The following is a 112923-nucleotide window of genomic DNA, read 5'->3' as shown; positions in this document are numbered from 1 at the left end:
GCACCGCCCCCGACTCCGTGATGGAACACCTCGCGGCCGCCCCCACCCCGTACCCCGACGGCTGCGGCGCCTGGCAGCAGGCGGACGTGCGCACCGCGCGCGACCGGCTCGGCTGGCGGCCGCGCATCAACCTGGAGGAGTCCCTGGCGGACATCTGGATGGAGGCGGCGTGCCGCATCTGATCACCCCGCCCGCGCGGACCTCGGCGACCGGCGGCGCCCGGCTGCGCTTCGGGGTCCCCGGCTACGCCCACCCGCTGGTCGCGCCCGTCGAATGGGCCGAGTTGACCCGTCCGGGCACCCCGCTGGACTGGGCGGTCCTGGACGTCGCGAACGGCCCGGGTGCCCGCCCCGATCCGCACTGCCTGGAGGCGGCGGGGCGGCTCGGCAACGCCGGGGTCAAGGTGCTGGGCCGGATCGACCTGGTGCACGGCGCCCGCGACCTGGGCGAGGTCGTCGGCGACGCGCACCGCTACCTCGACTGGTACCGCGCCGACGGCTTCCTGCTGGACCGCGCCCCCGTCGACCGCGCCGACCTGGCCGCCGTCCGCACCGCGACCGGCACCCTGCGCACCCTGCGCGAGGGCACCCACCTGGTCCTCGGCCACGGCACCCATCCGCACCCCGGATACGCCGACCTGGCCGACCAGTTGGTCACCTTCTCCGGCCCCTGGACGGACTACCGCTGGTCGCAGGCGGCCCAGTGGACCGCCGAGCACCCGCCCGAGCGCTTCGCGCACCTCGTGCACGGCGTGCCCCGCACCCACCTGGAGGAGGCCCTGAGGATCGCGCGCTGGCAGGGCGCGGGGACGATCTTCTTCACCGACCACAGCGACCGGGGCGGACAAATGGACCCATTTGACACCCTGCCCGGCTACTGGGACGAAATCGTCTCGCGGATCGGAACAGGTGTCTCGGAATGAGAAGGGCCGTGGCAGTGTTACGCGGAGAACAACCGTACGTAGGTACCGACCATTGCTGAGGTCTCCGTGTCACTGCCACCCCTGGTCGAGCCAGCCGCTGAGCTCACCGTCGACGAGGTCCGCCGGTACTCCCGCCACCTGATCATCCCGGACGTCGGGATGGACGGGCAGAAGCGGCTGAAGAACGCCAAGGTCCTCGCCGTCGGCGCGGGCGGCCTCGGCTCGCCCGCGCTGATGTACCTGGCCGCGGCCGGTGTCGGCACGCTGGGAATCGTGGAGTTCGACGAGGTCGACGAGTCGAACCTGCAGCGCCAGATCATCCACAGCCAGGCCGACATCGGCCGGTCGAAGGCGGAGTCCGCCCGCGACACGGTCAAGGGCATCAACCCGTACGTGAACGTGATCCTGCACGAAGAGCGGCTCGAAGCCGAGAACGTGATGGAGATCTTCTCCCAGTACGACCTGATCGTGGACGGCACGGACAACTTCGCCACCCGCTACCTGGTCAACGACGCGTGCGTGCTGCTCAACAAGCCGTACGTGTGGGGCTCCATCTACCGCTTCGACGGCCAGGCCTCGGTCTTCTGGTCCGAGCACGGCCCCTGCTACCGCTGCCTCTACCCGGAGCCCCCGCCGCCGGGCATGGTCCCCTCCTGCGCCGAGGGCGGCGTGCTCGGCGTGCTCTGCGCGTCGATCGGCTCCATCCAGGTCAACGAGGCCATCAAGCTCCTCGCGGGCATCGGCGACCCGCTGGTCGGCCGCCTGATGATCTACGACGCCCTGGAGATGCAGTACCGCCAGGTGAAGGTGCGCAAGGACCCCAACTGCGCGGTGTGCGGCGAGAACCCGACCGTCACGGAACTCATCGACTACGAGGCCTTCTGCGGCGTCGTCTCCGAGGAGGCCCAGGAGGCGGCGGCCGGTTCGACGATCACTCCCGCGCAGCTCAAGGAGTGGATCGACGCCGACGAGAAGATCGAGATCATCGACGTCCGCGAGAAGAACGAGTACGAGATCGTCTCGATCCCGGGCGCCAAGCTGATCCCGAAGGGCGAGTTCCTGATGGGCACCGCCCTCCAGGACCTCCCGCAGGACAAGCGCATCGTCCTGCACTGCAAGACGGGCGTCCGCTCCGCCGAGGTCCTCGCGGTCCTCAAGTCGGCGGGCTTCGCCGACGCGGTGCACGTGGGCGGCGGCGTGATCGGCTGGGTCAACCAGATCGAGCCCGAGAAGCCGATCTACTAGTACGCGGGGGAAGGGCCCGGTCCGCCGTGCGGACCGGGCCCTTTCGCGCGTCCGCCGCGTCACGAGCCCTTCCGTACGTCCGCCGCGTCACGGGCTCCGCAGCAGCTCCAGCAGCCGCTCAAGCACCGCGGGCGACAGGTGCCGGCGCAGCTCGTCCGCGACGCTCTCCGGCGTGGTCCGGGCCGACAATTTGATTACGGCGTAATCGCGCCGGGCCTTCGGCACCGCGACCGGCGCCGCCGCGTCCGCCCCCGGCAGCGCCTGCTCCTCGTGCGGCAGCCGCGCGATGCGCCGCGCGTCCTCCACCGACACCAGCCCGTCCGCCAGCGCCAGCCGCAGGTCCTCGCGCAGCCTCATCAGCGACAGCCGCTGCGACACGAACCCCTGCGTCCTGCCGATGCGCGCCGCGACCTGCCGCTGCGAGTAGCCGTACGCGTCGATCAGCCCCTGGATGGCCTGCGCCTGCTCCAGCTCGGTGAGGTCGTCCCGCTGGAGGTTCTCGATCAGCGCGTCCTCGTCGGTGCGCGTCGCGTCCTCCCGTACGAGCACGGGCACTTCGCGCAGCCCCGCCAGGCGCGCAGCCGCCAGTCTGCGGTGGCCGTGCAGCACGACGTACGGCGCGTCCCCGACGGCCTGTGCGTGCTGCGGGCGCACCGCGAGGAACGCGCCCCGCGAGACCACCCCGAGCGCCTGGAGCACCCCGCGCTCGCGCACCGTCTCGGCCAGGCCCTCCAGGTCGCGCAGCTCGTGGCGCGGGTTGTCGGGGTTCTCGGCGAGATCGGTGAGCGGGACGGTCAGCGAGTACGTGCTCCGGGGGACCGGGACCCCGGGCCCCGCGGGCGCGCCGGGGGAGAGCAGCGAGGCGAGGTCGGTGCGGCGGCCCATCAGACGGACGCCTTCTTCCGCGCCCCGCGGCGCTTCGCCGGGGCCGGGACCACGGCCAGGCCCACCTCCAGGGCGAGCCGGAAGAAGTCCTCGCGGGCCTGGAGCGCCACCTTGTTCGCGCCGTACTGCGTGACGACGAGACCGTCGGCCGATGCGCGGGTGTGCAGCTTGTAGTGGCGCACCACGGTCCTGGCCAGCGGCCAGCCCTGCGCCTGGACGAACGCCCTGGTCTGCTCCAGGTCGGACCTGCCGTCGCGCGGGTCCCAGTTGTTGACGACCACCCGGAACGGCAGCCCGCGCGGCTTCACCACCCGCTCCACGGTCCGCTGCGTGGGCTGGAAGCCCAGCGGCTCGGGCTCGATGGGCACGATCACGTCGGTCGCGTTGCCGAGGACCGCGCGCAGCGCGTCCGCCGCAGGGCCGTCGCCCAGCGGGTCCTCGCGGTCGGAGGCGGCGAGGTCCAGCCAGCCGGGCGTGTCCACGAAGACGTGCCGGGCCGAGGGGATGCGGGAGAGCGCGGCGAGCCCCGCGAGGTCGTCGTGCGCCTGGACGAAGTCGAAGGGCAGCTGCTCGCCGACCCGCTCCGACCACCAGACCGCCGAACCCTGCGGATCGATGGAGACGGCCACCACGGGGGGCCGCTCTCCGGCCTGTCCCGCGCCCAGGACGTCGGCGGTGACGGCGGCGAGGTTGACGGCGAGTGTGGACTTTCCCACCCCGCCCTTCTGATTCAGGATCACATGCACATGGGCCATGTCCACTTACTGTGGCAGTGGTGCCCGGCAAAGCGGCACATACGCGCCGATAAGGGATATGAACATGACGCTGCGCCGCCGCTTCTCCCGGCTGCTGCTGGAGCGGGACGCCACCTTGGAGCTGCGCCGGAAGGTCCTCGCCCTGCTGCTCGTGGCCCTGGTGGCGATCAACGTCGCCGAGTACACGACGCCCCCGGACTTCCGGGTGGTGCTCGTCGCCGGACTGCTGCCGGTCGTCGGCTCGCTGGTGCTCGGCGTCGGCCAGACCGCCGTGCTCGCCTCGCTCTGCGGGGTGTGCGTGGCCGTCGCGTACACCTCCCGGGTCGCCGACCACCACAACTCCGGCGAGGCGTCCATCGCGCTCGTGTCGACCTGCGCGCTCGGCCTGGTCGCGCTGCTCATCGCCCGGCTCGGCGCCGAGCGCGACGCGGTGCTGCGCCGGACCAGGTCGACGGCCGAGGCGGTACAGCTCGCGCTGCTGCGCCCGCTGCCGCTGCGGACCAGGGACTTCGAGGCGTACGGCGTGTACCTCGCGGCCGACGAGTACGCGCGCGTGGGCGGCGACCTCTACGAGGTGATCGACACGCCGTTCGGGACGCGGGTGCTGGTCGCGGACGTGCGCGGCAAGGGGCTCGACGCGATCAACGCGGGCGCGGCCGTGCTCAGCGGTTTCCGCGTCACGGGCTACGAGGAGCCCGACCTCTCCCGGCTCGCCCAGCGCATGGAGGCGGCGCTCGGCCACTACAACGCGTACGCGCTCAGCGTCGGCCAGGAGGAGCGCCACGTGACCGCGCTGCTGGTGGAGTTCGACCCGGGCGGCGGCCGGATGTGGTTCGTGAACTGCGGACACCTGGAGCCGTACGTGGTCGGCGGGGGCGGCGCCACGGAGATCGGGCTCGGCGACGCGGGGCTGCCGCTGGGCCTGGGCGAACTGGTCGCCGACTCGCACCGGCCTGCCGTGGAGGTGCGGCTGCCGTCCGGAGCCGCGGTGCTGATGTTCACCGACGGGGTGACCGAGGCGCGGGGCGCCGCGGGGGAGTTCTACCCGCTGGCCGAGCGCCTGGAGGAGTGGACGGACCTGGAACCGGCCGCCGTCGCCAAGGAGATCGAACGCGACCTCCACGCGTACGTGGGCGGCCGCCTCCAGGACGACGCGGCGATCCTGATGGTCGCGCGGCGCGCGTAGGGCCCGCTGCCGGGAGGGCGTCGGCGGCCTCGTTGTCAGGAGAGCCCGGCGGCCTCGCGCTGGACCCGCTCTGCCAGGCCGCGCGGCAGGGTCCCGTACCCCTCGTCGGCCGCCGCCCGCTGCTCCTGGCCGCTCACCGCGTGGCCCAGGAACGCGCGCAGCGGCGGCAGCGCGGCGGGCTCGTTGCCCCGCGCGCACACCATCGCGTACGACACCTGCGTCAGCGGATAGGCGCCGGGCGCACCGGCCTCCTCCTCGTCGGCCCCGCCCGTGACGGGCACGGAACCGTGGGCGTTCTCCAGCGACTTGCTGACGGCGCCCGCGTCGGTGACGGACAGCGGCGCGCCCCCGCCCGGCGCGAGCAGCGCGTTGCCGAGGCCGGTGCTCCGCGCGTCGGTCGTGGGGGCGAAGGAGACCGCCCCCGACAGCCCGGCCGTCGTCGCCTCGGGGGCGTCGGACGCCCGCTGCCCCGGCGGCGTCGTGGGCATGGTGGTGGCAGGCGCGTACGGCCAGTCCTCGGCGGCGGCCTTCGCGAGGTACCGGGTGAAGCCGCGGGTGACGCCGGACTCGCGGTCCGGGACGACCGTCGTGATGTCCAGCTCGGGCAGCCGCAGGCCCTTGTTGAGCGCGGCGATCGCCGGGTCGTTCCACCGGGTGATCCGGCCCGCGAAGATCCGGGCGAGCACGGCCGGGTCCAGCGTCAGCCGGTCCACGCCCGCCACGTTGTACCGCACGGCGATCGGCAGCACGCTCAGCGGCAGCAGCACGGCCCCCGCGGTGCCGCACCGCTCCTTGGCCCGGTCCGCCTCGGCGGACGTGACGGGGCGGTCGACGACCGCGAAGTCCACCTGCCCTGAGAGGAACATCTGGAGGCCCGCGCCCGTGCCGAGGGGCTGGTAGGTCACGCCGGAGCCCGTGCACCGCCGCGCGTAGTCGGCGATCCAGCGGTTCACGGCGTTCTTCTGCGCTCCGGGCCCCGCCGCGCTCAGCGCTCCTGGGGCGCAGGGCGGGGCGGCGGGGCCGTGCGTGCCGGGGGAGGCGCCGGTGCTCGGCCGGGCGTTGTTCCGGTCGCCCCCGCCCTTGTTGCCCCCGGCGCCCTTGCCGTCGTCGCCGTCGAGGAGCTTCGGCACGGTCACGGCCGCGGCGGCGACCACGAGCGCGGCGATCCCCGCGAGGAGCGCCGTACGGCGCCGGTCGCGGGAGCGGTCGCGGGTCCCGGGCGGGGCGGGCTTGAGCGGCGAGGGCTTGAGCGGGGCGTCCCGGGGCGGTACGGACTTGGGCGGGGCGCCATGGGGTGGCGCGGACTGCTGGGTCGTGGATCGCGGCGGTACGGGCCGCTGCGTCGCGGGCTGCTGTGTCGCGGGCCGCGCGGGCGGCGGTACGGGAGGTGCGGGAGGCGCGGGTGGCGCCGACGGGAGCGTCGGGGGACGTGCCGCCGGGGAGTGCGCCGCCGGGCGCGGGTCGTCGTGCTCGTGGGCCGTGCCCGCCAGCGTCCGGAGCAGCCGCTCCACGGTGATCCGGTGCGCGGGCTCCTTGGCGAGGCACGCGTTCACCAACTCCCGTAGTTCATCCGGGAGTCCGGTCAGATCGGGCTCCTCGTACACCACCCGGAAGCCGACCGCGTGCGAGGTGTCCCCGTCGAAGGGGCCGTGCCCCGTCGCCGCGTACACCAGCACCGCGCCGAGCGCGAAGACGTCGGTCGCCGGGCTCACCGTGCCGCCGCGGAACTGCTCGGGCGCCATGAAGGGCGGCGTGCCGACGACCACTCCCGTGCTGGTGAGCGGGGCCGCGCCGGAGGTCCGCGCGATGCCGAAGTCGATGACGCGGGGCCCGTCTTCGGCCAGCAGGACGTTGCCGGGCTTCAGGTCGCGGTGGACCAGGCCGACCCGGTGGATGTCGCGCAGCGCCTCCACCAGCCCGGCAGCCAGGGTGCGCACCTCGGGCGCACCCAACGGGCCCTGCTCCAGCACGCGTTGGGACAGCGAAGGGCCCGGCACGAAGAGCGTGGCGAGCCACGGCGCCGCCGCGTCGGCGTCCGCGTCCACGACCGGCGCGGTGAACGCGCCGCTCACCCGCCGCGCCGCCGCGACCTCCTGCTGGAAGCGGGCCAGGAACGCGGCGTCCGCGGCCAGTTCGGGACGGATGACCTTGACGGCGACCTGCCGCCCCGAGACCGACCTGGCGCGGTAGACCACGCCCATCCCGCCCTCGCCGAGCCTGCCCTCCAGCCGGTACCCGCCGACCGCCCGCGGATCGCCCTCCCGCAACGTCACGTGCTTCCCCCCAGCCCTTCCGGTGCCCCAGGCGACCCTAGCCGCAGGTCTTCCCGCTCGCGGGCACCTTCCCCTCCAGGAAGTAGGCGTCCACCGTCCCGGTGACGCAGTCGCTGACCCCGTACGAGCCGTGCCCCTCGCCCTTGTTGGAGATCAGCACGCCCACGCCCGCGCCGAGTTCCTCCGCCATCCGCCGCGCGCCCTCGTACGGCGTCGCGGGGTCGCCCGTCGTGCCGATGACCAGCACGGGGCCCGCGCCCTTCGTGCTCGCCTCGGGGGTGGCGCGCTCGCCCGCGACCGGCCAGTCGGCGCACCAGCCTGCGGTGTCCCAGGCCAGGAACGGACCGAAGACCGGGGATATCCCGCGGAACTCCGGCAGCAGCGCCCTGGCCTCGGCGACCGTCGGGCGGAGCTTGCTGTCGGCGCAGGAGATGGAGCGCTGCGAGTGGTTCTGGGTGTCGTACGTGCCGTCGTCGCCGCGCCCGTTGTAGGAGTCGGCGAGCCGGAGCAGCCCGTCGCCGCGGCCGTTCTCCGCGGCCCGGAGGGCGCTGGTGAGGTAGGGCCAGTTGTCCTTGGAGTACAGCGGCAGCACGATGCCGGTGACCGCCAGGGACTCCGACAGCTCGCGGCCCGAGTCGGTCGGCAGCGGCTTCGCGTCGATCCGCTTCAGCAGCCGCTCGATCCGCGCGGTGCCGGCCTCGGGGTCCTCGCCCTTGTCCTTCAGGTAGTTGTCCAGCGCCCGCTGGAAGCCGGTCGCCTGGTTGCGGGCGTGCCCGATCGCGTCGGCCGTCGGGTCGACGACGGCGTCCAGCACCGTGCGCCCGACGTTCCGCGGGAAGAGGTGGGCGTAGGTGCCGCCCAGCTGCGTACCGTAGGAGATGCCGAAGTAGTTCAGCTTCTCGTCGCCCAGCACCGTGCGGATCAGGTCCATGTCGCGGGCGGCGTTGCTGGTGCCGACGTGCGGCAGGACCTTGCCCGAGCGCCGCGCGCAGCCCTTGCCGAAGTCGGCGCCGTCCTTCATGAACGCCGCCTCCTCCGCCGGGTCGTCGGGCGTGAAGTCGACCCCGGCGAAGGACTTCTCCTGCTCCGCGTCGTCGCGGCAGCGCACCCCCGCGCTGGCCGCGACGCCGCGCGGGTCGAAACTCACCAGGTCGTAGCGGGTGCCCAGCTTGCCGTAGCGGTTGATGCGGGGCAGCGCGCCGACGCCGGAGCCGCCAGGACCGCCGAAGTTGAAGAGCATCGACCCGATGCGCGCGCCCTTGTCCGTGGCCTCCTTGCGGATCAGCGCGATGCGGATCGTCTCGCCGGAGGGCTTGGCGTAGTCGAGCGGCACCTCGACCGTCGCGCAGCGCCACTCGGAGCCGGGCGCCTCACCGCCCTCGGGGGCCTCGCAACGCCGCCAGTCGGGCTTCTGTCCGGTGAGCGCGGCGGGCAGCGCCGCGGCACCCGGGGCCGCGGGCGAAGGGGCGGGCGCCTGCGCGGAGGGCCGCGCGGACTTCGACGCCGCAGTGGCACCGGCCTTGTCGTTCTTGTCGCCCTTGTCGTCGCCGTCGGTGCTGCATCCCGCGACGAATCCCACGACGAGCAGGGCGGCGGCCGCCAGCGCGCCGCCCCTCGGGTTCCCGTGCATCAGTGCGTTCCCTCCCCCTGGCCCTTCGGCGGTGGGGGACGCGTCCGGGACCTGCGTACCTGCGTACCTGCGCACCCGCACACCTGTGTTACGGATGTGCGGCCATGCTAGGTCGTGGCACCGACACCGCTACGAGCAGGTCTTGCCCGACGCGGGGACCTTCCCGTCCAACAGGTAGGCGTTGACGGTCTGCTGGACGCACTTGTCGCCGCTGTTGTACGCGCCGTGCCCCTCGCCCTTGTACGTGAGCTCCACGCCGACGCCCTCGCCCAGTTCGTCGGCCATCGCCCTGGCGCCCTCGTAGGGCGTCGCCGGGTCGCCGGTGTTGCCGATGACCAGGATCGGCGCGGCGCCGGGGGCCGTGACGTCGGGCGTGTCCCACGCGCCGGGCACGGGCCACTGGCTGCAGCCCATCATTCCCCAGCCGAGGAAGTCGCCGAAGACCCGCGAGGCAGCCCGGAACTCGGGAAGCTTGGCCTTGGTCTGCGCGAGCGTGTAACGCGCCTTGGAGTCCGCGCAGTTGATGGCGGCGTTGGCGGCCTGGATGTTGCTGTACGAGCCCTTCTCGCCGCGCCCGTTCATGGAGTCGGAGAGCGCCAGCAGCAGCGCGCCGCGCCCGCCGTCGGCCTCGTCGAGGCCCTGTTCGAGGAGCGGCCAGTACTCCTTCGAGTACAGCGTCTGGGCGATGCCGTTGGTGGCCTGGGTCTGGGTGAGGCGGCGGTCGCCGATGCCCGGCACCGGCTTCTCGTCCAGCTTCGCGAGGAGCGCGGCGATCCAGTCCTCGATCTCCTCGACGCTGCCGCCGGGCAGCGTGCACTCCTCGCCCCTGGCGACGCAGTCCTTCGCGAAGTTGTCCAGCGCGAGCTGGAAGCCCTTGGCCTGGCCGAGCGAGCTCTGCTCGGAGGTCTCGGTGGGGTCGACGACCGCGTCGAACACGGCGCGGCCCACCTTCTTCGGGAAGAGGTGGGCGTAGACGCCGCCCAGCTCGGTGCCGTACGAGATGCCGAAGTAGTTCAGCTTCTCGTCGCCCAGCACCGTGCGGATCAGGTCCATGTCGCGGGCGGCGTTGGTGGTGCCGACGTGCGGCAGCGCGGGTCCCGACTCCTTCTCGCAGGCGTCCGCGTAGGTCTTGAGGCCCGCGGTGTACGCCTTCTCCTCGGCGGGGTCGTCGGGCGTCCCGTCCTCGGCGTAGTACGCGTCCAGCTCCTTGTCGTCCAGGCACTCGACGGGTTCGCTGCGGCCGACGCCGCGCGGGTCGAAGCTGACCAGGTCGTAGCGCTCGCGCAGCTTGTCGTAGTCGGCGCCGAAGGAGGGCAGGGCGGTGATGCCGGAGCCGCCGGGGCCGCCGAAGTTGAAGACGAGGGAGCCGATGCGGCGGTCCTTGGCCTTGGCCTCGGCGCGGATCAGGGCGAGGTCGATGGTCTCGCCGTCCGGCTTCGCGTAGTCGAGCGGGGCCTTGAGGTCCGCGCACTTCCACTTCGTGCCGCCGGGCAGCGGCGAGGGCGCGGTGCCCTCGCCCTCCGCCTCGGAGGGGGCGGGGCAGTCGCCCCAGTCCAGGGTCTGCGAGGCGAGGTCCTTGGAGCGGTCGGTGTCGTCCTCGTCCTTGTCTCCGCCGCCGGAACAGCCGCCGACGGCGAGCGCGGCGGCGGTGACGGTGGCGATGAGGGCGACGGCGCGCGGCCGGAAGTGAGACATGCGTCCATCGTGAACGGTCCGAGTGCCCACCGCGCGGGGAGCGGTCCGCCCGGGTGGCGGGGCGCGGGCGGGGTCAGGGCGGCGAGCCCGCTCGCGCCGGGTGGTCACCTGCGGCCGGGTGGACGCCCGCTCGCGCAGTTCCCCGCGCCCCTGAAGGGGCGCACCTGCGCTGAACGTGCCGGGCAAGGCGGACCACCTCGGGGCGCGGGGAACTGCGCGAGAGTGGGGCACACGCCGCGCGTACCCACCCAGCGCGAGCGGGCTCGTCCCAAGACGCCCCACCCAGCCACCGGCAGGTTTTCGGGAAGGGGCGGGGAGGGGCCCCGCCCGCCGCAGGCGAAACGGCGCCCCCCGGGCGGGGCCGAGACAGGAGCGCCCACCACCCCCGTACCCCCTACAACGCTTCCTTCCGCGTCAAGTAGTTGAACGCCAGCCACCCCGGCAGCACCGGCAGCCACAGCGTGAGCAGCCGGTACAGCAGCACCGCCGGCGCCGCCACCTCCTTCGGCACGCCCACCGCGATCAACCCGAACGTCAGCGCGCCCTCCACCGCCCCCACGCCCCCCGGCGTAGGCGCGGCCGACCCGAGCGCGTTCCCCGCGAGGAACACCACCGCGATGCTCGCGTAACTGATGTGCGGCACGGACGGATCGTCGAACGCCCGGATCGACGCGTCGAGGCACATCACGAAGACGCCGGTCAGCAGCAGCATCCCGCCGATCCCGGTGAGCAGCTTCTGCGGCCGCTGGAGCACGTCCAGCATCCGCGGCACGACCCCCGCGAACAACGACCGCACCCGCGTCGAGACGAACTTCCGCAGGAACGGCACGGCAGTGACGACGAGCACCAGCACCGCGACCGTCAGCAGCCCCGCGATGACGGTCCTGGACGGCGACTGCCAGGGCGTCTTCTCGGTCCCCGTCAGATAGCCGAACGACAGCAGCAGCAGGATGTGCGCGCCGAGCCCGAAGAGCTGCGACGCGCCCACGCTCGCCACCGCGAGCCCCGGCCGCACCCCGGCCCGCTGGAGGAAGCGGGTGTTGAGCGCGACGCCGCCGACCGCCGCCGGGGCGACGATCTTCACGAACGACCCGGCGACCTGCGCCAGCACCGTCCGCATGAACGGCACCCGCTCCGGCACGAACCCCAGCAGGCTCATCGCCGCCGCGAAGTAGCTGAGCGCGGAGAAGACGACTGCCATCGCCACCCACCCCCACTCCGCCTCGCCGACGACCGTCCCGAAGTCGATCCCGGCGAGCTGCGAGATGAGGAAGTACGCGGCGATGGCACCGGCGATGAACGAGATCAGCGTGCGCGGCCTGATCCGCTCCAGACGCACCGGCTCGACCGGCGCCTGCGGCCTGATCAGCAGGACGTGGTGGCGGATCTGGGTGAGCAGGTCCTCCTCGCGGGCCCCGTCCAGGGCGTCGTCCAGGGCCCGCTTCTCCGCCTGCTTCTCGGCGCGCTGCGACTTGCGGGCCTCCTTGGAGCTGGGCTCCGCGACCGCGACCGCGTCGCCCTCGGCGTCCGCGCCCGCCGCCGATGCCGCGGCCTTCGCCTTCTTCGTCGCCTCGGACGCCGCGAGCACCGCGTCGCGCTCCCGCTGCGCCCGCTCGCGCGCGAGGCGCCGCAGGGTCTGCCGCGTGGAGCGGCTGAGCGCGATCGGCTGGAGCAGCGGCAGACAGTCGGCGACCGCGTCGGGGCCGAGCACGTCCACGGCCGCCGCGACCGCCCGCTCCGCGCCGACCCGCAGGCCCAGCGTGGTGAGCAGCTGTGCGATGTCCATGCGGAGCACGAGGTCGCCCGCCGCGATCTCGCCGCCGCGCAGATCGGTCAGGATCACCTTGCCGGAACGATCCACCAGGATCGCGTCCCCGGTCAGCCTGCGGTGCGCGATCCGGCGCGACTGGAGCGACTTCACCTGCCGCCAGGCGCCGCGCACCAGCTCGTCGGTGATCTGCTCGTCCTTCAGCGAGTCCAGCGACCGCCCGCCCAGGTGTTCGTACACCAGCATCACGGCGTCCGGGCCGAGCTCGGACGTGGCGATCAGCTTCGGGGCGTTGGCCCCGGCGGCGATGGCCGCGTACGCGAGCAGCGCCTCCTGCTCCAGCGCCTGGCGCAGCGACTGGATGGAGCGCCGCTGGGTGAAGCCGCGCAGCGTCAGCCGCCGCCACACCCGGTAGAAGAAGCCCTGCGCCTGCTGCTCGCGGTCCACGACCGTGACGTCCAGCGGCGGTCCGTCCTCCAGCGTGACCAGGTAGCGGCGGCCCCGGTCGCGCTGCTCGGCCGAGTCCGGGACGTCCTCGGCGCGCATCGCGGTCACCGGCCGGAAGCCGACGTGCCGCAGCCCGGCCATCAGGGTCTGGCCCGTGGGGCGGACGTTGGGGGAGCCGACCGCGTACAGCGTGCCGTACGCGACGGTCCAGCCGATCAGCACGGTGAGGATGATCGAGAAGGGCGTCGTGTAGTTGGTCACCAGCATCGCGAAGGCGTCCAGCAGCAGGACCACCCACAGCACGACCCGCCAGCGCGGCCGCCGCGTCATGCCGACGGCCGTCATGTAGGCGATGACGGGCGCGAGGTAGCCGTGCACGGGGTCGGTGAGCGCGCCGCCCGAGTCCTGGGTGAGGGCCGCCTGGATCGACTTCGGGGCGGCCTCGGCGACCCAGAGGTCGGTGGCGAGGGTGACGCCGTGCGCGAGGACGGCGGCGAGGACGCCGTCCGCGATGCGCAGCCCGTCGCGTTTGATCAGGCGTTCGATCGCGAAGGCGATCGGGACGAGCAGGATCGCGATGCTGGAGACCAGCCCCGCGATCTTGATCAGCAGTTCGGGGGCCTGGTCGGTGCCCTTGGTGATGTCCGCTTCGAGGCCGGTGGTGGTGCCGTGCGCGAACGCGGCGAGGGTGAGGAGCAGGGCGACGGCGAGGATGCCGACGAGCAGGCGCAGCAGGTCGGAGGGGCGGTGCACGCGGGCGGGGAGCAGGGGCTCGTCGCCGGAGACCCGGTCGATGTGGTGCTCGCCCTCGCCCTCGCCGTCGTGGCACGCCTCGGCGCCGTGCTCGGTGCCGGTGCCGTCGCTCTCCGCGGTGTTGCCGTCCGCGGTGCCGTCGCTCTCCGCGTTGGGGCGCGACGCGGTGTCACGAGCGCTCGCCGCCGGTTTCGGTGGCCGCACACCGTGCTCCTTCGTCGTTTCCGATCGGTCTTCGTCTTCTCGTATCACCAGTCACCGCCCGGAAGATGGTGGCACGACCGGAGGACGGAGAGGGGGATCAGGGTGCATGGCGTCCGCGCGTGCGGCGTGAGATACGCCCCTTTGCGCGCGCCGGGCCGCCTGCCTGACCGGGCCCCCGACCGCTCCGGGGGCGGCGGCGACGGCCGTCGCGGGGCGCGCTGTCGGTGCCGTACGGCAAGATGTCCCGGATGAGCGAGGAACCGCATGGTCTGCTGACGGAGTACGCGGAGCGGGTGCTGGAGACCGCCGAGCTGATCCCGCCGGGCCGCGTCATGACGTACGGGGACGTCGCTGAGTGGCTGGGGGAGGGCGGACCCCGGCAGGTTGGCCGGATCATGGCGCTCTACGGGGGCGCGGTGCCGTGGTGGCGCGTGGTGCGCGCGGACGGGAAGCTGCTGCCGGGCCACGAACTGCGGGCCCTGGAGCGGTACCGCGAGGAGGGCACCCCGCTGCGCGGGGCGTCGGCGAGCGCCGACGGCCACCTGCCGCGCCTTGACATGCGCGGGGCGCGCTGGGACGGCACGCCCGGCGCGGGATCCGGCGGGGCGCCCGGCGCGGCGGCAGGGTCCGAGGGAGCTCACAACTGACAGCTTCCGGCATGCGGCGCCACCACGGGCGGTCCGGGGACCGTACGGGGTACGTCCGGGACCGCCTGCGTCCCCGCCGCCCGTCGGAGTAGCGTCGTCAGCGCGCTCCACTCTCACCACCAGCACACCACCAGGACCGGCGATCCACGTGAGTTCCTCCTCTTCCACCAGACGTGCCCAGGGCGCGTACCGGCTGGTGCGTACGCCGCCGACCAGGGCCGTCCCCCCTGAGCTGGACGCAGCGCAGCGCGAGGTGGTTGACCACGGCGAAGGCCCCCTGCTGGTGCTGGCGGGGCCCGGCACGGGCAAGACGACGACGCTGGTGGAGGCCGTCGCGGCGCGGATCGCGCGCGGCACGCCCCCCGAGCGGATCCTGGTCCTCACCTTCAGCCGCAAGGCCGCCGTCGAACTGCGCGACCGGATGGCGCTGCGGCTCGGCGGGGCGAACGGCCCGCAGGCGACCACCTTCCACTCCTTCAGCTACGCCCTGGTCCGCGCCCACCAGGAGGCCGACCTCTTCGCCGAACCGCTGCGCCTCCTGTCGGGACCCGAGCAGGACGTGGCGGTGCGCGAGCTGCTGGCCGGCCAGCTGGACCTGGAGCGCGAGGGGCGCGCCCGGGTCCGCTGGCCCGACGAGCTGCGGGCCTGCCTCACCACGCGCGGCTTCGCCGACGAGGTGCGCGCCGTGCTCGCCAGGAGCAGGGAGCTGGGGCTCGGACCGCGGGCGCTGGCGGCGTTCGCCCGGCGGACCGGGCGGCCCGACTGGTCGGCGGCGGCGTCCTTCCTCGCGGAGTACCTGGACGTGCTCGACCTCCAGGGCGTCCTGGACTACGCGGAGCTGGTGCACCGCGCCGTGCTGCTCGCGGAGCGCGACCTGGCGGTGGAGCTGCCCGCGCGGTACGACGCCGTGTTCGTCGACGAGTACCAGGACACCGACCCGGCCCAGGTGCGGCTGCTGCGCGCGCTCGCCGGGAACGGGCGGACCCTGGTGGCCCTCGGCGACCCCGACCAGTCGATCTACGCCTTCCGGGGCGCCGACGTGAACGGCATCCTGGACTTCCCCGAGAGCTTCCGCACGCGCGAGGGCCGCCCCGCGCCGGTCAAGGTGCTGACGGCCGCCCGCCGCTCGGGCCGGGCCCTGCTGGACGCGACGCGGCTGCTCACGGCCCGGATGCCGCTGGGCCGCCTGCCCGCGGACAAGGTGCGGGCCCACCGCGAGCTGGCCGCCGTGCGCGAGGGCGGCCGGGTGGAGGCGTACACCTACCCGACCGCCTCCACGGAGCTGGACAACATCGCGGACATACTGCGCCGCGCCCATCTGGAGGACGGCGTCCCCTGGGGCGAGATGGCGGTGCTCGTACGCGCGGGAGGGCGCACGATCCCGTCCGTGCGCCGTGCGCTCACCTCGGCGGGCGTCCCCCTGGAGATAGACGGAAACGACGCGCCGCTGCGCCACGAACCGGCGGTCACCCCCCTGCTGACGGCCCTGCGGACGGTGGCGCGGGCGGCGGCGACCGAGTTTTCCGACAGTGCGGTGTCCGGGGCTTCCGGGGCGCCCGACAGTGCGGTGTCCGGGACTCCTGGGGCGCCCGACAGTGCGGTGCCCGATGTTCCGGAGGCCCCCGACAGCGAGGCGCCCGCTCCCGTACGGGAAGACCCCGCTCCCGTACCGGAGGGTCCCGCTCCCGTACCGGAGGGCCCCGCCCCCTGGCTCGACACCGAGACCGCCCTCACCCTCCTCGCCTCGCCGCTCGGCGGCATGGACGCCGCCGACCTGCGGCGCCTGGGGCGCGCGCTGCGCGACGAGGAGCGCGCGGCCGGCGTCAAGCTCCCGCCGCCGTCGGACCACCTCATCGCCCGCGCGCTCGCCGAGCCGGAACGGCTCACCGCACACGACCCCGGGTACGCGCGCGGGGCGCAGGTCCTGGGCGCCCTGCTGCGCAAGACGCGCGAGCTGCTGGCGGGCGGCGGCACCGCCGAAGAGGCGCTGTGGGCGCTGTGGAACGGCACGGGCTGGCCGAACCGGCTGTACCGCACCGCCCTGCGCGGCGGCGCGGCCGGGCGCAACGCCGACCGCGACCTCGACGCCGTCGTGACGCTCTTCGAGACCGCCGCCCGCGCCGAGGAGCGCACCGGAGGGAGCGGCGCGCTCAACTTCCTGGCGGAGATCGAGGCCCAGGACATCGCGGCCGACACCCTCGCCCGCCGCAGCTCCCGCCCCGACGCCGTACGGCTGATGACGGCGCACCGCTCCAAGGGCCTCGAATGGCGCCTGGTCGTCGTCGCGGGCGTCCAGGAGGGCCTGTGGCCCGACCTGCGCCGCCGGGGCTCCCTCCTGGAGGCGGACCGGATCGGCCGCGACGGCCTGGCCGAGCCCCTGACCCCCGGCGCGCTCCTCGCGGAGGAGCGCCGCCTCTTCTACGTCGCCGCGACGCGCGCCCGCGACCGCCTCGTCGTCACCGCAGTCAAGGCCCCCGCAGACGACGGCGACCAGCCCTCGCGCTTCCTCACCGAGCTGGGCGTCGAACCCGCCGACACGACGGGCCGGCCCCGCCGCCCCCTCGCCGTCCACGCCCTCGTCGCCGAACTGCGCGCCACGACGGTCGACCCGGCCGCGTCCCCCGCGCTGCGCGACGCCGCCGCGGAGCGCCTGGCCAGGCTCGCCGCGCTCGCCGACGACGAGGGCATGCCGCTGGTCCCCGCCGCGCACCCGGACCGCTGGTGGGGGCTGTTCGAACCGACGCACAGCACGGTGCCGCTGCGCGACCGCGACCAGCCCGTCACGCTCTCCGGCAGCGCGCTCGACCAGCTCGCCAACACCTGTGCGCTCCAGTGGTTCCTGGGCCGCGAGGTCAAGGCGGACGCCCCGGCGACCGCCGCACAGGGCTTCGGCAACGTCGTGCACGTCCTCGCGGACGAGGTCGCGTCCGGACAGACGCCCGCCGACCTCGCCGTACTGATGGCGCGGCTCGAATCGGTCTGGGACGGCCTCGTGTTCGACGCCCCCTGGAAGTCGGCGCAGGAGAAGGAGAACGCCCGCGTCGCCCTGGAACGGTTCCTGCGCTGGCACGTGATGGACCGCGCCTCCCGCACCCCCGTCGCGACCGAGCACGAGTTCGACGTGACGCTGGAGGCGGGCGACGAACGGTCGGGCGCCTACACGGTGCGGATCCGCGGCTCCATGGACCGGGTGGAGCGTGACGAGCACGGGCGGGCGTACGTCGTCGACTTCAAGACCGGCAAGAGCGCCCCCACCAAGGACGAGGTCGCCCACCATCCGCAGCTCGCGGTCTACCAGCTCGCCGTACGGGAGGGCGCGGTGGACGGGGTGTTCGACGGCCGCCGCCCCGAGCCGGGCGGCGCGGAACTCGTCCAGCTGCGGCAGCCGGCGCCCAAGAAGGAGGGCGGCGAGGAGTTCCCGAAGGTCCAGCCCCAGGGGCCGCTGCCGCAGCCGTCGGGGAAGCCGGGCGAGTCCGGTGAGTCCGGTGAGTCGGGCGAGGGTGCCGGGGACTGGGTCGGGGAACTGCTCGCCACGGCGGCGGGGCGGGTCCTGGACGAGCGGTTCGCCCCGGCGGCCGGGCAGCACTGCGGGCACTGCGCGTTCCGCGCGTCGTGCAGCGCGCAGCCGGAGGGGCAGCACGTCGTGGAGTGAGACGGGCGAGGCTCCTGAGATTCGCGGTACGGGGTACGGGACACGGGGCCGGGGGCCAGGGGCCGGGTCCGCCGGGCGGGCGTTGTCAGCGGGGCCCGTTAGCCTCTCTGGGGTGACCGCTCGCATCACCGATCCCGAGCAGCTCAAGGAGCTCCTCGGCATCCCCTTCACCCCGGAGCAGACGGCCTGCATCGTCGCGCCGCCCGCCCCGCAGGTGATCGTGGCCGGAGCCGGGTCGGGCAAGACGACGGTCATGGCCGCGCGCGTCGTCTGGCTGGTCGGCACCGGACAGGTCGCCCCCGAACAGGTCCTCGGCCTGACGTTCACCAACAAGGCGGCGGGCGAGCTGGCCGAGCGGGTGCGCACCGCACTGGTCCGCGCCGGAGTCACCGACCCCGACACGATCGACCCCGAAGCGCCCCCAGGCGAGCCCCGCATCTCCACCTACCACGCCTTCGCGGGCCAGCTCCTGACCGACCACGGCCTGCGCATCGGCCTGGAGCCCACCGCCAGGCTCCTCGCGGACGCCACGCGCTTCCAGCTCGCCGCCCGCGTGCTGCGCGAGGCCCCGGGCCCGTACCCCGCGCTGTCCAGGTCGTTCGACACGCTGGTCGGCGACCTGCTGGCGCTGGACGCCGAACTGTCGGAGCACCTGGTGGGGCCCGAAGAGCTGCGCGCGTATGACACCGAACTGATCACCGCACTCGCCGGGGCCCCGCTCAGCAACGCCGAACTGCGCAAGATCCCGGAGACCGCGACCGCCCGCCGGGAACTCCTCGACCTGACCGTCCGCTATCGCGCCGCCAAACAGGGCCGCGACCTGCTGGACTTCGGCGACCAGATCGCGCTCTCCGCCCGGCTCGCGACCGACAGGCCCGAGGTCGGCGCGATCCTCAGGGACGAGTTCCGCGTCGTCCTGCTCGACGAGTACCAGGACACGTCGGTCGCCCAGCGCCTCCTGCTGGCGGGCCTCTTCGGCGGCGGCAGCGGGCACGCGGTGACCGCCGTCGGCGACCCCTGCCAGGCGATCTACGGCTGGCGCGGCGCCTCCGTCGCCAACCTCGACGACTTCCCGCGCCACTTCCCGCACGCGGACGGCGCCCCGGCCACCCGCTTCTCGCTCAGCGAGAACCGCCGCAGCGGCGGCCGCCTGCTGGACCTCGCCAACGGCCTTGCCGAGCCGCTGCGCGCCATGCACGAAGGCGTCGAGGCGCTGCGGCCCGCGCCCGGCGAGGAGCGGGCGGGCCAGGTCAGGATCGCCCTGCTGCCGACACAGGAGGAGGAGACCGCCTGGCTCGCGGACTCCGTCGCCCACCTGGTCCGCACGGGCACGGCACCGGGGGAGATCGCCGTCCTGTGCCGCACGGCCACCGACTTCCCGGCGATCCAGGCGGCGCTCGTCGCCCGCGAGGTCCCCGTCGAGGTGGTCGGCCTCTCCGGGCTGCTGCACCTGCCGGAGGTGGCCGACCTGGTTGCGGTCTGCGAGGTGCTCCAGGACCCGGGGGCCAACGCCGCGCTGGTTCGGCTGCTGACCGGCCCCCGCTGGCGCATCGGCCCCCGCGACCTGGCGCTGCTCGGCCGCAGGGCCCGGCTCCTGGTGCACCGCGCGACGGGCGAGCAGGACGCCGACGAACGGCTCGCGGCGGCCGTCGAGGGCACCGACCCGGCCGAGGTGGTCTCGCTCGCCGACGCGCTCGACACGTTCCTGGAGCCCGGCGGCCCAGGAGCAGGCCCAGGCACGGGTACGGGCCCAGGCACGGGCCCCGGCCGCGGTCGCGATGAAGGGCTGCCCTTCTCCGCCGAGGCCAGGATCCGCTTCGCCCGCCTCGCCGCCGAGCTGCGCGACCTGCGCCGCTCGCTGGCCGACCCGCTGATGGACGTCCTGCACAGGGTGCTGTACGCCACGGGCCTCGAAGTCGAGCTGGCCGCGTCCCCGCACGCGCTGGCAGCCCGCCGCAAGGAGACCCTGGGCAACTTCCTGGACGTCGCGGCGGCCTTCGCGGCCAACGAGCCCGAGACGTCCCTGCTGGCGTTCCTGGCGTTCCTGCGCACGGCCGCGCGGTACGAGAAGGGCCTCGACAACGCCCTGCCGGGCGGCGAGGACACCGTCAAGGTGCTCACCGCGCACAAGTCGAAGGGCCTGGAGTGGGACGTCGTGGTCGTCCCCGGCCTCACCAAGGCGGCCTTCCCCAGCACCAGGGCGCGCGAGTCCTGGACCTCCCAGCCCCAGGTCCTGCCGCACGCCCTGCGCGGCGACGCGGCGACCCTGCCGACGCTCACCGAGTGGGACGCCAAGTCCCTCAAGGCGTTCCAGGGCGCGATGAAGGACCACCAGCACACCGAGGAGCTGCGCCTCGGGTACGTCACGTTCACCCGCCCCCGCAAGCTGCTGCTCGGCTCGGCGCACTGGTGGGGCCCGTCCCAGAAGCGCCCGCGCGGCCCGTCGTCCTTCCTCCAGGCGCTGTACGAACACTGCGAGGCGGGCCACGGCGAGATCGAGGCATGGGCGGAAGAGCCGGAGAAGGACGCCGAGAACCCGTCCCTGAGCGCCGCGGAAACGACGGACCTGGCCTGGCCCCTGCCCCTGGACGAAACGGCGCTGACGCGCAGAAGGGCGGCGAGGGACCGGGTGTACGCCCACCTGGACGCGCTGGCGGCCCAGGAGGCGAACGGGACGCACACGGACGGCGAGGCGCACGCGGACGCGGACGCGGACGACGGGACGCACGCGTACGCGGACGACGAGGTGCCGTGGCCGCAGGAGCCTCCCCCGGACGAGGAGTACCCGCAGGACGAGGAGTACCCGCAGGACGAGGAACACCTCCACGGCGCCCCGGCCGACCCCGGACCCTCCGGCCACCCGCACGCGCCCGGTCTCACCCTGGAGGAGGCGAGGCTCGCCGCCTCCTGGGACAGGGACCTGACCGCCCTCGCGGAGGAACTGCGCCGCACCAGGGCGACGGTCAGGGACGTCCACGTCCCCCCCTCCCTCTCCGCCACCCAGCTCCTGCACCTCGCCGCCGACCCCGACGGCTTCGCCCAGGAGCTGGCCCGCCCCATGCCGACCCCGCCCGCCCCCGCCGCCCGCAGGGGCACCCGCTTCCACGCCTGGGTGGAGTCCCGCTTCGACGAGCTCCCGCTCCCGTTCCTGGACCCCGACGAGCTCCCCGGCGGCGACGCCCGCACGGACGCCCCGGACATCGCGGACGAGCGGGACCTCGCCGCGCTCAAGGAGGCGTTCGACCGCACCCCGTACGCCCGCCGCACCCCGTACAGGGTCGAGGCGCCCTTCCAGATCGTCCTCGCGGGCCGCACGGTCAGGGGCCGCATCGACGCGGTCTACCGGGACGCGAAGACCGGCGCGTACGAGATCGTGGACTGGAAGACCAGCCGCGCGGGCACCGCCGACCCCCTCCAGCTGGCGATCTACCGCCTCGCGTGGGCGGAGAAGCACGGCCTCGCGCCCGACGAGGTCACGGCGACCTTCCTCTACGTACGCAGCGGTGAGACCGTCCGCCCCGCCCGCCTCCCCGTCCGCGCGGACATCGAGCGGATCCTGCTGGGCGAGACGGCCGACGGACCGGACGGCGAGGGCGGATAGGCTCAAGAGCATGAGCGACACCCCGGACAGCGCCGTCCACGCAGTACGCACGTACGTCCAGCAGCACCGCGCCGCCTTCGTCGACGACCTCGTCGAGTGGCTGCGCATCCCCTCCGTGTCCGCCCAGCCGGAGCACGCGCCCGACGTGCGGCGCAGCGCCCGGTGGCTGGCGGACAAGCTGACGGAGACCGGCTTCCCCGTCGTGGAGGTCTGGCCGACGGACGGCGCTCCCGCGGTCTTCGCCGAGTGGCCGTCGGACACCCCCGGCGCCCCCACCGTCCTGGTGTACGGGCACCACGACGTACAGCCCGCCGCCCGCGAGGACGGCTGGGACACCGATCCCTTCGAGCCGACGCTCGTCGGCGGGCGGCTGTACGCGCGCGGCGCGGCCGACGACAAGGGCCAGGTGTTCTTCCACACCCTCGGCGTCCGGGCCCACCTCGCCGCCACCGGCCGCACCACCCCCGCGGTCACCCTCAAGCTGCTGATCGAGGGCGAGGAGGAGTCGGGCTCCCCGCACTTCCGCGCCCTGGTCGAGGAGCGCGCGGAGCGCCTCGCGGCCGACGCGGTGATCGTCTCCGACACGGGCATGTGGTCCGAGGACACCCCGACCGTCTGTACGGGCATGCGGGGCGTCGCGGACTGCGAGATCACGCTGCACGGCCCCGACCAGGACATCCACTCCGGATCCTTCGGCGGAGCCGTGCCCAACCCGGCCACCGCGGCCGCCCGCCTGGTCGCGGCGCTGCACGACGCCGACGAGCACGTCACGATCCCCGGCTTCTACGACGGCGTCACCGAGCTGACCGACGCCGAGCGCGAACTCATCGCCGAGCTGCCCTTCGACGAGGAGCAGTGGCTGCGCACCGCCAGGTCGCACGCCACCGCGGGCGAGGCGGGCTTCTCCACGCTGGAGCGCGTCTGGGCCCGCCCGACCGCCGAGCTCAACGGCATCGGCGGCGGCTACCAGGGACCGGGCGGCAAGACGATCGTCCCGGCGTCCGCGCACGTCAAACTGTCGTTCAGACTGGTCGCGGGACAGGATCCGGCGCACATCGAGAAGGCCGTCGCCGCCTGGGTCGAGGACCGGGTCCCGGCCGGGATCCGGCACGAGATCACCTTCGGCGCGCCCACCCGCCCCTGCCTCACCCCGCTCGACCACCCGGCCCTCCGGTCGGTGGTGCGGGCCATGAGCACCGCCTTCGACGGCCGGAAGATCCGGTTCACCAGGGAGGGCGGCTCGGGTCCCGCGGCCGACCTCCAGGACGTGCTGGCGGCCCCGGTCCTCTTCCTGGGCATCTCCGTGCCGTCCGACGGCTGGCACTCGCCGAACGAGAAGGTCGAGCTGGACCTCCTGCTCAAGGGCGTGGAGACGACCGCCCACCTCTGGTCCGACCTGGCCACCGCAGTCCGCTGAACCGACCGACTGGGAGTTGGAAGTACCCGTGAGCACCACCACTCGCCTCACCGCACCCCTCACCCCGATCGGCCTCACCGCCCCGAGCGGCATCGACCGCGCGGCCCACCACCGGCTGGACGAGGCATGGCTGGCGGCGGCCTGGAGCCACCCGACGACCAGGGTGTTCGTGGTCTCGGGCGGCCAGGTGCTGATCGACGACCTCCCGGACGGCGGCACCGAACTGGTGATGACCCCGTCCTTCGAGGCCCCGCTCACCGAGACCCACCGCTACTTCCTGGGCACGGACGAGGAGGGCGTGCGCTACTTCGCGCTCCAGAAGGACACCCTGCCGGGCCGCATGGACCAGTCGGCGCGCGCCGCGGGCCTGCGCGAGGCGGGCCTGCTGCTCTCGCCCAGGGACGCGGGCCTGATGGCGCACGCGGTGGCCCTGGAGAACTGGCAGCGGCTGCACCGCTTCTGCTCGCGCTGCGGCGAGCGCACGGTCATCGCGGCGGCCGGGCACATCCGCCGCTGCCAGGCGTGCGGCGCCGAGCACTACCCGCGCACCGACCCGGCCGTGATCATGCTGGTCACCGACGACCGGGACCGCGCGCTCCTCGGCCGCCAGGTGCACTGGCCCGAGGGCCGCTTCTCGACGCTGGCGGGCTTCGTGGAGCCCGGCGAGTCCATCGAGCAGTCGGTGGCCCGCGAGGTCTTCGAGGAGGCGGGCGTCACGGTCGGCGAGGTCGAGTACGTCGCCAGCCAGCCCTGGCCGTTCCCCTCCAGCCTGATGCTCGGCTTCATGGCCCGCGCCACGTCGGCGGAGATCAACGTGGACGGCGAGGAGATCGAGGAGGCCCGCTGGTTCTCCCGCGACGACCTCGCGGCGGCGTTCGAGTCGGGCGAGGTGCTGCCCCCGTACGGCATCTCGATCGCGGCCAGGCTGATCGAGCTCTGGTACGGCAAGCCGCTCCCGAAGCCCTCGCACGCGAGCTGAGGGCCCGGGTCCGAACCCGGGCCGGGCCCCGGCGCGCGTACGGCGAGGGCCCCGCGCGGCTGTTCCGCGCGGGGCCCTTCGCCGATGCCCGCGGGTCAGACGGCGAGCGCCTGCTTCACCTGGGCGAGCGACGGGTTCGTCATGACGGACTCGGTGCCGGACTCGGCCACCACGAGCAGCGTCGGAACGGTCTGGTTGCCGTCGTTGGCCTTCTCCACGAACGCGGCCGACTCCGGGTCGTGCTCGATGTTGATCTCGGTGTACGCGATGCCCTCGCGGTCCAGCTGGCCCTTCAGCCGACGGCAGTAGCCGCACCACGTGGTGCTGTACATCGTCACGGTGCCCGACATGCTCGGCGCTCCTTCTCGTCTCACTGGTGCGGTGTTCGCACCGGCTAGAACGTACGTGACCCGGTCACCATTCCCGCACCCCCATCGCAATCGCCGATCGCCTCCGGCATTCGTACGACTGATCCCGCACCCCTGTGGACGACGGTGCGCGTCCACCCCCGGGGACCTGGCAGCATGGCGGAGTGACACCAGCAACGCACTCCACTCTCTTCCCGCAGGTCCCGGAGTCGGCCGACGCGGTGCTCGACGGGCTCGACCCGGAGCAGCGCGAGGTCGCCACCGCCCTGTCGGGACCCGTGTGCGTGCTGGCGGGCGCGGGCACGGGCAAGACCCGCGCGATCACCCACCGCATCGCGTACGGAGTGCGGGCGGGCATCCTCCAGCCCGCCACGGTCCTGGCCGTGACGTTCACCAACCGCGCGGCGGGCGAGATGCGCGGCCGGCTGCGCCAGCTCGGCGCGGGCGGCGTCCAGGCGCGGACGTTCCACTCCGCCGCGCTGCGCCAGCTCCAGTACTTCTGGCCCAAGGCGGTCGGCGGCTCCCTGCCGCGCCTCGTCGAGCGCAAGGTCCAGCTCGTCGGCGAGGCGGCGGCCGCCAACCGCATCCGCCTGGAGCGCTCCGAGCTGCGCGACGTCACGGGCGAGATCGAATGGGCCAAGGTCACCCAGACGGTCCCCGCCGACTACCCCGCGGCCGTCGCCAAGGCCCAGCGCGACATCACGCGCGATCCGGCGGAGATCGCCCAGATCTTCCGGACGTACGAGGAGCTGAAGCGCGAGCGCGTCGTCATCGACTTCGAGGACGTCCTGCTGCTCACCGTCGGCATCCTCCAGGACCGGCACGACATCGCCGACCAGGTCCGCCGCCAGTACCAGCACTTCGTGGTCGACGAGTACCAGGACGTCTCCCCGCTCCAGCAGCGCCTCCTGGAGCTGTGGCTGGGGGACAGGGACGACCTCTGCGTCGTCGGCGACGCCAGCCAGACCATCTACTCCTTCACCGGCGCCACCCCCGACCACCTGTTGGACTTCCGGGTCCGCCACCCAGGGGCGACGGTGGTGAAGCTGGTCAGGGACTACCGCTCGACGCCCCAGGTGGTGCACCTGGCCAACGGCCTGCTGTCCCAGGCGCGCGGCCGCGCGGCCGACCACCGCCTGGAGCTGGTCTCGCAGTGCGACGCGGGCCCCGAGCCGGCCTACACGGAGTACGCCGACGAGCCCACCGAGGCCGAGGGCACCGCGCGCCGCATCCGCGACCTGATCAGATCGGGCGTCCCCGCGGGCGAGATCGCCGTGCTCTTCCGCATCAACGCCCAGTCCGAGGTGTACGAGCAGGCCCTCGCGGACGCCGGGGTGCCCTACCAGCTGCGCGGCGCCGAGCGGTTCTTCGACCGCCCCGAGGTCAAGGAGGCGAGCATCGCCTTGCGCGGCGCCGCCCGCGCCGGGGGCAACGACTCCCTGCTGGACGCGGCCGACGACCTCCCGTCCCAGGTCCGCGCCGTCCTGTCGACCAAGGGCTGGACCGACCGGGCGCCCGCGGGCTCCGGAGCCGTGCGCGACCGCTGGGAGTCCCTGGCCGCGCTGGTCAGGCTCGCCGGGGACTTCGCCGCGGCGAAGCCGGACGCCACGCTCTCCGACCTGGTCGCCGAGCTCGCCGAGCGCGCCGCCGCCCAGCACGCGCCGACGGTCCAGGGCGTCACCCTCGCCTCGCTGCACGCGGCGAAGGGCCTCGAATGGGACGCCGTGTTCCTGGTCGGCCTGACCGACGGCATGATGCCGATCGCCTACGCCAAGACCGACGAGCAGGTGGAGGAGGAGCGCCGTCTCCTCTATGTCGGGGTGACCCGTGCCCGGCGGCACCTCGCGCTGTCCTGGTCGCTCGCCCGTTCCCCCGGCAGCCGCCCGAACCGCGTCGCCAGTCCGTTCCTGAAGGGCCTGCGCCCCGGCTCGGCCGGTGCGGGACAGCGCCTCGCGCCGGGCGGCGGGGGCGCGGGCGGCATCGAGCGCGGCAGCGGCGGTTCCGGCGGCCGGGGCGGCGTGGACGGCGGCGGTGGCTCCGGGAGCGGCCCGTCCGGGTTCCGGCGGCCCATGAAGCACGCCCTGGTCCGCTGCCGGGTGTGCGGGAGATCACTCACCGAGGCGGGCGAGGTGAAGCTGATGCGCTGCGAGGAGTGTCCGTCCGACATGGACGAGGCGCTGTACGAGCGGCTGCGGGAGTGGCGGGAGACACAGGCGAGGCTCATGGGGCAGCCCGCCTTCTGCGTCTTCACCGACAAGACGCTGATGGCGATCGCCGAGGCGGTCCCGGACTGCGATGCGGTGCTGGCGGGGATCTCCGGCGTCGGCGTGCGCAAGCTGAACCGCTTCGGAGCCGATGTCCTCGCCATCTGTGCAGGTCAGGAGCTTGAGGGTGCAGCCGATGGCGACTGAAGCAAACTCGTCGAAAAAATAGTTTGCGCACGCCTGGGGGAGCCCCATAGGTTCTTAACCACGAGGACAGCGGCTTCTTGCAAGCCCTGGTCCCGTGCTGTACTTAGTTGTACTTATCCGAATACGCGCGATCGGCCCCGGCCGGTCCTTAGACGCCGAGAGGAGGCGATTCCAGTGATCAGCATCACCACCAGCTTCATCAGCACCGCCAAAATGACCGATCGCTCTGTCGTCTCCGCCTGCTCGCTCGGCCTCTCGCGCTCCGCCGCCGCTGTTCTCCGTGGCACCGGTCTGTCCTCCTTCAAGGGCGGCCTGGAGTCCCTGGTGGGTCTCCCCGTGCAGGAACTGGGCAATGAGCGACCGACCAAGGCACCGGAAGCAGCAGCAGTGAAGGCAGCACAGGCCCAGGCCTATGCCTTTGCGGCGACCGGTGCCGGATTCAAGAAGCAGACGACGCAGCACCACAAGATGTGGGCCTTCCGTGGGCTCGAACCCTGGAGTGATCCAGCCTGATCCATGATCAGGCCGGCGCCTTCAGGGCCGCGGAACCCCACCAGGGATCCGCGGCCCTTCTGTTTTGTCCGAACGGATGAGACGGAGCGAAGGGGCCTCGGGACAGCAACACCCGGTACCAGCCGCCAACCGGCCGACCAGGCCGGAACGACCAGACGAGGAAAACACCACCGTGCAACTCGAAGCGCACGCCCCGTCCGTACCGCCGTCCGAGACTCTCCCCCCGCCCAACCCCACGAAGGACACCACCTTGACTCCCCTCACCGCGCTCACCGCGCTCGACGACGCCATCGAGAACCTCGGCGTCCCGGTTCCCTGCCGCGCCTACGACCCCGAGGTCTTCTTCGCCGAGACCCCGGCCGACGTCGAGTACGCGAAGTCCCTGTGCCGCACCTGCCCGCTGGTCGAGGCGTGCCTCGCCGGCGCCAAGGACCGTCGCGAGCCGTGGGGTGTCTGGGGCGGTGAGCTGTTCGTCCAGGGCGTCGTCGTCGCCCGCAAGCGTCCGCGTGGTCGCCCGCGCAAGAACCCGGTCGCGGCATGAACACCATCGGAACCATCGACCGCCCCCTGACGCACGATCCCCAGAAGCTGGACCCCATGACCACTCCCGCCAGCGAGCCCGTCGGCTCCGCGACTCCAGACGTCACCACCATTGGCGCGCACGCCGCGCGTCAGAACAGGACCCTCGAAATGCAACTCATCCCAGAAGCCCTGGCCCGTGCCCATATGCACGAACGCCTGCGGGAAGTCGAGGCGGACCGCCGGGCGGTGCGCCTGGTCGCCGCCCGGCGGATGCAGCGGCGCGCCGAGCGCGTGTCGATGCGGGCCCGCCGCGCGCTGGCCATGGCGGTCATGCAGTAACAGGCCGCCAGGCCGCCAGGCCGAGCAGGACACTCAATGAACCGTGGGGCCGGTCCGAACGGACCGGCCCCACGGCGTACCGGCTCCCACGGTGCGTCCGGGGCCGTGCCCGCCCCGGCCGGGTTATCGTCACGACCGTGGACGACCAGACTGCCGAGAGCGTGCGGTGTGCCCGCTGCGGCACCCCCGCCGAGACGAGCCCGCCCCCGACGACCTGGACCTTCTCCATGGAGAACGGCGCCGCCCAGTACTTCTGCGAGGACTGCGCACGCGCCAACATCCGGGCCATCGAAGGCCGTCTCGACTCCGCCTGGTGGTAGCCCCGGTTACGCGGGCTTCTCCGTCGGCTCCGACTCCCCGGCCCCGACGGCTTCGGCCGCTTCCGCGGCGTCCTCCGCCCCTTCGGTCTCCTCCGCCCCTTCGGCCTCCTCCGCCTCTTCGGCGTCCTCGAACTCCTCGACGACGAACCCCGGCAGCCACTCCTCCAGTTCGTCCCGCATCCGCACGGTCGCGCCGAGCTGGCAGAGCACCCCGATGGTGCTCAGGGTCACCCGGTGGATCAGCAGGTACGCGGGCGGGAGGTTCAGCTGCTTGCCCAACTGGTGGGCGGGGGAGCGGATGTCGGCTATCCGGGCCGCCTGACCGCGCATCCAGCCGCGGGTGAAGGTGAACTCGTCCGCGCTGACGGGCTCGATGACCGGCAGCAGGTACTCCAGTACCTCGTCCGGGTCGAGGTCGATGCTCTCCTTGACGAACCCCTCCTCGCGGAGCGCCTCGTACACGCCCTCCGCGTCGCCTTCCAGGGTCATCCGCAGACACTCGCCGATGGTCTCCGGCAGCCCGCCCGGCAGCCGGTCGACCGTCCCGAAGTCCAGCACGCCCAGCCGCCAGCCGACCTCCTCGTCGGGGACCAGCCGGAAGTTCCCCGGGTGCGGGTCCGCGTGCAGCAGGCCCGTGCGCGCGGGCCCGGAGAACAGGAAGCGGGTCAGCAACTGGCCCGCCCTGTCGCGCTGTTCCTCCGTGCCTCCCTCGATCACCTCGGACAGCGGCACCCCGTCCATCCACTCGGTGACCAGCACCTGGTCGCTCTGGTGCACCACGTCGGGCACCAGCACGTCGGGGTCGTCCGCGAACTCCGCCGCGTGCTCCCGCTGCGCCTGGGCCTCCAGGTCGTAGTCCAGCTCCTCCGACACCCGGTCCCGCAGCTCCTGGACGAGCGGCTTGATGTCCATGCCGGGGATGAAGGGGCCGAGCAGCTTGGAGAACCTGGCCAGTTGGTTCAGATCGGCGAGCAACGCCTCGCCGGCCCCCGGGTACTGCACCTTCACCGCGACCTCGCGCCCGTCGTGCCAGACGGCGCGGTGCACCTGGCCGATCGAGGCGGCGGCCGACGGCTTGTCCTCGAACTCCGTGAACAGCTCCCGCCAGTCCTCGCCCAGCCGCTCGGCGAGCACCGCGTGAACCGTGCGCGTCGGCATCGGCGGCGCCGCCTCCTGGAGCTTGGTGAGCGCCGCCCGGTAGGGCCCGGCGACCTCCTCCGGCAGGGCGGACTCGAAGACGGACATCGCCTGCCCGAACTTCATCGCACCGCCCTTCAGCTCGCCCAGCACCTTGAACAGCTGCTCCGCGGTGCGCTGTTGCAGCTCCCGGCCGACGATTTCCGCCGACTTGCCCCCGATCCGCTTGCCGAGCCCCCAGGTGGCACGGCCCGCGAAGCTCAACGGCAGCGCGGCCAACTTGGCGGTACGAGTGACCGCTTTCCGGGGAAGATCAGACATAAGCCCCTCCAAAACCCAGACTGCCGCGCCGCGTCTGTCCCGGCCTGGCTCCGCAGACGGCGTTACCCGGCCATTGTGTCCTGTGCCGCCCCGGTCGCAGCGGGCCGTACCCCCTCAAGGTGCTCACCCGCCCCGCAGGAGCATTCCGGATGGGGCCCGACCTGCTCCGCCCGCCAGTCCAGGATCGGCAGCGAAGCCTCCCACCGCGTGCCCGTACTCGCCGGAAGCTCCCCGTCCAGAAAGGACAGCGCGTGCGCCGCCGCCATTCCGGCCACCGCCACGGCCAGTCCCAGGTCGCAGGCGGGCACCGGGTTCCTGCGGCCGGACTTCCACTGGGCCACCAGCCGCGGCCAGGCCGGGTCGGCCCCGGCCCGCGTCAGCGCCAGGCACCCGGCGCAGCCCGTGCCGCCCGGCAGCACCAGCGGGCCCACCAGGCCCGTGCCCTCCACCACCCCCGCGTACAGATGGGGGATCCCCGCCGACACCCACTCCTCGGCCCACCCCGGATCGGGCGCGTGCGCCTCGAACCCGTCCCTGGGCGCCACCACGATCAGCGACAGCGGCGGCCCGCCGTCCGCCGCGCCCCCGGCGAACTCCGCCGACCTCGGCGCCCGCGCCGGAGCCGCGAGCCGCACCACCCGCTGCGCCGCTGCGTCCCTGCGCCTGCCCACGGCGGCGGGCGGCAGCCCGCCGGGCGCCACGTCCCACGGCTCGGCGACCCCGCCGTCCAGCACCTCGACCCGCCCCACCCCGGCCGCCGAGAGCACCGCGGCGAGCGTCGCCCCGACCCGCCCCGCGCCCCGCACCTGGACCCGCAGCGCCCGCCGGGCCGCCAGCAGCCGGGCGCCGTCGCCCGGCTCGGGGCGGACCACGGAGAGCGCCGCCAGGTCCGGCCGCAGCCGGTCCACCGCCCCGGCCCGTCTGCGCAGCGCGTCGGCCCCGGGACCGCCCGCGGTCGGGTCGTCCACCAGGCCCGCCGCCGTCAGCCGGGCCACCACGGCGTCCGCGTGCCCGTCCGGCAGGCCCATCGCCCTGGCCTCCTCGCGCAGCAGCGGTATCCCCCGCGTGCCGTCGAGAAGCCCCAGGAAGGAAGCGGTCGCGGTGTCGACGGGACCCACGGTCACCGCGTGGGCGCGCGTCGAACCGAATTGCACGGTTTCAAGATCCCGCCATGCGCGCCGCAGTGCGGGTTTCACCATCGGATGCGTCTCTCGCACGTGCTTCTGCATCTGGTCCCCCGTTCGGATTCGGATCCAGAATGCACGCGCCGTGCGACCGGCACGGAAAGTTGTCCACAGGCGGCGGGTATTAGTCGTTCAAATGGTGCGCGACCCGAGTCGATCATGAGTCGATCGCGCCGCATCCGCCCCGGGGACGGGACTTTCCCCGCTGACAGCGGGTAACGTCGGGGCGTGCCCGCCGACCGACCGCACAGTACGACCAGTCAACCGCTCCGCGGCTCCGGGACGCGTGCGGTCGAGGTCCGCAGAAGCGCCCGCAGGAGCCGGACGGTCTCCGCGTACCGGGAGGGCGACCGGACGATCGTCCTGATCCCCGCACGGATGTCCGAGGCCGAGGAGCAGCGCTGGGTGACGGTGATGCTCGACAAGCTCGCCGCCCAGGAGAGCAAGCGCATCATCGGCGACCTCGAACTGGTCGAGCGCGCCGAGCGGTTGTCGGCGCAGTACCTCGACGGCCGCGCCAGACCCGCGTCGGTGCGCTGGGTGACCAACCAGAACACCCGCTGGGGCTCCTGCACCCCGGCGGAGGGCAGCATCCGCCTCTCGCACCGGCTCCAGGGCATGCCCGAGTACGTGGTCGACTACGTACTCGTCCACGAGCTGGCCCACCTCCTCGTGCCCGGTCACGGCCCGCGCTTCTGGCGGCTCCTGGAGGCGTACCCGCGCACCGAACGGGCCCGCGGCTACCTGGAAGGGGTCGTCGCGGCCGACCGGCTTCCGCACCTGCCCACCGCGCGCGGCGAGTGACCGGAACGCTCCGGACGCCGTTGTGTATCGGGTCTGTACCGGCTTGGCCGGATGTCACTGACAGCGGATAGCCTGCACCGACGCATTCACATCCGGGATGGGGGACGGTCGTTACGTATGGCCAGGGAATTTCAACGCGGCCACAAGGCCAAGATCAGTGATCTCACGCCGGGGACGGATCTGTACGTAGGCGTGCAGATCGCCGCGCCGGGGCTGACTTTCGATATCAGCTGCTTCGGTCTGGACGTCAATGAGCAGCTCACGGACGACCGGTATTTCATCTTCTTCAATCAGCCGAAGTCGCCCGAGGAGTCCATTCAGCTGCTCGGCGCGCAGGCCGGTGACACCGAGTCGTTCCGGGTGACCCTGGACCGCGTCCCCGCGAGCGTCCACAAGCTCTCCTTCACCGCCACGATCGACGGCGCCGGGCAGATGTCCCAGGTCGGCCCCGGTTACATCCGGATCGTCGCGGGCGGCGAAGAGGTCGTGCGGTACGCCTTCACCGGCTCGGAGTTCACCACCGAGCGCGCCGTGATGCTGGGCGACTTCTACCTGAAGGACGTGTGGCGGTTCGCCGCCGTGGGACAGGGCTTCGACGGCGGCCTCGACGCGCTGCTGCGGAACTTCGGCGGCGAGGTCGCCGAGGACGCGCCCGCAGCGCCCGCCCCGGCTGCGGCCCCGCCCGCCTTCGGCGTACCGGCGGCCCCCGCCCCGGCCCCCGCCCCCGCGTTCGGCGCCCCTGCCCAGGCTCCCGCTCCCGCGCCCCAGCCGCAGGCCCCGCAGCCCGCGCCGTCCTTCGGCGCGCCCGTCGCCCCCGCTCCCGCGCCCCAGCAGGCACCGCCGCCGCACGCGGCCCCGACGATCGTGGCCCCGATGACCCCGCCGCAGGGCGTGCCCGCCCCGGCGCCCGCCGCACCCTCCCCGTACGGCCAGCCGCCGCACGCCCCGCAGCCCGCGCCGCCGTACGGCCAGCCCCAGGCGCCCCAGGCGCCCCAGGCGCCCCAGGCGCCCCAGGCGCCGTACGGCCAGCCGCAGCAGTTCGGCCAGATCCCGGGCCAGCCCCCGGCGCCGCAGTTCGGCCAGCCCGCCCCCGGCGCGTTCGGCCAGCCCCCGCAGGGCATGCCGCCCCAGGGGATGCCCCCGCAGGGCATGCCTCCGCAGGGCATGCCGCAGGGCGCGCCCCAGCAGGGCGCGGGGCTCCTGGCGGCCCTCCAGCCGTACAAGGAGACGCCGACGGGACAGCGCTGGACCCCGCAGAACCAGCAGATGATGCGGGTCGACCTCGGCATGGGCGGCGTCCCCGTCCTGGCCCGCCAGGGCAGCATGGTCATGTACCAGGGCAAGGTCGACTTCGGCTACAAGGGCGCGGGCTTCGCGGGCCGCATGGTCGGCAACGCCACGGGTCAGGAGATGCAGCTGATGCGCTGCACCGGACGCGGCCAGGTCTTCCTCGCCGAGAACGGCTCCCACCTGCACCCCATCGAGCTCCAGGGCGACGGCATCTGCGTCTCCGCGGAGAACGTCCTCGCCTTCGACGAGTCGCTCCAGCACGAGGTGCGCCGCATCGAGGGCCACGGCATCCCCGGCGGCGCCCTGTTCACCATGCAGTTCCAGGGCACCGGCACGGTCGTCGTCAAGACGCAGGGCGTTCCGGTGGTACTGCCCGTCACGCCGACCACCTTCGCCGACTGCAACGCGGTCGTCGCCTGGTCGGCCGCGTCCCAGGTCATCCTCTCCAGCCAGGTCAGGCTGCGGCGCAACGCCTACCCGGGCCACAGCGGAGAGACCGTCAACCTGCAGTTCCGGGGAGCCCCCGGCAACTTCATCGTCGTCCAGCCGTACGAGGTCTGAGGGAGCCCGAAGAATGAACCAGCAGCTCGCGGGCTACGCCCCGACCCCCGTCACGGCCCGGATGGAGAACCACGGCCGCACGATGCTCAGGGTGGCCATGGCCACCGGCCAGGAACTGTTCGCCAGGACCGGCTCGATGATCTCCTACGAGGGCTTCATCCAGTACGAGCCGAACCCCCCGGCCGTCCGCCAGATCGCCGCCCAGTGGATCACCGGCGAGGGCGCGCCCCTCATGAAGTGCTCCGGCGACGGACTGCTCTACCTCGCCGACTACGGCGCGGACGTCGTCGTCGTCAACCTGAACAACGACTCGATCTCGGTCAACGGCACCAACCTCCTCGCCTTCGACGCCCACCTCACCTGGGGTGTGGAGAAGGTCAAGGGCCTCGCCAAGTTCGCCGGCCAGGGGCTGTGGAACGTCGTGGTGTCCGGCACCGGATGGGTCGCCCTCACCTCGCGCGGCACGCCGCTCGTCGTCGACTGCGGCCGGGGCGAGGACGAGACCTACGTCGACCCGGACGCCCTCGTCGCCTGGTCCCCGAACCTCAAGGTGAAGGGCAAGCGCAGCTTCAAGGCGTCGTCGCTGATCGGGCGCGGCAGCGGAGAGGCGTACCAGATGGCCTTCTCGGGCCAGGGCATCGTCGTCGTACAGCCGAGCGAGGACAGTTCCGACCGCGTGCGGGTCCGGGGCTGAGGGGGAGCGAGAACACACCATGCAGAGTCCGCTTTTCAGTCACACCGAACAGCAGTCCCAGGAGCGGTACACGGTCCAGAACCCGCAGCTCCTGCGGGTCTCGCTGACCGGGCACGACGACCTCCTCGCCCGCAAGGGCGCCATGGTCGCGTACCAGGGGCTCATGGAGTTCGACGGCGAGTACCAGACGCCGGGCCAGCGCCGGGCCCGCGCCAACACCGGCGAGGGCCTGGACCTGATGCGCTGCTCGGGCCAGGGCACCGTCTACCTCGCCAACCTCGCGCAGTACGTCCACGTCGTGGACGTCGACAGGGACGGGATGACGGTGGACAGCGCCTATGTGCTGGCCCTCGACTCCACCCTGCACACCGAGGTGATCGCGGTCGACAGCCAGTACGGCATCTCGGGCAGCGGGAAGTACCAGCTGAACATCTCCGGGCAGGGCAAGGTCGCGCTGATGACCTCGGGCCAGCCGTTGATGATGCAGGTCACGCCGGAGAAGTACGTGAACGCCGACGCCGACGCGATCGTCGCCTGGTCCAGCTCGCTGCGGGTCCAGATGCAGGCCCAGACGCACTCGTCGGGCGTGCGCCAGCGGCGCGGCAACACGGGTGAGGGCTGGGAGCTGAGCTTCCTCGGCCAGGGCTTCGCGCTCGTCCAGCCCAGCGAGATCATGCCGCCGCAGAACGTCGCGATCGGCCAGGGCGCCGCCGCGCAGTTCGGCGTGGGCCAGCACGGCGCCCGTGCGCAGAACCAGAACAACGCCTGGAACTGAAGCCGAGCACGGGCGTTACGCGTCATGAGTAAGGGGCGGCCTCCCAGGAGGCCGCCCCTTACTCATGCGTACGTCACAGCGCGGCGCGCACCCGTTCCGTCAGCCGCACCACCGACTCGTCGGCCACGTCCGCCACCTCGTCGTAGCCGAACCAGCGCAGGTCCAGCGACTCCTCGCTGATGGACTCCACCGCGTCGGCCGGGGCCAGCGCCGCGTACTGCACGTCCAGGTGCCAGTTGCAGGGCGCCGGGATCGGGTGCCGGTCCAGCCGCACCGGGCCCACCGGCAGCAGCGTCAGACCCGGGATCCCGGACTCCTCGGTGGCCTCCCGCAGCGCCGCGTCCGCCAGTGCGGCGTCCTCGGGCTCGCAGTGGCCGCCCATCTGGAGCCACATGCCGAGCTTCTTGTGCAGCGTCAGCAGCACCCGCCCGCGCGACGGGTCGACCACCAGCGCACTGGCCGTGACGTGCCCGGCGTGACACGCCTTCCACATCCCGTCCGGGTGGGCCGCCAGGTGGTCCAGGTACACCTGGCGCAGCTCTCGCTGGTCCTCGTAGCCCTTGAGCACGAGGACCGCGTCGTCGTGCAGGCTCACTTGTCGGTGTCGTCCTTGCCGGTCTCGTCGCTCTCGTCGCCCTTGGGCTCCCGGGAGCCCGCCGAGTCCTTGAGCATCTTGTCCAGCTCGGAGAAGTCCAGCTGCTCGCGGTGGACGAAGCCGTCGGGGTCGTCCAGGTCGGACGCCGTCGGCAGCATGTCCGGGTGCTCCCAGAGCGCGTCGCGCCCGTCCAGGCCCCGCGCGTCGGTGAGCGAGGCCCACAGGCGCGAGGCGTCCCGCAGCCGGCGCGGACGCAGCTGGAGACCGATGAGCGTGGCGAACGTCTGCTCGGCGGGGCCGCCCGACGCACGGCGCCTGCGCAGCGTCTCGCGCAGTGCGTCCGCCGAGGTCAGCCGGGACTTCGCGGCATCGTGCACGACCGCGTCCACCCAGCCCTCGACCAGCGCGAGCGCCGTCTCCAGCCGGGCCAGCGCGGCCTTCTGCTCGGGGGTGTCCTCCGGCTGGAACATGCCCTGCTGGAGCGCGTTCTGCAGCTCTTCCGGGTTCTGCGGGTCGAACTGGCCGACCACGTCCTCCAGCTTGGAGGTGTCCACCTTGATGCCCCGCGCGTAGCCCTCGACCGCGCCGAACAGGTGCGAGCGCAGCCACGGCACGTGCGCGAACAGACGCTGGTGGGCGGCCTCGCGCAGGGCGAGGTAGAGCCGCACCTCGTTCTTGTCGACGCCCAGGTCCTTGCCGAACGCCTCGATGTTCAGCGGCAGCAGCGCCGCCCGGCCCGCGGGGCCCAGCGGCAGCCCGATGTCGGTGGAGCCGACCACCTCGCCCGCGAGGGTGCCCACCGCGTGCCCGATCTGCTGGCCGAACATGGCGCCGCCCATGGAGCGCATCATGCCGATCAGCGGGCCCGCCATGGCCTGCATCTCCTCGGGCAGCACGTCGCCCATGGCCATGCCGACGCGCTCGGCCACCGGGTCGACCAGCTGCTGCCAGGCCGGCAGGGTCGCCTCGACCCACTCGGCCCGGCTCCACGCCACGGAGGCGTTCGCACCGGACGGCAGGGACGTCGCGCCGTCCAGCCACAGGTCGGCCAGGCGCACCGCCTCGTCGACCGCGGCCTTCTCGGCGGGGCCCACGCTGGCGTCCTTGGTGCCGTCCTGGGTGCCCTGGGCGACGGTCTGGCGCGCGATCTGCTTGGCCATGTCCCAGTTGACCGGGCCGCCCTCGTAGCTCAGCATCTGGCCGAGCTGCTGGAAGGCCGCGCCCAGGTCGTTCGGGTTCAGCGAGCCGAACATCGCGGCGAACGGATTGTCCGCTCCGCCCGCGCCGCCCGGCAGGCCGCCGAACCCGAAGGGGCCGCCACTCTGCGGCTTCTTCCTGCCCTCGTCGCCGTCCTCCGGCTCCTCCGGCGGAAGGCCGAATCCGAATGGGGTGTCACTCACGGGGTTCCTCGGCTCGTTGGGCCGCCGGCTCCTGCCGACGGCGGCTGCCCGACATCACCACCCAGCGTAAACATCCGAACCGCATATGGGCTCGATGCTCCGCCTGCTTCCGGCCTGCGGCAGGATGGACGACACCTGGTACGTACGCGTCATTCACGTCCGTACTGAAGACAACCGCTGGAGACGCCCGGTGAGTTCCCGAGATCCGCAGGTTCGCGCAGCGCGAAACCTTTCCACCCCCAGAGCGGGCCGCGGCCCCGTCGTCGCGGTCACCGGTGCCGCGTCAGGCGTGGGCGCGCTGCTGACCGGGCGCCTCGCCGCGTCCGAGGAGATCAAACAGGTCATCGCGATGGACGAGCGCAGGGGCGAGGTCTCCGAGGCGACCTGGCACGTCCTGGACGTGCGCGACCCCGCCATCGCCGAGAAGCTGCGCGGCGCCGACGTCGTCGTGCACCTCGCGCTCGACCTCGACCTGGAGACCGACGCCGCGGCCCGCACCGCCTACAACGTGCGCGGCACCCAGACGGTCCTCACGGCCGCCGCCGCGGCCGGGGTCCGCCGGGTCGTGCTCTGCACCTCCGCGATGGTCTACGGGGCCCTCCCCGAGAACGACATCCCGCTCTCCGAGGACGCCGAGCTGAAGGCCACCGCCGAGGCGACCGGCGTGGGCGACCTCCTGGAGATCGAGCGCCTGGGCCGCCGCGCCCCGCGCGCCCACCCGGGCCTCAACGTCACGGTGGTGAGGCCCGCCGTCCTGGTCGGCGGCACGGACACCGCGCTCACCCGCTACTTCGAGTCGCCCCGGCTGCTCGTCGTCGCGGGCTCCCGTCCCACCTGGCAGTTCTGCCACGTCGACGACCTGGTCAGCGCGCTGGAGTACGCGGCGCTCGAAAAGGTCGAGGGGGAGTTCGCGGTCGGCTGCGACGGCTGGCTGGAACAGGAGGAGGTCGAGGAGCTGAGCGGCATCCGCCGCATGGAGCTGCCGTCGGCCGTGGCCCTCGGTGCGGCGGCTCGGCTGCACCGCATCGGCCTCACCCCGTCGCCCGCGGGCGACCTCGCGTACACGATGCACCCCTGGGTCGTCAGCGTCAGCAGGCTGCACGACGCGGGCTGGCGACCCGAGTGGACCAACGAGGAAGTGCTCGCCGCGCTCCTCGAAGAGGTCGAGGGCCGGCACACCGTCGCGGGCCGCCGCCTCGGCCGCAAGGACGCCACCGCCGCGGGCGCCGCGGGGGCGACCGTCGCGCTGCTCGGCGCCGCCGCCGTGGTCCGCAGGGCCAGGAAGGCCCGGGGCCGCAGGTAGGGCCGTCGCCGGGCTTCTTGGCGGCCGTGTCCTCCGCCGACTGAGGAGGCTCCACTCGTAGGAGGCTCCAGGCGGCACGCGCGCGTGCCGGTCGAAAGCGCTATTACGGGATGTCGGTGGCGTGCGGCACGATGGGCCCATGGCACGCACGACACACGACCACCCCGGCGAGCGGGCGGCGCAGGACCCGATCAGGCTCCTGGAGATCCGCGAGACCACGCTGTCCGTGGACGAGATCTTCCGGGCGGTGGGCGACGACGCGGCGGGCGGCACCGCGCTCTTCGTCGGCACGGTGCGCAACCACGACGGAGGGGCGGACGTCGACTCCCTCGGCTACTCCTGCCACCCGACGGCCCAGGCGGAGATGCGCCGCGTCGCGGAGAAGGTCGTCGCCGACTTCCCCGTACGCGCGCTGGCCGCCGTCCACCGGGTGGGCGACCTGTCGGTGGGCGATCTCGCGGTCGTCGTCGCCGTCTCCTGCCCGCACCGCGGCGAGGCGTTCGAGGCGTGCCGCAAGCTGATCGACGACCTCAAGCACGAGGTGCCGATCTGGAAGCACCAGAAGTTCTCGGACGGTACGGAGGAGTGGGTCGGCGCCGGGGAGTGCTGACCCGGCGGCCCCGGAAGGGGCCGCCGACCAGGACGGAAGGGCGAGGGGCGGCCGCCTCGGGGGAGAGCGGGGCGGCCGTCGGGCGGCATCGGGACGGCTGAAACCAGTACGGACCCCATCCGCCCCGATTTGCGTAACCGCCCCCCTGCCGTGAGCGTTGAACTGGCGGATGGTTAATCTGCTGATCGGTCAGTTGCGGTCGCTCATGGGGTAGGGAGGTCGTGATGGCAGCACTTGCCTGGTTGTTGATTCCGCTCTTCGCCGCCGTCGGCGCGGCGATATGGGGAAGCTGGGCCGCCCGAAATCGAACAACGGGCGACGTCTCCGAGCTCGCGGACTACGCGAAGTTCCGCGAAGCGATGGAACGGACCCGCTCCGGCAGCGGCGCGGTCTGACCCGCGCGCGGCCCCCGGCGGCCGCACCCGGCCGTACGCGATCGCCAAGTCCCGGTGCCCGGAGGGCCGTCGCGGCCCCGGACGGACCGGCCCCAGCGGTGCACTGACAGACCCGTCCCGTACTGTCGTTCCATGCCACGCCGCACCGCGACGATGCTCGCTTCGACCCTGGCCTTCATCGCGCTCATCTGCGCAGGGGTGCTCATCAAGGTCCCGTACTCGGAAATGAGCCCCGGCCCGACGGTGAACACCCTCGCGGAGGCCCGCGGCGAACCGGTGCTCCAGATCTCCGGCCGCAAGACCTACCCCACCACCGGCCACCTCAACATGACGACCGTCCGCGTCACCGGCGCCGACTACCGCATGAACCTCGTCGAAGCGGTCTACGGCTGGCTCGCCCACGACGGCATCGTCGTCCCGCACGACACCCTCTACCCCGACGGCAAGACGGAGGAGGAGTCCACGCAGGAGAACGCCGAGGAGTTCAGCCAGTCCCAGGAGAGCGCGAAGGTGGCCGCCCTCGGCGAGCTGGGCATCCCGGTGAAGAGCCGGATCGTGGTCTCCTCCGTGATCAAGGGCAGCCCCGCCGAGGGCAAGCTGCACGCGGGCGACGTCATCAAGAGCGTGGACGGCGAGCCGGTGAAGGAGCCGAAGGACGTCGCGAAGCTCGTCACCGAGCACAAGCCCGGCGAGCGCGTCGACTTCACCGTCGTCCCGGTGAAGGACGCCGAGGCGGCCGAGAAGGCGGGCAAGGAGCCCACGGGCAGCGAGAAGGTCTCCATCACCACCGGGGCCGCGCCCAAGGACCCCAAGGAGCCCGGTGCGGCGCCGCGCGCCATCGTCGGCATCCAGGCGGGCACCGACCACACCTTCCCGTTCAGCATCGACATCAAGCTGGCGGACGTGGGCGGCCCCAGCGCGGGCCTGATGTTCTCGCTCGGCATCATCGACAAGCTCACCCCCGGCGACCTGACCGGCGGGAAGTTCGTCGCGGGCACCGGCACGATCGACGACAAGGGCGAGGTCGGTCCGATCGGCGGCATCGGGATGAAGCTGGTCGGCGCGCGGAACGCGGGCGCGGAGTACTTCCTGACCCCGTCGCTGAACTGCAAGGCCGCCGCGGCCGACACGCCGGACGGGCTGACGCTGGTGAAGGTCGACACCCTCGACGGCGCCATGAAGGCGATGGACAAGATCCGCAAGGGCGACAAGGGGTCCCTGCCGAGCTGCGGCTGACCGCCCGGCGGGCGGGGCGCCGCGGCGCCCCGCCCGGATCACGACTCGGGGATCACACCCCGAAGGTCACGGCTCGAAGGTCACGACTCGAAGGTCGCGGCCAGTGCCTCGGCCAGGCCCGGCACCAGGTTGGAGCCCGTCAGCACCTCGGTGGGGGAGTCCTTGGCGCGCAGCCGCACCGCCGAGTCCCGCGCCCCGTCGCGCAGCACCGCCACGGTCATGCGGACCTCCTGGCGGTCCGGGTGGGAGGCCACCCACCTGGCGAGCGCCTTGTCGCTGAGCTTCTCGGGCACCGAGGCCTCCGCCGACGGCGGCAGCATCAGCCGCTCCACGGTCAGCGCGCAGCCGGCGACCGCGTCGGGCCAGGCGATCGTGGCGAGGAACTCGTCGAGCGGCTGGTCGGCGGGCACCTCGTCCTGCTCCACCGGAGTGAGCGGCGCGGCGGCCTCGTCGCCGCCGACGCCGAGCTGGGAGGCGAGAGTGGGCTCCTGGGCCCGGAGTTTCGCGGTGTCGACCAGGGCGAAGAGCCGGGCGGGCTGGTCCCAGCCCAGGGTCGAGGCGTACTCGTCGATCTCCAGGACCGCGCGGGTGAGCGGGCTCGCGGCCATCGGGGGGCCGGAGGGGGTGGCGCCGGAGGGGGATGAAGGGGATGCGTTGGACATGGTGAATATCCTGCCTCCTTGTCCCCCGTGAACGGGAACTAGGTAAAGCCTCAGTAAGTTGCATGAGTGGGCTCTACGATCGCGGGGCCTGTTCCACACGACACAGCGAACTTCGAGGTGCGCACGTTGGCTTTCCAGATGCCGGACCGCGGCGGAGGCTCGACAGGGCCACGGATCAGAGTCGGCCGGCCGTCACGACGCGTCCGGGTCCTGCTCATGACACTGGGCGTGCTGGCCGTCCTGGCCATGGCGTTCGTCATGTTCGCCGGGTTCTGGACGGACTGGCTCTGGTACCGCTCGGTGCACTACTCGTCCGTCTTCACCACCACCCTGTGGACCAAGGTCGGCCTCTTCGCCGTCTTCGGCCTGCTGATGGCCGCGGCCGTCGGGGTGAACATCTGGCTCGCGCACCGGCTCAGGCCGCCGCTGAGCGCGATGTCGCTGGAACAGCAGTCGCTCGACCGGTACCGCATGGGCATCGCCCCGTACAAGAAGTGGGTGCTCATCGCGGTCACCGCCCTGGTCGGGCTGATCGCGGGCGCGTCGGCCACCGGACAGTGGCGCACCTGGCTGATGTACGTCAACGGCGTGTCGTTCGGCCAGAAGGACCCCCAGTTCAAGCTGGACGTCTCCTTCTACGCCTTCGACCTGCCCTGGTACCGCTTCCTGCTCGGCTTCGGCTTCGCGGCCGCCGTGCTCTCCCTGATCGCCGCGGCGCTGACGCACTACCTGTACGGCGGGCTGCGCATCACCAGCCCCGGCGCGCGCGCCACGGCCGCCGCCACCGGACACCTGTCGGTGCTGCTGGGCGTCTTCGTCTCGCTGAAGGCCGTGGCCTACTGGCTCGACCGGTACGGCCTCGCGGTGAAGTCCAGTGACTTCAAGGCGACGGACAACTGGACGGGCCTCAGGTACGTCGACGCCAACGCCTACCTCCCGGCGAAGACGATCCTCTTCTGCATCGCCGCGATCTGCGCCGTGCTGTTCTTCGCGACGCTCTGGCGCCGCACCTGGCAGCTGCCGATGATCGGCTTCGGCCTGATGGTGCTCTCCGCGATCCTGATCGGCGGGCTCTACCCGGCGATCGTGCAGAAGTTCCAGGTCCAGCCGAACGAGCAGGCCAAGGAAGCCCCGTACATCCAGAAGAACATCGAGGCGACGCGCAAGGCGTACGACATCGACAACGCGGATGTGAAGGACTACACGGGCAAGGCGTCCACGGGCCAGGGCGCCCAGCTCCGCCAGGCGGCGAACGACGCGGCCAGCTACCGGGTCATGGACCCGAGCGTCGTGTCGCCCGCCTTCCAGCAGCTCCAGCAGAAGAGGGACTACTACCAGTTCCCGCAGCCGCTCGACGTCGACCGCTACAAGGACGCGAACGGCAAGGAGCAGGACACCCTCGTCGGTCTGCGCGAGCTGGACATCGAGGGCATTCCTAAGCGGAACTGGATCAACGACCACTTCACGTACACCCACGGCTACGGCGCCATCACGGCCAAGGGCACCAGCACGGGCGCCAACCCTCCCGGTTCCCCGGACTTCACCGAGTCGGGCCTGCCGTCGGCGGGCCAGTTCGACAAGGAGAAGTACGAGCAGCGGATCTACTACGGCGAGAAGACGACGCAGTACTCCATCGTCGGCGGGCCGCAGAAGGAGCTGGACTACGAGGAGAACGGCGAGAAGACCACCTCGTACCAGGGCAAGAGCGGGGTCAACCTCTCCAACCCGTTCAACCGCGCCGCCTACGCGGTGGCCTTCAACGAGCCGCAGATCCTCTACTCGGGGGCCATCGGCGAGGGCTCGCGGATCCTCTACAACCGCACGCCCAAGGAGCGCGTCGAGTCGGTCGCCCCGTGGCTGACCATCGACGGCGACGCCTACCCCGCGGTGATCGACGGCCGCATCCAGTGGATCATCGACGCCTACACGACGACCAACGGCTACCCGTACGCGTCGCGCACGGCGCTGGGCGACACCACGGCCGACTCGCTGACCAACAACCAGCGCGCAGTCGTCGCCCAGCAGAACCAGGTCAACTACATCCGCAACTCGGTGAAGGCCACCGTCGACGCCTACGACGGCTCGGTCAAGCTCTACCAGTGGGACACCGAGGACCCGGTCCTCAAGACCTGGCGCAAGGCGTTCCCCGGCACCGTCAAGGACAAGGACGAGATCCCGCAGGCGCTGATGGACCACCTGCGCTACCCGCAGGACCTCTTCAAGGTGCAGCGCGAGCTCCTGACGCGCTACCACGTCGAGAACCCGGCGCAGTTCTACAGCGGCAGTGACGCCTGGCAGGTCCCGGACGACCCGACGGACAAGGACGCGGGCTCGGTCCCGCCGTACTACCTGTCGATGCAGATGCCGGGCCAGACGGGCCAGAAGTTCTCGCTGACGACGACCTTCACCCCGAAGGGACGGCCCGACCTCGGGGCGTTCATGGCGGTGGACGCCGATGCGTCGAGCAAGGACTACGGCACGATAAGACTGCTGAGGGTCACCTCGACGGTGAAGGGCCCGGGGCAGGTGCAGAGCGAGCTCAACGGTCTCGACGAGGTCGCGGAGTTCGTCCGGAACCTCAAGGGAACCGACTCGAACATCGAGTACGGAAACCTGCTGACGGTGCCGCTGGGCGGGGGCTTCCTCTACATTGAGCCCGTCTACACCCGCGGCGGCAACCAGAACTATCCGCTGCTGCGGAAGGTCGGCGCCTCCTACGGTGCGACGACCGTGTTCAAGAACACCCTGGGCGAGGCGCTGAACGCGGTCTTCGGTCTGGACGACGACGCGGACACGCCACCGCCTTCGGACGGTGACGGCACCACCAAGCCGCCGCCACCGCCGGCCAGCGCCGAGGCGGCCCTGAAGCAGGCGATCGCCGACGCGAACAAGGCGTTCGGCGAGTCCCAGGCGGCCATGAAGAAGGGCGACTGGGCGGGCTACGGCAAGGCCCAGAGCGACCTCCAGGACGCGCTGAAGCGGGCCGCCGAGGCCGAGGCCAAGTTCAAGGCGGAGCAGAAGGAGCCCCCCAAGGCGGGGGCCAAGCCCGACGCGAAGCCGGCGACCAAGCCCGAAGACGGGGCAGCCGGGGCAGCCGCGAAGCCGGACGGGGAGTGACGGGACGGTGACCCCGGCCTGAGCGGTCGGGGTTGCCATCCGCTCCGTGGTAGTGTGGAGACACACCGACGCGGGGTGGAGCAGCTCGGTAGCTCGCTGGGCTCATAACCCAGAGGTCGCAGGTTCAAATCCTGTCCCCGCTACTCAGAAGAGAAGGGCCCGGATCCATCAGGATCCGGGCCCTTCTCGTGCGCCGTGGCGGGTGTCATGTGCCAACTGGGCCCCGAGGGGAGCGGGTTGGTGCGATGCGTGTTTGACTTGTCTCTCTGTGGGCATGTCGACAAAACGCCGAAGTGACCTCACTGGCTGCGGTATACCAGGTGTACGCGCGTTGCGGGTGGTGCGACGATGGAATTTATGGGGGACAGGGCAACTCTGTTGGAGACAGGGCGGTTTGTGCAGCGACATCAGGACGGCGATGTCGTGGAGTACGCCGACGAGCGCGCCGGGACCGAGGCGCAGCACCGGAGCGCGGCCGAGAAGGGCGACACCGAGGCGATGAGCGTCCTCGGCGCGATGCTGCTGCGCAAGGGCGACCTCGACGGCGCCGAGCCCTACCTGCGCGCCGCCACGGGCGAGGGCGACCGCGCCGCGGCCAACAACCTGGGAGTCCTCCTCCACCAGCGCGGATACGCCGAGGAGGCCGCCGGGTGGTGGCGCGTCGCGGCCGTCGCCGGATCGGCCCCTGCGGCGCACGCGCTCGGCCGGCACTACCGCGAGCGCGGCGACGAGCCCGCCGCCGAGTACTGGCTGCGCCAGTCCGCCGAGCAGGGGCACGCCCTCGGCGCGTACGCCCTCGCCGACCTCCTCGAACACCGCAGCGACGTCGGCGCCGAGCGCTGGCTGCGCGCCGCCGCCGAGCAGGGGCACCGGGAGGCCTCGTACCGCCTGGCGCGCCTCATCGAGGAGCGCGCCGCGGGCCGAGGAGCCGGCGGCCCCGGCGGCAAGGGGGCGAAGGAGGCCAAGGGGGCCGAGGACGAGGTCGTGCAGTGGTACCGGCAGGCCGCCGCGCGCGGGCACCGCAGGGCCGCGCTGAACCTCGGCGCGCTCCTGGAGAAGCGCGGCGAGCTGAAGGAGGCCGGCCGCTGGTACCTGACGTCGGCCAAGGACGGCGAGGCGCGGGCCGCCTGCGCGCTGGGCTTCCTGCTGCGCGACGCGGGCGACCAGGAGAGCGCCGCCGTGTGGTGGCTGCGCGCGGCCCAGGACGGCGACGGCAACGCCGCCAACGCGCTGGGCGCGCTGCACGCCGCGCGCGGCGAGCAGCAGACCGCCGAGCGGTGGTACCGGGCCGCGATGGACGCGGGCGACGTGAACGGCGCGTACAACCTGGGGCTGCTGTGCGCCGCGCAGGACCGCACCGCGCAGGCCGAGCAGTGGTACCGGCGCGCCGCGTACGCCGGGCACCGCGAGGCCGCCAACGCGCTGGCCGTGCTGCTCCTCCAGGCGGGGGACGCGGCGGGCGCCGAGCCGTGGTTCTCCAAGGCCGCCGAGGCGGGGAGCGTGGACGCCGCGTTCAACCTCGGGATCCTGTACGCGGGGCGCGACGACGACCGCACGGCGCTGAGCTGGTACGAGCGGGCGGCCGCCGCCGGGCACACCGAGGCGGCGCTCCAGGTCGGCATGGCCTGTCTGCGCGAAGGCGACGAGCAGGCCGCCGAGCGGCACCTGCGGTGCGCCGCGGGCGGCGGCAGCGTCGAGGCGGCGTTCCGGCTGGCGACCGTGCTCGACTCGCGGCAGCCGCCGCCGGGTCCCGCGGTGCTCGGGGAGCCCATGGGCGAGAAGACGGAGTGCGAGGAGTGGTACGAGCGGGCCGCCGAGCAGGGGCACCGCCGGGCGCAGGTGCGGGTCGGGATGCTGGCCGCCGCGCGGGGCGACGTCGACGCGGCGGGCCGGTGGTACCGGGAGGCGGCGGAGGCCGGGAGCCGGAACGGGGCGTTCAACCTCGGGCTGCTGCTCGCGCGCGAGGGCAGTGAGCGCGAGGCGGCGCTGTGGTGGACCCGGGCGGCCCACGCGGGGCACGGGCGCGCCGCCCTGCGCCTGGCGCTGCTCGCCGCCCGGCGCGGCGAGCTCGCGGAGGGGCAGCGGTGGTGCGCGCGGGCCGTGGAGCTGGGACCCGCGGAGGTCGCGGAGCGGGCGGGGCGGCTCCAGGACGCGCTGGTGCAGGAGCTGACGGCGTAGCCGTCGGGGCGGTCCCACTCGGTTTGCGCTGGTGGGCGGGGTGCCGTAATGTTGTGTTCACCGACGCGGGGTGGAGCAGCTCGGTAGCTCGCTGGGCTCATAACCCAGAGGTCGCAGGTTCAAATCCTGTCCCCGCTACTGATGAACCGAAGGCCCGGGATCCTGAAGAGGATCCCGGGCCTTCGGTCTTTTCGCGTGTTCCGCCGTCCGTGTTCCGTTGCCCGGGGCGGGTGCGCCCGAGCCCCCGTTACGTCCGCTTGACGCTCAGCCAGGTGCCCGCGGCCGCCGGCAGGGCGATCCCCGCGCTCACCGGTACGCCGAGACCCAGGGGCTCGCTCGCCACCAGGAAGGCGACCACGGCGGCGGCCGCCGCGGACCAGCCGGCGGACGCCGCCCCGCGGGCGCCGTCGCGGGGCTCGGCCAGGCCGAGCGCGGTGAGCGCCCGTGCGGCGCGCGTTCCCTTTCGCACGGCGACCGGTCTCAGGGCGTCGCGCAGGACGGACAGATCCCGCGGTACGTGACCTCCACGTCCGAGACCTGGAAGCCGAAGCGCTCCCCGTCCGGGAGGTCGGCCAGGGGGTTGCCCGCCGGGTGCACGTCGCGGATCGCGCCGCAGCGGCAGCAGACCAGGTGGTGGTGGGGGCGGTGCGCGTTGGGGTCGTAGCGCTTCGCGCGGCGGTCCGTGGAGACCTCCAGGACCTCCCCGAGCGTCACCATCTCGCCGAGCGTGTTGTAGACCGTCGCGCGCGAGATCTCCGGAAGGCGCACCACGGCGCGCGCGTGGACCTCGTCGGCGGTCAAATGGACGTGGTCCCCGTCGAGGACCTCGGCGACGACGCGCCGCTGGGCGGTCATGCGCCAGCCGCGTTCGCGCAGGCGTTCCAGCAGGTCACTCATGACAACCAGCCTAACAAGGGGAGGGACCGCAGTCCCGAGCGGGTGTGACTTTGGATGTTCACTTGACTTAGACAATGTCCATTGTAGGATCGGTTTTGTTGGAAGCCAAGGACAGGACCAGCAGGAAATGACGCAGGAGGCGCACGTGACGCAGGGACCGCTCACCACGGAGGCCGGTGCCCCGGTCGCCGACAACCAGAACAGCGAGACGGCGGGCGTCGGCGGTCCTGTTCTGGTCCAGGACCAGCTGCTGCTGGAGAAGCTCGCGCACTTCAACCGCGAGCGCATTCCGGAGCGCGTCGTGCACGCCCGCGGCGCGGGTGCGTACGGCACCTTCACCGTGACCGCCGACGTCACCCCGTACACGCGGGCCAAGTTCCTCTCCGAGGTCGGCAAGCAGACCGAGACGTTCCTGCGCTTCTCGACCGTCGCGGGCAACCTCGGCGCGGCCGACGCGGTGCGCGACCCGCGCGGCTGGGCGCTGAAGTTCTACACCGAGGAGGGCAACTACGACCTCGTCGGGAACAACACGCCGGTCTTCTTCATCAAGGACGCCATCAAGTTCCCGGACTTCATCCACACCCAGAAGCGCGACCCGTACACGGGCTCGCAGGAGGCGGACAACGTCTGGGACTTCTGGGGGCTGAGCCCGGAGAGCACCCACCAGGTGACCTGGCTGTTCGGCGACCGCGGCATCCCGGCCTCGTACCGCCACATGAACGGCTACGGCTCGCACACCTACCAGTGGACCAACGAGGCGGGCGAGGTCTTCTGGGTCAAGTACCACTTCAAGACGGACCAGGGGATCAAGAACCTCACGCAGGCCGAGGCCAACAGGCTCGCCGGTGAGGACCCGGACTCCCACCAGCGTGACCTGCGCGAGTCCATCGAGGGCGGCGACTTCCCGACCTGGACCGTCCAGGTGCAGCTCATGCCCGCGGCCGACGCGGCGACGTACCGCTTCAACCCGTTCGACCTGACCAAGGTCTGGCCGCACGAGGACTACCCGCCGATCGAGATCGGCAAGCTGGAGCTCAACCGCAACCCGGAGAACGTCTTCGCCGAGGTCGAGCAGTCCATCTTCAGCCCCGCGCACTTCGTGCCGGGCATCGGTCCCTCGCCGGACAAGATGCTCCAGGGCCGCCTCTTCGCGTACGGCGACGCGCACCGCTACCGCGTCGGCGTCAACGCCGACCACCTGCCGGTGAACCGTCCGCACGCCACCGAGGCGCGGACGAACAGCCGGGACGGCTTCCTGTACGACGGCCGTCACAAGGGCGCGAAGAACTACGAGCCCAACTCCTTCGGCGGCCCGTTCCAGACGGACCGGCCGCTGTGGGCGTCGACCGAGGTCTCCGGCGCCACCGGGACCCACGTGGCGCCCAGCCACGCCGAGGACGACAACTTCGTCCAGGCGGGCAACCTCTACCGCCTGATGTCGGAGGACGAGAAGGGCCGGCTGATCGAGAACCTGTCCGGCTTCATCGCCAAGGTCTCGCGCGACGACATCGCCGAGCGCGCGATCGAGAACTTCCGTCAGGCGGACGGCGACTTCGGCAAGCGGCTGGAGGCCGCGGTCCAGGCCCTGCGCGGCTGAGGCAGTACCAGCACTGGACCGCTTGTCGTAGACGGTGGGCCGGATCCCCTTCGCGGGGGTCCGGCCCACCGGCCTTTCGGCGGGCCCCGCTCGCGGCGGGCCGCTCCCAGGCGGGCCGCGAGGTGCGTGGGTCAGCCCGCCAGTTCCGCCGTCCGGCGCCGCGCGGGCGCCCAGCAGCGGATGATGTCGCGCACCGAGACGATGCCGACGGGGCCCTCGCCGTCCAGCACTATCAGGTGGCGGAAGCCGCCGTGCGCCATGGCCTCGGCCGCCTCCTCCAGGGTCCAGGCCGGTGCGGCGAAGACGACGTCGGTCGTGGTGTGGGTGCCCGCGGTCTCCCGGTCCGGGTTCTGGCCCGAGCCCACGGCGTTGAGGACGTCGCGCTCGGTGAGGATGCCGAGCCCGCTGGTGTCGGGGTCGAGGACGATGGCGGCGCCGACTCTGCGGGCGGACATCAGTGCGGCTGCCTGGCGGAGTGTGTGTGCGGGACCGATGGTGAGGACCAACGTGCTCATGGCGTCACGGACGAGCATGAACGGAGCCACCTCCTTGGTGAATCGCCCCCGAGCCGATGCGATCGACGTGCATGAGAAGTGATTCACATGTTCACAAGTGGGGGGACTCTCAGAGTCGCAGCGAAGCGGTGAGTCAACAAGGGGGTGGTAGAGGTCAGTTGAGGGGCGCGTAAAGGCACGAACCACGCCCCTCCTGCGCCTCACGGGCGCCGGGTCCGGCCCGGGTCTCAGTAGCGCTGGTTCAAGTACCCCAGCAGCTCGTGGTGGAGCAGCCCGTTCGACGCCGCCGCGTTCCCGCCGCCGGGGCCCGACACGCCGTCCAGACTGGTGTAGCGGCCGCCCGCCTCCTGCACCACGATCGCGGGCGCCGCCATGTCCCAGAGCGACAGCTCCGGCTCCGCACAGATGTCCACCGAACCCTCGGCGACCATCATGTACGGCCAGAAGTCGCCGTACCCCCGCGTGCGCCAGCACGCGCGCGTGAGGTCGAGGAAGCCGTCGAGCCTGCCCTGCTCCTCCCAGCCCGAGAGCGAGGAGTACGCGAACGAGGCGTCCGCGATCCTGCCGACCTTCGAGACCTGGATCCGCGAGGCCGAGCTGAGGCTGCGCCCGGTGTACGCGCCCGTGCCCTTCGCCGCCCACCAGCGGCGGCCCAGCGCCGGGGCCGAGACCACGCCGACGACCGGCTGGTAGCCGCCCTCGCCGGCCTCCATCAGGGAGATCAGCGTCGCCCAGACCGGCACCCCGCGGACGTAGTTCTTGGTGCCGTCGATCGGGTCGATCACCCAGCGGCGCGGGCCCGTGCCCTCGACGCCGAACTCCTCGCCGAGGATCGCGTCCCGCGGCCTGGCCCGCTGGAGCTGGCCGCGCACCAGCTCCTCCGCGGCCTTGTCCGCCTCGGACACCGGCGTCATGTCCGGCTTCGTCTCGACCTTGAGGTCCAGGGCCTTGAACCGGTCCATCGTCGCCGCGTCGGCGGCGTCCGCCAGGACGTGGGCGAGGCGCAGATCATCGTGGTAATCGGGCATGGTCGCCACAGTATCGACCGCCCCTCGCACGGGCTACCGGGGCCCTTGCCCGCCGCGGCTATTGACAGTGCGTGGTGCTGAGTCAACTCTGTGCCCAGAGCCGCAAGGCGTGGAGGCGACGATGCCTACAGCCCGAGAGTCCTTACTTGACGCCGCTCTGACGGCGCTCCAGCACCTGCCCTGGTCAAGGGTCCGCATGGTCGACGTGGCGTCCGCGGCGGGCGTCTCCCGGCAGACCCTCTACAACGAGTTCGGCAGCAAGGACGGCCTCGCCCGAGCCCTGGTCCGGCGCGAGGCCGATCTGTACCTGTACGGAGTCGAACGCGTCCTCACCGGCCGTACCCCCCAGCCCCGCGCGGTCGAAACGCGAACGGGCAACGCGAGGGCGGGCGATTTCCGGCCCGGCGGCACCAGGGGCGGTGACGTCAGGCCGGGAGACCTCAGGCCCGGCGATGCCAGGTCCGGTGCCGACGCGTTGGTCGCGCTCGCCGAGTGGACCGTGGGCGAGGCCAGGGCCCGCCCCCTGCTGCGCGCGCTGCTCACCGGCTGCTGGGGCGAACGGCTCCCGGCGCCCCGGCAGGCCAGGCGCCCCGGCTCCGCCTCCGCCGTACCGGCCCAGCGGCGCGCGGACGGGGACCTGCCGGGACCGACCGAACTGCTCGCCGCCGTCCGCGACCGCTCGCTCGCCGTGCTGGGCGGCAAGGACGACGCGCTGGCCCACCGCTGCGAACTGGCCGCCCGCCTCGCGCTGTCGCACGTGGTGGCGCCGGGCGCCGAGGGCGTGGGCCCCGTCGTGCGGACCGCGGTCAGTGCGCCGAGCCCGAGAGCTGGAGGCCGATGACGCCGACGATCACCAGCGAGATCGAGACGAGCTTGAGCACCGAGACCACGTCGTCCAGGAAGATCATTCCGTAGATCGCCGTACCGGCCGCCCCGATGCCCGTCCACACCGCGTAGGCGGGGCCCACGTCGAGCTTCTTCAGCGAGAGCGTCAGCAGGCCGAAGCTGCCCAGCGCGAACGCCGCGAAGGCGATCGTGGGCCACAGCCGGGTGAAGCCGTGCGAGAGCTTGAGGCACACGGCGAACCCGGTCTCCAGGATCCCGGCGACCACGACCAGCAGCCACGCCATGCCCGCACCCATGGTTCGCCTCACTCCTGTCGGTTGGTGCGATTATGCATTTACCTGGACGGTACGGCAGCAAACGCCTCGCAGGTCAGTCGCCCTCGCGCCGCTCCCGCGTGGCGAGCAGCCGCCGCAGCGAGTAGAGGCGGGCCGGATCGGCCTTCCCCTCCTCGACCCAGGCGTCCAGCGCGCAGTCCGGCTCGTCGTGGCTGCACGCGCGCGGGCATTCCTCGGTGCCCGGCACCAGATCGGGGAAGGCGAGGATGACCCGCGAGGGGTCCACGTGGTGGAGGCCGAACGAGCGCACGCCCGGGGTGTCGATCACCCAGCCGCGTTCGTCCGGAAGGGGGAGCGCGAGCGCGGACGTGGTGGTGTGGCGGCCGCGCCCCGTGACGGCGTTGACGTGCCCCGTCGTACGCCGCCTGTCCGGCGGGACCAGCGCGTTGACCAGCGTCGTCTTGCCGACGCCCGAGTGCCCGACGAACGCCGTCACCTTGTCGTTCAGGAACTCCCTGACCCGGTCGGCCGCCGCGTCGCCGTCCTCCAGCTCCTCGCGGCTCGTCACGACGTACGGGATGTCCAGCGCGCCGTACAGGTCGAGGAGGCCCTCGGGGCCCGCCAGGTCCGACTTGGTGAGCACCAGCAGCGGCGAGAGCCCGCCGTCGTACGCGGCCACCAGGCAGCGGTCGATGAGGCGGGGGCGCGGCTCGGGGTCCGCGAGGGCCGTGACGATGGCCAGCTGGTCGGCGTTGGCCACGACCACGCGCTCGAACGGATCGTCGTCGTCCGCCGTGCGGCGCAGCACGGACGTCCGCTCGCCGATGCGCACGACGCGCGCCAGGGTGTCCTTGTCGCCCGACAGGTCGCCCACCAGGGAGACCGTGTCGCCGACCACGGCGGCCTTGCGGCCCAGCTCGCGGGCCTTCATCGCGACGACCGCACGGCCGTCGACGAGGCAGGTCAGCCGGCCCCGGTCGACGGTGAGGACCATGCCGTCCGCGGCGTCCTCGTGCTTGGGCCTGATGTTCGTACGGGGGCGGTTGCCCTTGCGGTTCGGGCGGACGCGGACGTCGTCCTCGTCGGGGTTCTTGCCGTAGCGGCGCATCGGCTCAGACTCCCGCGAGCATCGTCGTCCACATCCGCGGGAAATCGGGCAGTGTCTTGGCCGTCGTCGCCACGTTCTCGATCTCCACGCCCGGCACCGCGAGCCCGATGATCGCGCCGGCCGTCGCCATGCGGTGGTCGTCGTACGTGTGGAAGATGCCGCCGTGCAGTCGGCGCGGGCGGATGTGCAGGCCGTCGGCGGTCTCCGTGACGTCGCCGCCCAGCTCGTTGATCTCCTTGGTGAGCGCCGCGAGCCGGTCCGTCTCGTGCAGTCGCAGGTGGGCGACGCCGCGCAGCGTGGACGGGGAGTCGGCCAGCGCGGCGACGGCCGCGATGCCCGGGGTCAGCTCGCCGACCTCGCTCAGGTCCACGTCGATGCCGTGGACCGTGCCGGTGCCCGTGAAGGTCAGACCGCGCTCGTCGAGCTCACAGGAGCCGCCCATCTCCGTGAAGATCCGGCGCAGCGCGTCACCGGGCTGCGTGGTGCGCGCGGGCCAGTCGGGGACGGTCACCCGGCCGCCGGTGATCAGCGCGGCGGCGAGGAACGGCTGGGCGTTGGAGAGGTCGGGCTCGACGGTCAGGTCGCGGCCGAGCAGCGCGGAGGGGGAGACCCGCCACACGTTGGGCTCGCCGCCGGTCTCCGGCTCGTCGACCTGGGCGCCGATCGCGCGCAGCATGTCGACGGTCATCCGGATGTGCGGCATCGAGGGCAGGGTGCTGCCCACGTGGCGCACCTCCACGCCCTGGTTGAAACGCGGTGCGGAGAGCAGCAGGGCGCTGACGAACTGGGAGGACGACGAGGCGTCGATCTCGACCAGGCCGCCGTCCAGGGCGCCGCCGCCGTGCACGGTCATGGGGAGCGAACCGCGCCCCTCGTCGTCGATGCGGGCGCCCAGCGTGCGCAGCGCCCCGATGACCGCGCCCAGCGGACGCTCGTACGACCTGGGGTCGCCGTCGAAGCGGATCGGGCCGTCGGCGAGCGCGGCGACCGGCGGCAGGAACCGCATGACCGTTCCGGCGTTGCCGACGTCCACCCGGGCCGGGCCGTGCAGGGCGTTGGGAATGATGCGCCAGGCCTCGCCCGAACCGTCGGGGCCGCCGGCGACGGACGAGCTGGACGACACGGTCTCCTCGATGCCCACGCCCATCGCGCGCAGCGCCTGGGCCATCAGCAGGGTGTCGCGGGAGCGCAGGGGACGGCGCAGCCAGCCGGGCTCGGCGGCGAGGGCGGCGAGGACGAGGGCGCGGTTGGTGACCGACTTCGATCCGGGCACGGTGACCGTCGCGTCGACGGCTCCGCTCGCGTGAGGGGCGGGCCAGAGGGCGGGCAGGGCGTGCGCGGGGCTTTCGGTCATGCCCTCCACTTTAGTGGTGGGCGGCCCTCAGATGCCGAGCAGCCAGCGCCCGCCGCCGATCAGCGAACAGAGCGACACGGCGTGGAAGAGGAAGAGCCAGAGGGCCGGGGGGACGTGGGTCAGCCGGGCCAGCTGGTCCGCGTCGGAGTCGGGCGCCCCGCCGTACCGCCGCTTGTGCTGGAGCTCGAAGGCGGGGCGCACGCCGCCCAGGAGGAGGAACCACACGGCGGTGTACGCGAACGCCGACTGGACGTCCGGTTCGGTCAGCCACGACACCAGGAGGAACGCGGCGCTCGTGACGACGACGGTCAGCGCCCCGTACGCGTTGCGGATCATCACCAGCATGGCCAGGAGCAGGGCGGTGGCCGCCCACAGCAGGAGCGTGATGCGCCCGGAGGCCAGCAGGGCCGCGCCGCCGAGGCCCAGCAGCGGCGGCGCGGTGTAGCCGGCGGCCGCGGTGAGGATCATGCCGAGGCCGGTGGGCCTGCCCCGGCTCACCGTGAGGCCGCTCGTGTCGGAGTGCAGCCTGATGCCGTCGAGGCGGCGGCCCGTGGCGAGCGCGACGAGGCCGTGACCGCCCTCGTGGGCGATGGTGATCGCGTTGCGGGTGAGCCGCCAGAGGGCGCGCGGGACGACGGCGGCGAGCGCGGCGGCCGCCGTCGCGTACACCAGCCACTCCTCGGGGGCGGGCTGGGTGTCGAAGACTTCCAAGGCCATGGCTCGGCTGCTCCTCGTCGCGGTCGGGCGTCGGCTGGGGTCCAGGAAGTGTGGCACTCCTTGCTGTGATCCTCGCCGTGAGGGACTCCGCCCCCGGTAGCGTTCACGGAGGGTAAGGGTCAGGGCAGTAGAGGGAGGGGTGGTTTCGGATGTGCGGACGGTTCGCCGCGAGCCGCGGTCCGGAGGAGCTGACCGGGGTCTTCGAGGTGGAGCGGTGGGAGCCCGAGGAGACGCTCGCGCCCGACTGGAACGTCGCGCCGACCAAGAGCGTGTACGCGGTCCTGGAGCGGCCGCTCAAGGGCACCGGGGATCCCCGTCCCGTACGGCAGCTGCGGCCGCTCAAGTGGGGGCTCGTGCCGTCCTGGGCGAAGTCGCCCGAGGGGGCGGCGCGGATGATCAACGCGCGGTCGGAGACCGTGCACGAGAAGCCGTCGTTCCGGCGGGCCTTCGAGGCGCGGCGCTGCATCGTGCCCGCCGACGGCTACTACGAGTGGGTCACCGGGGCGGGGGAGCGGGACCTGGAGGTCGAGGGGAAGAAGAAGCGGCCGCGCAAGCAGCCGTACTTCGTGACCCCCGCGGACGGGTCCGTGCTGGCGATGGCCGGGCTGTACGAGTTCTGGCGGGACCGGACGCTGCCCGACGACCATCCGTCGGCGTGGTGGGCCACCTGCTCGGTGATCACGCTGGAGGCGGAGACCGGGCCGCTGGGGGTGGCCCCGGCGGAGGGGCCCGCGTCGCTGGCCGACATCCACCCCAGGATGCCGCTGATGCTGCCGCGCGACCGGTGGGACGCGTGGCTGGACCCCGGGCACACCGACCCGGCCTCGCTGCGGGGGCTGCTCGCGGCGCCCGAGGGCGGGTTGATGCGGGCGTACGCCGTGGGGACGGCGGTCAGCAACGTGCGGAACAACGGGCCCGAGCTGCTGCGGGAGCTGGAGGGCCCGGAGGAGGGGACGCTGTTCTGAGGGGGGGCGCGGTGCGGGCGCCGTTGCACGGGGGCGGCGTTCGCCTGCGGCGGGCGGCACGTTGCGCGTGTGCCCCGCTCTCGCGCAGTTCCCCGCGCCCCTTGAGGGGCGCGGGGAACTGCGCGGTCTTTGACGCCCCCGCGCAGCGGGTGGGGGGTCGCACAATGGGCGCGTGGACATTGATGAGGTGGAGACGCCCGCAGGGCTCGCACGGGTCACGTGGCACGGGAGCCGGGACGCCCGGCTCGTCCTCGCTCTCGGGCACGGCGCCGGCGGCGGCATCGAGGCCCGCGACCTGAGGGCGATCGCGGACACCGCCCCCCGCCACGGCGTCACCGTCGCCCTCGTCGAGCAGCCCTGGCGCGTCGCGGGCAAGAAGGTCGCCCCCGCCCCCAAGACCCTCGACGCCGGGTGGCGCGGACTCTGGCCGGTCCTGGAGAAGCGCGGGCTGCCCGTGGTCGCGGGCGGCCGCAGCGCGGGCGCCAGGGTCGCCTGCAGGACCGGCCGCGAACTCGGCGCCGTGGGAGTGCTCGCGCTGAGCTTCCCGCTGCACCCGCCGGGCAAGCCGGAGAAGTCCCGCGCCGACGAACTGCTGGGCACCGGCCTGCCGACGCTCGTCGTGCAGGGCGGCAACGACCCCTTCGGGAAGCCGGAGGAGTTCCCCGAAGGGGCGTACGAACTCGTCGGGGTCCCGTTCGGGGACCACGGCTTCGCCGTGCCCAAGCGCGCCCCCGTGGGTCAGGAGGAGGCGGTGGACGGCCTCGCCGCACACGTCGGCGCGTGGCTTTCCCGGCTCCGGGAATGTTGAGCACGTGACCACTGTTGTGGCGGACATCAGCATTCGCACGTCGTAAGTGGAGAGGGTGTCCGTCGCATGGGTTCGACCATCTGCCCGCAGCGTTCCAGCGCCGCTGACCTGGAGTGGACCGTCCTGCCCGCGGCCAAGACCGCTCGGATTCGAGCGGCGGGCGGACCGGATCGTCGTCTAAGCTCCGATTCGAGCGGAGCCGCGTTCGGCCTCGCCACGACGTTGGAGGAGGTGGGTCCGGTCACTGGGACCGATGTAGCGTCCGAAGGGTCCGACGGGTCGGAAGAGACGACCGCCGAGCGCAACGCTCGGTTCGAGCGGGATGCGCTGGGCTACCTCGACCAGATGTACTCGGCCGCACTCCGCATGACGCGCAATCCGGCGGACGCCGAGGACCTCGTGCAGGAGACGTACGCGAAGGCGTACGGGTCCTTCCACCAGTTCCGCGAGGGCACGAACCTGAAGGCGTGGCTGTACCGGATCCTCACGAACACCTTCATCAACTCCTACCGCAAGAAGCAGCGCGAACCGCAGCGCAGCGCCGCCGAGGAGATCGAGGACTGGCAGCTCGCGCGCGCCGAGTCGCACATGTCGACCGGTCTCAGGTCGGCCGAGTCGCAGGCGCTCGACCACCTGCCGGACTCCGACGTGAAGGCGGCGCTCCAGGCGATCCCCGAGGAATTCCGGATAGCGGTCTATCTCGCGGACGTCGAGGGCTTTGCCTACAAGGAGATCGCGGACATCATGGGTACACCCATCGGCACGGTGATGTCCCGACTGCACCGCGGTCGCCGCCAGTTGCGCGGCATGCTGGAGGACTACGCCCGGGAGCGCGGGCTCGTCCCCGCGGGTGCCGGAGGTTCGTCGAACGATCGGAAAGGCTCGGGCTCATGAGCTGCGGAGAGCCGCACGAGACGGACTGCTCTGAAGTCCTGGACCATCTCTACGAGTTCCTCGACCACGAGATGCCCGACAGCGACTGCGACAAGTTCGAGGTGCACTTCGAGGAGTGCTCGCCGTGCCTGGAGAAGTACGGCCTCGAACAGGCCGTGAAGAAGCTGGTGAAGCGTTGCTGCGGACAGGACGACGTCCCCGCTGACCTGCGGTCCAAGGTGATGGGACGGATCGATCTGATCCGGTCGGGACAGGTCGTTCCCGAACAGGACGTCGCCGGGGCCGAGCTGCCCGGCGCGGTCAAGGAGTAGCCGCAAACGCGTTCTTGAGGGGCGCCCCGCGAAAGCGGGGCGCCCCTCGGGTGTTTTGCGGACGTGTCACCCGTACGTGCTAATCGCCCCCTTCGTCGCTTCGTGCGCCGGGCAACTCGCTAGCCTTGCCGTCGAGTTGAGGGGTGGGTGAGGAGGAACGGGCGTGCGGGTACTACCGGTGGCGGCGCGCCTCTATGTGCTGTGTGCCGTCTTGGCGGCCGTCGGCAGCACCCTGCCGGCCCTGCTTCCAGGAGCGCGGGTCCCGTGGGGGGCCGTCGCCCTCCTCTCCGCCGTGTACGCGGCCTGCGAGCTGCCCGAGCACTGCCCGCTCACCCGGCGCCGCGTGCCGGTGCCGGTGCCCGCCGGGTCGTTCTTCCCCGTCCTGCTCGCCGCGGTCTTCCTGCTGCCGCCCCCGGCCGCGGGCCTCGTCGCCGTCGGCGGCGCGCTCGTCGGCCGCACCGAAGGGGGCAGGCGCGCCCCTCTCGTGCGCCGCGTCTGGCACGCCGCACAGCTGGTCGTCGCCGTCGACGCGGCCGCCTGGGCGCACGCCCTGCTCGGCGGGCGCCCCCTGCTGGGCGGCAGCGGCGGCGGGGACGCCGACGGCGGCAACGGCGGCGGGCCCGACTTCCCCGACGTCCTGCTGCCCATGGCCGCCGCCGTCCTGGTGTTCAGCGCGGTCCTCGCCGCCCTGGAGGGCGGGATCCTGGCCACCGCCGAGGGACGGCCGCCCGGCACCGCCTGGCGCGGCCTGCTGGTGCGCTCGCTCGCCCCGCACGCCGTGCACGGGCTCGCCGGACTGATGATGGCCGTGCTGTGGCGCAGCCCGTACGGACCGGTCGCCGCGCTCTTCGTCCTGCTGCCCATGTACATCTCCTGCTGGGTCTTCGCGCAGTACCACCGCGAGCGCGCCGCGCACCAGGCGACCATCAGGGCCCTGGTCCAGGCCGTCGACATCAAGGACCGCTACACCAGGGGCCACAGCGAACGGGTGGGGCGGGCGTCGGTGCTCATCGCCCGCGAGCTGGGCATGGACGAGCGGCGCCTGGAAGTCCTGCGGTTCGCCGGGATCCTGCACGACGTCGGCAAGCTCGGCGTGCCCACGCGCGTGCTGCGCAAGGACGGGCCGCTCACCGCCGAGGAGCGGCGGGTGATCGAACTGCACCCGGAGTACGGCCACGAGATCGTGCGCGGCATCGGCTTCCTCGGCGAGGCCCGCGCCGCGATCCTCCACCACCACGAGCGCATCGACGGCAGTGGCTACCCGTACGGCCTCTCCGGCGAAGCCATTCCGGAGTTCGCCCGGGTGGTCGCCGTCGCCGACGCCTTCGACGCGATGACCTCCACCCGCTCCTACCGGCGCGCCAGGCCCGTGGAGGCGGCCGTCGCGGAGCTGGTGCGGTGCGCGGGGACGCAGTTCGACCCCGCGATGGTCCACGCGCTCGCCCGCGCCTTGGAGCGCGACGGCTGGGAGAGCGTCGTCACGGCCGACGGGACGGGCGCCCCGGTGCCGGGCAGGGCCGCCGGGGAGACGGGCGCGGAGCCCTCCGTACCGGCGGAGGGCTCCGCACAACAGGCGCAGTCCGACTCCCTCGCGGAGCGCGTCGGGTGAGGGCCGTCCTGTGGGCCGTCCACACGGGCGCCGCCCTCCTCGTCGCCGCCGGGTTCGCCGCGACCCTGTGGAACGGCGTCGCCGAACCGGGCAACGCCCTGGCCTTCGGGGCCCTCGTCGCCCTGGGCGAGCTGGCCCGCTGGCGCACGCCCCCCGGCCCGCGCCGCCCCGGCGGCCGCGCGCCGCTGGAGCGCGACGCGGGCGAGCGCGAACCGGCGCCCCTGGGAGCGGCGGGCGCCCTCGCGTACGCCCTGCTGGGCCAGAGCGGCGGACAGCCCACCACCCACGGCGTGCTCCAGACCGTCGCCGTCGTCGTCACCGGCACCCTCGTCGGCGCCGTCCCGCACGTCGCGCGCGGCACGGGCCCCTCGCCCGACCAGCTCGCCCGCCGCGTGCTCACCGTCGCCTTCGCCGCCGCCTGCTTCCAGCCGCTCTACAACTCCGGCAGGCTCGCCGGGCTCGTCGGCGACGGCGCACCCTACGCGCTGTTCCTGCTGGTGCTGCTGGCCCTCACCGCGCTCTGCGACGCCGTCCTGGCCGCCCTGATGGCCCGCGCCAGGACCGCCTATCCCTACGGCCCGCTGCTCCGCGACGAACTGCGCGCCCTGCTCGGCATCGGCTCGGCGGTCTGCGCGACCGGTGTCGTCATGGCGCTGGGCGTCGCCGTGGCCGGACTGTGGGCGCTCTGCGTCTTCTGCGTGCCGCTGCTCCTCACCCAGGTGTCGTTCCGCCGCTACGCGGCCGTGCGCACCACCTACCGGCAGACCATCGCCTCCCTGGCCAGGGCCACCGAGATCGCCGGCTACACCCCGCACGGCCACGCCCACCGGGTCGCGGCCCTCAGCCTCGCGGTCGGCCGGGAGGTGGGGCTCTCGGGCCCCGGGCTCGTCCTCCTCGAACACGCGGCCCTGATGCACGACATCGGCCAGCTCTCCCTGGTCGACCCGGTCCCCGACGGCGCCACCGCCACCCTCCCGGGCCCCGAACAGCAGCGGATCGCGCTGCTGGGCGGTGCGGTGGTGCGCCAGACCGGAGTCCCGGCCGAGGTCGCCGTCGTCGTCGAACGGCAGGCCGATCCGTACCGCGACCAGCCGCTGCCCGCCCGGGTCGTACGGGTCGTCAACGCCTACGACGACCTGGCGGGTAGCGGCCCCGGCGGGGCCCTGGGCGCCCTGGAGAAGCTCAGGCTCGGCACCGGGCACGACTACCAGCCCGAGGTCGTGGAAGCCCTCGCCAGAGTCCTGGCGAGGGACGGTCTTACCCCTCTGCCACCTGGGTAACCCATGGGTAATGAGCGGGCGTCCGGCCGGGCATGGTTGGATGCGAAGAAGAGGGTGTCCAGTCCGGGACAGGCGGGAATCGTGAGGATCTTCGGGAAGGTACGGCATCGGCCCTCCGCCTCGTGGCGGCAGGCCACGGACCGCGCGTTCACGCTGATCGGTGACGGTCGGTACGAGGACGCGGGGGCGTTGCTGACGCGTGCGGCCGACTTGGAGCCCTGGCTCTCCGAGTCCTGGTTCAACCTGGCGCTGCTGCACAAGTTCCGGCACGACTGGGAACAGGCGCGTGCCGCGGGCCTGCGGGCCGTCGCGCTGCTCGACAGGGAGGCGGGGGCGCCCGACTGGTGGAACGTCGGCATCGCGGCCACCGCGCTCCAGGACTGGCCGCTGGCCAGGCGCGCCTGGCAGGCGTACGGGCTGAAGGTGCCGGGCGACGTCGCGGCGGGCGGCGAGCCCGCCGGGATGCAGCTGGGCTCCGCGGCCGTGCGGCTCTCGCCCGAGGGCGAGGCCGAGGTGGTGTGGGGACGCAGGCTCGACCCCGCGCGCATCGAGGTGCTGTCCATTCCGCTGCCGTCCTCCGGGCGCCGCTGGGGCGAGGTCGTGCTCCACGACGGCGTGCCGCACGGCGAGCGGACCACGGCCGCCGGGCCCTCGTACCCGGTCTTCGACGAGATCGAGCTGTGGGCGCCCTCGCCGGTGCCGACCTGGGTGGTGCTCCTGGAGGCCGCCACGGAGGCGGACAGGGACGCGCTGGAGCGCCTCGCGTCCGACGCCGGGTTCGCCGCCGAGGACTGGTCCTCGTCCGTGCGGCTGCTCTGCCGGGCCTGCTCGGAGTCGCGGATGCCCAGCGACGAGGGCGACGGGGAGCACCTGGACCCGCACGACCACAGCGAGCCGGGCCATCCGGGCCCGCTCGGCCACCGCACGGCGGGCGACCTGTGGGTGCCGGAGCGCGAGTGCGGCATCGCGGCGCCCTCGGGACTGGTGCGCGGGCTGCTCGACGGCTGGGTCGCGGACAGTCCCGACAGCCGGGAGTGGCGCGATCTCGAAGAAGTCTGCTGACCGGGGGCCGTAGGCTGTACGCGACACCGGTCCAGGTTTGAGGAAGGCGTACGGCGGACATGGCGCAGCAGGACACCGAGCAGGAGCGGGGCGGCGTGCTCCCCGTGGACGACGAGGGCTTCGTCGTCGACACCGAGGACACCGAGGCCCGCGAGGAGGCCCACCGCGGGCGCGGCACGTCGCGGCCGATCACGGTCGTCGGCAACCCCGTGCTGCACAAGGAGTGCAAGGACGTCACCGAATTCGGTGACGGGCTCGCGGCGCTCGTCGACGACATGTTCGCCAGCCAGCGGACGGCGGAGGGCGTGGGCCTGGCCGCCAACCAGATCGGCGTCGACCTGAAGGTCTTCGTCTACGACTGCATGGACGACGAGGGCCTGCGCCACGTGGGCGTCGTCTGCAACCCGGTCCTCACCGAGCTGCCCGCAGAGCGCCGCGTCCTCGACGACTCCAACGAGGGCTGCCTCTCCGTGCCCACCGCCTACGCCTCGCTGGCCCGCCCGGACTACGCCGAGGTCACCGGGCAGGACGAGAAGGGCAACCCGATCAAGGTCAGGGGCACCGGCTACTTCGCGCGCTGCCTCCAGCACGAGACGGACCACCTGTACGGCTACCTGTACATCGACCGCCTCTCCAAGCGCGAGCGCAAGGACGCCCTGCGCCAGATGGAAGAGGGCACGCCCCGCTACCCGGTCGTCCCCAACGCGTAAACGTCCGACCGGTTGAGTTGGTCGAGCGACCGCCGCCGTACGTTCAGGAGACCACCCGGAACGTACGGCGGTAGCTGTTGGGCGTGGTGCCCAGCGAGCGGGTGAACTGGTGGCGCAGGGCGGCGGCCGTGCCGAAGCCCGCGCGCACCGCGATCGCGTCCACCGTCTCGTCGGTGGTCTCCAGCAGCCGCTGCGCCAGCAGGACGCGCTGGCGCAGGAGCCAGCGGTACGGGGTGGTGCCGGTCTCCTGCTGGAAGCGGCGCGCGAAGGTGCGCGGCGACATGTGGGCGCGGGCGGCGAGCTGTTCGACGGTCACCTCCTCGTCGAGGTGCTGGTCCATCCAGACGAGGACCCCGCCGACGGTGTCGCACCGCGAGCGGGGCAGCGGCCGCTCGATGTACTGGGCCTGGCCGCCGTCCCGGTGCGGCGGCACGACCATGCGGCGGGCGACGCCGTTCGCGGTCTCGGGGCCGTACTCCTGGCGCAGCAGGTGCAGACAGGCGTCGATGCCCGCCGCCGTGCCGGCCGACGTGAAGACCGGGTCGGCGTCCACGTAGAGCACGTCGGGCTCGATGTGCGCCCGGGGGAAGCGGATCGCCAGCTCCTTGGCGTACCGCCAGTGCGAGGCGCAGCGCCTGCCGTCGAGCAGCCCGGCCGCGCCGAGGATGAAGTTGCCCGAGCAGACGCCCAGGATGCGGGCGCCCCGGTCGACGGCGTCGCACAGGGCGCGCAGCAGCTCGGGCGGGAACTCCCGGTCCACGTAGTGCAGTCCGGCGGGGAGGGCGATGAGGTCGGCCTCTTCGAGGCGGTCGAGGCCGTGCGGGACGTTGATGGTGAACCCGGCGGGGGTGGCGAGGACGGGGCCCTCGGCCGAGACGACCGCGAAGTCGTGCACGGGCAGCCCCTCGTCGCTCCTGTCGAACCCGAACACCTCGCAGACGACGCCCAGTTCGAAGGGGTGTACGCCGTCGAGCACCACTGCGGCCACGTTCTTCAGCATGGCAGCAGTGTGGCAGTAATTCGATGCTGTGTGTCAGTCCTGCCACTGACCGTTTTCCTTGCGGAGAGCGAGAGTTGAGGCATGAACACATTCCTGGACTACCTCGCCGTAGCGGTCGTTTTCACGCTTGTCGCCCTTCCCTCGCTCATCGGACACCTCAAGGAGCGGGCCGTCGATCGTCAGCTCGCCCGCGCGGAGGCGGGGCTGCCGGCCCTCGACGATCCGCTCTCCCCACCGGAAGTGGCGCGGCGGGCCCCGCTCGCCACCGGACGTGCCCTGACCCGCTGACCCGCTGATCCGTACGGACCCGGACGCACGGATGGGGGGCACCGCTCGCGCGGTGCCCCCCATCCGTTTGCCGGGTCTAGAAGTCGTCGTCGAAGGAGACGTTGCCCTCCACGGCCACCTGGTAGGCCGAGACGCGGCGCTCGAAGAAGTTCGTCAGCTCCTGGACGCCCTGGAGCTCCATGAACGCGAACGGGTTCTCGGAGCCGTACAGCGCGGGGAAGCCGAGGCGCACGAGGCGCTGGTCGGCGACGCACTCCAGGTACTGGCGCATCGACTCGGTGTTCATGCCGGGCAGGCCGTCACCGCACAGGTCGCGGCCGAACTGGAGCTCCGCCTCGACGGCCTCCTTCAGCATGTCGGTGACCTGCTGCTGGAGCTCGTCGTCGAAGAGCTCGGGCTCCTCCTTGCGGACCGTGTCCACGACCTCGAACGCGAAGTTCATGTGCATGGTCTCGTCGCGGAACACCCAGTTGGTGCCGGTCGCCAGGCCGTGCAGCAGGCCGCGCGAGCGGAACCAGTAGACGTACGCGAAGGCGCCGTAGAAGAACAGGCCCTCGATGCACGCCGCGAAGCAGATCAGGTTGAGCAGGAAGCGACGGCGGTCGGCCTTCGTCTCCAGCCGGTCGAGCTTCTCGACCTCGTTGATCCACTTGAAGCAGAACTGCGCCTTCTCGCGGATGGAGGGGATGTTCTCGACGGCGTCGAACGCGGCGGCGCGGTCGTCCGGGTCGGGGAGGTAGGTGTCGAGCAGCGTCAGGTAGAACTGGACGTGCACGGCCTCCTCGAACAGCTGGCGCGACAGGTACAGGCGCGCCTCGGGGGAGTTGATGTGCTTGTAGAGCGTGAGCACCAGGTTGTTCGCCACGATCGAGTCGCCCGTCGCGAAGAACGCGACCAGACGGCCGATCATGTGCTGCTCACCGGGGGTGAGCTTGGCGAGGTCGGCGACGTCGGAGTGGAGGTCGACCTCCTCGACGGTCCAGGTGTTCTTGATCGCGTCCCGGTAGCGCTCGTAGAAGTCGGGGTAGCGCATCGGGCGGAGCGTCAGCTCGAAGCCGGGGTCGAGCAGGTTCTTGGCGGCGCCGGTGGCGCCGGTGGCTTCGGTGGACATTACTGGCAGGCCTCGCAGGACTCGGGGTTTTCCAGGGAGCAGGCGACCGCGTCCGGGTCGGCGACCTGGGGGGACGCCTGCGCGGGGACGGGGGCCTGCGCGCGGGCCGCGCCCGCGATGCGCGTCGCGGGGCGCGAGCGCAGGTAGTACGTGGTCTTCAGGCCCTGCTTCCACGCGTACGCGTACATGGAGCTGAGCTTCCCGATGGTCGGGGTCTCCAGGAAGAGGTTCAGGGACTGCGACTGGTCCAGGAACGGGGTGCGCGCGGCGGCCATGTCGATCAGGCCGCGCTGCGGGATCTCCCACGCCGTGCGGTACAGCTCGCGCACGTCGGCGGGGATCCACGCGAAGCCCTGGACCGAGCCGTTGGCGTCGCGCAGCGCGTCGCGGGTGCGGGCGTCCCACACGCCCAGCTCCTTGAGGTCCCGTACGAGGTACGAGTTGACCTGGAGGAACTCGCCGGACAGCGTCTCGCGCTTGAAGAGGTTGGAGACCTGCGGCTCGATGCACTCGTAGACGCCCGCGATCGATGCGATCGTCGCGGTCGGGGCGATCGCGAGGAGCAGCGAGTTGCGCATGCCGGTCTTCGCGACGCGCGCCCGCAGGGCGTCCCAGCGCTCCGGCCAGTTCAGCTCGGTGTCGAAGTGGTCCGGGTGCAGCACGCCGCGCGCCGTACGGGTCTCGTCCCAGGCCGGGAAGGTGCCCGCGCGCTCGGCGAGGTCGCAGGACGCCTCGTACGCCGTGAGCATGATCCGCTCGGCGATCTTCGTGGAGAGCGCCTTGGCCTCGGCGGAGTCGAAGGGCAGCCGCAGCTTGAAGAAGACGTCCTGGAGGCCCATGGCGCCCAGGCCCACCGGACGCCACTTGGCGTTGGAGTTCCCGGCCTGCTCGGTCGGGTAGAAGTTGATGTCCACGACGCGGTCGAGGAAGGTCACGGCCGTGCGGACCGTGGAGTCCAGGCGGTCCCAGTCGATCTCGCCGGCCTCGGTGACGAACGCGCCCATGTTGATCGAGCCGAGGTTGCAGACGGCCGTCTCGCCGTCGTCGGAGACCTCCAGGATCTCCGTGCACAGGTTCGAGGAGTGCACGACGCGGCCCGGCAGCGCGGTCTGGTTGGCGGCCCGGTTGGAGGCGTCCTTGAACGTCATCCAGCCGTTGCCGGTCTGCGCGAGCGTGCGCATCATGCGGCCGTACAGGTCGCGCGCGGGCATCGTCCTGCGCGCCAGGCCCTTGGCCTCGGCGGCCCGGTAGGCGGCGTCGAACTCGTCGCCCCACAGGTCGACCAGCTCGGGGACGTCGGCGGGGGAGAAGAGCGACCAGTCGGCGTCGGCGTTCACGCGGCGCATGAACTCGTCGGGGATCCAGTGCGCCAGGTTGAGGTTGTGCGTGCGGCGCTGGTCCTCGCCCGTGTTGTCGCGCAGCTCCAGGAACTCCTCGATGTCCGCGTGCCAGGTCTCCAGGTAGACCGCGGCGGCGCCCTTGCGGCGGCCGCCCTGGTTCACCGCGGCGACCGAGGCGTCGAGGGTCTTGAGGAAGGGCACGATGCCGTTGGAGTGGCCGTTGGTGCCCCGGATCAGCGAGCCGCGCGAGCGCACCCGGGAGTAGGGGATGCCGATGCCGCCCGCGTGCTTGGAGAGCCGCGCGACCTGGAGGTAGCGCTCGTAGATCGAGTCCAGCTCGTCCAGCGGCGAGTCCAGCAGGTAGCAGGAGGACATCTGCGGGTGGCGGGTGCCGGAGTTGAAGAGCGTCGGCGACGAGGGGAGGTAGTCGAGGCGGCTCATCAGGCGGTAGAGCGCCGCGACCTCGTCCAGGGCGCGCGGCGAGTTGTTCTCGGCCAGGCCCGCGGCGACGCGCAGCATGAACTGCTGCGGGGTCTCGATCACCTTGCGGGTGATCGGGTGGCGCAGCAGGTAGCGGCTGTAGAGGGTGCGCAGGCCGAAGTACTCGAAGCGGTCGTCGCCCAGCGGGTCGATCAGCGCGTCCAGCGCGGCGGCGTGCAGCGTGACGAATTCGGCGGTGCGGTCGGCGATCAGGCCCTCGCGGTGCCCGACGGCGACGGAGGCGGAGAAGACGACGGCGCCCTGGCTCCGGGCCTCGTCGGCGATCGTACGGGCGAGGAGGCGGGCGGCCAGCTTCGAGTACGCGGGGTCCTCCGCGATCAGCCCGGCGGCGGCGTCGGTGGCGAGGTCGCGGAGCTCGGCGGCGTCCGACCCGGCGTGCCGGCCGCGCAGCGCGGCGGCCGCGACCTTGCCCGGGTCGGTGTCGGGCAGGTCGACCGTGAGGTCGGTCAGGGTCCGCAGCAGTGCGGTTCCGGGACCGTCGGTGTCCGCGGTCGCGACTGAAGCGGGATCGGCGGGCGCGATCGTCACGTGGAGGCTCTCCCTCGCTCGGCTCGGGGCCGGCGGGGGCAGCGGGGCGCCGTCCGGGCAGGCGCGAAGGGCACACCGGACGGCGTCCACCGGCCCAACCGCGAGGCCCGGACGTCTGGGCACCCGGTTCGGCTGAACCGGATGCGCCGTCGGCAGGTCATCGGACTCACGGGCACGGAAAAGCGTGCCAAAGAACACCGTTGCGGGACAGTTCCGGATTTTCACCGGATTCCCCTGCGACGACAGCGAGGACGAGCATACATGTGGGGGGTGCCTGATGCGGCACCCACCACATGTTGTGTCGCCCGTCTCGGGGCACCTGTTCGGGGTCGCCCGAATTGTGCCGTGCGCGCGCCGCGGAGCCGCTTTCCCTTGTGCCGCCTGGGCGGGCGGCGTCCGGGCCGGTCGGGGCGCTCAGCCCGATGCGCTCTCCGGGTCCACGGGGTCCACCGGGGCCCCGTCGCCGTCGGCCGGGAGGTCGCCGCGCTCCACGTCCGCGCCGCCGCCCGTGGCGCCGCTCGCGGTCGCCTCGGGCAGCACCTCGTCCAGCTCCCTGTCGTTCGCGCGGTGGGCGCCGTCGACCGCGTCGCGCAGCGTCTGTTCGTCGACGGCCGACAGCTCGCCGCTCGCCGTGATCACCCGCTCGCCGTCGATCCGTACGAACCGGTGGTCGGTCGCGCCCTTGCGGTAGCCGCCCTTCTGACCCCGCTTCCGCTCGACGGAGAGCTGGAACATCCTGCCGCTCCCGTCGGTGTGGACCGCGCCGTAGCCGTCGTCGCCGACGACCCCGACCGACTGTTTGGCGACCGTGAAGCCGGTCACCTCGGTGACGTACACGAAGTCGACCGAGGTCTGCGCGGCGCGGGCGCGCGCCTCCAGCTCGGCCCGCGGCGGCGCGGCGCCCGCTCCTGCCCGCTCGGTGCCGCAGGCGGCGACGAGCAGGACGGGGAGCAGCAGGAGCGGGGCGGTGCGGCGCGTCCTCGGGGTCGTCATGCGGGCCATCATCGCGTACGTCGAACGGGCCGCCGCACGTATGTGCGACGGCCCGTTCGGCGGCCCGGAAGGCCCGGACGGCCTAGTGGCCGGAGCCCGCCGTCGCCTTCGGCAGCTCGGCCCGGACCCCGGGGTCGCCGGCGTCCGCCGTGTAGTCCTCGGGCGAGGTCTCGTCGATGCCGTCGGGCGCGTTGACCGCCTTCAGGACGAACGTCATGACCACGGTGACGACCACGTTCAGCACGAACGCGGTGAGGCCGATGTAGCCGATCTCCCCGATGCCGGGGATCTCCGCCGACGAGCCGCCGAAGTGCTTCTGGGTCGGCGAGGCCACCCCGTACGCCGCGGCCGTGCCGTACACCATGCCCACGGCCCAGCCCGCGAGCAGCGCCCAGCGGTGGAACCAGCGGGTGAACAGGCCGCCCACCAGCGCGGGCAGCGTCTGGAGGATCCAGATCCCGCCGAGCAGCTGGAAGTTGATCGCGACGGTCTTGTCCATGGTCAGGACGAACGCCAGCGCGCCCACCTTCACCAGCAGCGAGACCAGCTTGGAGACCTTGGTCTCCTGCTCGGGCGTCGCGTCCGGCCTGATGAAGTCCTTGTAGATGTTGCGCGTGAAGAGGTTTGCCGCGGCGATCGACATGATCGCGGCGGGCACCAGCGCGCCGATGCCGATCGCGGCGAAGGCCACGCCCGCGAACCAGTCGGGGAACATGTTCTCGAAGAGCTGCGGGATGGCCAGCTGACCGTTCTTGACCTTGATCCCGGCCGCGATCGCCATGAAGCCGAGCAGTGCGAGCAGGCCCAGCATGAGCGAGTACAGCGGCAGGATGGTCGTGTTGCGGCGGATGACCTCGCGGCTCTTGGAGGAGAGCGTCGCGGTGATCGAGTGCGGGTACATGAAGAGCGCGAGCGCCGAACCGAGCGCGAGCGTCGCGTACCCCCACTGCCCCATCTCGCCGGGCACCAGCGCGCCGCGCGGCTTGTCCGTCGCCGGGTTGATCTGCGCGTAGGCGTCGCCCGCCTTGGCGAAGATCTCGTCGAAACCGCCCAGCTTGTACGGGATGTAGATGATCGCGACCAGGATCACCAGGTAGATCAGGGTGTCCTTGACGAAGGCGATCAGGGCGGGCGCGCGCAGCCCGGAGGAGTAGGTGTACGCCGCCAGCACGCCGAACGCCAGCAGCAGCGGCAGGTCCTTGACGAACCAGTGGGTGTTCTCGCCGCCGCCGACGCCCATCACGTCCAGGACGGCCTGGATGCCGACCAGCTGGAGCGCGATGTACGGCATCGTGGCGAGGATGCCGGTGACGGCGACCGCCAGCGACAGCCCCTTGGAGCCGAAGCGCCCGCGCACGAAGTCCGAGGTGGTGACGTACCCGTGCTTGTGCGAGACCGACCACAGGCGCGGCAGGAAGGTGAAGATCAGCGGGTACACCAGGATCGTGTACGGGACGGCGAAGAAGCCCGCCGCGCCCGCCGCGTAGATCGCCGCCGGGACGGCGACGAAGGTGTACGCGGTGTAGAGGTCGCCGCCGAGCAGGAACCAGGTGACCCAGGTGCCGAACGAACGGCCGCCGAGGCCCCATTCGTCCAGGCTGTTCTCGTTCTCGGCCCTGCGCCAGCGCGAGGCGAGGAAGCCCATGACCGTGACGGCCAGGAAGAAGAAGATGAAGACGGCGAGCGCGACGCCGTTCACGCCGTCCTTCACTTCGCCGCACCCCCCTTGCGGGCGCGCTGGTCGTGCTTCCACAGCTGGTACGCGACCATCGTGAGCGCGGTCGAGACGACCACCCAGAGCATCTGGTACCAGTAGAAGAACGGGATGCCGGCGAGCTTGGGGTCGATCTTCGCGTACGAGTCGACCCAGAGCATGGCGACGAACGGCGCGGCGAGACAGAGGCCGATGATCACGCGCACGGGCGTGATCACGGGTCTGTTCTCATCTGGCACTTGCGGCATACGTGGGCACCGTCCCCTCGCTGATCCCTCTGCAACGTGCGGGAAATCTAAGGGACTATCTCGCTCTATGGAACCCCTGTCCGCTATCCGGACAGGGGCTTGCCAAGGGGGCCCGCCGCGGTCAGCAGCAGCGGAAGCCCGAGCGGGGGTCCGACTCCTGCCGGTCCGTCCGCATCCGCTCGAATTCGCGCCGCGTCGGCACCCGTACGGCCGGATCGTGGCCGCGCAGGTGCGCCACGTACCGCTCGTACGCCGTCTCGTCGGTCAGCTCGCGCACGTACCAGCGCACCGCGCTAGCTCCCCGACGCAGAGCGTTCAGCATGTCTCGCCGCCTCCCTCGCCGCCTCTTCCTTCTCCGGCTTCGTCGCGAACAGTCCGGCGGGGGCGGTCAGCTTCGACTCCGTGTGGGGCGCCTCGCTGAGCTTCGCCGACGCGGGGTCGCGCACGGCCTTCACACAGACCCGTGCCGCGTCCGCGACGACGACCACGATCAGGAGGGCGAGCACCGCGGAGAGGACGCCGTCCACCGTCGAGTTGGTGACGACGGTGTGCATGTCGTCCATCGACTTGGCGGGCGGCAGGACCTTCCCGTCGTCGATGGCGTCCCGGTAGCGCTCGGCCTGGGTGAAGAAGCCGACGCGCGGGTCGTCCGAGAACACCTTCTGCCAGCTCGCGGTGAGCGTCACGGTGACGTCCCAGGCGAGCGGGATCCCGGTGATCCAGGCCCACTTGAGCCGTCCCGACTTGATCAGGAGCGTGGTGCAGACGGTCAGGGCGACGGCGGCGAGCAACTGGTTGGAGATGCCGAAGACCGGGAAGAGCTGGTTGATCCCGCCGAGCGGCTCGTGGACGCCGACCCACAGGAAGTACCCCCACAGGCCGACGACGGCCGCGCTCGCGAAGAGCATCCCGGGCTTCCAACTCACGTTCCTGAACGGCTTGTAGACGTTCCCGAGCATGTCCTGGAGCATGAACCGGCCGACCCTGGTGCCCGCGTCCAGCGCGGTCAGGATGAACAGCGCCTCGAACATGATCGCGAAGTGGTACCAGAACGCCTTCGCCCCGCTGCCCCCGACGACCTTCGAGAAGATCTCGGACACCCCGACGGCGAGCGTGGGCGCGCCGCCCGTCCGGGAGAGCAGCGTCTGCTCCTCCACGGCGTCGGCCGCGGCCTTCAACTGGTCGGGAGAGATGGAGTATCCGAGGTTCGCCACGGCCTGGGACGCGGACTGCACGCTGTCGCCGATGACCCCGGCGGGCGCGTTCATCGCGAAGTACAGGCCCGGGTCGACGATGCACGCGGCGACCATCGCCATGATCGCCACGAAGGACTCCATCAGCATGGAGCCGTAGCCGATCATCCGGATCTGGGTCTCCTTCTGCACCATCTTCGGCGTCGTGCCCGAGGAGATCAGCGCGTGGAAGCCGGAGAGCGCTCCGCAGGCGATGGTGATGAAGACGAAGGGGAAGAGCGAGCCGGCGAAGACCGGGCCGTCGCCGCGCGAGGCGAAGTCGGTGACGGCGTCCATCTTCAGCGTCGGCACGGTGAGTACGACGCCGAGCGCCAGCAGGACGACCGTGCCGATCTTCATGAAGGTGGAGAGGTAGTCGCGCGGCGCGAGCAGCATCCACACGGGCAGCACGGACGCGACGAAGCCGTACGCGACGAGCCAGACCACCAGCGTGGACGGCGCGAGCGTGAAGGCGTCGGCGAGCGAGGACTCGGCGACCCAGCGGCCCGCGACCAGCGCGAGGAGCAGCAGCCCGACGCCGATCAGGGTCACTTCCGAGACCCGCCCGGGGCGCAGTATCCGCAGGTAGAAGCCCATGAACAGGGCGATGGGCAGGGTCATTCCGATGGAGAAGGTGCCCCAGGGCGAGTGCGCCAGGGCGTTCACGATCACCAGGGCGAGCACCCCGAGCAGGATGATCATGATGAGGAAGGCGGCGAGCAGGGCGGCGGCGCCGCCGAGCGGGCCGATCTCGTCGCGGGCCATCTGGCCCAGCGACTTGCCGTCCCGCCGGGTCGAGAAGAACAGGACGACCATGTCCTGCACGGCCCCGGCGAGCACGACGCCCGCGACGATCCAGATCGTGCCCGGCAGGTACCCCATCTGCGCCGCGAGCACCGGGCCGACGAGCGGGCCCGCGCCCGCGATGGCGGCGAAGTGGTGACCGAGCAGGACGCGGCGGTCCGTGGGGTGGAAGTCGATCCCGTTGTCGAGCCGTTCGGCCGGGGTCGCGCGGGTCTTGTCGACCCTGAGCACCCGGTTGGCGATGAAGCGCGAGTAGAAGCGGTATCCGATCGCGTACGAGCCGACGGCGGCGGCCACCATCCAGGCGGCCGACACCTCCTCGCCCCGCGAGAGCGCCAGTACGGTCCAGCCCGCGGCGCCCACGAGGGCTACGAGCGTCCAGACGACGATGGTTCGTGGGTTGGCGTTGCGCACCGGGTGGTCCTCCCGTCCATGCGTGACGGAAGGACCGTAGAGCACAGATGTGACCTGCGCTACACCCCGTGCGGTTCTGGCTCGTAGGGGCCCCGGGGGCCCGTGCGCGCCGCCCTAGTCGGTGGGCCGCTGCAGCCGCGCCACGAACTTGTAGCGGTCGCCGCGGTAGACCGAGCGGACCCACTCCACCGGCTCGCCGTTCCCGTCGATCGAGTGCCGGGAGAGCATCAGCATCGGCAGGCCCACGTCCGTGCCCAGCAGCCCCGCCTCGCGCGGCGTCGCCAGCGAGGTCTCGATGGTCTCCTCGGCCTCGGCGAGCCGCACGTCGTACACCTCGGCGAGCGCGGTGTAGAGGGAGGTGTACTTCACCAGGGAGCGGCGCAGCGCGGGGAAGCGCTTCGCCGACAGGTGCGTCGTCTCGATCGCCATCGGCTCGCCGCTCGCCAGGCGCAGCCGCTCGATGCGCAGCACGCGCCCGCCCGCGTTGATGTCGAGCAGCCCGGCGAGGGTGTCGTCCGCGGTGACGTACCCGATGTCCAGGAGCTGGGAGGTCGGCTCCAGTCCCTGGGCCCGCATGTCCTCGGTGTACGAGGTGAGTTGCAGCGCCTGCGAGACCTTCGGCTTGGCCACGAACGTGCCCTTGCCCTGGATGCGCTCCAGCCGGCCCTCGACGACGAGTTCCTGGAGCGCCTGGCGCACCGTCGTGCGGGAGGTGTCGAACTCCGCCGCCAGGGTTCGCTCCGGTGGTACAGGAGTGCCGGGGGGTAGGGTTTCGGTCATATCGAGCAAGTGACGCTTGAGACGGTAGTACTTGGGAACGCGCGCGGTGCGGGTCGTGGTGCCCGCCTCGCTCTCCGTACTGCCCCCGTCGGTACCCATGGCCCGCCTTCCCGACTGCTGCGCTGCTGCCGTCACCGGCTCCTCCGTATATCGCGGCTCACATGGTGGCACGGTCCGGTCACGGGACGTCGCCCTCTCTCAGGTGTCGGTCCGATAACGGACGCGACGGGCACTCTTATACACCCTTGACACCCCTAAAGGTCTAGGCCAAGCTCCGGGTACTGGTCTAAACCATTAAAGACCAGGTCCCAGTCCCACAGGCAGTACCTCTCGTGTGTCTTCGCGGTGGGCGGGGTTGCAGGCATCCTGAGGAGGGTGGCGTGAAGCGCAAGCTCATCGCGGCGATCGGTGTCGCGGGCATGATGATCGGCCTGGCCGCGTGTGGTTCGGACGACGACGGCGGCGACAAGAAGAAGTCGGGTGCCGACGGCTTCAAGGGCCAGACCCTCACCGTCTGGACGATGGACGGCTCCACGCCGGACCAGTGGCAGAAGGACCTCACCGCCGAGTTCGAGAAGAAGACCGGCGCCAAGGTCAAGTTCGAGACGCAGGTCTGGGACGGCATCCAGCAGAAGCTGACGACCGCCCTCTCCGAGGAGAACCCGCCGGACGTCTTCGAGATCGGCAACACGCAGACCCCCGCCTACGCCAAGACCGGTGGCCTCGCGGACCTCAGTGACCTCAAGAAGGGCGTCGGCGCCGACTGGGCCGAGAACTTCAACAAGGCCACGGTCGTCGACGGCAAGCAGTACGCGGCCCCGTGGTGGTTCGCCAACCGCGTCGTCGTCTACAACAAGGCGATCTTCGCCGAGGCGGGCATCAAGGACATCCCCAAGACCCGCGCCGACCTCTTCGCCGCCTTCGACAAGATCAAGGCGAAGGGCAAGGAGCCGGTCTACATGCCCGGCCAGAACTGGTACTTCTTCGACGGCCTCACCATCGGCAAGGGTGCGGAGCTCGTCAAGAAGGACGGCGACAAGTGGGTCTCCAACCTCTCCGACCCGAAGATCGGTGAGGCGATGGAGATCTACAAGAAGTACCAGTCGTACTCCAACGCCCCCAAGGACAAGAACGAGGCCACGCCGCAGCAGGCCGACGTCTTCTCCAAGGGCAAGACCGGCGCCATGATCGCCATGGGCTGGGAGGCCGCGACCGCGATCAAGGCCAACCCGAAGCTGGAGAAGGACCTCGGTTACTTCACCATCCCGGGCGAGACCGCGGACAAGCCCGAGGGCGTCTTCCTCGGCGGCTCCAACCTCGCCGTCGCCGAGGGCAGCAAGAAGCAGGAGCTCGCCAAGGAGTTCCTGAAGCTCGCGCTCTCCGACAAGTACGAGGGCCAGCTCGCCAAGCTGAACGGCGTCATCCCCAACAAGGAGTCGCTGAACAGCAACCTCACGGGCAACGCCGTGGCCGAGGCCGCCGCTCCGGCCGCCAAGTTCGGTGGCACCACCCCGCTGATTCCCGAGTGGGCCGCGGTGGAGAACCCGCCGAACCCCATCACGACCTACATGACGGCCGTGCTCAACGGCAAGTCGCACGCGGACGCCGCCAAGCAGGTCGAGGGCGAGCTCAACAAGCGCCTCTCGCAGAAGCAGTAACCACGCCCTGCCGGGGCCGGACCCTAGGGGGGAGTCCGGCCCCGGCGGCAAGTTGTGCCCCGTAGTGCCTAGGAAGAGATGGCGAGCGCATGACCGTGCAGACCGAACGGCCGCCCTCCGGCCCGTCGGACGTTGTGAAGGGGGCCGGCCCCGCACCGGCCGAACCCAAAGCGCGGCGCAGAGTAGGAGCCCTCGCTCCTTACCTCCTGCTGCTGCCCCCGGTCGGCGCCGTCCTGATCTTCATGGGCTGGCCGCTGGTCAAGAACATCCTGCTCTCGTTCCAGAACCTCAACATGAGGCAGCTGATCCAGCACCTCACCGAGTGGAACGGCGTCGACAACTACAAGGAGATCCTCGGCAACGAGGACTTCTGGCGGGTCACCGGCCGCTCGATCCTCTTCACCGCGGCCAACGTCGTGCTGATTATGGTCCTCGGCACCCTCATCGGCCTGCTGCTCGCCCGCCTCGGCAAGCGGATGCGGATCACCCTGCTGATCGGGCTGGTCCTCGCGTGGGCGATGCCCGTCATCGCCTCCACCACCGTCTACCAGTGGCTGTTCGCACAGCGCTTCGGCGTCGTCAACTGGGTGCTGGACAAGCTCGGCTTCCACGGGATGGCCGACTACAACTGGACCGGCGGCCAGTTCTCCACCTTCTTCGTGATCACGGTGCTGATCGTCTGGCAGTCGATCCCCTTCGTGGCGATCAACCTCTACGCGGCGACCACCACGATCCCCAAGGAGCTCTACGAGGCCGCGTCGCTCGACGGCGCCAGCGCCTGGAAGAGCTTCACCTCGGTGACGATGCCCTTCCTGAAGCCCTTCCTCTTCGCGACGACGTTCCTCGAAGTGATCTGGGTCTTCAAGGCGTTCGCCCAGGTGTACGCGATCAACGCGGGCGGCCCGAACCGGCTCACCGAGATCCTGCCCGTCTACGCCTTCATCGAGGGCGTCGGCAACCAGCACTACGGCATGGGTTCCGCCATCTCCATCCTCACCATCCTGATCCTGCTCGGCATGACCGCGTACTACCTCAGGATCGTTCTCAAGCAAGAGGAGGACGAGCTGTGAAGCGCACCACGCTCGGCCGCGTCTGGCCCAACGTAACGGCCGTCCTGCTCACCATCGGCTTCGTCTTCCCCGTCTACTGGATGTTCGCCACGGCCTTCAAGCCGACCCCGGACATCGTCTCCGAGGATCCGGTCTGGATCCCGACGAACATCACGTTCGAGCACTTCAAGACGGCGGTCGAGGCCGAGAACTTCTGGACGCTCGTCACCAACTCGCTGACCGTCACGCTCCTCGCGGTGACGTTCTCCCTGGTCCTCGCCCTGGCCGGCTCCTTCGCCCTGGCCCGGATGCGCTTCAAGGGCCGCCGCGGCTTCATCATCGGCTTCATGGTGGCGCAGATGGCGCCCTGGGAAGTCATGGTCATCGCGATCTACTTCATCGTGCGCGACGCGGACATGCTCAACAGCCTGATCCCGCTGACCCTCTTCTACATGGTGATGATCCTGCCCTTCACCCTCCTCACGCTCCGCGGCTTCGTCGCCGCCGTGCCCAAGGAGCTGGAGGAGTCCGCGATGGTCGACGGCTGCACCCGCATGCAGGCGTTCCGCAAGGTCATCCTGCCCCTGCTCGCGCCGGGCCTGATGTCCACCTCGCTCTTCGGCTTCATCACGGCCTGGAACGAGTTCCCGATGGTGCTCATCCTCAACAAGCAGGCGGAGACCCAGACCCTGCCGCTGTGGCTGTCGAAGTTCCAGACGGCGTTCGGCGACGACTGGGGCGCCACCATGGCCGCCTCCTCGCTCTTCGCGGTCCCGATCCTGATCCTCTTCGTCTTCCTCCAGCGCAAGGCGGTCTCGGGGCTCACCGACGGCGCAGTGAAGGGATAACACCGCACATGACGACTCTCGTACGTGGCTCATCGGACACCCTCACCCGTGACGCCCTCACCGTCCTCCAGCCGGGCTTCGTCGGCACCACGGCCCCCGACTGGCTGCTGCGCCGCATCGGCGAGGGACTGTCGTCCGTGGGACTCTTCGGGCGCAACATCGCCTCCCCCGAGCAGCTGGCCGCCCTCACGGCCCGGCTGCGGGCCGAGAACGACGACGTCCTGGTCGCGATCGACGAGGAGGGCGGCGACGTCACGCGCCTGGAGGTGCAGGGCGGTTCGTCCTTCCCCGGCAACTTCGCGCTCGGCTCGGTCGACGACGTCGAGCTGACCCGGGCCGTCGCCCACGAGCTGGGCCGCCGCCTCGCCGCGTGCGGCGTGAACCTCAACTGGGCGCCGTCGGCGGACGTCAACTCCAACCCCGGCAACCCGGTCATCGGCGTGCGCTCCTTCGGCGCCGACACGGAGCTGGTGGCCAGGCACACCGCCGCGTACATCGAGGGCATGCAGGCGGCGGGCGTCGCGGCGTGCACCAAGCACTTCCCCGGGCACGGCGACACGGCGGTGGACTCGCACCACGCGATGCCCCGCATCGATGTGGACCTGGACACACTCCACGCCCGTGAGCTGGTGCCTTTCAGGGCGGCGATCGCCGCGGGTTCCAAATCGGTCATGAGTGCGCATATCCTGCTGCCTGCGCTCGACCCGAACCGGCCCGCGACGCTCAGCCCCCAGATCCTCACCGGACTGCTCCGCGAGGAACTGGGCTACGACGGCCTGATCGTCACGGACGGCATGGAGATGCAGGCCATCTCCGCCGTGTACGGCATCGAGCGCGGCTCCGTCCTGGCCATCGCCGCGGGCGCCGACGCGATCTGCGTCGGCGGCGGCCTCGCCGACGAGGACACCGTGCTGCGGCTGCGCGACGCGCTGGTCGGTGCGGTACGGAGCGGAGAACTGCCCGAGGCACGACTGGCCGAGGCGGCCGCGCGGGTGCGCGGACTCGCCGAGTGGACCAGGGGGGTGTCGTCGGGGCCGGGCGCGGAGCCACAGGAGGGGACCGCGCCCGGCCACGAGGTCGGCCTGGTCGCGGCCAGGCGCGCGGTCCGCGTGACCGGCGCGCTCGTGCCGCTGACGGGGCCCGCGCACGTGGCGGCGTTCACCCCGGTCGCGAACATCGCGGTCGGCGACGAGACGCCGTGGGGCGTCGGCGCGGAGCTGGCGCAGCTGGTGCCGGGCACGGAGACGGCGGCGTACACCGCGGAGACGGATCCCGCCGCCGTGCTGGCCGCTGCGGGGGACCGGCGGATCGTCGCGGTCGTCCGCGACGAGCACCGGCACCCCTGGATGGGCGCCGCGCTGGACGCGCTCCTGGCGGCCCGCCCGGACACGGTCGTGGTCGAGATGGGCCTCGACCAGGCGCCCCCGCGCGGCGCGGCGCACATCGCGACGCGCGGCGCGGCACGGGTCTGCGGCAGGGCCGCGGCTGAGGCCCTGGCGGGCGCGTAGCGTCCGGGGGACGCGAGCAGAAGGGCGGGCGCGGCCGGGTGGGCCGCCGCACCCGCCCTTCGCCTTAGGCAGACACCACCTCACCCCGCCCCACCCCACCCCGCCGCGCCCCGATAGGGGCGCGGGGCTGTGTCCGATGTGCGGCTCCGCCGCGTGAGCGCGAGCCCGGGGTCGCGCCCCGTCAGGGGCGCGGGGAACTGCGCGAGAGTGGGGCACGCGCGCAACGTGCCCACCGCCCCGCAGGGCCCCCGGAGGGTTTCGGGAAGGGGCGGGTAGGGGACTGGCCCCGCGCAGCGGCCCACGTACCCGCGCCACGCGCACGCACGCACGCACGCACCGCACCGCACAAAGCGACGGGCCGCCCCAGGGAGCGAAACGCTCCCGGGGCGGCCCGTAACCACGTCCTCCGCGAGGACTACAGCCCCTGCCACAGGGGCTTGTTCACGTACGTGTGCCGGTAGTACTCCGTCAGCTTCAGCTTCGACGCGGCGGCCTCGTCCACCACCACCGTCGCGTGCGCGTGCAGCTGGAGCGCCGACGCCGGGACGACCGCCGCCAGCGGCCCCTCCACGGTCGCCGCCACCGCGTCCGCCTTGCCCTCGCCCGTGGCGAGCAGCACGAGGTGCCGCGCCTCCAGGATCGTCCCGATCCCCTGCGTGATCACGTGGCGGGGCACCTGCGCGGTGTCCCCGTCGAAGAACCGCGCGTTGTCGTCGATCGTCTGCTGCGTCAGCGTCTTGATGCGCGTACGGGACGCGAGCGAGGAGACCGGCTCGTTGAAGCCGATGTGCCCGTCCGTGCCGATCCCGAGCAGCTGGAGGTCCACGCCGCCCGCCTCGGTCAGCGCCCGGTCGTACGCCTCGCACGCCGCCTGGACGTCCTCGGCCGTGCCGTCGGGGCCCATGAAGGACTCCTCGGACAGCCCCAGCGGCCGCACGACCTCGCGCAGCACGACGGAGCGGTACGACTCGGGGTGACCGGCCGGCAGGCCCACGTACTCGTCGAGCTGGCAGATGCGGGCGCGCGACGCGTCCACGGCCCCGGCGGAGACCTTCGCGGCCAGCGCCTCGTAGATGGGAAGCGGGGTCGAGCCGGTGGCCACGCCCAGCAGGGCGTCGGGCTTGCGCCTGAGCAGTTCCGCCATGGTCTCGGCGATGAGCTCGCCACCCGCCTTGGCGTCCGGGACGATGACAACTTCCACGCTGGGCCTGCCGTTCTGAAGTGGACGTCGGTGGTATAGACCAATCTAGCAGAATGGGGCGCCCGCACTGGCGGTTTCGCCGTATCCCATGGTCGACCGTGGGCGCCCGCACCACGCGCGCCGATACCGCCATTCGGAGGCAGGGACGCGCCCTCGCGTACGGAACCGTACGGCGCCGCACCCCCCGTTCCGCCACGCCCCCCGCTCCGCCGCCCCGCCCCCGCTACGGCAGCGACCCGCCCGTCGCGTCGATCCACTGCCCGGTCACCCAGCGCCCCTCGTGCGACGCCAGGAACGCCACCACGTCCGCGACGTCCCCGGGCTCGCCGACCCGCCCGAGCGCGGAGAACGCGGCGGCCCCCGCCCACGCCTCGTCGCTCGCGCGCAGCCAACTCGCGTTGACGTCCGTGTCGATGATGCCGGGGGCGACCGCGTTCACGGTGATCCCGCGCGAACCGAGCACCTTCGCCAGGTACTTGGTGAACACGTCCAGCGCGCCCTTGGTCATCGCGTACGTCGTCAGCTCGGGCATCATCGCGGCGTGCGAGAGGCCGGTCGAGATGTTGACGATCCGCCCGCCGTCCCGCAGCCGCTCGGCCCCCAGCTGCGCCAGGAAGTACGGCGCCTTGGTGTTCACCGCGAACAGCCGGTCGTACTCCGCCTCCTCGGTCGAGCCGAACGGCTGCGACGTGCCGATCCCCGCGTTGTTCACCAGGACGTCCACCCCGTCGGCGTGCGCGTCGAACGCGGCCCACAGCGCCGCCGCGTCCCCCGGCACGCCCAGCTCCTGGCCGATCGCGAACGCCTCGCCGCCCGCCGCCTCGATCGCCGCGACCGTCTCCTTGGCGGCGGCCTCGTTGCTGCCGTAGTGCACGGCGACCCGCGCCCCGTCCCGGCCGAGCCGCTCGGCTATGCCCCGCCCGATGCCCCGGCTGCCGCCCGTGACCAGCGCCGTCTTTCCCGCGAGCTTCCCCTTGAGCGCGCCCATGGCCACGCCCCCCTCACTTCTCTAGTGGTCGTTACAGAAAGAACGTAACACATAATCTAGCGGCCGCTATAGAATTGCCTCATGGCTACGAAACAGCGCGGCCGCCCCCGCTCCTTCGACCGGGAGGCGGCACTGGAACAGGCGACGCTCGCGTTCTGGGAGCACGGTTACGAGACGACGTCGGTGGCCGACCTGACCAGGGTGATGGGCATCGGCGCCCCCAGCCTCTACGCGGCGTTCGGCGACAAGAAGGCCCTGTTCGCCGAGGTGATGGGGCACTACGCGCGGACGTACGCGGCCTTCAGCGTCCGGGCCCTCGACGAGGAGCCCACGGCCCGCGAGGGGCTGGCCAGGATGCTCCGCGAGACGGCCGCCGAGTTCACCGGCGACGGACATCCGCGCGGCTGCCTGATGATCAGCGCCGGGATCAACTGCACGACCCCCGAGGTCGTCGAGGCCCTGCGCGAGCGGCGCAACGGCAACATCCGCTCCTTCACGTCCCGGATCGCCGCCGACCAGGCGGCCGGCCACCTCCCGGCCGACGCGGACCCCGCGGCGCTGGCGAGGTTCGCGGGCGCGGTGCTCCAGGGCATGTCGCAGCAGGCCCGCGACGGGGCGACGCGCGAGGAGCTGGAGGCGCTGGTGGACGTGGCGACGGCGGCCTGGCCGCGCTGAGTCCCGTACCGGCGAAGGCGCCGGGAAAGACCCGCGGGCCGCGGCGCCGGGGCGGGACCCTCAGCCCGCCCGGCACCGCAGCCCGGAGATGCTCGGCCGGGGGTGTGCGGTCCTCCGGCCGTTGGGAGGCTCCGACGCGGTCAGGGCAGAGAGCGCCGGGTCCTCGTTCCACCCTCCTGTGCGGGGAGGGCGGAGGCTCAATACCAGCATTGTGGACTAGACCATTCTCGGATGTCCATCCATGTGCAGCCCCCAATTTCCGTCGCATCGCCCCAACGGCGCCCGGGGTACGCTCGCACACGTGCCCTCCATGAACGACCTCGTACGCCAGCACACCGCCCTGAGCGAGTCCGACCTCGAATGGCTCCACCTGCTGGTCTCGGAGTGGCAGCTGCTCTCCGACCTGTCCTTCGCCGACCTCGTCCTGTGGGTCCCCACCCTCGACGGGACCCGCTACGTCTCGGTCGCCCAGATGCGGCCCAACACGGGCCCCACCTCCTACCAGGACGACATGGTCGGCCACCTCGTCCCGCGCGGCCGCCGCCCGCTGCTCGACGCCGCGCTCGACGAGGGCCGGATCGTGCGCGAGGGCGACCCGGAGTGGCGCGAGGAGGTGCCCGTACGGGTCGAGTCCATCCCCGTGCGCAGGGAGGGCCGGGTGCTCGGCGTCATCGCCCGCAACACCAACCTCCTCACCGTCCGCACCCCCTCCCGCCTCGAACTGACCTACCTCCAGTCGGCGTCCGACCTGGCCCAGATGATCGCCGCGGGATCGTTCCCCTTCCCCGGCCAGCAGGTCGACATGGACGCGTCCCCGCGCGCCGGCGACGGACTGATCAGGCTCGACGCGGAGGGCGTCGTCCAGTACGCGTCGCCCAACGCCCTCTCCGCCTACCACCGCCTCGGCCTCGCCATGGACCTCGTCGGGCACCCGCTCGGCCAGGTCACCGCCGAACTCGCCCCGTCCAGGGGGCCGGTGGACGAGGCCCTGGCCAAGATCGCCAGCGGCTACGCGCCCCGCGAGACCGAGGTCGAGGGCAACGGCGGGGTCATCCAGCTCCGCACGATCCCGCTCAAGCCCAAGGGCGCCCACATCGGCTCCCTGGTCCTGCTCAGGGACGTCACCGAACTGCGCCGCCGCGAGCGCGAGTTGATCACCAAGGACGCCACCATCCGGGAGATCCACCACCGGGTGAAGAACAACCTCCAGACGGTCGCGGCCCTGTTGCGCCTCCAGTCCCGCCGGATGGACTCCGCACAGGGCAGGGAAGCCCTCAACGAGGCGGTGCGGCGCGTCGGTTCGATCGCGATCGTGCACGAGACGCTGTCGCAGAACCTCGACGAGCGCGTGGAGTTCGACGAGATCGCCGACCGGGTCATCGCGATGGTCGCGGAGATCTCCCCCGGCAAGGTCAACTGCCGCCGTACGGGCCGCTTCGGCATCCTCGACGCGGAGGTGGCCACCCCGCTGTCGATGGTGCTCACGGAGATCCTCCAGAACGCCCTGGAGCACGCCTTCGGCCCGTCCGAGCAGGGCGGCACGGTGGAGGTCTCGGCGGTACGGGGCGCGCGCCCGGTGGGGGAGGACCGCGCCGCCCGGCTGCTGATCACCGTTCAGGACGACGGCAGGGGCCTGCCCGAGGGTTTCGACCCGCACACGGCGGGCAACCTTGGTCTACAGATCGTACGGACCCTGGTGGAAGGGGAGTTGGGCGGCAGCTTCGACATGCTGCCGGGTGCGGCCGGTGGCACCAGGGTGGTCCTGGACGTCCCCGTACGACCGCAGAAGTAGCGCTCGCGCACGGATCCGGCGGCATCGTCCGGACTCCGGGCACCGCCGGGAAGCGGCGCCGGGCGCCATCGGAAAAGCGGCGAGCCCCGGACCATGGTGCGGTCCGGGGCTCAAAGCTCACGTTGCTCTGCGCATCGGGGGTACTGCGCGCTGCGGCGAGGGGCGGGGGGATGCGCACGCTATGTACGCGCCGCCTGCCACGGGCTGTTGCGGGGGGCGTCGATCAGGCGCTGGCGTTGCGCGCCCGGTTGCGAGCGGCGCGGCGCTTCATCGCGCGGCGCTCGTCCTCGCTGAGGCCACCCCAGACGCCGGAGTCCTGGCCGGACTCAAGCGCCCACTGCAGACACTGCTCCATGACGGGGCAGCGACGGCAGACGGCCTTGGCTTCCTCGATCTGCAGCAGCGCAGGACCGGTGTTGCCGATGGGGAAGAAGAGCTCGGGGTCTTCCTCGCGGCAAACGGCGTTGTGACGCCAGTCCATGGCTGCTCCATCTCCTAGGTGTTGCTATTGGATTGCTTGTGAATGTGAACGCTTTCACGAATCCCCCCGCAAGGGAAGGGCCGACTCCCAGTTGCACTGGTGTGGTCCTTGAATGGGGAGGGGGTTCTGGCTCTCAGTGGAGGCCGGTCTTGCGGGCCGTCCCGATCGCCATGTAGAGATTCGCAAACCTCGGCGGCGGATACAACCCCTTCTGGAAAGTTTTTTTTGATTCCTCGGTGTCGGCTAGGTCACAGCCGTACTTCCATGGGGTGGATGCCAGTCCGTACGTTCGAGATAAAGGACTTTGGGCCCTTCCACTCACACAATCACACGCAGTGCACGGCGTACGCCTGTGAACGTCACGCTCGTGCGCAGCCCGAGGTGGTCACCGTCCATCTGGAAGGGCAGCGGGACCTTTGATTGCAAGGTGAACTCGGTGAGGTCGTGCAGCGACACCGCGTGCTTTCCGTGCGGGCCCCGCTCGGGGGTCGACGTCAGCATTTGCGTCGCGTATCGAGCCACCGCGGGCGTCGAGAGCTTGCTCAGTCCGAGGACGTCCAGAGCGGTCTCGAAGGACGCCTCGGGGGAGGCGTAGAGCGGGCGATTGCCCAGGTAGGTCCAGGGGGAGGTGTTGCAGACTATGGACAGCACGAGGTCCGTCACCGGGTCCTCGCCCGGCCGCACCAGAGAGATCTGGCCGTGTCTGCGGTGCGGTTCCTCAAGGAATTGCCGGACCACCTGGCGCACGTAGAGGGCGTGCGTGGACTTCTTTCCGCGCTCGCGCTGCTGTTCGACCCTGCCGATCACTCCGGCGTCGAATCCGAAGCCCGCGCAGAAAGTGAACCAGCGCGAGGGAACGCTCTCGTCGTCCGTGCCCCTGGTGCCCGAAGTGAGACCCAGGCTGACGGTCCGCTCGCTGCCGTTACTCAGCGCATCCAGAATGGCCCCGGTCGCCTCGACGGCGTCGTTCGGCAGTCCGAGCGCACGGGCGAACACATTGGTCGACCCGCCGGGCACGACCGCGAGCCGCGGCAGGTTCTCCACGTCGGGGCCGTTGTGCAGGAGGCCGTTCACGACCTCGTTCACGGTGCCGTCGCCGCCGAGGGCGACGACCAGCTCCACGTCCTTGGACTCGGCGGCCCGGCGGCCGAGGTCGCGGGCGTGGCCGCGGTACTCCGTGGTGACGGTGTCCAGCTTCATCTCGCTGGCGAGTGCGTGGATCAGTACGTCACGTGTACGAGCACTGGTGGTGGTTGCTGCCGGGTTGACCACGAGAAGTGCGCGCATGGTCGACAGGGTACCTACCGGGGGGTACCGGGCCCAGACCCGGTCCGGGTTACGGACGGCTAGCCTGGGAGGGTGAGCACTGACGAGACCGAGAGCACCGCACCGACCACTTCCGACGAAGCCCCCGCCCGCCCCAACCGGGTCACGGGCGCGGCCGCGCTGGCGGGCCTGGAGGGCGCGGCGCTGCTCGTCGGCGGCGGGTACATGCTGCTGATGGGCCTCCTGGGCAGCCCCGACAAGCCGGAGCAGGCGGAGATGGGCGGCCTGACGCTGATCGCCCTGGCGGTGATCCCGCTGCTGGCGGCGCGCGGCCTGCTGAAGCTGCGCAGCTGGAGCAGGGGGCCGGCGCTGATCACCCAGATCATGGCGATGCCGGTGGCCTGGACCCTGCTGCGCTCGGGCTCCGACCTCCTGATCCCCACGGGCATCGTCCTGGCGGTCACGGCGGTGACGGCCCTGGCGTTCCTCCTGAACGCGGAGACGACGGAAGCACTGGGAATCCGCGCCAGAACCCCGAACGCGTAACCCTCCGGGGGCGCGGGGCCGTGTCCGATGCGCGGCTCCGCCGCGTGAGCGCGAGCACGGGGCGTGCCCCGTTAGGGGCGCGGGGAACTGCGCGAGGGTGAGGCACACGCGCAACGAACCCACCCACCCCGAGCGGGCTCGCCACCCGCCCCACCCACCCACCCACCCACCCCGCGAAGCGGACCCAGCCCCCGGCAGGGTTTCGGGAAGGGGCGGGGAGGGGCCAGGCCCGCCGCAGGCGAAAAACACCCGCCCCGGGGATCGGGCGCCCCGAGAGGAGAACCGCCCCCGAAGGGGGCCTACTCCTCCACGAGCAACTTCTCCCGAAGCTGCGCAAGCGTCCGCGCCAACAGCCGAGACACGTGCATCTGCGAGATCCCGACCTCCTGCGCGATCTGCGACTGCGTCATGTTCCCGAAGAACCGCAGCAACAGGATCCGCTTCTCCCGCGGCGGCAGATCCTCCAGCAGCGGCTTCAGCGACTCCCGGTACTCCACCCCCTCCAGGGCCTCGTCCTCCGCGCCCAGCGTGTCCGCGACGGCGGGCGACTCGTCGTCCGTGTCGGGCACGTCCAGGGACAGCGTCGAGTACGCGTTGGCGGACTCCAGCCCCTCCAGGACCTCCTCCTCGGAGATCCCCAGCCGCTCGGCCAGCTCGTGCACGGTCGGCGACCGCCCGTGCTGCTGCGACAGCTCCGCCGTGGCGGAGGTCAGCGCGAGCCGCAGCTCCTGGAGGCGCCGCGGCACCCGGACCGCCCAGCCCTTGTCCCGGAAGTGCCGCTTGATCTCGCCGACGACGGTCGGCGTCGCGTAGGTCGAGAACTCCACGCCCCGCTCGGGGTCGAACCGGTCCACCGACTTGATCAGGCCGATCGTCGCGACCTGCGTCAGATCGTCGAGCGGCTCGCCCCGGTTGCGGAAGCGCCGCGCCAGGTGCTCGACCAGGGGCAGGTGCATCCGTACCAGCTGGTTGCGGAGCTCCGCGTGCTCGGGCGAGCCGTCGGGCAGCTTGCTCAGCTCGACGAACATCGCCCGCGCCCCGCTGCGGTCGTGTGGATCGTGGTGCTGCTGGTGCTCGCTCATATGGGCCGCCTGCTCCGCCGCGTCCAATAGGCCGTCCACGCCGTCCATGCCGTCCGCGCCATTCACGCCATGCGCGCTGTTCACGCCGTCCGCGCCGTTCACACCGTTCACGCCGCTCTTGACCTCGATGCGCTCCGGGCCGCTCCGGCCGCCCGTCCCGCTCGTACCGACCATGCCGTCCGCGCCGTCGACAGGGTGCGGCCTGGCCTGCTGCTCCGGGATGCTCACCGGCGCAAACCGCTTCTCGTCCCGCACCGGACCGTCCCCGTCCCTCACGCCGGCCCGGGTCCCGCGCCGCGCTGTTTGTACAGGCTGATGCTGACCGTCCGGTCGTCCGCGACGGTCGAGTCGACCTTCCCGGCCAGCGCCGAGAGCACCGTCCAGGCGAAGGTGTCGCGCTCGGGAGCGCGGCCGTCGGTCGTCGGCGCCGAGACCGTGACCTCCAGCGAGTCGTCGACGAGGCGGAACACGCAGCTCAGGACCGAGCCGGGAACGGCCTGCTGCAACAGGATCGCGCACGCCTCGTCCACCGCGATGCGAAGGTCCTCGATCTCGTCGAGGGTGAAGTCCAAGCGCGCCGCGAGACCGGCCGTGGCCGTACGCAGCACCGACAGGTAGGCACCCGCAGCGGGCAGCCGGACCTCCACGAAGTCCTGATTACCGGGCTCGCCTGCGATCTGGGACACCCTCACCTCCAAGGTGGCACAAGCTCTTTCGGGGCACCGGGAAAGGGGGGCCCGATGCCATGCGGTACACAGTGAACACGTACGTGAATACGTAGTCGCCGGTGACGCTATCGCGATCCATGGTGCTGTGTCGCTCAGAGCCGTAGGGGGGCCGACGGCACCCCCACCCGGCACTGTCACTCATGGTAAGCATATGAGTACGCACAGTGGCTAGGGGTCTGCGAGGCCCAATTGTGAAGTCCCGGCGGAGGGTTGACGTACCCAGCCCTCAGACGATCGAACCGTCCACGAAACACCAGCGCCAGCTCTGACCCGGCTCGAAGCTCCGCATCACCGCGTGACCGGTCTCCTTGAAGTGCCCGGTCGCGTGCTGGAAGGGCGAGGAGTCGCAACAGCCGACGTGCCCGCACTCCAGACACAGCCGCAGCTGCACGGGGTGGCTTCCGGCCGTCAGACACTCCGGACAGGTGTCGGTCAGCGGGGCGGGCTCGGGGCGCGGCAGTTCGGCCGCGTGCGGACACTCGCTCATGATTGCCAGGTTACGTCGGAGAGGGCCCCGACGGGCCCGGTGAGCACGGAGAACGGGGAGCGGGATGGACGCACTGCCGCTGGTGGCACTGGTGGCGGGGAGCGCCGCGATCGCGGGCGCGGCCCGCAGGACACCGGTGCCGGCGCCGCTGCTGCTGGTGGCGGCCGGGCTGATCGCCTCGTACGTGCCGGGGGTGCCGGACTACACGCTGGACGCGCACATCGTGCTGCCGCTGCTGCTGCCGCCCCTGCTCTACACGGCCGCCGTCGACTCCTCGTACCTGGACCTGAGGGCGAACTGGCGGCCCGTCGCGCTGCTCTCCGTCGGTTACACCCTGTTCGCGACGTTCGCGGTCGGCTGGCTCGCGTACCGGATCATCCCCGGTCTGCCGCTCACCGCCGCCCTGGTGCTGGGCGCCGTGATCGCCCCGCCGGACGCGGTGACCGCGGCGGCCGTCGCCCGCAAGGTCGGGCTGCCCTCGCGCGTGACGACGATCCTCCAGGGCGAGTCGCTGGTGAACGACGCCACCGCCATCACCGCCTACAAGGTGGTGCTCGCCGCCGCCGTGGGCGAAGGGCTGAGCTGGTCGGGCGGGATCGAGGAGTTCCTGGTCGCATCGGTGGGCGGGATCGCGGTCGGACTGCTGCTGATGGTGCCGCTGCACTGGCTGCGCACGCACCTCAAGGAGGCGCTGCTCCAGAACACCCTCTCCCTGCTGATCCCCTTCGTCGCCTACGCGGCGGCCGAACGGTTCCACGCCTCGGGAGTGCTCGCCGTCGTCGTGGTCGCCCTGTACCTGGGCCACAGGTCCTGGCAGGTCGACTTCGCGACGCGGCTCCAGGAGGCGGCGGTCTGGAAGATGGTCGCCTTCGTGCTGGAGTCGGCGGTCTTCGCCCTGATCGGCCTCCAGCTGCCCTTCGTACTGAAGGGGCTCGGGGAGTACGAGGGCGCGCGGGCCTGCTGGTACGCGGTCGTGCTCTTCCTGGTCGTGGTCGCCGTGCGGTTCGTCTGGGTCTTCCCCGCGACCTTCCTCCCCAGGGTCCTGTCCGCACGCATCAGGGGACGCGAGAGGGACGCGGAGAGCAGGGACTGGCGGGGGCCGCTGATCGTGTCCTGGGCCGGGATGCGCGGAGTGGTGTCCCTGGCGATCGCCTTCTCCATCCCCATGACCGTGGAGGGCGGCGCCCCCTTCCCCGCGCGCAACCTGGTGCTCTTCCTGACCTTCACGACCGTCATCGGCACGCTGGTGATCCAGGGACTGACCCTGCCGGTGCTGGTGAACCGCCTCGACCTGCCCGGCCTGCGCGACGCGCACCAGGAGACGCTGGCCGAGGCCCAGGCGCAGAGCGAGGCGTCCGCCGCCGCCGAAGCCCGTCTGGAGGCGCTGCTCGCGGACGAGCGCAACGCCCTGCCCGCCCCGCTGGCCGACCGGCTGCGCACGGTCCTGGAGCGGCGGCGCAACGCCGTCTGGGAGCGCCTCGGCGCGGTCAACGACGTGACCGGGGAGTCCGCCGACGACACGTACCGGCGGCTGGCCAGGGAGGTCATCGAGGCCGAGCGCGAGGTCTTCGTGCAGTTGCGGGACGCGCGGCGGATCGACGACGAGATGCTGCGCACGCTGCTGCGCAGGCTGGACCTGGAGGAGGCGGCCGCCTACCGGGAGGACGGCTCCGGCTGACCGGTCACCACGGCGGCGAGGCGGGTGCCGGGCGGGAAGGCGCCCTCCTCGGTGAGGGAGAGCAGGGCGTACAGCAGCTTGGCGACGTACACCCGCTCCACGGGCAGGTGGTGGCGGGCCTCGAAGTCGTCGGCGAAGGCGGTGAGCCCGGGAGTCGTACGGGCGTAGCCGCCGCAGTGGAAGCGCTCGTCCAGGGACCAGTTGTCCGTGGGGGAGCCGAGGGCTTCGCGCTGGAGGGCGCGTATCTCCTCGGTGAGGAAACCGCCCTTCAGTACGGGTACGCCGAGCGCGCGCTGCCCTTCCGACAGTCCGGCGGCGAGCCCCGCGAGGGTGCCGCCCGTTCCGCAGGCGACGGCGACCACGTCCGCCTCGCCCTCCAGTTCGTGTCCGAGGGCGAGGCAGCCGCGGACCGCGAGGGGGTTGCTGCCGCCCTCCGGCACGACATAGGGGAGCGCGGAGGGCGGGGCGGTACGCGGGTCCTGGCGGTCCGACAGCGCGGCGGTCGCCCTGTCCAGGAGCGCGGACAGGACGGCGGGGTCCTTCTTCGCCCGGTACGTCGTACGGTCCACGAACAGCAGCCGCATCCCGTCGGCCGCGCACTGTGCGAGGGACGGGTTGAGCGGCCGGCCGGCCAGTTCGTCGCCGCGCACGATCCCCACGGTCGGGAACCCGAGCAGCCGGCCCGCCGCGGCCGTCGCGCGCAGATGGTTGGAGTACGCGCCGCCGAACGTGACGACCGGGCGGCCGTCCGCCTCCCTGAGGTTCAGATGGAGCTTGCGCCACTTGTTGCCGGGCAGCGCGGGGTGGATCAGGTCGTCGCGCTTGAGGAGCAGCCGTACGCCGTGCCGGGCGAAGCGTTCGTCCGCCACCGCCCGGAGCGGCGAAGGGAGCCGGGGGCGCAGGACGGACGCTTCGCCGGGGTCCGCGCCGGGGCCGGTACGGGAGCCGGGACCGGCGCCGGGGTCTGTCCCGGGGCCGGGCACGGGCGAGGGGTCACGGGGAGTCACCCCGCCATTGTCACTTCAGGCGGTCCCGGACGCGCTGCCGCATGGAGTCCATGGTGAAGCCGCGCGGATCGACCTTCCCCGGCTGCCACTCCCGGTGGCCGATGACCGAGCGTTCCGTCCAGCCGTGGTGGCGGCAGATCGCGGCCGCCACCTTCTCGATGGCTTCGAGCTGCTCCTCGGGCCAGGGGTCCTCGCCGTCGCCGAGGTTCTCGCACTCGAAACCGTAGAAGTGCTGGTTCCCGTCGGTGTTGGCCGCGTTGTCCGGCGGAAGCCGCTTTTCGGCGATGACGGCGCGCAGCACGTCGTCGTCGCCGAGACCGGCGTGGTTGGCGCGGCCGTAGCCGACCAGGTGGACCGTTCCGTCCTTGGCGATCACGCCGTGACAGAGGGGGCCGGGAAGCGAGGGGAAGCCGTCCCGGCAGATGCGGACGGTGTTCGCGGTGCCCCTGGTGACGGTGTGGTGGATCATCACGCCGTTGACGGGGCCCCACGGACCTTTGTGGTTGCGGTTGTGCGTGCGCCAGTCGCCGACCTGCACGACGGACAGTCCTTCGTCGCGCAGGATCTCCAGGAAACTGCCCGCGGACATGGGTGGGGCCATGGCCGCCTCCTCGTGGTGGATGTGGGTGGTGCCGTACGCAGCTTGTACCGGAAGTCCGATTCGCGGCCATGTCCTTCGAACGCCGTACGAGCGCTGTGCGAGCCGATTCGGTCAGGTGCCGTCCGGACCACCGGCGGGGACCACAGGTGGGGCGCCGGGACGCCCCTCCCGCCGTGCGCTCAGGCCGACAGCCTGCGCATCAGGCGCACGGCCTGGGACGCGGACATGTGCGGCAGGTAGGCCTTGCCGATCGCCCTGGTGATCGCGGGCAGCGCGGCCGCGTCCGGGTACGTCATGTACATCGGGCGGTACTGCGGCTGGAACTTCGCCTTGAAGTTGAGCAGCGACCGGAATCCGTAGACCGGCTCCAGGGCGCCGCCCGCCCAGTCCAGGAGACGCTGGAGGGCCGCGGACCGCCCGTCGGGCCCGACGCGCGCCAGCGGGGCGCCCGACAGGCTCAGGAACCGCGCGCCCTCCTCCTTGAAGCCCAGCGCGGCGGAGGCGATCAGGAACTCCATGGAGCCCTTGAAGCCGTCCGAACGGCGCCGCATGAAGTCCAGCGTCCAGCCGGCCGTTCCGCCGTCCCCTCCTCCGCCGTACACCGGCATCCAGCTCGTGACGCCGTGCACCGTGCGGTCGTCCCCGACGGCGACCAGGCAGCGCACCCGGGGGTCGTCGAGCTCGTCCAGGCCGCCGAGCGTGAAGCCCATCTCGGGCAGGCCCTTGTCGGCGACCCACTCCTCGGAGATCGAGCGGATCTGGTCCGCCAGGTCGATGGGCATGTCGGGGAAGGCGTACCACTCGGCGGTGATGCCCTCCTTCTTCGCCTTGTTCAGCGCCGTACGGACGTCCTGCCACTTCTTGCCCGTGAAGGCCAGCTCGGGGAGCGGGACCAGGGTGTCCTCCGCGACCTGCACGGACTGCCAGCCGAGCGCCTCACCGCGCTCCCGGGTGGCCTCCGTGACGCTGTAGAAGCAGGGCGTCCAGCCCCGCGCGTCGCAGTGGCGGGCGAACCCTTCGACGGCGTCGGCGCGGGCTCCCGGGGCGCCGAACGGGTCGCCGGTGGTGAGCGCGACGGTGGAGTGCACGCGGTAGGCGACGGCCGCCGTGCCGTCGGCGGAGAACCAGTAGTGTTTGCCCTGCCAGGTGGTCAGGTACGAGAGGGTGCCGCCGCCCTGTGCGGTGAGCAGGGCGCGGGCGCGCTCGGCCGCCCGGTCGTCGTTGCGCAGCCGGGGGCGGCGGAAGGCGACGAACAGCGCGGCCAGGGTGACGGCCCAGAACAGCAGGCCGCAGTACTCGTGCAGGGCGCGGGCCGTGGCGCCGACCGGGACGGGCGGGTCGAAGAACAGCTCCTCGTACACGGCGGGCAGGAACTGTGCGGGCAGTCCCGCGACCAGCCCGGGGAACGACGGGGAACCGTCGAACTGCTCCCGTACGGCGTAGCCGATGCCCGTGTAGGCCGCGCACGCCAGCAGCAGGGCCCCGCTGATCACCCCCGCCAGGGAGGTCACCGTCGCGGACGGCAGCCGCAGCTCGAAGTGGCGCCGGGAGCCGAGCAGCACCAGCAGCACGACCAGGGGCAGCAGCATCTGCTCGGCCAGCGCCTGGACGACGTCGGACGTGGCGGCGCCGTCGACCCGGTAGTCGCCGGGGTTCGACGCGTAGTCCGCGAGGAGGTACGCCATCAGGGCGAGCAGCCCGAGCTGCGCGGCGACCGCGGTCCGCCAGGCGGGGCGCAGTCCGCGCCGCAGCCCTTCGGCGAGTACCAGGAACAGCAGGGGCACGACGACGCCCATCAGAAGGGCGGGGCCCGAGTAGTAGTGGTCCAGTGCCTGGTAGCGGTTGCACTCCTCGGCGGACTCGGCGCAGGCGGCCGCGATCTCCGAGGAGTCGGGGCCTTCGGAGACGTACAGCTCCTGGAGGATCGAGAAGGGGCCGTACGCCTCCTGGTACAGCGCCCCGATCGCCGGTCCGACGGCGGACGCGGCGACCACCAGCGCGACCAGGACGCGCCGCTCGGTGTGCGAGGAGTGGACGGGGCGGAGCCGCGCCCCAGAAGTCCCGCGGTGGGCGACGAGGCCGAAGGCGAGGCCCGCGAGGGCGCCGGTGAGCCGCAGCACGTCCTGGAGGTGGCCCACGTACAGCGTGAAGACCAGCGGGAACGCGAGCAGCAGCAGGCGCAGTCTGCGCCGCCACAGGGCGGTGAGCCGGAAGCTGAGGAATCCGCCGACGGCGATGGCCCCGACGCTGGGCGTGGCGGTCAGGTCGGAGGCCAGCAGGGCCAGCCAGTCCTCGCCCGCCAGTTCGCCGAGCCTGACGAGGGCCAGGCCCGCGAGGGTGCCCACGAGCTGTCCCGCCAGGAAGACGGCGGCGGTACGGGCCGTGCCGACGCGCTGTTCGGCGGGCGGGACGAGCAGCAGGAGCAGGAACGTGGCGCCGAGGTAGGCGCCGAGCCCGGGGCACCACAGCAGGGCGCTGAGCGGGGTCCACCAGCGTCCGTCGGCGAGCGCGGGCACTCCGGTGCCGATCTGCTCCAGCAGGCCGTCCGACGGGCCGTTGCCGAGGCTGCCGGTGGCCGCGCCGGTGATCCAGAGGGCGGCCACCAGGAGCGCCGTGAAGGGGGCGCGCCCGATCCGCCCGGCGACCGCGCCCAGCGCGTGCAGCCAGCGCCGGGCGCGGTTCTCGACGGGTGGTGCGAGCGGCCCTCGCGGCGGTGCCTCCGGGGTGGTGGTCATCGCCGTCGAGCCCATCAGCGCGGGGCGCGGCGGGCATCCGGGGAAGGCCGGACGGGTGACGCGCCGGGCCGCCGGACTCTTCGGGCGTCGGACTGCCAGGCTCTTCGGGCGTCGGACTGCCGGGTGGCCGGGTGTCGGACTGTCAGGCGGTCTCCGCCAGCCACAGGTCGGGTCCGAACACCTCGTAGTGGACGTCGGCGGCCGCCACGCCCTTGGCGAGCAGCTGAGCGCGTACGGAGCGCATGAAGGGCAGCGGGCCGCAGAGGTACGCGTGCGTGCCGGGGGCGATCTCCACGTCGGACAGGTCGACCAGGCCCGTGCGACCGCCGGTGGGCCGGGGGCCTGGCTGCTCGTACCAGAAGTGCGCGGTGCCGCCGGGCAGCTTGCCGGTGAGCGAGGCGTGCTCGGCGCGCAGCGGGTGGTCGGCGGGGGAGCGGTCGCCGTGCACGACGGTGACCGGTGCGGTGCGTCCCGTGGCGGCCAGGTGCTCCAGCATCGAGATCATGGGCGTCACGCCGATGCCCGCCGACGCCAGCAGCAGGGGCGCGTCGGTGCCGTCGAGGACCAGGTCGCCGTACGGCGCGGAGACCCGGATCCGCGCGCCCTCGTGGACCTGTGCGTGCAGGTGCCGGGAGACCTCGCCGTCCGCGACGCGCTTCACGGAGAAGGCGCGGACGGGGGAGCCGGGCGCGCTGGAGAGGCTGTACTGGCGGATCTGCCGGGCCCCGTCGGGGAGCTCGACCTGTACGGAGACGTACTGTCCGGGCTTGAAGGAGGGGGCTGCGGCGCCGTCGGCGGGCCGGATCCGGAAGGTGGCGACGTCGGGGGTCTCCTCGGTGCGGCCGACGACCTCCCAGTCGCGCCAGGTGTCGCCGAGCAGGACGCCGCGCTCGGCGTAGAGCCTGGCCTCCAGTGCGACCAGGGCGTTGGCCATCAGCCAGTAGACCTCGTCCCACGCCTGGGCGACCTCGGGCGTGACGGCGTCGCCGAGCACTTCGCCGATCGCGGCGAACAGGTGCTGGTGGACGACCTTGTACTGGCCTTCGGTGACGCCCAGGGAGGCGTGCTTGTGCGCGATGCGGCTCAGCATCACGTCGGGGCGGGTGTCGGGCCGCTCCACGAGGTGCGTGGCGAAGGCCGCTATGGAGCCCGCGAGGGCCTGCTTCTGGGTCCCGGCGGCCTGGTTGCCCCGGTTGAAGAGGTCGCGCAGCAGTTCCGGGTGGGCGGCGAACAGCTTTGCGTAGAAGAGTTCGGTGATCTCGCCGATGGCGGCTCCGACGGCGGGGAGCGTGGCGCGGACGGTCTCGGTCGACTGTTCGGACAGCAACGGGACTCCTCAGGGCGTGGTTCGAGGCGGCGGGCCGCTGCCGATGTCGAGCAGCAGCGTCCGGGTGGGGTCGGCGACGAGCTCGGTGACGGTGTGTGCGTCCAGGGCCGCGTAGAACGCCTCCTGGGCCTCGCGCAGGGCGCCCCGCAGCCGGCAGGCCGAGCGCAGCGGGCAGGGGGTGGCGCCCTCGCATTCGACGACGTCGCCGGGGCCCTCCAGTTCGCGGACGATCCCGCCGACGGGGGCGGTGCGTCCCGCGTCGGTGAGCGCGAGTCCGCCGCCGCGCCCCCTGCGGGCCTCGACGAGGCCGAGGTGCTGGAGGCGGGCCACGACCTTGGTGGTGTGTGTGTACGAAACACACATGGTCGAGGCGACATCCCGAGTGGTCGGTAGGTCTTCACCCTCCGTGACGGCGAGGCGCATCAGGACGCGGAGGGCCAGGTCGGTGAAGCTCGTCAACCGCATGCCTTCACGCTATGTAAGTTGCATCCAAAATGCAAGTTTAATGTGCCCCATTCGGCGGTGATCTAGTCCCACTCATTTGTGTAATGGCGCACCCACTCTGCGTGCTGGAAATGTTCCTCGGGCAGTTCTGCCGAAGATCGAGAGGACGTACAGCATGTCCGTAGGTGAAGAGGCCCGCGCAGAGCAGGAAACGCCGCAGCAGTCCCTGGGCACAGCGGCGGCGCGGAACCTCGCGACGACCACCAAGTCCGCACCCCAGATGCAGGAGATCACCTCCCGGTGGCTGCTGCGCGCGCTTCCGTGGGTGCAGGTGCAGGGCGGCACCTACCGCGTCAACCGCAGGTTGAGCTACTCGGTCGGAGACGGCCGCGTCACCTTCGTGCAGACCGCCGACCGGGTCGCCGTCATCCCGGCCGAGCTCGGCGAACTCCCCGCGCTCCGCGACTTCGGCGACGAGGAGGCGCTCACCGAACTGGCCCGCAGGTGCGAGCAGCGGGAGTTCGCGGCGGGCGAGGTGCTGGCCGCGTCCGGCGACGCCATGGACCGCGTCATCCTCCTCGCGCACGGCCGCGTGGAGAAGATCGGCGCCGGGCGCTACGGCGACGAGACGGAGCTGGGCGTCGTCGGCGACGGCGCGTACCTCGGCGACCAGGCCCTGTTGGACGCCGACTCCACCTGGGAGTACACCGCGCGTGCCGTCACCCCGTGCACGGTCCTCACGCTCAGCAGGGCCGACGTGCTCAACCTCGCCGAGCGCGCGCCGTCACTCGCCGACCACCTCGCCGGACTGGCGGACGTGCCGGAGCAGCGCACCAACAGCTACGGCGAGGCCGCGATCGACCTGTCGGCCGGCCACGTGGGCGAGGCGCTCGTCCCGAACACCTTCGTCGACTACGACGCCGCACCCCGCGAGTACGAACTGAGCGTCGCCCAGACCGTCCTGAAGGTGCACACCAGGGTCGCCGACCTCTACAACCAGCCGATGAACCAGACCGAGCAGCAGTTGCGGCTCACGGTCGAGGCGCTGCGCGAGCGCCAGGAGCACGAACTCGTCAACCACCGGGAGTTCGGCCTGCTCAACAACTGCGACTACGGACAGCGCCTCCAGCCGCACAACGGGGCGCCCACCCCCGACGACATGGACGAACTGCTGTCGCGGCGGCGCGGATCCAAGCTCTTCCTCGCCCACCCCCGCGCCATCGCCGCCTTCGGGCGCGAGTGCAACAAGCGCGGGCTCGTGCCGGAGACCGTCGACGTCGGCGGCCACCGCATCCCGACCTGGCGCGGCGTGCCGATCTACCCGTGCAACAAGATCCCGGTGACCGATGCCCGCACCACCTCGATCATCTGCATGCGCACGGGCGAGGACGAGCAGGGCGTCATCGGCCTCCAGCAGAGCGGCATCCCCGACGAGATCGAGCCGAGCCTGTCCGTGCGCTTCATGGGCATCGACGAGCAGGCGATCATCTCCTACCTCGTGACGGCCTACTACTCGGCCGCCGTCCTCGTGCCCGACGCCCTCGGCGTGTTGGAGAACGTGGAGGTCGGGCGCTGGAACTGACGTAATCGACTTGCGGGGGCGGCCACTTTCGGCCGCCCCCGCGGGTATGAGTACAGAAGGCCCCCAGGCGTACAGAGGGAGGGACCGTGACCATCACCGAGGGACAGACCGAGGGACATGAGGCCGCAGGTCTGCTGGAGCGGACCAGGACCGCCGTCAACCCACAGCTGCGCTCCACCGTCGAGTCCCTTCCCGGATCGATACGGCGGGTCGCGATGTACCACTTCGGCTGGGAGCACCCCGACGGGACCCCGGCCGCCGCACAGGGCGGCAAGGCGATCAGGCCCGCGCTGGTGCTGGCCGCGACGCGGGCGCTCGGCGGCGATCCCAAGGGCGCCGTGCGCGCGGCGGTCGCCGTGGAGCTGGCCCACAACTTCACGCTGCTGCACGACGACGTGATCGACGAGGACGCGACCCGCAGACACCGCCCCACCGCCTGGACCGTGTTCGGCACGCCCGACGCGATCATCGCGGGCGACGCGATGCTCGCGCTCGCCCTGCGGCTGCTCTCCGAAGACCCGCACCCGGCGTCGGCCGCCGCGTCGGCGCGGCTCGCGGCCTGCGTCATCGAGCTGTGCGCGGGACAGCAGGCGGACTGCTCCTTCGAGGAGCGCGGCCCGCTGGAGGTGTCCCTGGAGGAGTGCCTGGTCATGGCGACGGCCAAGACCGGGGCGCTGCTGGGCTGTGCGTGCGCGCTGGGCGCGCTGTACGCGGGGGCCGGGGAGGAGGAGGTCGCCGCGATGGACGCCTTCGGGCGGGAGGCGGGCCTGGCGTTCCAGCTGATCGACGACCTGATCGGGATCTGGGGCGACCCCGACCGTACGGGCAAGCCCGCCGGGGCCGACCTGTCCGCGCACAAGAAGTCGCTGCCGGTCGTCGCCGCGCTCTGCTCGGGCACGCCCGCCGCCGAGGAGCTGGCCGCGCTCTACCGGGGGCCCATGGCCACCCCCGACGAGGTGCGGCGGGCCGCGGAGGCGGTGGACCGGGCGGGCGGGCGCGACTGGGCGCAGACCGGCGCGGCGGACCGGATGTCGCGGGCCGTCAACCAACTGTCGCGTGCGGTACCGGATCTGGGGGCCGCGGGGGACCTGTTGGCACTGGCGGAGTTCGTGACGCGACGGAACAAGTGAGGGGCGCGGCACTCGGAGCCGTGGTGGGGGAGTGCCTGTCCGGCGGGAGCGCCGTAGCGCCCGCCGGGCGGGCCCTCTCGCATGTCCACGGGCGGGCGCTTTCGCGTTCCTACAGGCGGGCGCTCTCGCGTGTCCGAGGGTGGGCCCTTTCGCGTGCCTGTGGGCGGACCCTTCGTCCGTCCCGCAGGCCCTCTGTTCGTCAACTCTAAGATCGAGCCCGTCAGTTGCCACTGTGGCGGCGCGAGAGGACGGCGGGCATGGGCGTACGAATACGGCAGGCGGGCGCGGACGACCGGGACGCGGTCGCGCGTCTGCTGGACGAGGCGTTCTTCGACGATCCGGTGAGCGGCTGGGTCTTCCCCGAGCCCGAGCACAGGCGCGCGGTGCACGGGAAGTTCCTCGGGGTCTTCGTCGACGTGGCCCTCGACGAGGGGCGGATCGACCTCTTGGAGGACGGCACGGCCGCGGCGCTCTGGCTCTCCGTCCCCGCGGGCGCGCCCACGGAGGAGGACGACACGCCTGCCCTCATGCGCGAGACCGCGGACCCTGACAACGAACGGGCCGAGCTCGTCGGCAGGTTGACGGGGGAGGCGCATCCGCACGACAGGGCGCACGAGTACCTGCTGATGATCGCGGTCACGTCCGAGCGGCAGGGCGAGGGGATCGGGGCGGCGCTGATCGGCTCGGTGCTGGAGCGCTGCGACCGGGAGGGCGTACCCGCCTATCTGGAGGCGAGCAGCGCGCGCAGCAGGAGGCTGTACGAACGGTTGGGGTTCGCCTTCACGGGCAAGCCGGTAGAGCTGCCGGACGGGCCGCTGATGTACCCGATGTGGCGCGAGCCGCAGGGCCGTCCGTAGGGCGGGCGGCGCCGTTCGCGGGGGCGGGGCGGCAAGGGGGGTTGCGTAACCACTTCACTTGCAGCACTATGTGCGCAGTGGTCGCCGACGGCGGCCCGTGTCCGCAACAGAATGAGGATCCGGCTTGCGCAAGCTCACGTACTTCATCGCCGCTTCGATCGACGGTTTCATCGCGGCTCCCGACGGAAGCGCCGAGTGCTTCATGTCCTGGGTCGGCGGGGAGTTCCTGGAGTACTTGAAGACCGAGGCACCCGACACGCTCCCGACGCACGTCCGCCCGGCTTTCGGCATCGAGGGGGCCGGGAACAGGCTCTTCGACACCGTCATCCAGGGCAGGACCACCTACCAGCCCGCCCTGGACATCGGAGTCACCAGCCCGTACGCCCACCTGCGGCAGTACGTCGTCTCCCGCACGCTCGACGAGTCGCCCGACCCGGCCGTGGAGATCGTCTCCGGCGATCTGGTCGCCAAGGTGCGCGAACTCAAGGCGGAGGAGGGCGGGCTCGGGATCTGGCTCGCGGGCGGCGCCGACGTGGTGGGGCAACTCGTCGACGAGATCGACGAAGTGATCGTGAAGACCTACCCCCTCTTCCTGGGGTCGGGCGTGCCGATGTCCAGGGCCGGTTTCGAGGCGCGCGCCTTCACGCTCGACGCGCACCAGGCGTTCGACAACGGCGTCAGCGTCGCCACGTACCGCAAGCGGCGGTGACCCGCGGCGACGCTGACCGCGCCCGGTCGGGTGTGGAAGCGGAGGGCGCGACGGAGCGCCGCCGCCGAACCACTACAGTCCCTGCCCATGACACAAGAGTCATGGGCAGGTTGGTACCGCGACCGCCGAGGAGCGGACGCCGTCATCCTCACCACGGACGGAGAGCGGATCAGCCTCCGGATCAGGGGAGTCGACTTCGAGGGCGGCAGCTTCGACGCGCTCGTCCCGGCCGGTGGGATACCACCGGAAAGCGGAGCGTTCGCGCTGCACGAGGGCGCGCTCTCCGACTGCGTCCTGGAGTGGGACCTTCCGCTGCCCGTCATCAACGACGGCAAGCTCCACCAGGCGACGCTCGGCTGTCTGCTGGCCCTCCAGCGGCCCGAGCCGCGCCTCGGCCTCTCGCTCCTGTTCGGTGGCGCGGTGTACGAATCGGGGCGCGCCGAGCGGGACTTCGCCGGTGCGCTCGCCACCGTCCAGGGCCTGCTGCCGCCCGGGGTCGACATCGGGGCGTGCGCCGCCTGTGCGTACTCCGACTACTTCCCCTCCGGCCGCCGGGTCCTCTCCGGAGGGCTCGGCTGTTTCCGGGGCGCGAAGGAGGAGTACCGGGCGGCGTCCGGGGCGGAGGAGGTCACCGCCCTCTGGGAGCGGCGGGACGGTCTCGTCCAAGAGGTGTGGAGCTGTCAGGAGTTCGAACGCCGCCCGGAGGGAGCGGGGGCGCCCGGAACGGGCCACAGGGGGCCGTTCCCCTTGGTCGTGCGCTGACCGGTCGCTGATTTTCCGAACCGTACGTCACGTGCCCCGCGCCGGACCCCTCCGGCGCGGGGCACCTTGCTGTTCCGGCCGGACCCCGCCCGTGCGGCCGTCGGCGGGAAGGGCGCCCGTCCTGTCGGTCGCGTACCCGCGGAACGCGCGGAGGGGCACCCCGCGAGCCGCTGCGGGGTGCCCCTGGAACCGGTGGCGCCGGTCGGGCTGTTCGGCGCCGCTCGGGCGCTGCTACTTGGCGAACAGCGCCTGGGTCAGGCCGTTCTGCCACAGCTGGTTCACCCGGGCGCGCTCCTGCGAGTTGGGCTGGGCGTTCTGACACGACGTGCCGGGGCCGCCGCCCGACATCAGCTCGCTGCACGGGCCCGAGTAGTGGTCCGGCAGGCCGAGCACGTGGCCCGTCTCGTGGGCGGTGACACGGGTCGAGTTGTACTGCTGGTTCTGCCGGTAGTCCAGGAAGATGTAGCCACGGCCGTGGCCGTCCGTCGAGGCGTACGAACCGCGCGAGTCGTTGCCCTCGTAGTAGCGGAAGTCCGCGTTGGACCCTTCCTGGAGCCGCACGTTGGTGACGGAGCTGTTCCAGATCTGCGTGGAGGCGGCTATCTGGCTGCGGAAGCGCGGCGCGCTCGACGCGTTGTACGTCACCGTGACGGCGAGAGCGCCGGGGTTCGCGGCCCGCTTCTCGGCGACGGACTTCATGACGGCCTTGAAGAAGGCCTTGTTGGCGGCGGCCTCCTCGCTGGAGCCGCTGTAGGCGGCGTACGAAGAGGTGGCCGCGGGGGCGGAGGCGGGGGTGGGGGCGGTCGCGGTGGCGGGGGTCGCGCCGAGGGTGGCGGCGGCGATGCCCAGCCCGATCGCGGCGGCGATCGATGCTCTGCGGCGGGGGGTGAGCGGCATGGGGGGCTCCTACTCGTGTTCGGTCAGCGGACCGATGAACGGGTTCGGTGGGGAGAGTGTCGGGGAGCGCGGGCCCGTGCGGATGATGTCAACCGGTGATAGCCCGATCACATCACCAACGCCCCACGCACCTCATTCGCCCCATCCGTCCCGCCCGTATGCCCGCCCTATCCACCGGAATCCTCCCGTTCAGCTCTCAACTTCCTTGGATTCCACGGGAATTCCCGCGCCTGTGGTGTCTGGTGTGGCCACAGGGCCCGCCCTACGCTCAAAGGCATGGAGCTTGAGGTCAGGCACCTCCGCGCGCTGTGCGCGATCGCAGAGACCGGCAGCCTGCACAAGGCCGCACGGCAGCTCGGCATGAGCCAGCCCTCGCTCACCACACAGCTGCGGCGCATCGAACACTCCCTGGGCGCCGAACTGTTCTCGCGTGAGCGCACCGGCTGCCGCCCCACCCCCATCGGCCGTACGCTGCTCAGCCGCGCCCGACCCCTCGTGGACGAGATGTCCGCGCTCGTGAGCGAGGTGAAGACGGCGGCCGCGCGGGCGGCCGGGCCCCGGCTGCGGATCGGCTCGACCGCGAGCAGGGTGCTCGCGGGATGGCTGCGCGGGCTGCGCACCCGGATGCCCGGCACGGACACCTCGCTGCACGTCGACGTGTCGGCCAACACCCTGCTGCGCATGGTCGCGGCCGGACAGCTCGACGTCGCCTTCGTGCACGAGGTGGAGGGGTGCCCGCTCCAGGTGCCGCCCGGTCTCGCGCTGCGCGTACTCGTCGAGCGCGAACCGCAGTTCATCTCCCTCGCCCGCGACCACCCGGCCGCCGCCCGCCCCGTCGTGGACCTCGCCGACCTCGCCGCCGACCGGTGGATGGTCGACCCAACCGTGGACGGCGAGTGGGACGGGCTGCGGCGCGTGCTCGGCGCGGCCGGACTCGACCCGCCCGTCCTGCACGGCGACTACCTCACCGCCTCCTCGCTGATCACGATCGGTGAGGTCGTCGCGCCCTGCCAGCCGACCTCGGGCCCCCGCGACGACATGGCGATACGGCCCCTGCGCGGCGACCCGCTGGGCGTACGGCTGCTCCTCGCCTCGCACCCGGGCACCGACACCGGGCCCGCCTACGCGGAGCTGGAGACGGCTTACCGGGAGGCGGCGCTGCGCGCCCCCGCGTACCGGCAGTGGCTGTTGCGCAGCGGAAGCCCGCTGCTCGAACCGGACGGCAGAGGTGGTCGAATGGCGGCATGACCGTCGAGGACACCACCCTGCGCACACGTGGACTGCTGCTGCGGCCCTGGCGGGAGAGCGACGCGGAAGCCCTGATCGAGGCGCACAGGGACCCGCTGCTGCGGCAGTGGATCCGCTCGCTCGCCACGGACGGGGAGAGCGCGGCGCACTGGCTGGAGCGGGAGCGGCGCGGCTGGGAGACGGGGACGCGGTGCGGCTTCGCGGTGTTCGCCGATGACGGGGTTCCTTCGGGGAGCTCCGTAAGGGCAACTGTCACCCCGCCCTCGGGGAGCTCCGTACGGGTGGCTGGCGCCACGCCCTCCGGGCTCCCGGAGGGTGCGGCGACAACCGCTTCCGAGGACGGCGGACTTCTCGCCGGGCACGTCGTGGTCAGCCGCACGCGTCCCGGGAGCCGCTCCGCCCTCGTGGGCTACTGGACGACAGCGCCCGCGCGCGGCAGGGGCGTGGCGACCCGGGCACTGGACGCGCTCAGCGAGTGGTGCCTCGCGACCTTCGCCCCGGACGGCCTGGAGGAACTGGAGCTGTTCCACCGGATCGACAACGAGGCGTCGTGCCGGGTCGCCGAGAAGAGCGGATACGGATGCGCGGAGACCCTGCCGGCCGGACCCGCGCACCCGGCCCCGGGACACCGGCACGTGCGCCCTGGGCGTAATCCGCTCTGAGCGTGCGGACGTTCCCAACTCGCCCCTGACCAGCACAGAATCCGGGCATGAAGCTCTTGATCCTGGGTGGTACGGAATTCGTCGGACGCGCGGTCCTGGACGAGGCGCTGGCCAGGGGCGCCGACGTGACCGTCTTCCACCGTGGCCGCCACGCCCCGCCCGCGGGGGTCGCCGCGCTGCACGGCGACCGCACCGCACCCGACGGCCTCGCGGCCCTCGCACAGGCCCCGGGGGAGTGGGACGTGGTGGTCGACACCTGGTCGTCCGACCCCGCGGCCGTACGGGAGGCCGCGGCGCTGCTGGCCGGGCGCGCCGGGCACTACGCGTACGTCTCCAGCCGTTCCGTGTACGCCTATCCGTCCGCACCCGGGCTGTCCGAGACCGGCCCGCTGGTCGAGCCGGGCGACGAGGGCTACGCACAGGTCAAGCGCGCCGGGGAGCTGGCCGCTGCCGCCGAGTTCGGCGAAGACCGGACGCTCCTGGTCAGGGCGGGCCTGATCATCGGGCCCGGCGAGAACATCGGCAGGCTGCCGTGGTGGCTCAACCGCATCGCGAGGGGCGGCCCCGTCCTCGCTCCCGGCCCGCGCGACCTGCCCCTCCAGTACATCGACGTGCGCGACCTGGCCTCCTGGACCCTGGACGCCGCCGAGCGCGGCCTGTCGGGCCCGTACAACCTGGTCAGCCCGTCCGGGCACACCACCATGGGCGAACTGCTCGACGCGTGCGTACGGGCCACCGGGTCCGACGCCGAACTGCGCTGGACCGACCAGGAGACGATCCTCGCGGCGGGCATCGAGCCTTGGAGCGACCTGCCGATCTGGCTGCCCGAAGGCGAGCTGCACGAGACCATGCACTGCGGTGACGTCGCCAAGGCGCTCGCGGCCGGGCTGCGCTGCCGCCCCTTCGCCGAGACGGCGGCCGACACCTGGGCGTGGCTCCAGGAACTCGGCGGTGCGGCGCCGCAGCGACCGGACCGGCCGGTGGTGGGGCTCGACCCGCAGAGGGAGGCGGAACTGCTCGCGGGCTGAGGGGCGTTCGCGGCGCGGCGCTCGCGGGTGAGGCGTTCGGGAGCGCCGCACCCTGTGGGGCGGTGGGCCGTCCCCGCAGGGTGCGGCCTCAGTGCACCGCCTCAGCACACCGCCCTCAGTACGCCGCCCTCAGTACGCCGCGGTGAACCGCGCCCTGTGGTGCTTGGGGCGCTCCGCCTCGTCCAGCAGCACCACCGCCAGGTCCTCCATCGAGATCGCGGAGTTGCCGTCCGCGTCGACCAGCAGTTCGTCGCCGCCCAGCCGGTACGCACCGGTGCGCACGCCGGGCTCCAGGAGCGCCGCCGGGCTGAGGTACGCCCAGTCGACGTCCCCCGCCTCCGTGCGGACGGTCTTCAACTGCTCGTCGCAGGCGAGCGCGATGGGCCGCCAGGCGGCCGGGAAGTCAGGCCCCTCGACGACCGTGAGGCCGTCCGTCCCGGGCAGCGTGAGGCTCCCCGCGCCGCCGACGACCAGGAGCCGTACGCCCGTGCCCGCGAGGCCCGCCAGCAGCCCCCTGGTCATGGCCGACAGGTCGCTCTCGCGGCCGGCCGCGGGCCGGGTCGCCGTGATGACCAGTTCCTGGCCGTCGGCGAGCGCGGCCACGTCCGAGGGCGAGGAGGCGTTGCCCGTCCGGTGGGCGGCCCGGGGGTCGAGTTCGGCGAACCGGGCGGCGTCGCGGACGACGGCGGTGACCTCGTGGCCCCGCGACAGCGCCTCGGTGACGACCCTGCTGCCGACGTTCCCGGCGGCTCCGAACACGGTGATGCGCATGACGAACTGCTCCTTCGCGGAGGGGTGGCGCCCGGCTGATTGCTTAGCGCTAAGCAAAAAGTAGCTTAGTGCTAAGCGATTTGGCCAGGGGGTTCCCGCGACGGGCCGACGCACGGGAACCCTCACGCGAACTCCGGACGGAGGGACCGGCGGAGGGACTGTCTGACGGGGCGTGGCCTGCTGTACTGTGACGTCTCCGCGCCCAGGACGGGCGCGTGACGAAGGACCGACCGAGGAGGTGAGACCCATTACCGCAGTGGCAGTACGGGTGCTCCCCTCGCGCGGCTCCAACTAGGCAGCGGCGACCGAGGGAGCCCTCCAGGCATCCCGAGAGGTTCCCATGTCAGTCGCATTCCCCGCTTCGCCCTCCTCTGTTCCTTCCGGTCCTCCCGTTCTTTCCGCTCCCTTCGCGCTCCCTCCCGCCGACCGCTCCGCTGTCGTCGCCCGACTCCGCGCGGCGGGCTGCGTCTTCGCCGAGGACGAGGCCGCACTCCTGATCTCCGCGGCGTCCGACCCCGCCGGGCTCGACCTCATGGTCGAGCGGCGCGCCGACGGCCGTCCCCTGGAACACGTCGTCGGCTGGGCGGAGTTCCGCGGACGGCGCTACACCGTGGACCCCGGCGTCTTCGTGCCCCGCCGCCGCACCGAACTCCTGGTCCGTCAGGCCGTGGAACTCGCCCCTTCCGGCACCCCTGTCGTGGTCGACCTGTGCTGCGGTTCGGGTGCGCTGGGCGCCGCGCTCGCCGCGGCGCTGGACGGCGGCGCCGAGCTGTACGCGGCCGACATCGATCCGGCGGCCGTCCGCTGCGCCCGCCGCAACGTCGTGGACGCGGACGGCACGGTGTACGAGGGCGACCTCTTCGAGCCCCTGCCCGCGGAGCTGAGGGGACGGGTGGACGTCCTGCTCGCCAACGTCCCCTACGTACCGACCGAAGAGATCGGACTGCTCCCGCCGGAGGCCCGGATACACGAGGCACGGGTGGCCCTGGACGGCGGCGCCGACGGGCTCGACATCCAGCGGCGCGTGGCCGAGGAGGCGCCCCGCTGGCTGGCGCCGGGAGGGCACGTCCTGATCGAGGCGAGCGAGCGCCAGGTGCCGGGCGCCGTCGAGGCCTTCGCCCGGCACGGACTGCGGACCGAGGTCGTCACGTGCGACGAGCTGTACGCGACGGTGGTCGTCGGCACCCTGCCGACGGAGCCGCACCGGGACCGACCGGGCGAGGCGGGCCCGGCCCGCCCGTGACGGGGCCCGGGTCGCCCGCGCGGCCGCTCACACGGGGCGCAGGCCGCCCTCCACGGCCCGCAGGCCCGTAGCGGCGTCTTCCCGCTGCCCGATCGCCTCGCGGACCGCGGGCACGATCTCCTGCGCCCACCGGCCGAGCGCGGTCGCCGGGTCCTGGCCGTCCGCAGGGTCGCCGGTGGGGAAGTGCACGAACCCGGCCGCGCCGTGCTCCAGTACGGCGCCCGTCAGTTCCTCGACCCACTGGGCGACCGAGCCGCCGACCCAGCGCCCCTCGCTGTCGCGCGGAGAGGCGAGCGGGGCGGTGGTGATGACCCCGGGGACGTTGTAGACGGTGGCGATCTCCCCGGGGTCGCGGCCCGCCGCGACGGCAGCCTCGTCGATGAGGGGGCGGGACTCGCGGTAGCGCGGGCTGAGCCAGTCCGCGGCGTGCCCGGGGACCCAGCCGTCGGCCGCCCTGCCGGTGACCGCGAGGGACTTGGGCCCGACCGAGCCCGTCCACACCCGCGGGGCGGTGGCGGCCGCCGGTTCGAGCCCGGAGACGCGGTAGAACTCGCCCTCGAACGTCACGGGGTCGCCGCCGCCCGACAGGAGCCGCACCAGGGTGATCGCCTCCTCGAAGGCGCGGACGGCGGCGCCCGGGGTCAGCCGCTCCACGCCGAGCCGGGCTATCTCGCCCCAGAGCCCGCCCACACCGAGCCCGAGCACGATCCGGCCGCCGGTCAGTTCGGACAGCGAGGTCACCGTGCGGGCCAGCATGGGGGCGGGACGGCTGGGCAGGTTGGTGACGCTGACCAGGCCGCTGATGCGCTCGGTGCTGCCGAGGGCCACGGACACCTGGGCGTAGGCGTCGAGCCTGGCCCCGTAGTACGGATGGTCGGAGACCGTGAACAGGTCGAGCCCCGCGCGGTCGGCGCGGACGGTGAGCCGCAGGGAGTCCGCCGCGGCGGCCACGGCGGTGCTGACGCCGACTCCGAAGAGCGCGGCTGGCGGCGGGGTAGCGGTCATGATGTTGCTCCATTTCTGGCTGTCGTACTCTGACTGCATGGGTAAGGCCGTGGATGGGCAGATGGGCGTAGTCGTCGCGCTGGTGCGCTCATCTTTCCTGGTGAACGCCGTCTACGCGGAAGCGGGCCGGGAGTACGGACTGACGCCGCAGCAGGGTCAGTTGCTCTGCGTGCTGATGGCGCGGCCGTACGGGATGCGGGAGCTGGGCGGGGTGCTCGGCCTCGCGAAGTCCAGCCTCACCGGCCTGGTGGACAGGACGGCCAAGCTCGACCTGGTGCGGCGCGAACCCGACCCGGAGGACGGCCGCGCGGTGCGGGTCGAGCTCACGGCGAAGGGCGCCGAACTCGCCGACGTTTTCTACGCGGAGACGTGCCGCCGTATCGGGGCACTGTCCGACGGCCTGGACGGTGCGGAACGGTCGGTGCTCGCAGAACTGCTGGGCAGGGTGGTCCGGGACAACAAGGTGCCCGCGGTTTTCACCGAGCCCTCGGAGCTAACGGAATCCCGGTGACCGCACTGTCGGCAGCGCTGCCGACGGTTCTGGCGATCCGAACGCACGGACGGCGGGCAGCACTTGGGGCCGTGGCGAAGGGACGGCCCGACCCTTCGCGTACGACAGCGGGCCCGGCTTCGCGGAGCGAAAGGGGCAACCGCTTCCGCGACCGGGGAACCCGTGACCGGCTGCGGTAGGACCGCGCCGCCGACCGGGCCCCCGTACGCGCGAGACCGCACCCGCCCCGCCGGTGTGTGCGGAGGGCCGGGTGCGGTCCGGAGTGCTGCGTGACGCGCGGGTGCGCGGTCAGGCCTTCTTGGTCTCCCAGAAGATGCGGTCGATCTCGGCGATGAGCTCCAGCGCCTTCTCGCCCGTCTTCGGGTCCGTCGAGGCCTTCGCGGCCGAGAGGGCCTTCAGGGTGTCGTTGACCAGCTGGTGCAGCTGCGGGTACTTCTCGAAGTGCGGCGGCTTGAAGTAGTCGCTCCACAGCACGGACACGTGGTGCTTCGCGAGCTCCGCGCGCTGCTCCTTGATGACGACGGCGCGCGCCTGGAAGTGCGCGTCGTCGTTGGCGGCCATCTTTTCCTGGACGGCCTTGACCGACTCGGCCTCGATGCGGGCCTGGGCCGGGTCGTACACACCGCAGGGGAGGTCGCAGTGGGCGCTGACCTTCACCTTGGGGGCAAACAGGCGGGAGAGCATGGAGCTGTCCTTCCTCGTGATCGTCTTCTCAAGGTGGGACATTACTCGGTGGGAGGGGCGTTTTCGCGAGTGCCCCCATGGGCTTAGGACAAAAGTCCGGGGTCAATATGGGGCCAGTGGGCGATTGAACGAGGCCGCCGGGACGGACCCTGGACGAGTTCGGGACGGACCCAGGGGTCGGCCCTGGGGTCGGCCCGGGGCGCCGGGCGGAGACTTGGCGGCGGAGTGACGCGGACGTACGGATCCGGGTCTGCCCCCGCGAAGACGTGTGGATGCGGGCGGACGCGGAATCATGCATCAGGAGGTGCCGTATGAGGGATCAGGCGCGGGAGGAGAGTGCGCCGTTCAGGATCGCGGAGGTGACGGGCCTGTCGATGGTGCCCACGCTGCTCCACGGCGACCGGCTGCTGGTGCGGCACAGGGCGGTGCTGCGGGCCGGGGACGTGGCGGTGATGCGCCATCCCCTCCAGCAGGACCTGCTCATCGTGAAGCGGCTCGTGGAGCGGCGCGAGGGCGGCTGGTGGGTGCTCGGCGACAACCAGGACGACGAGGTCGTGGACAGCCGCGCCTTCGGGACCGTGCCCGACGAGCTGGTGCTCGGCAGGGTGGGCCTGCGGTACCGGCCGGTTGCGGCCGGGCGTCAGCGGTCGGTCGGGGTGGTGCTGTCCTGGCTGTTCTCCGCCGTGCGGCCGGTCTTCTCCGACCGGGACGTCTCCAGGCGCTTGCGCGCGCGGTAGGCGGCGACGTTGGCGCGGGTCGCGCAGCGGTCCGAGCAGTAGCGGCGGGAACGGTTGGTCGAGGTGTCGAGGTAGGCGTTGCGGCACGGCGACGCCTCGCACAGGCCGAGGCGGTCCACGCCGTACTCGGTGAGGTGGAACGCCAGCCCCATGGCCGCGATCGCCGCGTACCCTGCCGTCGCGTTGGTGGGGTGGTCGGCGAGGTGCATGTGCCACAGGGGACGGCCGTCGTCGTCCCGGTAGTCGTGACCCGAGATCTGCGGGCTCACCGGGAACTCCAGGAGCAGGGAGTTCAGCAGGTCCACCGCCAGCGTCTCGTCACCGCCGTCGGCCGCCTCGAAGACCGCGCGCAGCCGTCCCCGTACCGAACGGAAGCGCGTCAGGTCGGAGTCCGTCGCCCTGCGGGCCGCCTGAGAATTGGCGCCGAACAGCTCCCGGATCACCTCGACCGAGGTGAGCGAGTCCTTGTTGCGGGCCGGCTCCTCGGTGTTGACCAGACGCACGGCGTAGTCCGAGTAATAGGCCAGTTCCACTTGTAGTCCTTACGGAGGGCGGGCTAGGCTGGTGAGCAGGTAACGGGCTGACTGCAATCCAGGGTATTACGGATGGTGAGTTTCGGATGACGGACGTGGTGACGGACGGTACGGCGGACGGGACGACCGGCGCACCGGCGGGAACCGACTGGCGGGCCTGGCAGGAGAGCTGGGACCGCCAGCAGGAGTGGTACATGCCCGACCGCGAGGAGCGGTTCCGGGTGATGCTGGACATGGTCGAGGCCGCGGTCGGCCCCGAGCCGAGGGTGCTGGATCTCGCGTGCGGTACGGGAAGTATCACGGATCGGCTCCTCAAGAGGTTCCCGAAGGCGACGAGCACGGGAGTGGACCTCGACCCGGCGCTGCTCACCATCGCGCGCGGGTACTTCGAGGGTGACGACCGGGTCGAGTTCGTGACCGCCGACCTCAAGGACCCGTCCTGGGTGGACGCGCTGCCGCACCGGGAGTACGACGCCGTGCTCACCGCGACGGCCCTGCACTGGCTCCACATGGGCCCGCTGGCCACGCTCTACGGGCAGCTCGCCGGGCTCGTGCGGGAGGGCGGCGTCTTCATGAACGCCGACCACATGATCGACGGCACGACGCCCCGCATCAACGCGATCGAGCGCGCCCACCGGCACGCCGTCATGGACCGTGCGAAGGCCGGTGGGGCCCTCGACTGGGCCCAGTGGTGGGAGCTGTGCGCCAAGGACCCGGTCCTGGCCGAGCCGACTGCGGAGCGCTACCGGATCTACGGCGAGCACGCGGACGGCGAGATGCCACCGGCGTCCTGGCACGCGCGCACGCTGTGCACGGCGGGGTTCGGCGAGGCGCGGGCGGTGTGGGCCTCGCCGAGCGACACGTTGCTGCTGGCGTTGAAGTAGCGGCAGCAGGCAGCAGGCAGCAGGCGGCAGGCAGCAGGCGGCAGACGTCAGGCTGCGGCGGCGGTAGGCAGCTGCGGCAAGTCGAGAAGGCGGTACGGGACTTGGGTCCCGTGCCGCCTTTCGCGTTTCCGGCCCCGAGCGGTGCCGCGGGCGCGACCTCAGACGCGATCCCGGGCGCGCCCCGGCCTCCGCGACCCCGGCCCCCGCGACCCCGAGCGCGACCCCGGCCTCCGCGACCCTGGGCGCGCCCCGGCCCCCGCGACCCCGCCGGGATTCGTTCTCGATCGGCCGCAACCCGAGCGGGCCGTCACCGCACTGAAAGGGTGAGAAGGAAATCCGAAAGGGGGGCGGGAGATGGGACGGAGCGAGGACGAGAGTGCGCTGCACGCCTTCGTCGAAGGCAGACGCGGCGCGCTGTACCGCAGCGCGTATCTCCTGTGCGGAGATCGTGACGAGGCCGAGGACCTGGTCCAGACGGCTCTGGTGAAGGTGGTGCTCGGCGGCAGACGACTCGGCCGCATCGAGAACCTGGAGGCGTACGCCCGCGGTGCGTTGGTCAAGACGTTCATCGCCTCGCGCCGCCGCTTCTGGCGGCGTGAGCAGGCGTACGGCGAGGTGCCGGACCGCGCGGAGGAGTCGACGGACGCCGACACGGGGATCGCGGTGCGCGCGGCGCTGGCCGGACTCAACGCCACGCAGCGCGCCGTGCTGGTCCTGCGGTACTGGGAGGACCTGAGCATCGCCGACACGGCGGCGCTGCTCGGGATACGGGAGAACACGGTCAAGAGCCATGCGGCTCGGGGGCTGGCGGCGCTGCGTGCCGAAGTGCGGGAGGAGACGTTCACGTGAGCGGGGAACAGGACGTGCGGGAGCTGCTGGGGGTGGCCGCCGAGGGCGCGGGACGCTCGCGGACGAGCACGGAAGAGGTGTACGCGAAGGCCGCGCGGGTGCGGTGGCGGCGCAGGCTGGTGGTGAGTGGCGCGGTGGCCGCCGTCGTGGCCGCGGGCGCCGTGGCGGTGCCCGCGCTGGCAGGCGACGAGGGCGGTACCAAAGGGGCGTCCGTCGCCGCGCCTTCGCCGCCCGGCGGCAGTGAGAAGGCCAAGGGACTGGCCGGGCTACTGCCGCCGGGAGTGGGCGAGATCGAGGAGGTCGACCTCGCGGGCCGGGCCTTGGCAGCCGGTCCGGGGCAGGCCGGTCAGTGGGGGCGACGGGGCCCGCTCGACAGCTCGTACGCGGTCCGCAAGGACGGTGGGGTGGGCCTGGTCGACATCAACCTGATGAGCCGGAGCGATGTGGAGGAAAAGCTGGTGGACGGGAGCGCGGAGGGCGACCTCTGCGCGCCTGACCGGGCGGACGCGTCGGTGCGGAAGGAGTGCCGGGAGGAGGAGTTGGGCGACGGGCGGGTGCTCACCACGTGGCGTGCCCGCGCCCACGCCCCGGCGGACGGGGGGCCGCGCTGGGGCCCCACGCTCGTCGGCTGGCTCAGGCTGAAGGACGGCGGAGTCCTGATGCTCCAGGACTCCACGGGCTTCACGGGCAAGGGATCACTGGGCCGGCCGATGGCGTCCGTCCCACTCTCCAGGGACGAGCTCCGTGCCCTGATAGTCCGCCCCGAGCTGCTGCCCGAGAAGCCGGGGAAGTAGCGAGGGGACACGGGGGACACAGGGGGCACGGGGGACGGGCGCGGAGCGGTCGCGGGGCGGTCGCGGCGCGGCCGGAAACGGCGGTGGGGGGGGGGGGGGGGGGGCCCCCCCCCCCCCCCCCCCGCCGGGGGGGCGGGGGGGGGGGGGCCGCGCCCCCCCCGGCGGGGGGGGGGGGGCGCCCCGCCGGCGCGCCAGCCCCCGCCCCGCCGGGGC

The 112923-nt window shown here is 72.2% G+C and carries 103 protein-coding genes, 2 tRNA genes and 1 riboswitch (1 of these 106 only partly in view); of the genes, 59 read left to right on the top strand and 46 right to left on the bottom strand.

Annotation, left to right across the window (positions count from 1 at the left end; genetic code table 11):
- The 3 genes from ACIBNE_RS17735 to moeZ form a co-directional block, all read left to right on the top strand.
- Window positions 1-182, top strand: partial view of an NAD-dependent epimerase/dehydratase family protein gene (locus ACIBNE_RS17735; protein WP_399272422.1) — the end only. 802 nt of this gene lie to the left of the window's left edge; only the last 182 of its 984 coding nucleotides appear in the window; its start codon lies off the left edge, out of view; it ends in the stop codon at window positions 180-182.
- On the top strand, window positions 170-922 hold the full coding sequence (locus ACIBNE_RS17730; RefSeq protein ID WP_399272420.1) for a spherulation-specific family 4 protein: 753 nt from the start codon (window positions 170-172) through the stop codon (window positions 920-922). The genes ACIBNE_RS17735 and ACIBNE_RS17730 overlap by 13 nt, the downstream gene beginning before the upstream one ends.
- 66 nt (window positions 923-988) lie before the next feature.
- Window positions 989-2167 (top strand): adenylyltransferase/sulfurtransferase MoeZ, encoded by a 1179-nt coding sequence (moeZ, locus tag ACIBNE_RS17725; RefSeq protein ID WP_399272419.1) that lies wholly within the window; start codon window positions 989-991, stop codon window positions 2165-2167.
- Window positions 2168-2254: 87 nt separating this feature from the next.
- Here the strand turns inward: moeZ and ACIBNE_RS17720 are convergent, their stop codons facing one another.
- Window positions 2255-3052 carry a ParB/RepB/Spo0J family partition protein gene (locus ACIBNE_RS17720; RefSeq protein WP_399272417.1) on the bottom strand — a complete coding sequence of 266 codons (798 nt, stop codon included), beginning with the start codon at window positions 3050-3052 and terminating at the stop codon, window positions 2255-2257.
- Entirely contained in the window at window positions 3052-3807 is a 756-nt protein-coding gene (locus tag ACIBNE_RS17715; RefSeq protein ID WP_399272415.1) for a ParA family protein, read from the bottom strand. The genes ACIBNE_RS17720 and ACIBNE_RS17715 overlap by 1 nt, the downstream gene beginning before the upstream one ends.
- Before the next feature lie 64 nt (window positions 3808-3871).
- Between ACIBNE_RS17715 and ACIBNE_RS17710 the strand changes: the two genes are divergently transcribed.
- A complete protein-coding gene (locus tag ACIBNE_RS17710) occupies window positions 3872-4993 on the top strand; it encodes a PP2C family protein-serine/threonine phosphatase (RefSeq protein WP_399272414.1) in 1122 nt (373 codons plus the stop codon).
- 35 nt (window positions 4994-5028) lie between these two features.
- Here ACIBNE_RS17710 and ACIBNE_RS17705 read toward each other — a convergent pair whose 3' ends face one another.
- The 4 genes from ACIBNE_RS17705 to ACIBNE_RS17690 all read right to left on the bottom strand — a co-directional run bounded on the left by ACIBNE_RS17705 (window position 5029) and on the right by ACIBNE_RS17690 (window position 13763).
- Window positions 5029-7266 (bottom strand): serine/threonine-protein kinase, encoded by a 2238-nt coding sequence (locus ACIBNE_RS17705; RefSeq protein ID WP_399272412.1) that lies wholly within the window; start codon window positions 7264-7266, stop codon window positions 5029-5031.
- Between the two features lie 37 nt (window positions 7267-7303).
- Window positions 7304-8896 carry an alpha/beta hydrolase gene (locus ACIBNE_RS17700; protein WP_399272410.1) on the bottom strand — a complete coding sequence of 531 codons (1593 nt, stop codon included), beginning with the start codon at window positions 8894-8896 and terminating at the stop codon, window positions 7304-7306.
- Between the two features lie 129 nt (window positions 8897-9025).
- On the bottom strand, window positions 9026-10591 hold the full coding sequence (locus tag ACIBNE_RS17695) for an alpha/beta hydrolase (protein WP_399272408.1): 1566 nt from the start codon (window positions 10589-10591) through the stop codon (window positions 9026-9028).
- Window positions 10592-10985: 394 nt separating this feature from the next.
- Window positions 10986-13763: a lysylphosphatidylglycerol synthase domain-containing protein gene (locus ACIBNE_RS17690; RefSeq protein WP_399272406.1), complete on the bottom strand. Its 2778-nt coding sequence runs from the start codon at window positions 13761-13763 to the stop codon at window positions 10986-10988.
- 248 nt (window positions 13764-14011) lie between these two features.
- On the opposite strand from ACIBNE_RS17690, the gene ACIBNE_RS17685 reads away from it, so the two are divergent.
- The 5 genes from ACIBNE_RS17685 (at window position 14012) to nudC (ending at window position 24059) form a co-directional block, all read left to right on the top strand.
- Window positions 14012-14410, top strand: a complete 399-nt coding sequence (locus ACIBNE_RS17685; protein ID WP_399272404.1) for an MGMT family protein — start codon at window positions 14012-14014, stop codon at window positions 14408-14410.
- A 148-nt stretch (window positions 14411-14558) separates the two neighbouring features.
- Window positions 14559-18062 (top strand): UvrD-helicase domain-containing protein, encoded by a 3504-nt coding sequence (locus tag ACIBNE_RS17680; RefSeq protein ID WP_399272402.1) that lies wholly within the window; start codon window positions 14559-14561, stop codon window positions 18060-18062.
- A 112-nt stretch (window positions 18063-18174) separates the two neighbouring features.
- Window positions 18175-21663 carry a UvrD-helicase domain-containing protein gene (locus tag ACIBNE_RS17675; RefSeq protein ID WP_399272401.1) on the top strand — a complete coding sequence of 1163 codons (3489 nt, stop codon included), beginning with the start codon at window positions 18175-18177 and terminating at the stop codon, window positions 21661-21663.
- Window positions 21664-21673: 10 nt separating this feature from the next.
- Window positions 21674-23080 carry a dipeptidase gene (locus ACIBNE_RS17670; protein WP_399272400.1) on the top strand — a complete coding sequence of 469 codons (1407 nt, stop codon included), beginning with the start codon at window positions 21674-21676 and terminating at the stop codon, window positions 23078-23080.
- A 28-nt stretch (window positions 23081-23108) separates the two neighbouring features.
- Complete coding sequence (nudC, locus tag ACIBNE_RS17665; RefSeq protein WP_399272398.1) at window positions 23109-24059, top strand: NAD(+) diphosphatase; 951 nt, start codon at window positions 23109-23111, stop codon at window positions 24057-24059.
- A 95-nt stretch (window positions 24060-24154) separates the two neighbouring features.
- Here nudC and ACIBNE_RS17660 read toward each other — a convergent pair whose 3' ends face one another.
- Entirely contained in the window at window positions 24155-24409 is a 255-nt protein-coding gene (locus tag ACIBNE_RS17660; protein ID WP_399272396.1) for a mycoredoxin, read from the bottom strand.
- A 182-nt stretch (window positions 24410-24591) separates the two neighbouring features.
- Between ACIBNE_RS17660 and ACIBNE_RS17655 the strand changes: the two genes are divergently transcribed.
- The 5 genes from ACIBNE_RS17655 (at window position 24592) to ACIBNE_RS17635 (ending at window position 28532) form a co-directional block, all read left to right on the top strand.
- Window positions 24592-26838: an ATP-dependent DNA helicase UvrD2 gene (locus ACIBNE_RS17655; protein WP_399272394.1), complete on the top strand. Its 2247-nt coding sequence runs from the start codon at window positions 24592-24594 to the stop codon at window positions 26836-26838.
- Window positions 26839-27012: 174 nt separating this feature from the next.
- Window positions 27013-27351: a hypothetical protein gene (locus ACIBNE_RS17650; protein ID WP_399272392.1), complete on the top strand. Its 339-nt coding sequence runs from the start codon at window positions 27013-27015 to the stop codon at window positions 27349-27351.
- 172 nt (window positions 27352-27523) lie between these two features.
- The gene (locus ACIBNE_RS17645) at window positions 27524-27892 is read left to right on the top strand and encodes a WhiB family transcriptional regulator (protein WP_399272390.1); all 369 of its coding nucleotides are present in this window, start codon (window positions 27524-27526) and stop codon (window positions 27890-27892) included.
- Window positions 27889-28212: a hypothetical protein gene (locus ACIBNE_RS17640; protein WP_399272388.1), complete on the top strand. Its 324-nt coding sequence runs from the start codon at window positions 27889-27891 to the stop codon at window positions 28210-28212. Before ACIBNE_RS17645 ends, ACIBNE_RS17640 begins: the two co-directional genes overlap by 4 nt.
- Before the next feature lie 137 nt (window positions 28213-28349).
- Complete coding sequence (locus ACIBNE_RS17635) at window positions 28350-28532, top strand: hypothetical protein (protein WP_399272387.1); 183 nt, start codon at window positions 28350-28352, stop codon at window positions 28530-28532.
- A 6-nt stretch (window positions 28533-28538) separates the two neighbouring features.
- Here ACIBNE_RS17635 and ACIBNE_RS17630 read toward each other — a convergent pair whose 3' ends face one another.
- Together ACIBNE_RS17630 and ACIBNE_RS17625 are read right to left on the bottom strand one after the other, a co-directional pair.
- The gene (locus tag ACIBNE_RS17630) at window positions 28539-29990 is read right to left on the bottom strand and encodes an ABC1 kinase family protein (protein WP_399272385.1); all 1452 of its coding nucleotides are present in this window, start codon (window positions 29988-29990) and stop codon (window positions 28539-28541) included.
- Window positions 29991-30052: 62 nt separating this feature from the next.
- Entirely contained in the window at window positions 30053-31189 is a 1137-nt protein-coding gene (locus ACIBNE_RS17625) for a TOMM precursor leader peptide-binding protein (protein ID WP_399272383.1), read from the bottom strand.
- Window positions 31190-31402: 213 nt separating this feature from the next.
- On the opposite strand from ACIBNE_RS17625, the gene ACIBNE_RS17620 reads away from it, so the two are divergent.
- The 4 genes from ACIBNE_RS17620 (at window position 31403) to ACIBNE_RS17605 (ending at window position 35298) form a co-directional block, all read left to right on the top strand.
- Window positions 31403-31978, top strand: coding sequence for a M48 family metallopeptidase (locus ACIBNE_RS17620; RefSeq protein WP_399272381.1), 576 nt, complete (start codon window positions 31403-31405; stop codon window positions 31976-31978).
- 117 nt (window positions 31979-32095) lie between these two features.
- Window positions 32096-33829: a TerD family protein gene (locus ACIBNE_RS17615; protein ID WP_399272379.1), complete on the top strand. Its 1734-nt coding sequence runs from the start codon at window positions 32096-32098 to the stop codon at window positions 33827-33829.
- Between the two features lie 13 nt (window positions 33830-33842).
- Complete coding sequence (locus ACIBNE_RS17610) at window positions 33843-34523, top strand: AIM24 family protein (protein ID WP_399272377.1); 681 nt, start codon at window positions 33843-33845, stop codon at window positions 34521-34523.
- Between the two features lie 19 nt (window positions 34524-34542).
- Window positions 34543-35298, top strand: coding sequence for an AIM24 family protein (locus ACIBNE_RS17605; protein ID WP_399272375.1), 756 nt, complete (start codon window positions 34543-34545; stop codon window positions 35296-35298).
- A gap of 73 nt (window positions 35299-35371) precedes the next feature.
- Here the strand turns inward: ACIBNE_RS17605 and ACIBNE_RS17600 are convergent, their stop codons facing one another.
- On the bottom strand, window positions 35372-35893 hold the full coding sequence (locus ACIBNE_RS17600; protein WP_399272373.1) for an NUDIX hydrolase: 522 nt from the start codon (window positions 35891-35893) through the stop codon (window positions 35372-35374).
- A complete protein-coding gene (locus tag ACIBNE_RS17595; RefSeq protein WP_399272371.1) occupies window positions 35890-37293 on the bottom strand; it encodes a zinc-dependent metalloprotease in 1404 nt (467 codons plus the stop codon). The genes ACIBNE_RS17600 and ACIBNE_RS17595 overlap by 4 nt, the downstream gene beginning before the upstream one ends.
- Before the next feature lie 190 nt (window positions 37294-37483).
- Between ACIBNE_RS17595 and ACIBNE_RS17590 the strand changes: the two genes are divergently transcribed.
- The 4 genes from ACIBNE_RS17590 to ACIBNE_RS17575 all read left to right on the top strand — a co-directional run bounded on the left by ACIBNE_RS17590 (window position 37484) and on the right by ACIBNE_RS17575 (window position 40837).
- Complete coding sequence (locus ACIBNE_RS17590; RefSeq protein ID WP_399272369.1) at window positions 37484-38596, top strand: SDR family oxidoreductase; 1113 nt, start codon at window positions 37484-37486, stop codon at window positions 38594-38596.
- A 139-nt stretch (window positions 38597-38735) separates the two neighbouring features.
- Window positions 38736-39206 (top strand): molybdenum cofactor biosynthesis protein MoaE, encoded by a 471-nt coding sequence (locus tag ACIBNE_RS17585; RefSeq protein ID WP_399272367.1) that lies wholly within the window; start codon window positions 38736-38738, stop codon window positions 39204-39206.
- 224 nt (window positions 39207-39430) lie between these two features.
- Window positions 39431-39601, top strand: coding sequence for a hypothetical protein (locus ACIBNE_RS17580; protein ID WP_399272365.1), 171 nt, complete (start codon window positions 39431-39433; stop codon window positions 39599-39601).
- A 132-nt stretch (window positions 39602-39733) separates the two neighbouring features.
- A complete protein-coding gene (locus ACIBNE_RS17575) occupies window positions 39734-40837 on the top strand; it encodes a PDZ domain-containing protein (RefSeq protein ID WP_399272363.1) in 1104 nt (367 codons plus the stop codon).
- An 80-nt stretch (window positions 40838-40917) separates the two neighbouring features.
- Here the strand turns inward: ACIBNE_RS17575 and ACIBNE_RS17570 are convergent, their stop codons facing one another.
- Window positions 40918-41499 (bottom strand): PPA1309 family protein, encoded by a 582-nt coding sequence (locus tag ACIBNE_RS17570; RefSeq protein WP_399272361.1) that lies wholly within the window; start codon window positions 41497-41499, stop codon window positions 40918-40920.
- A 138-nt stretch (window positions 41500-41637) separates the two neighbouring features.
- On the opposite strand from ACIBNE_RS17570, the gene ACIBNE_RS17565 reads away from it, so the two are divergent.
- From ACIBNE_RS17565 to ACIBNE_RS17550, 4 genes are all read left to right on the top strand, one after another.
- A complete protein-coding gene (locus ACIBNE_RS17565; protein WP_399272964.1) occupies window positions 41638-44616 on the top strand; it encodes a UPF0182 family protein in 2979 nt (992 codons plus the stop codon).
- Window positions 44617-44685: 69 nt separating this feature from the next.
- Window positions 44686-44759, top strand: a tRNA-Met gene (locus ACIBNE_RS17560).
- Between the two features lie 205 nt (window positions 44760-44964).
- Window positions 44965-46794 (top strand): sel1 repeat family protein, encoded by a 1830-nt coding sequence (locus ACIBNE_RS17555; protein ID WP_399272360.1) that lies wholly within the window; start codon window positions 44965-44967, stop codon window positions 46792-46794.
- Between the two features lie 64 nt (window positions 46795-46858).
- A tRNA-Met gene (locus tag ACIBNE_RS17550) sits at window positions 46859-46932 on the top strand.
- A 109-nt stretch (window positions 46933-47041) separates the two neighbouring features.
- Here ACIBNE_RS17550 and ACIBNE_RS17545 read toward each other — a convergent pair.
- Together ACIBNE_RS17545 and ACIBNE_RS17540 are read right to left on the bottom strand one after the other, a co-directional pair.
- Window positions 47042-47263, bottom strand: a complete 222-nt coding sequence (locus ACIBNE_RS17545) for a hypothetical protein (protein WP_399272358.1) — start codon at window positions 47261-47263, stop codon at window positions 47042-47044.
- An 11-nt stretch (window positions 47264-47274) separates the two neighbouring features.
- The gene (locus ACIBNE_RS17540) at window positions 47275-47691 is read right to left on the bottom strand and encodes a Fur family transcriptional regulator (RefSeq protein WP_399272356.1); all 417 of its coding nucleotides are present in this window, start codon (window positions 47689-47691) and stop codon (window positions 47275-47277) included.
- A 127-nt stretch (window positions 47692-47818) separates the two neighbouring features.
- Here ACIBNE_RS17540 and ACIBNE_RS17535 point away from each other — a divergent pair, with 127 nt between their 5' ends.
- On the top strand, window positions 47819-49288 hold the full coding sequence (locus ACIBNE_RS17535; protein ID WP_399272354.1) for a catalase: 1470 nt from the start codon (window positions 47819-47821) through the stop codon (window positions 49286-49288).
- Between the two features lie 131 nt (window positions 49289-49419).
- On the opposite strand, the gene ACIBNE_RS17530 is transcribed toward ACIBNE_RS17535, so the two are convergent.
- Both ACIBNE_RS17530 and hisN read right to left on the bottom strand, forming a co-directional pair.
- Window positions 49420-49821, bottom strand: coding sequence for a cyclic nucleotide-binding/CBS domain-containing protein (locus tag ACIBNE_RS17530; protein WP_399272352.1), 402 nt, complete (start codon window positions 49819-49821; stop codon window positions 49420-49422).
- 209 nt (window positions 49822-50030) lie between these two features.
- Window positions 50031-50831, bottom strand: a complete 801-nt coding sequence (gene hisN, locus ACIBNE_RS17525) for a histidinol-phosphatase (protein WP_399272350.1) — start codon at window positions 50829-50831, stop codon at window positions 50031-50033.
- A gap of 121 nt (window positions 50832-50952) precedes the next feature.
- Between hisN and ACIBNE_RS17520 the strand changes: the two genes are divergently transcribed.
- Window positions 50953-51672, top strand: coding sequence for a TetR/AcrR family transcriptional regulator (locus tag ACIBNE_RS17520; RefSeq protein ID WP_399272348.1), 720 nt, complete (start codon window positions 50953-50955; stop codon window positions 51670-51672).
- On the opposite strand, the gene ACIBNE_RS17515 is transcribed toward ACIBNE_RS17520, so the two are convergent.
- From ACIBNE_RS17515 to ACIBNE_RS17500, 4 genes are all read right to left on the bottom strand, one after another.
- A complete protein-coding gene (locus tag ACIBNE_RS17515; protein WP_399272962.1) occupies window positions 51638-51961 on the bottom strand; it encodes a DMT family transporter in 324 nt (107 codons plus the stop codon). The two genes, ACIBNE_RS17520 and ACIBNE_RS17515, sit on opposite strands and share 35 nt — an antisense overlap.
- Window positions 51962-52046: 85 nt before the next feature.
- Window positions 52047-53060, bottom strand: coding sequence for a ribosome small subunit-dependent GTPase A (rsgA, locus tag ACIBNE_RS17510; RefSeq protein WP_399272346.1), 1014 nt, complete (start codon window positions 53058-53060; stop codon window positions 52047-52049).
- Window positions 53061-53064: 4 nt separating this feature from the next.
- Window positions 53065-54414, bottom strand: a complete 1350-nt coding sequence (gene aroA, locus ACIBNE_RS17505) for a 3-phosphoshikimate 1-carboxyvinyltransferase (protein ID WP_399272344.1) — start codon at window positions 54412-54414, stop codon at window positions 53065-53067.
- Window positions 54415-54441: 27 nt separating this feature from the next.
- Window positions 54442-55131 (bottom strand): M50 family metallopeptidase, encoded by a 690-nt coding sequence (locus tag ACIBNE_RS17500; RefSeq protein ID WP_399272342.1) that lies wholly within the window; start codon window positions 55129-55131, stop codon window positions 54442-54444.
- 149 nt (window positions 55132-55280) lie between these two features.
- On the opposite strand from ACIBNE_RS17500, the gene ACIBNE_RS17495 reads away from it, so the two are divergent.
- The 8 genes from ACIBNE_RS17495 (at window position 55281) to def (ending at window position 62770) form a co-directional block, all read left to right on the top strand.
- Window positions 55281-56096, top strand: coding sequence for an SOS response-associated peptidase (locus tag ACIBNE_RS17495; RefSeq protein WP_399272340.1), 816 nt, complete (start codon window positions 55281-55283; stop codon window positions 56094-56096).
- Between the two features lie 172 nt (window positions 56097-56268).
- Window positions 56269-56904, top strand: coding sequence for an alpha/beta family hydrolase (locus ACIBNE_RS17490; protein WP_399272338.1), 636 nt, complete (start codon window positions 56269-56271; stop codon window positions 56902-56904).
- A 231-nt stretch (window positions 56905-57135) separates the two neighbouring features.
- On the top strand, window positions 57136-57798 hold the full coding sequence (locus tag ACIBNE_RS17485) for a sigma-70 family RNA polymerase sigma factor (RefSeq protein ID WP_399272960.1): 663 nt from the start codon (window positions 57136-57138) through the stop codon (window positions 57796-57798).
- The gene (gene rsrA, locus ACIBNE_RS17480) at window positions 57795-58109 is read left to right on the top strand and encodes a mycothiol system anti-sigma-R factor (protein ID WP_399272336.1); all 315 of its coding nucleotides are present in this window, start codon (window positions 57795-57797) and stop codon (window positions 58107-58109) included. The genes ACIBNE_RS17485 and rsrA overlap by 4 nt, the downstream gene beginning before the upstream one ends.
- A gap of 163 nt (window positions 58110-58272) precedes the next feature.
- Complete coding sequence (locus ACIBNE_RS17475; RefSeq protein ID WP_399272334.1) at window positions 58273-59718, top strand: HD-GYP domain-containing protein; 1446 nt, start codon at window positions 58273-58275, stop codon at window positions 59716-59718.
- Entirely contained in the window at window positions 59715-60998 is a 1284-nt protein-coding gene (locus tag ACIBNE_RS17470; RefSeq protein WP_399272332.1) for an HD-GYP domain-containing protein, read from the top strand. The genes ACIBNE_RS17475 and ACIBNE_RS17470 overlap by 4 nt, the downstream gene beginning before the upstream one ends.
- Before the next feature lie 81 nt (window positions 60999-61079).
- Window positions 61080-62060: a tetratricopeptide repeat protein gene (locus tag ACIBNE_RS17465; RefSeq protein ID WP_399272330.1), complete on the top strand. Its 981-nt coding sequence runs from the start codon at window positions 61080-61082 to the stop codon at window positions 62058-62060.
- A 59-nt stretch (window positions 62061-62119) separates the two neighbouring features.
- The gene (gene def, locus ACIBNE_RS17460) at window positions 62120-62770 is read left to right on the top strand and encodes a peptide deformylase (protein WP_399272328.1); all 651 of its coding nucleotides are present in this window, start codon (window positions 62120-62122) and stop codon (window positions 62768-62770) included.
- 43 nt (window positions 62771-62813) lie between these two features.
- Here def and ACIBNE_RS17455 read toward each other — a convergent pair whose 3' ends face one another.
- Entirely contained in the window at window positions 62814-63770 is a 957-nt protein-coding gene (locus tag ACIBNE_RS17455) for a helix-turn-helix domain-containing protein (protein WP_399272326.1), read from the bottom strand.
- An 81-nt stretch (window positions 63771-63851) separates the two neighbouring features.
- Between ACIBNE_RS17455 and ACIBNE_RS17450 the strand changes: the two genes are divergently transcribed.
- Complete coding sequence (locus ACIBNE_RS17450) at window positions 63852-64058, top strand: hypothetical protein (RefSeq protein WP_399272324.1); 207 nt, start codon at window positions 63852-63854, stop codon at window positions 64056-64058.
- A 76-nt stretch (window positions 64059-64134) separates the two neighbouring features.
- Here ACIBNE_RS17450 and ACIBNE_RS17445 read toward each other — a convergent pair whose 3' ends face one another.
- From ACIBNE_RS17445 to ACIBNE_RS17410, 8 genes are all read right to left on the bottom strand, one after another.
- The gene (locus tag ACIBNE_RS17445) at window positions 64135-65169 is read right to left on the bottom strand and encodes a ribonucleotide-diphosphate reductase subunit beta (protein WP_399272322.1); all 1035 of its coding nucleotides are present in this window, start codon (window positions 65167-65169) and stop codon (window positions 64135-64137) included.
- Window positions 65169-67538, bottom strand: a complete 2370-nt coding sequence (locus tag ACIBNE_RS17440) for a ribonucleoside-diphosphate reductase subunit alpha (RefSeq protein WP_399272319.1) — start codon at window positions 67536-67538, stop codon at window positions 65169-65171. Before ACIBNE_RS17440 ends, ACIBNE_RS17445 begins: the two co-directional genes overlap by 1 nt.
- Before the next feature lie 133 nt (window positions 67539-67671).
- Window positions 67672-67814: riboswitch (cobalamin riboswitch) on the bottom strand.
- A 138-nt stretch (window positions 67815-67952) separates the two neighbouring features.
- Window positions 67953-68531: a hypothetical protein gene (locus tag ACIBNE_RS17435; protein WP_399272317.1), complete on the bottom strand. Its 579-nt coding sequence runs from the start codon at window positions 68529-68531 to the stop codon at window positions 67953-67955.
- Between the two features lie 82 nt (window positions 68532-68613).
- Window positions 68614-70242 (bottom strand): monocarboxylate uptake permease MctP, encoded by a 1629-nt coding sequence (gene mctP / locus ACIBNE_RS17430; RefSeq protein ID WP_399272316.1) that lies wholly within the window; start codon window positions 70240-70242, stop codon window positions 68614-68616.
- Complete coding sequence (locus ACIBNE_RS17425; RefSeq protein ID WP_399272314.1) at window positions 70239-70493, bottom strand: DUF3311 domain-containing protein; 255 nt, start codon at window positions 70491-70493, stop codon at window positions 70239-70241. Before ACIBNE_RS17425 ends, mctP begins: the two co-directional genes overlap by 4 nt.
- 121 nt (window positions 70494-70614) lie before the next feature.
- A complete protein-coding gene (locus ACIBNE_RS17420) occupies window positions 70615-70815 on the bottom strand; it encodes a CstA-like transporter-associated (seleno)protein (protein ID WP_399272312.1) in 201 nt (66 codons plus the stop codon).
- Window positions 70787-72943, bottom strand: a complete 2157-nt coding sequence (locus ACIBNE_RS17415) for a carbon starvation CstA family protein (RefSeq protein WP_399272310.1) — start codon at window positions 72941-72943, stop codon at window positions 70787-70789. Before ACIBNE_RS17415 ends, ACIBNE_RS17420 begins: the two co-directional genes overlap by 29 nt.
- 114 nt (window positions 72944-73057) lie before the next feature.
- Entirely contained in the window at window positions 73058-73822 is a 765-nt protein-coding gene (locus tag ACIBNE_RS17410) for a GntR family transcriptional regulator (protein ID WP_399272308.1), read from the bottom strand.
- 281 nt (window positions 73823-74103) lie between these two features.
- Here ACIBNE_RS17410 and ACIBNE_RS17405 point away from each other — a divergent pair, with 281 nt between their 5' ends.
- From ACIBNE_RS17405 to ACIBNE_RS17390, 4 genes are all read left to right on the top strand, one after another.
- Window positions 74104-75381, top strand: coding sequence for an extracellular solute-binding protein (locus ACIBNE_RS17405; RefSeq protein ID WP_399272306.1), 1278 nt, complete (start codon window positions 74104-74106; stop codon window positions 75379-75381).
- A gap of 89 nt (window positions 75382-75470) precedes the next feature.
- Window positions 75471-76451: a carbohydrate ABC transporter permease gene (locus ACIBNE_RS17400; protein ID WP_399272304.1), complete on the top strand. Its 981-nt coding sequence runs from the start codon at window positions 75471-75473 to the stop codon at window positions 76449-76451.
- Entirely contained in the window at window positions 76448-77278 is an 831-nt protein-coding gene (locus ACIBNE_RS17395; protein WP_399272302.1) for a carbohydrate ABC transporter permease, read from the top strand. The genes ACIBNE_RS17400 and ACIBNE_RS17395 overlap by 4 nt, the downstream gene beginning before the upstream one ends.
- An 8-nt stretch (window positions 77279-77286) precedes the next feature.
- Window positions 77287-78786 (top strand): glycoside hydrolase family 3 protein, encoded by a 1500-nt coding sequence (locus tag ACIBNE_RS17390; RefSeq protein WP_399272300.1) that lies wholly within the window; start codon window positions 77287-77289, stop codon window positions 78784-78786.
- 415 nt (window positions 78787-79201) lie between these two features.
- Here ACIBNE_RS17390 and nagB read toward each other — a convergent pair whose 3' ends face one another.
- Window positions 79202-79987: a glucosamine-6-phosphate deaminase gene (gene nagB, locus ACIBNE_RS17385; RefSeq protein WP_399272298.1), complete on the bottom strand. Its 786-nt coding sequence runs from the start codon at window positions 79985-79987 to the stop codon at window positions 79202-79204.
- A gap of 223 nt (window positions 79988-80210) precedes the next feature.
- Window positions 80211-80975 (bottom strand): SDR family oxidoreductase, encoded by a 765-nt coding sequence (locus ACIBNE_RS17380; protein WP_399272296.1) that lies wholly within the window; start codon window positions 80973-80975, stop codon window positions 80211-80213.
- An 81-nt stretch (window positions 80976-81056) separates the two neighbouring features.
- Here ACIBNE_RS17380 and ACIBNE_RS17375 point away from each other — a divergent pair, with 81 nt between their 5' ends.
- A complete protein-coding gene (locus tag ACIBNE_RS17375) occupies window positions 81057-81650 on the top strand; it encodes a TetR/AcrR family transcriptional regulator (protein ID WP_399272294.1) in 594 nt (197 codons plus the stop codon).
- Between the two features lie 310 nt (window positions 81651-81960).
- Window positions 81961-83442: a histidine kinase N-terminal domain-containing protein gene (locus ACIBNE_RS17370; RefSeq protein ID WP_399272959.1), complete on the top strand. Its 1482-nt coding sequence runs from the start codon at window positions 81961-81963 to the stop codon at window positions 83440-83442.
- 223 nt (window positions 83443-83665) lie between these two features.
- Here the strand turns inward: ACIBNE_RS17370 and ACIBNE_RS17365 are convergent, their stop codons facing one another.
- A complete protein-coding gene (locus ACIBNE_RS17365; protein WP_003953983.1) occupies window positions 83666-83923 on the bottom strand; it encodes a WhiB family transcriptional regulator in 258 nt (85 codons plus the stop codon).
- A 318-nt stretch (window positions 83924-84241) separates the two neighbouring features.
- Entirely contained in the window at window positions 84242-85210 is a 969-nt protein-coding gene (locus ACIBNE_RS17360) for a diacylglycerol/lipid kinase family protein (protein WP_399272292.1), read from the bottom strand.
- Window positions 85211-85282: 72 nt separating this feature from the next.
- Here ACIBNE_RS17360 and ACIBNE_RS17355 point away from each other — a divergent pair, with 72 nt between their 5' ends.
- Window positions 85283-85735, top strand: coding sequence for a hypothetical protein (locus ACIBNE_RS17355; RefSeq protein ID WP_399272291.1), 453 nt, complete (start codon window positions 85283-85285; stop codon window positions 85733-85735).
- 299 nt (window positions 85736-86034) lie between these two features.
- Here the strand turns inward: ACIBNE_RS17355 and ACIBNE_RS17350 are convergent, their stop codons facing one another.
- The 3 genes from ACIBNE_RS17350 to ACIBNE_RS17340 all read right to left on the bottom strand — a co-directional run bounded on the left by ACIBNE_RS17350 (window position 86035) and on the right by ACIBNE_RS17340 (window position 88032).
- Window positions 86035-87072: an RNA polymerase sigma factor SigF gene (locus ACIBNE_RS17350; RefSeq protein WP_399272957.1), complete on the bottom strand. Its 1038-nt coding sequence runs from the start codon at window positions 87070-87072 to the stop codon at window positions 86035-86037.
- A 17-nt stretch (window positions 87073-87089) separates the two neighbouring features.
- A complete protein-coding gene (locus ACIBNE_RS17345) occupies window positions 87090-87503 on the bottom strand; it encodes an anti-sigma regulatory factor (protein ID WP_003966375.1) in 414 nt (137 codons plus the stop codon).
- A 268-nt stretch (window positions 87504-87771) separates the two neighbouring features.
- Window positions 87772-88032, bottom strand: a complete 261-nt coding sequence (locus tag ACIBNE_RS17340) for a UBP-type zinc finger domain-containing protein (RefSeq protein WP_399272288.1) — start codon at window positions 88030-88032, stop codon at window positions 87772-87774.
- A gap of 64 nt (window positions 88033-88096) precedes the next feature.
- Here ACIBNE_RS17340 and ACIBNE_RS17335 point away from each other — a divergent pair, with 64 nt between their 5' ends.
- Window positions 88097-89710: a Na+/H+ antiporter gene (locus ACIBNE_RS17335; RefSeq protein ID WP_399272286.1), complete on the top strand. Its 1614-nt coding sequence runs from the start codon at window positions 88097-88099 to the stop codon at window positions 89708-89710.
- On the opposite strand, the gene ACIBNE_RS17330 is transcribed toward ACIBNE_RS17335, so the two are convergent.
- The 5 genes from ACIBNE_RS17330 to ACIBNE_RS17310 form a co-directional block, all read right to left on the bottom strand.
- Window positions 89686-90612, bottom strand: coding sequence for a 1-aminocyclopropane-1-carboxylate deaminase/D-cysteine desulfhydrase (locus ACIBNE_RS17330; RefSeq protein WP_399272955.1), 927 nt, complete (start codon window positions 90610-90612; stop codon window positions 89686-89688). The two genes, ACIBNE_RS17335 and ACIBNE_RS17330, sit on opposite strands and share 25 nt — an antisense overlap.
- 115 nt (window positions 90613-90727) lie before the next feature.
- Entirely contained in the window at window positions 90728-91318 is a 591-nt protein-coding gene (locus ACIBNE_RS17325; RefSeq protein ID WP_399272284.1) for an N-acetylmuramoyl-L-alanine amidase, read from the bottom strand.
- Between the two features lie 179 nt (window positions 91319-91497).
- Entirely contained in the window at window positions 91498-94053 is a 2556-nt protein-coding gene (locus tag ACIBNE_RS17320; protein WP_399272282.1) for a bifunctional lysylphosphatidylglycerol flippase/synthetase MprF, read from the bottom strand.
- A gap of 142 nt (window positions 94054-94195) precedes the next feature.
- The gene (locus tag ACIBNE_RS17315) at window positions 94196-95380 is read right to left on the bottom strand and encodes a globin domain-containing protein (RefSeq protein ID WP_399272281.1); all 1185 of its coding nucleotides are present in this window, start codon (window positions 95378-95380) and stop codon (window positions 94196-94198) included.
- 9 nt (window positions 95381-95389) lie between these two features.
- Window positions 95390-95845, bottom strand: coding sequence for an RrF2 family transcriptional regulator (locus ACIBNE_RS17310; protein WP_399272280.1), 456 nt, complete (start codon window positions 95843-95845; stop codon window positions 95390-95392).
- Window positions 95846-95999: 154 nt separating this feature from the next.
- On the opposite strand from ACIBNE_RS17310, the gene ACIBNE_RS17305 reads away from it, so the two are divergent.
- From ACIBNE_RS17305 to ACIBNE_RS17285, 5 genes are all read left to right on the top strand, one after another.
- Window positions 96000-97406, top strand: coding sequence for a family 2B encapsulin nanocompartment shell protein (locus tag ACIBNE_RS17305; protein ID WP_399272278.1), 1407 nt, complete (start codon window positions 96000-96002; stop codon window positions 97404-97406).
- Between the two features lie 86 nt (window positions 97407-97492).
- Window positions 97493-98536: a family 2 encapsulin nanocompartment cargo protein polyprenyl transferase gene (locus ACIBNE_RS17300; RefSeq protein ID WP_399272276.1), complete on the top strand. Its 1044-nt coding sequence runs from the start codon at window positions 97493-97495 to the stop codon at window positions 98534-98536.
- Window positions 98537-98793: 257 nt separating this feature from the next.
- Window positions 98794-99393 carry a GNAT family N-acetyltransferase gene (locus ACIBNE_RS17295; RefSeq protein WP_399272274.1) on the top strand — a complete coding sequence of 200 codons (600 nt, stop codon included), beginning with the start codon at window positions 98794-98796 and terminating at the stop codon, window positions 99391-99393.
- Window positions 99394-99517: 124 nt separating this feature from the next.
- Entirely contained in the window at window positions 99518-100102 is a 585-nt protein-coding gene (locus ACIBNE_RS17290) for a dihydrofolate reductase family protein (protein ID WP_399272273.1), read from the top strand.
- An 87-nt stretch (window positions 100103-100189) separates the two neighbouring features.
- Entirely contained in the window at window positions 100190-100864 is a 675-nt protein-coding gene (locus ACIBNE_RS17285; RefSeq protein ID WP_399272271.1) for a DUF6304 family protein, read from the top strand.
- A gap of 231 nt (window positions 100865-101095) precedes the next feature.
- Here ACIBNE_RS17285 and snpA read toward each other — a convergent pair whose 3' ends face one another.
- A complete protein-coding gene (snpA, locus tag ACIBNE_RS17280; protein WP_399272269.1) occupies window positions 101096-101761 on the bottom strand; it encodes a snapalysin in 666 nt (221 codons plus the stop codon).
- Window positions 101762-102037: 276 nt separating this feature from the next.
- Here snpA and ACIBNE_RS17275 point away from each other — a divergent pair, with 276 nt between their 5' ends.
- From ACIBNE_RS17275 to ACIBNE_RS17265, 3 genes are read left to right on the top strand one after another with little or no spacing between them, the layout of a single operon-like run.
- A complete protein-coding gene (locus ACIBNE_RS17275) occupies window positions 102038-103009 on the top strand; it encodes a LysR family transcriptional regulator (protein ID WP_399272267.1) in 972 nt (323 codons plus the stop codon).
- Window positions 103006-103671 carry a GNAT family N-acetyltransferase gene (locus ACIBNE_RS17270; protein WP_399272265.1) on the top strand — a complete coding sequence of 222 codons (666 nt, stop codon included), beginning with the start codon at window positions 103006-103008 and terminating at the stop codon, window positions 103669-103671. The genes ACIBNE_RS17275 and ACIBNE_RS17270 overlap by 4 nt, the downstream gene beginning before the upstream one ends.
- 47 nt (window positions 103672-103718) lie before the next feature.
- The gene (locus tag ACIBNE_RS17265) at window positions 103719-104699 is read left to right on the top strand and encodes an NAD-dependent epimerase/dehydratase family protein (protein WP_399272263.1); all 981 of its coding nucleotides are present in this window, start codon (window positions 103719-103721) and stop codon (window positions 104697-104699) included.
- Between the two features lie 129 nt (window positions 104700-104828).
- Here ACIBNE_RS17265 and ACIBNE_RS17260 read toward each other — a convergent pair whose 3' ends face one another.
- A complete protein-coding gene (locus ACIBNE_RS17260; RefSeq protein ID WP_399272261.1) occupies window positions 104829-105470 on the bottom strand; it encodes an NAD(P)-dependent oxidoreductase in 642 nt (213 codons plus the stop codon).
- A 340-nt stretch (window positions 105471-105810) separates the two neighbouring features.
- Here ACIBNE_RS17260 and ACIBNE_RS17255 point away from each other — a divergent pair, with 340 nt between their 5' ends.
- Entirely contained in the window at window positions 105811-106713 is a 903-nt protein-coding gene (locus ACIBNE_RS17255; RefSeq protein ID WP_399272259.1) for a putative protein N(5)-glutamine methyltransferase, read from the top strand.
- Between the two features lie 27 nt (window positions 106714-106740).
- On the opposite strand, the gene ACIBNE_RS17250 is transcribed toward ACIBNE_RS17255, so the two are convergent.
- A complete protein-coding gene (locus tag ACIBNE_RS17250) occupies window positions 106741-107718 on the bottom strand; it encodes an LLM class flavin-dependent oxidoreductase (protein WP_399272257.1) in 978 nt (325 codons plus the stop codon).
- A gap of 61 nt (window positions 107719-107779) precedes the next feature.
- Between ACIBNE_RS17250 and ACIBNE_RS17245 the strand changes: the two genes are divergently transcribed.
- On the top strand, window positions 107780-108229 hold the full coding sequence (locus ACIBNE_RS17245; protein WP_399272954.1) for a MarR family winged helix-turn-helix transcriptional regulator: 450 nt from the start codon (window positions 107780-107782) through the stop codon (window positions 108227-108229).
- A 288-nt stretch (window positions 108230-108517) separates the two neighbouring features.
- Here ACIBNE_RS17245 and sodN read toward each other — a convergent pair whose 3' ends face one another.
- Entirely contained in the window at window positions 108518-108913 is a 396-nt protein-coding gene (gene sodN / locus ACIBNE_RS17240) for a superoxide dismutase, Ni (RefSeq protein ID WP_189820622.1), read from the bottom strand.
- A gap of 311 nt (window positions 108914-109224) precedes the next feature.
- Between sodN and sodX the strand changes: the two genes are divergently transcribed.
- A complete protein-coding gene (gene sodX / locus ACIBNE_RS17235; protein ID WP_399272254.1) occupies window positions 109225-109650 on the top strand; it encodes a nickel-type superoxide dismutase maturation protease in 426 nt (141 codons plus the stop codon).
- Here the strand turns inward: sodX and ACIBNE_RS17230 are convergent.
- Complete coding sequence (locus ACIBNE_RS17230; RefSeq protein ID WP_399272253.1) at window positions 109554-110183, bottom strand: CGNR zinc finger domain-containing protein; 630 nt, start codon at window positions 110181-110183, stop codon at window positions 109554-109556. The two genes, sodX and ACIBNE_RS17230, sit on opposite strands and share 97 nt — an antisense overlap.
- A gap of 86 nt (window positions 110184-110269) precedes the next feature.
- On the opposite strand from ACIBNE_RS17230, the gene ACIBNE_RS17225 reads away from it, so the two are divergent.
- The 3 genes from ACIBNE_RS17225 to ACIBNE_RS17215 all read left to right on the top strand — a co-directional run bounded on the left by ACIBNE_RS17225 (window position 110270) and on the right by ACIBNE_RS17215 (window position 112710).
- Window positions 110270-111067, top strand: coding sequence for a class I SAM-dependent methyltransferase (locus ACIBNE_RS17225; protein WP_399272251.1), 798 nt, complete (start codon window positions 110270-110272; stop codon window positions 111065-111067).
- A gap of 354 nt (window positions 111068-111421) precedes the next feature.
- Window positions 111422-111916, top strand: a complete 495-nt coding sequence (locus ACIBNE_RS17220) for a SigE family RNA polymerase sigma factor (RefSeq protein ID WP_399272249.1) — start codon at window positions 111422-111424, stop codon at window positions 111914-111916.
- Window positions 111913-112710, top strand: coding sequence for a hypothetical protein (locus ACIBNE_RS17215; protein ID WP_399272247.1), 798 nt, complete (start codon window positions 111913-111915; stop codon window positions 112708-112710). Before ACIBNE_RS17220 ends, ACIBNE_RS17215 begins: the two co-directional genes overlap by 4 nt.
- The last annotated feature ends 213 nt before the right edge of the window (window positions 112711-112923 follow it).

Origin of the sequence: Streptomyces sp. NPDC050504, assembly GCF_044458065.1 — a bacterium.
Lineage (GTDB): Bacteria > Actinomycetota > Actinomycetes > Streptomycetales > Streptomycetaceae > Streptomyces.
This window is presented reverse-complemented; position numbering and strand designations above follow the sequence as displayed.

Bases quoted from the DNA above. Each gene is read 5' to 3' on its own strand.
- ACIBNE_RS17720 (WP_399272417.1), bottom strand. From the start codon at position 3,052: ATGGGCCGCCGCACCGACCTCGCCTCGCTGCTCTCCCCCGGCGCGCCC.
- ACIBNE_RS17715 (WP_399272415.1), bottom strand. From the start codon at position 3,807: ATGGCCCATGTGCATGTGATCCTGAATCAGAAGGGCGGGGTGGGAAAG.
- ACIBNE_RS17710 (WP_399272414.1), top strand. From the start codon at position 3,872: ATGACGCTGCGCCGCCGCTTCTCCCGGCTGCTGCTGGAGCGGGACGCC.
- ACIBNE_RS17700 (WP_399272410.1), bottom strand. From the start codon at position 8,896: ATGCACGGGAACCCGAGGGGCGGCGCGCTGGCGGCCGCCGCCCTGCTC.
- ACIBNE_RS17695 (WP_399272408.1), bottom strand. From the start codon at position 10,591: ATGTCTCACTTCCGGCCGCGCGCCGTCGCCCTCATCGCCACCGTCACC.
- ACIBNE_RS17685 (WP_399272404.1), top strand. From the start codon at position 14,012: ATGAGCGAGGAACCGCATGGTCTGCTGACGGAGTACGCGGAGCGGGTG.
- ACIBNE_RS17670 (WP_399272400.1), top strand. From the start codon at position 21,674: ATGAGCGACACCCCGGACAGCGCCGTCCACGCAGTACGCACGTACGTC.
- ACIBNE_RS17660 (WP_399272396.1), bottom strand. From the start codon at position 24,409: ATGTCGGGCACCGTGACGATGTACAGCACCACGTGGTGCGGCTACTGC.
- ACIBNE_RS17640 (WP_399272388.1), top strand. From the start codon at position 27,889: ATGAACACCATCGGAACCATCGACCGCCCCCTGACGCACGATCCCCAG.
- ACIBNE_RS17630 (WP_399272385.1), bottom strand. From the start codon at position 29,990: ATGTCTGATCTTCCCCGGAAAGCGGTCACTCGTACCGCCAAGTTGGCC.
- ACIBNE_RS17625 (WP_399272383.1), bottom strand. From the start codon at position 31,189: ATGGTGAAACCCGCACTGCGGCGCGCATGGCGGGATCTTGAAACCGTG.
- ACIBNE_RS17615 (WP_399272379.1), top strand. From the start codon at position 32,096: ATGGCCAGGGAATTTCAACGCGGCCACAAGGCCAAGATCAGTGATCTC.
- ACIBNE_RS17610 (WP_399272377.1), top strand. From the start codon at position 33,843: ATGAACCAGCAGCTCGCGGGCTACGCCCCGACCCCCGTCACGGCCCGG.
- ACIBNE_RS17605 (WP_399272375.1), top strand. From the start codon at position 34,543: ATGCAGAGTCCGCTTTTCAGTCACACCGAACAGCAGTCCCAGGAGCGG.
- ACIBNE_RS17585 (WP_399272367.1), top strand. From the start codon at position 38,736: ATGGCACGCACGACACACGACCACCCCGGCGAGCGGGCGGCGCAGGAC.
- ACIBNE_RS17580 (WP_399272365.1), top strand. From the start codon at position 39,431: ATGGCAGCACTTGCCTGGTTGTTGATTCCGCTCTTCGCCGCCGTCGGC.
- ACIBNE_RS17575 (WP_399272363.1), top strand. From the start codon at position 39,734: ATGCCACGCCGCACCGCGACGATGCTCGCTTCGACCCTGGCCTTCATC.
- ACIBNE_RS17570 (WP_399272361.1), bottom strand. From the start codon at position 41,499: ATGTCCAACGCATCCCCTTCATCCCCCTCCGGCGCCACCCCCTCCGGC.
- ACIBNE_RS17565 (WP_399272964.1), top strand. From the start codon at position 41,638: ATGCCGGACCGCGGCGGAGGCTCGACAGGGCCACGGATCAGAGTCGGC.
- ACIBNE_RS17555 (WP_399272360.1), top strand. From the start codon at position 44,965: ATGGAATTTATGGGGGACAGGGCAACTCTGTTGGAGACAGGGCGGTTT.
- ACIBNE_RS17540 (WP_399272356.1), bottom strand. From the start codon at position 47,691: ATGAGTGACCTGCTGGAACGCCTGCGCGAACGCGGCTGGCGCATGACC.
- ACIBNE_RS17535 (WP_399272354.1), top strand. From the start codon at position 47,819: ATGACGCAGGAGGCGCACGTGACGCAGGGACCGCTCACCACGGAGGCC.
- ACIBNE_RS17530 (WP_399272352.1), bottom strand. From the start codon at position 49,821: ATGCTCGTCCGTGACGCCATGAGCACGTTGGTCCTCACCATCGGTCCC.
- hisN (WP_399272350.1), bottom strand. From the start codon at position 50,831: ATGCCCGATTACCACGATGATCTGCGCCTCGCCCACGTCCTGGCGGAC.
- ACIBNE_RS17520 (WP_399272348.1), top strand. From the start codon at position 50,953: ATGCCTACAGCCCGAGAGTCCTTACTTGACGCCGCTCTGACGGCGCTC.
- ACIBNE_RS17515 (WP_399272962.1), bottom strand. From the start codon at position 51,961: ATGGCGTGGCTGCTGGTCGTGGTCGCCGGGATCCTGGAGACCGGGTTC.
- rsgA (WP_399272346.1), bottom strand. From the start codon at position 53,060: ATGCGCCGCTACGGCAAGAACCCCGACGAGGACGACGTCCGCGTCCGC.
- aroA (WP_399272344.1), bottom strand. From the start codon at position 54,414: ATGACCGAAAGCCCCGCGCACGCCCTGCCCGCCCTCTGGCCCGCCCCT.
- ACIBNE_RS17500 (WP_399272342.1), bottom strand. From the start codon at position 55,131: ATGGCCTTGGAAGTCTTCGACACCCAGCCCGCCCCCGAGGAGTGGCTG.
- ACIBNE_RS17495 (WP_399272340.1), top strand. From the start codon at position 55,281: ATGTGCGGACGGTTCGCCGCGAGCCGCGGTCCGGAGGAGCTGACCGGG.
- rsrA (WP_399272336.1), top strand. From the start codon at position 57,795: ATGAGCTGCGGAGAGCCGCACGAGACGGACTGCTCTGAAGTCCTGGAC.
- def (WP_399272328.1), top strand. From the start codon at position 62,120: ATGGCGCAGCAGGACACCGAGCAGGAGCGGGGCGGCGTGCTCCCCGTG.
- ACIBNE_RS17455 (WP_399272326.1), bottom strand. From the start codon at position 63,770: ATGCTGAAGAACGTGGCCGCAGTGGTGCTCGACGGCGTACACCCCTTC.
- ACIBNE_RS17450 (WP_399272324.1), top strand. From the start codon at position 63,852: ATGAACACATTCCTGGACTACCTCGCCGTAGCGGTCGTTTTCACGCTT.
- ACIBNE_RS17445 (WP_399272322.1), bottom strand. From the start codon at position 65,169: ATGTCCACCGAAGCCACCGGCGCCACCGGCGCCGCCAAGAACCTGCTC.
- ACIBNE_RS17435 (WP_399272317.1), bottom strand. From the start codon at position 68,531: ATGACGACCCCGAGGACGCGCCGCACCGCCCCGCTCCTGCTGCTCCCC.
- ACIBNE_RS17425 (WP_399272314.1), bottom strand. From the start codon at position 70,493: ATGCCGCAAGTGCCAGATGAGAACAGACCCGTGATCACGCCCGTGCGC.
- ACIBNE_RS17420 (WP_399272312.1), bottom strand. From the start codon at position 70,815: ATGCTGAACGCTCTGCGTCGGGGAGCTAGCGCGGTGCGCTGGTACGTG.
- ACIBNE_RS17410 (WP_399272308.1), bottom strand. From the start codon at position 73,822: ATGGGTACCGACGGGGGCAGTACGGAGAGCGAGGCGGGCACCACGACC.
- ACIBNE_RS17400 (WP_399272304.1), top strand. From the start codon at position 75,471: ATGACCGTGCAGACCGAACGGCCGCCCTCCGGCCCGTCGGACGTTGTG.
- ACIBNE_RS17390 (WP_399272300.1), top strand. From the start codon at position 77,287: ATGACGACTCTCGTACGTGGCTCATCGGACACCCTCACCCGTGACGCC.
- ACIBNE_RS17380 (WP_399272296.1), bottom strand. From the start codon at position 80,975: ATGGGCGCGCTCAAGGGGAAGCTCGCGGGAAAGACGGCGCTGGTCACG.
- ACIBNE_RS17375 (WP_399272294.1), top strand. From the start codon at position 81,057: ATGGCTACGAAACAGCGCGGCCGCCCCCGCTCCTTCGACCGGGAGGCG.
- ACIBNE_RS17370 (WP_399272959.1), top strand. From the start codon at position 81,961: ATGAACGACCTCGTACGCCAGCACACCGCCCTGAGCGAGTCCGACCTC.
- ACIBNE_RS17365 (WP_003953983.1), bottom strand. From the start codon at position 83,923: ATGGACTGGCGTCACAACGCCGTTTGCCGCGAGGAAGACCCCGAGCTC.
- ACIBNE_RS17360 (WP_399272292.1), bottom strand. From the start codon at position 85,210: ATGCGCGCACTTCTCGTGGTCAACCCGGCAGCAACCACCACCAGTGCT.
- ACIBNE_RS17340 (WP_399272288.1), bottom strand. From the start codon at position 88,032: ATGAGCGAGTGTCCGCACGCGGCCGAACTGCCGCGCCCCGAGCCCGCC.
- ACIBNE_RS17335 (WP_399272286.1), top strand. From the start codon at position 88,097: ATGGACGCACTGCCGCTGGTGGCACTGGTGGCGGGGAGCGCCGCGATC.
- ACIBNE_RS17325 (WP_399272284.1), bottom strand. From the start codon at position 91,318: ATGGCCCCACCCATGTCCGCGGGCAGTTTCCTGGAGATCCTGCGCGAC.
- ACIBNE_RS17320 (WP_399272282.1), bottom strand. From the start codon at position 94,053: ATGACCACCACCCCGGAGGCACCGCCGCGAGGGCCGCTCGCACCACCC.
- ACIBNE_RS17310 (WP_399272280.1), bottom strand. From the start codon at position 95,845: ATGCGGTTGACGAGCTTCACCGACCTGGCCCTCCGCGTCCTGATGCGC.
- ACIBNE_RS17305 (WP_399272278.1), top strand. From the start codon at position 96,000: ATGTCCGTAGGTGAAGAGGCCCGCGCAGAGCAGGAAACGCCGCAGCAG.
- ACIBNE_RS17295 (WP_399272274.1), top strand. From the start codon at position 98,794: ATGGGCGTACGAATACGGCAGGCGGGCGCGGACGACCGGGACGCGGTC.
- ACIBNE_RS17285 (WP_399272271.1), top strand. From the start codon at position 100,190: ATGACACAAGAGTCATGGGCAGGTTGGTACCGCGACCGCCGAGGAGCG.
- snpA (WP_399272269.1), bottom strand. From the start codon at position 101,761: ATGCCGCTCACCCCCCGCCGCAGAGCATCGATCGCCGCCGCGATCGGG.
- ACIBNE_RS17275 (WP_399272267.1), top strand. From the start codon at position 102,038: ATGGAGCTTGAGGTCAGGCACCTCCGCGCGCTGTGCGCGATCGCAGAG.
- ACIBNE_RS17270 (WP_399272265.1), top strand. From the start codon at position 103,006: ATGACCGTCGAGGACACCACCCTGCGCACACGTGGACTGCTGCTGCGG.
- ACIBNE_RS17265 (WP_399272263.1), top strand. From the start codon at position 103,719: ATGAAGCTCTTGATCCTGGGTGGTACGGAATTCGTCGGACGCGCGGTC.
- ACIBNE_RS17260 (WP_399272261.1), bottom strand. From the start codon at position 105,470: ATGCGCATCACCGTGTTCGGAGCCGCCGGGAACGTCGGCAGCAGGGTC.
- ACIBNE_RS17255 (WP_399272259.1), top strand. From the start codon at position 105,811: ATGTCAGTCGCATTCCCCGCTTCGCCCTCCTCTGTTCCTTCCGGTCCT.
- ACIBNE_RS17250 (WP_399272257.1), bottom strand. From the start codon at position 107,718: ATGACCGCTACCCCGCCGCCAGCCGCGCTCTTCGGAGTCGGCGTCAGC.
- ACIBNE_RS17245 (WP_399272954.1), top strand. From the start codon at position 107,780: ATGGGCGTAGTCGTCGCGCTGGTGCGCTCATCTTTCCTGGTGAACGCC.
- sodN (WP_189820622.1), bottom strand. From the start codon at position 108,913: ATGCTCTCCCGCCTGTTTGCCCCCAAGGTGAAGGTCAGCGCCCACTGC.
- sodX (WP_399272254.1), top strand. From the start codon at position 109,225: ATGAGGGATCAGGCGCGGGAGGAGAGTGCGCCGTTCAGGATCGCGGAG.
- ACIBNE_RS17225 (WP_399272251.1), top strand. From the start codon at position 110,270: ATGACGGACGTGGTGACGGACGGTACGGCGGACGGGACGACCGGCGCA.
- ACIBNE_RS17220 (WP_399272249.1), top strand. From the start codon at position 111,422: ATGGGACGGAGCGAGGACGAGAGTGCGCTGCACGCCTTCGTCGAAGGC.